The organism is Microbacterium sp. UFMG61, from assembly GCF_015354505.1.
GTDB lineage: Bacteria > Actinomycetota > Actinomycetes > Actinomycetales > Microbacteriaceae > Microbacterium.
Genome location: NZ_JACAFP010000002.1, coordinates 115,344 through 230,686, shown reverse-complemented (window position 1 = coordinate 230,686; position 115,343 = coordinate 115,344). Strand labels below are relative to the sequence as shown.

Below are 115,343 nucleotides of genomic sequence, written 5' to 3'. Positions count from 1 at the left end.
GACGTCGGCGGACTCCGTCGTCGACAGCTCGGCCTCGAGCGTCTCATCGTCTGCGGCCTCCAGCCCCACGGCGCCGAGCAGGAGTGTGCGGCTGACCTCCGACTCGAGCACGCCGTCGGCCGTGCGACGGTCATCGTCGGCCGAGATGCGGGGACGATTCTGTCCGAACTCGCCCGCGTATCCGCCGGCACCCGCGACCGGTGCGCCGTGGATGATCAGGCCGCCGCCGATGCCCGAGGCGCCGCCGTTGAGATACACGATGTCGTCGAGGCCCCTCCCGGCTCCATACCGGTGCTCCGCGATCGCTCCGAGCGTGGCGTCGTTGTCGACGACCGTCGGGCATCCGGTGGCCGACTGCACCAGCCGGGCGAGCGGCACGTCGATCCACCCGAGGTGGGGGGCGTTGCGCACGACTCCGTCGGACGAGCGCACGAGACCGGGAACCGCGATGCCGACCGCTGCGATCCGTGCGGCGGCGAGGGGCCCCTCACGCCACGCGGCGATGCGCGCCGCGATCACCTCGGCGACGGCATCCGGCGTGGGCACGATCTCGTTCGGCAGTCGCTCGCGCACGAGAATGCTGCGGTCGAGGCCCACGGCGGCGATCTCGATCGCATCCACCTCGGGGTTCACTGCGATGGCGACGAACCGGTCCGATGCCGTCACGACCGGCGACGGACGTCCGACTCGACCGGGCACCTCGGGAATCCGTTCGTCGACGAGCCCGCGTCTGACCAGTTCGCCGACGAGGTCGGCGATCGTCGAGCGGTTCAGTCCGGTCTGCTCGGTCAGCGCCGCGCGGGACTGCGCGCCGTTCTCGTGCACGAGCCGGAGGATGCGGGCGAGGTTGTGCGGACGGGTGCCCAGCGCGGGGCTCGGCTGTGACGGCATCCCTTCACTGTAGGGGGTGGACGCGCTCCCTGTCATGAGATATGTTGTGAATCACAACTTATCCGATGACCTGCACAGGAGCAGCCATGCCCACCCCCACCCGCGACGACAAGTTCTCCTTCGGCCTCTGGACCGTCGGCTACAACGGCGCCGACCCGTTCGGCGGTCCCACCCGCCCGGCACTCGACGTCGTGCACGCCGTCGAGAAGCTCGCCGAACTCGGCGCATACGGTCTGACCTTCCACGACGACGACCTGTTCGCCTTCGGCTCGACCGACGCCGAGCGCCAGAACCAGATCGACCGCCTCAAGGGCGCACTCGCCGACACCGGCCTCGTCGTGCCGATGGTGACCACGAACCTCTTCAGCGCACCCATCTTCAAGGACGGCGGCTTCACGTCGAATGACCGCGACGTGCGCCGTTACGCTCTGCGCAAGGTGTTCCGTCAGCTCGACCTCGGCGCTGAACTCGGTGCCAAGACGTTCGTCATGTGGGGCGGCCGCGAGGGCGCCGAGTACGACTCCGCCAAGGACATCCGCCAGGCGCTCGAGCGCTACCGTGAGGCCGTCAACCTGCTCGGCGACTACGTCACCGACAAGGGCTACGACATCCGCTTCGCCATCGAGCCAAAGCCCAACGAGCCGCGCGGTGACATCCTGCTGCCGACCCTCGGCCACGCGATCGCCTTCATCGACTCGCTCGAGCGCCCTGACCTCGTCGGCGTGAACCCCGAGGTCGGCCACGAGCAGATGGCGGGGCTCAACTTCACCGCCGGCATCGCGCAGGCGCTGTTCCACGGCAAGCTGTTCCACATCGACCTCAACGGTCAGCGCGGCATCAAGTACGACCAGGACCTCGTGTTCGGCCACGGCGATCTGCACAACGCGTTCTCGCTCGTCGACCTGCTCGAGAACGGCGGCCCGGGCGGAGTGCCCGCCTACGACGGCCCCCGCCACTTCGACTACAAGCCGAGCCGCACCGAAGACGAGACCGGCGTCTGGGATTCCGCCGCCGCGAACATGCGCACCTATCTGCTGCTCAAGGAGCGCGCGGCCGCGTTCCGCGCCGACCCCGAGGTGCAGGAGGCGCTCGCCGCCGCCCGTGTCGACGAGCTCTCGACGCCGACGCTGAACCCGGGCGAGTCCTACGACGACTTCCTCGCGGACCGCTCGGCCTATGAGGACTTCGACGCGAACTCGTACTTCGGCGGCAAGGGATTCGGATTCGTCCGCCTGCAGCAGCTCGCCACCGAGCACCTGCTCGGCGCCCGCTGATCGCCATGCCGCTGGTTCTCGGGGTCGATTCGTCGACCCAGTCCTGCAAGGCCGTGGTCGTCGACACCTCGACCGGGGCGGTCGTCCGCTCCGGTCGGGCGTCGCACCCCGACGGGACGTCCGTCGACCCCGAGGCCTGGTGGCATGCGCTCGACACCGCGATCACGGCGGCGGGGTCGCTCGACGACATCGTCGCGTGGTCGATCGGCGGTCAGCAGCATGGCCTCGTCGCTCTCGACGGATCCGGAGCGGTGATCCGCGATGCGCTGCTGTGGAACGATACGCGGTCCGCAGGAGCGGCTCAGGACCTGATCGACGAGTTCGGGGCATCCGAGTTCGCCGCCCGCACCGGTCTCGTGCCGGTGGCGTCATTCACGATCACGAAGCTGCGCTGGCTGCGCGACAACGAGCCCGAGAACGCCGCCCGCGTGGCGGCGGTCGCCCTGCCGCACGACTGGCTGACCTGGCGCCTGCGGGGCTTCGGCCCCGAGAACCCCGCCCTCGACGAACTCGTCACGGACCGGTCGGATGCGTCGGGCACCGGATACTGGAACCCCACCACCGGCGAGTACGACCGGGACCTGCTCATCGCCGCGCTCGGTCACGACGTGGTGCTCCCCCGCGTGCTCGCGCTCGACGAGTGGGTCACGGATGCCGAGGGCCGACGTGTCGGCGCGGGTGCGGGCGACAATGCGGCGGCCGCACTCGGTCTGGGTGCGGTCCCCGGTGACGTCGTGGTGTCGATCGGCACCTCGGGCACGGTGTGCGCGATCAGCACGACACCGATCAGCGACCCGAGTGGCACCGTGGCCGGCTTCGCCGACGCCTCGGGACACTTCCTGCCCCTGGTCGCGACGCTGAACGCAGCTCGAGTGGTCGACGTCACGGCGGCCCTGCTCGGCGTCACCCACAGCGAGTTCAGCGATCTCGCGCTGCGTGCGGCATCCGGCGCCGACGGCCTCACACTCGTCCCCTACTTCGAGGGCGAGCGCACCCCGAATCTGCCTGATGCCACGGCATCCCTGTCGGGCATGACCCTCGCCTCGACGACGCGGGAGAACCTCGCGCGCGCCGCGGTCGAGGGGATGCTGCGGGGCCTGGGCGCCGGACTCGATGCACTGCGCGACCTCGGCATCCCGCTGGAGCGCGCTCTGCTGATCGGCGGCGGCGCGCAGTCCGAGGCCGTCCGCCGGATCGCCCCCGAGGTGCTCGGCCTCGCAGTCGAGGTGCCCGAGCCGGGAGAGTATGTGGCCCTCGGCGCGGCGCGGCAGGCGGGGTCGCTCGTCGAGTGAGCCCGGCCCAGTCCCGGCCCAGGACTGGCCCAGGACCACGCACCGTGTCGGGCGGTGATCTGCGCGTGGGGCGGATGGATGCGGGAGATCCGCCCTCCCCACGCCTGGTTCTCCGCCCCACACGGTGACGCGTCCCGAGCTCGGCGCGCGGCCCGATGCCGTCAGCCCGCGAGCACCCGCGCGTCCCGCTGCGCCACGATGCTCAGCTCGGCGGCCGTGAAGGCGTGCTCCTGGGTCATCGCGTGTTCCGTGCGATCGAGGCAGTCACGGATCAGCTGCCCGAAGAACGGGTACCCGGTCTTGCCGGTCGCGTCGAACCGGAACTGGCCGTCCTGATTGACGAGCAGCACCTGTCCGCCGCCGTTGTCGGTGGTGATGTCGATGTATTTGCGCAGCTCGATGTAGCCATCGGTGCCGAGCAGCACGGTGCGCCCGTCGCCGAACACGTCGAGCCCCGCCGGAGTGAACCAGTCGACGCGCACGTACCCGGTGGTGCCGTTGTCGAGCACGACGTGCGCGTCACCGAAGTCCTGCAGCCCCGGGGTCTCGGGGTGCGCGTAGTTGGCGACCGTCGAGCTGACGATCTCGCCGTCGGTCGCACCTGTGTAATAGAGCATCTGCTCGAAGTTGTGGCTGCCGATGTCGCAGATGATGCCGCCGTACTGCTCGGGATCGTAGAACCAGTCAGGCCGCCCCGCACCGACGCGGTGGGGCCCGAAAGAGGCCACCTGCAGCACTGTGCCGATCGCCCCCCGGTCGATCAGCTGCCCCGCGAGGATCGCCGCCTCGGAGTGCACGCGTTCGCCGTAGTAGACGGCGAACGTGCCGCCGGTGCGTGCGACGGCATCACGCGCAGCGGCGAGGTCGTCGATCGTCGTGATCGCCGGTTTGTCGGCGAAGAAGTCCTTGCCCGCATCCAGCACGCGCACCCCGAGAGGCGCCCGCTGATTCGCGATCGACGCGCTCGCGACGAGCTGCACCTCTGGATCGTCGAGCACCTCCTGCTCGCTCGACGCCGCCCGCGCCTGCGGGAACCGCTCGACGAAGTCCGCGACCTTGGCGGGATCGTCATCGAAGACGAGCGAGAGGGTCGCGCCGGCGTCGATGAGCTGCTCGACCATGCCCTGGATGTGCCCGTGAGCCAGTCCCACGGCCGCGAAGACGAACTCTCCGGGGCCGACCACCGGCTCGGGCAGTGGATCGAAGGTGTAGGTGCGGGTCATCGGTCGTTCTCCTCGTCGGTCACATCGCCGTCGGTCACATCGCCGTCGGTCACGTCATAGGTGCGCAGGCGCCCGCACATGCCGAACCCGCGCTCTCCCACCGAGGGTACGGCCTGGTGAACGCGGGCATCGGCCAGGTGCGACACCGAACCGGATGCCACTGCGTCGGCGAGCGCGAGCGACTGCTCGGCCTGGGCCAACGGGCGCTCGCGCACGAGGGCGCCCCATGCCGAGGCACGGTCGCGCACGAGCGCGCCCGCGGCGGTGCGGAAGGCCTCGAGAGCCGTGCGGTCACCGCCGACCACCGCATCCCGCAGGGTCTCGAATCCGGTCACGGCGAGGTCGCGCCGTGCGGTCGCACGCTCTGCCCGTCCGTCTTCGCCGCCGAGGGAGGCCGCAGAAGCGTACGCATCGGCGTCGGCCACGATGTCAGCCGGGAAGGTCATCACGGCATCCCCCGCCTCGGGCAAACCTGCATTGCTCATCAGCACGACGACCCGGAGGTCGCCGTGATTGACCGCGCGGTGGATCGTGCCTGGGGTGAACCAGACGACCGATCCCGCCGACAGGGCGGTCTCTCGGAACCCGTCTGCGTCGATCGTCTGCAGCGCGCCCTGCCCCGAGACCACGATGTACGCCTCGGTCGAGACGAGGTGCATGTGCGGGCTCCCGCCGCAGATGCCGTCCGGCGCGGCATCCGTGTAGACGTCGAGGTGCGACAGCGACGTGCCACCGGGGAACGAGGATGCGGTCATGATGCCGCCTCCACGAGCGACGCGGTCTTCTCGAAGAAGTGCGGCGCGTTCGCGACGAGCTGACCGGCTCGGTAATAGGGGTCGGATGCCGCGATCGGCAGCGACACGAACTGTCGCTCGAACCCCGCTTTGTAGATGGCGGTCACCACCTCGACGGCGTTCCGACCGTCCTGTCCTCCCGCGATCGGCGGCCGACTGTCTCGGATCGCGCCGAGAAGGTCGCCGATCTGCCCCGCGTGCCCGAGATGTGCGAGCGGGGTGCGCTCGGCGACGAGCGCCTCGATACGCGCCACCACATCGGGCGCTCCCCCTTCTTCGGGGAATCCGTCGGCACGGGCATGCTCGGCGGCGACCGAGAACGGCTGCGACACTCGGGCATTCGCGCCCTGGATCACGATCGCCTGCTCCTCACCGTGGTGCACGACCGAGCTGGTCAGCTGGGCGAGGCCCCGGTCATAGCGGAAGATTGCGACAGAGAGGTCCTCGACCTCGGCGTTGTCATGCTGCGCGTTGGCGAGCATGGCCGTGATCTCGGTGGGACTGCCGAGCAGCCACAGGAGCAGATCGATGTGGTGGATGGCGTGGTTGAGCGTGCAGCCACCGCCCTCCTTCTCCCACGTGCCGCGCCACCAGAGGTCGTAGTAGGGCAGCCCCCGCCACCACGCGGAGTCGACGCGGACGTGCGAGATCGACCCGAGCAGCCCCGAGTCGACGACCTCCTTGAGGGTTGCCAGGTCGTCGCGGAAGCGGTTCTGCGCGACGACGGACAGGATCTTTCCCGAGCGCTCCTGCGCCGCGAGCATCGCGTCGCATTCCTCGAGCGACGGCGCCATGGGCTTCTCGACCAGCACGTGGGTGCCGGCGTCGAGAGCAGCGATCGCCAGGGACGCGTGCGTCGACGGCGGGGTGGCGACGCTCACGAGGTCGACCAGCCCCGAAGCGATCATCTCGAGCGGGTCGTCGAACGTCGTGACGGCGGCGAGCCCGAAGGCCTCCGCCTTCTGCGCGGCCTTGCCAGGGACGACGTCGGCGAGCGCGGTGATCTCGCAGTCGTCCGGGAATGCGAGGTACCCCTCGATGTGCGCGTCGGCGATCCCGCCGGTGCCGATGATTCCGATCCTGAGCATTCAGTGCCTCCTCGATGAGGTTTTACTACGTATTACTAAGACGTAGTAGATACTATCGAGACGGTCACCGGTCACGTCAAGTCCCGAAAGGACGGATGCCATGGAGAAACGCCCGACCAGCCACGACGTCGCTCATCTCGCCGGGGTGTCGCAGTCGACCGTGTCGTTCGTCTTCACCGGCCGTGCAGGTATCTCCGAGGCCACCCGCGAGAAGGTGCTGCGCGCAGCATCCGAGCTCAACTACCGACCGAACCTCGCCGCCCGATCGATGCGCACGCAGCGCACCGGACGACTCGCCGTGGTCGTGCCGATCGCGACGATGAATCCGCTCACGCTGCTGTCGGGGTCGATCGCCGCGGCACGCGACGAGGGGTACGTCGTCGAGGTCGTGAGCCTGCCCGACGAGCCTGGTGCGCGCGACGAACGCCTGGCCGAGGTCGTCGATTCGGGGCAGTACGAGGGCGTGCTGTCGTTCACTCCGCTCCCGACGATCGACAGCGCGGGCGGCCCTGTGGTGCTGCCGGTCGGCGAGTTCGACGACGCCATGCACATGACGGGGGCCTTCACCGACTCGCGCCCGATCGCCGAGATGATCGAGCACCTCGCCGCACAGGGGCATCGACGGTTCCTGCACATCGCCGGCCCGGCGGACTTCCCCTCCGCGCAGTCTCGCCGGCGGGCCTACCTCGATACCGTCGCCCGTCTCGGGCTGGAGTCGATCGGCGTGGTCGACGGCGACTGGAGCGGCGACTCCGGAGCGGACGCGATCGACGCGCTGCCGTCCGATGCGCCGCCGCTCGCCGTGATCGCCGCGAACGATCTGGTCGCGACGGGCGCGATCCGTGCGGCCACACGCCGTGGATGGCGGCTGCCGGCCGACGTCGCCGTGACCGGGTGGGACGATCACAGCCAGAGCGCGTTCCTGGTGCCGGCGCTGACGACGGTGTCGCAGGACCGTGAGCGGCTCGGGGCGTGGTCGATGCAGCGGCTGATCGCCGCCGTGCGAGGCCACGAGGCGCCCGATCGGCCCGACGATCTGCTGACCGTGGTGTGGCGCGAGTCGACCGACTCGCCCCAGACCGGCGAGTAGCGTGGAGGCACCATGAAGATCCTGATCCCCGACACCATCGCCCTGCAGGTCTCCGCCGACGCCGAGGTCGTGGTGTACGACATCCGTTCCGAGATCCCCGCAGAGCACCGCGACGCCCAGATGCTGGTGGTGTGGCACAACAGCGCATCCTGGCTGCAGGAGGCCGCTCGCTCGCTGCCCGACCTGCGACTCGTGCAGGCGCTCGCGTCGGGCGCCGACGTGGTGCTGAACGCCGGCTTCGGGCCGGATGTGCGCATCTGCTCGGGGCGCTCTCTGCACGACGGACCGGTCGCCGAGCACGCTCTGGCGCTGATCCTGAGCACCGTGCGCCGCCTCGACCGACTGCACGACGCGCAGCGCGAGCACCGGTGGGACGAGGACTTCAACGAGGTGCAGAGCGCACGCGACACGCACGGCGCCTATACGCTCGCCGGTGCGCGCGTCACCATCTGGGGCTTCGGGTCGATCGCGTCGACGCTCGCTCCCCTGCTCACCGCGCTCGGCGCCGAGGTGCAGGGCATCGCCCGCTCGGCCGGCACACGGTCGGGGTATCCGGTGCACGCGGATGCCGATGCGCCGGCCGTGCTCGCCGAGACCGATGTGCTCGTGTCGATCCTTCCCGCGACCGAGTCGACGACGGGACTGTTCGACTCGGCGGTCTTCGGCGCGCTGAAGCCCGGGGCCGCCTTCGTGAACGTCGGGCGCGGTGCGACCGTCGACGAGGTCTCCCTGATCGGCGCGCTCGAGTCGGGTCGACTGCGCGCGGCCGCGATCGATGTCACGGCATCCGAGCCGCTTCCGGCATCCGATCCGCTGTGGGATGCGCCGAACCTGCTGATCACACCTCATGTGGCCGGCAACCGGCCCGTCGGCGCCAGCGCCCTCATCGACGCGAACATCGCTCGCCTCGCCGGCGGCGAACCCCTCGTGAACCAGGTGCGCCCCTGAGGGGCTGGACACCCCGTCACGACCGGCGCATGCTGAACGCATGACCGCCTTTCAGACCACACATGCATTCAGCGGCTTCAGCGTCGACGACATCGACGCCGCCCGCTCCTTCTACGGCGACACCCTCGGGTTGGACGTCACGACCAACGCCATGGGCTTCCTCGACATCCATCTGCCCGACGGCGGATCGATCCTCGTGTACGCCAAGCCGAATCACGAGCCCGCGAGCTTCACGATCCTGAACTTCCCCGTCGACGACGTCGAGGCGGCCGTTGACGATCTCAACGGCCGAGGGGTCGTGACGAAGATCTATGACGACGCGGAGTTCGCGACGGACGCCAAGGGCATCCTGCACGGCGGACCGGAGAGGGGCCCCGACATCGCCTGGTTCCGCGACCCTGCGGGCAACGTGCTCGCCGTGCTCTCCGCCGGCTGACCCGACACTCCGTACGCGAGACCCGCATCCGTGTAGGAGACCGCCGCGCCGGCGACGGGTCTCCTGCACGGATGCGGGTCTCGCCGCACGCGTAGGCTGAGAGGGTGACACCGCGACCTGAGACGACCGGCGCCGGCATCACCCTCTCCCAGATCGAGGCGCTCGTCGCCGTCGTCGATCACGGCTCGTTCACCGCCGCGGCGGACGTGCTCGGCATCTCGCAGCCGTCGCTGTCCCGGCGCATCCATACCCTCGAGACGGCCCTGGGCACACAGCTGTTCGTCGCCGCGGGCCGGACCAGGGAGCTCACGGATGCCGGGCGCAACACCCTCTCCGCCGGTCGCCGCGCCCTCGGTGAGGTCGCGACGATCCGCGCGATGTCGGCATCCACACGAGCACTGACGACGGGCACCCTGCGCATCGCGAGCCTGCCTTCGCTCGTGGCCGCCGTCTCGCCCGACCTGATCGGCACATTCCATCGGCGGCACCCCGGCGTGCGCATCGATGTCTTCGGTCTCGAGGAGCCCGAAGACATCATCGACGCGCTGCGCACCGGTCGCGCAGACGTCGCGATCACCACGATCGAGCGAGTCCCGAGCGACCTTCAGGCCGAGCCGCTGCCCTCGCAGGTGATGGTTGCAGTGGTGTCGGAGGATGCTGCCGGATCCGGCATGCTCCGTCGAGAGGCCCTGGCGGGTCGCACCCTGGTCACCCTCCCCCGTGGCACATCGATCCGTGCGCTGACCGACTCGGTCTACCGCGAACTCCGCACCACACCCGCCCGGGTGATCACGACGACGCAGCGCGACTCGCTCGTGCCGCTCGCCGTCGCATCCGGAGCGATCACGATCGTGCCCGAGATCCTCGCATCGTCAGCCCCGCGCCTCGGGGGCGTCGTCATCGCGCTTCCCACCGCGACGGAGCGCGCGGTGGGGCTCATCCATGTGCCCGCCGCGATTCAGAACCCCGCGCTCGCGGAGTTCCTCGAGCTGGCGCGCTGAGTCACGGGCCGCCTCGTCGCCTGTCACGCGGCGCACAGGTCGACGTCGGCCCCGCGAGAGGTCGCCTCGACCGGTCGGGACGGCAGGGGCTCCACTGCGGTCTCCCTCGACAGTGCCTCGTAGTCGGCCCCCAGCAGCAGCTGCACTCCGTGGGTCTCGCCGACCTCGACGCTCAGCGGCACGCCCAGCTCGATCGCGAGGTTCGCCGCGGTCGCCTGCGATTCGACGCCGGCGTCTGCGACCAGACGGGTCACGTCCACTGCCGCATCGGCATTGCCGCGCACGGCGACGGTGTAACCGAGCGCCGCCGCCTCGTCGCCCACGCTCGCCGCGAGGCCGGCGACGCCACTGCCGTTGAGCACCGCGATCGGCGCCGAGCGATCGGGGGCGGCCACCGTGTCGTCGCCGGCGAGGATGATCGGCACATCGTCGGCCACCGCACGGAAGACGACCTCCGCATCCGCGCTCGCCACCACCCGGTTCGCGTCGCCGGGAGCAGGCTCCCACGGCATCGTCAGGAACACGATCTGCGACAGCGGGACCTGCGCGGCACGGGTCGCGAGGGAGATCAACGAGGGGATGCCCGCGAGCCCGGGGTCGACCGTCGTCGACGACGTCGCCGCGTCGAGGAACGAGTAGAGCTTCACGGGATTGGTCAGGACGTCGGTACGCGTCGCCTCCTGCACGATCGCGGACATCACCATCTGCTGATGACCGAGTCGGGAGATGTCGCTGCCGTCGGCCAAAGCGTGACGGGTGCGGGCGAGGGCGAGCGCCTGGGCACCGTCGACGACCTGCGGCCCGGCCGGAAGGTCGAGCTGCGCGTGGCCGTCGGACAGCGGCTCGGGCAGGCAGACGTCCACTCCGCCGAGCGCATCGACCATGCGCTCGAAGCCCTCGAAGTCGAGTTCCATGAAGTGGTCGATGCGCACGCCCGTGAGAGCCTCGACGGCGGCCACCGAGCACGCCGGCCCGTTGTTCAGCGCGGAGTTCAGCATGCCGCGGCCCGCCGAACGGGCACCGTCGCCGAGATCGTCGCACACCGGCAGATCCACCAGGGTGTCGCGGGGCAGCTGGATCGCGTCGATGCGCGATCGGTCAGCGGCGAAGTGCGCGAGCACCATGGCGTCGCTGCGCTTCGTACCGTCGCCGACACCGAACGTCTCATCGGAGAGGTCGCGACTGTCGGAGCCGAGCAGCAGCACGTTGAGGTCGCCGTCGTCGGCGGCATCCGCCTGCTCCTCGCCGGCCGGCGCCGATGACGAGCTCGGTCGGATCGGGGCGGTCGAGACGTTGGCGTCGAGCCTCGCGACGGCCACGGCGGCGACCCCCACCAGCGCGACCGTGACCGCACCCGCGATCACGGCGGCGCGTCGACGTCGGATGCGTCGGCGACGCGCGCCTCGAGCGCTGATCTCGGATCGGGAGTCGATCGGCGCGTCGTCATCGGGCATGTCTTCGTTCGGGCTCACCACTCCTTCAGCGCATCACACGCGCCACCGCGAGCGCCAATAGCCTGAGCGTCGCGACCCATGCGCCGAGGCTATGCGGCATCCCCGTGAGCGGGTGAGAACGTGAGCCCCGCGTGGACGACCAGGGTCTCTTTCATGGGAAGAGGTCTCGTGATGACCCCGCGCTCGCTGCCGCGCGGTCAGGCGAGCAGCCGATCGAACAGGGCGTTCATCGCGGGATCGACGCGCTGCAGTTCGGGGTGCGAGTCATGCCAGTCGATGATCTCGCGCGCCACGGTGTGCAGGGGCACGACCGGGGCGAAGTCGGGCACGATGCTGCGGATCTTCGTGTTGTCGAACACGACCGAGTGCGCCATGTCTCCCCGGAGCTGACCGGCACGCTCGGGTGCCGCATCCTCGATCGCCGCGCTCGTGGCGTATCGGATTCTGGGCTCCGCGCCGGCCGCACGTCCGAGGATCCCGTAGATCTCGTTCCAGGTGTAGACGAAGTCGCTCGTGATCTGGAAGGTGTCGCCGTACGCGAGCGGGTTGCCGAGGAGGCCCGCGAAGCCGACCGCGAAATCGGTCGAGTGGGTGAGGGTCCACAGCGATGTCCCGTCGCCGTGCACGATGATCTCCTCACCACGACGGATGCGGTCGATCGCCGTCCAGCCGCCGAACGCGGGAATCGTCCACTTGTCGTACGTATGCGAGGGGCGCAGCACCGTCACCGGGAAACCGCGATCGCGATACGCGGCCGTGAGCAGGTCTTCGCAGGCGATCTTGTCGCGCGAATACTGCCAGAAGGGGTTGCGCAGGGGCGTGGACTCGGTGATCGGGAGGCGCGCCACCGGCTTCTGATAGGCGGACGCCGAGCTGATGAAGACGTATTGCCCCGTGCGGCCCTCGAACCGGTCGATGTCGCGCTGCACCTGCTCGGGGGTGAACGCGATCATGTCGGCGACGACGTCGAACTCGCGGCCGGCGAGTGCGGCGTCCACTGCCGCGGCATCCGAGATGTCCGCCGTCAACACCTCGACGCCCTCGGCCGGCTCACGCCGCGACTGTCCACGGTTCAGCAGCGTCACCTCCATGCCCCGCGATGCGGCGAGCGCACTCGCCGCGGAGGAGATGATTCCGGTTCCACCGATGAACAACACCGTCGTCGCAGTCATACTCCGACCCTATCGACGAGACGGCTGCCAGGGTCGGGGCATCAGGACCGCATCTCTGCGGCTCAGACCACGCTGGCGCCGGGCGTCGCCGCGAACTCCTCGAGTGCGGCGATGACGTCGACCGAGAGCACGACCTGGCTGGCGGCGACGGCGTCGTCGATCTGGCCGGTGCGCGACGCGCCGATGATCGCCGTGGTCACCACGGGGTCGCGCAGCACCCACGCGATCGCGAGCTGCGGGATCGAGAGGCCCGCGTCCTTCGCGACACGGTCGATGCCGCGGATGCGCTCGAGATAGCTGTCGGTGAGCGCCGATCCGTTGAGGAAGTGACTGTTGGCCGCACGCGAGTCGGCGGGGACGTCGCCGTCGATGTACTTGCCGGTGAGCAGACCCTGGGCGAGCGGCGAGAACACCGCGCTGCCGACCTGCAGCTCACGCAGCGCCGGGAACAGCTCGGCCTCGGGCGTGCGGTCGAACAGCGAGTAACGGGGCTGGTGCAGCAGCAGCTTCACTCCCTGCTCGGCGAGAAGCTCGTATGCGCGACGGGCGAGCTCGGCCGGGTAGTTCGAGATGCCGACGTAGAGCGCCTTGCCGCTGCGCACGATGTCGGCGAGTGCCGTGACCGTCTCTTCGAGAGGCGTCTCGGGATCGGGCCGGTGCGAGTAGAACACGTCGACGTAGTCGGTGTTCATGCGCGTGAGACTCTGCTCGAGCGAGCGCGTCAGGTATTTGCGCGAGCCACCGTCACCGAAGGGTCCGGGCCACATGTCGTATCCGGCCTTGGTCGTCACGAACAGCTCGTCGCGGTAGCGTGCCAGGCCGCTGTCGAGAACCGCACCGAACGTCGACTCGGCCGAGCCGTAGGGCGGGCCGTAGTTGTTGGCGAGGTCGATGTGGACGACGCCGCGGTCAAACGCGTGGAGCACGATCTCGCGCTGGCTGTCGAACGTGCGGTCGCGACCGAAGTTCTGCCAGAGCCCGAGCGAGACCTTGGGCAGCTGCACGCCGCTGGCGCCTGCGCGCTGGAACGACACATCCTTGTAGCGGGTGAGGGATGCCTCGTACGGAGTCGTCAGGCGGGGGTCATCAGCGGCGATGGGCATGAAGGATGCTCCTAGAGGCGAGGCGGGGGAAGGGCTTCAGGATAGCGCTTGCCGCACTGCGGCCGGGCTGCGGACGGTCTGCGGCCGGGCTGCGGCCGGGCTCGCGGTCATCTGCGATCGCCGCGGCTGCGGTCTGAACTTGCCCGGTCCGACCGACCGCTGTCAACCACTCCGACGAAGTCCGACGGGCGAGGTAACGTGGCGCGGAGTCGGCGAACGTCGCATCCATCCGCGCTGTGCGCGGGATACGAGAAGAGGTCCATGATGGGCGGGACCCCATTGTCGAAGCTCTCCGGCACGTCGAATGCGATCGTCGTGACCGGAGCACGTGTGCACAACCTTCGCGACGTCGACGTCGAGATACCCCGCGACGCCCTCGTCGCATTCACGGGAGTCTCGGGCTCGGGAAAGAGCTCCCTCGCGTTCGGCACCCTCTACGCCGAAGCCCAGCGTCGATACTTCGAGTCGGTGGCGCCCTACGCGCGACGCCTGATGAGCCAGGTCGACATCCCCGACGTCGACGCCATCGCAGGGCTGCCGCCGGCGGTGGCCCTTCCCCAGCAGCGCACCGCGGGCAGCGCTCGATCGACCGTCGGCAGTGCCACGTCGATCGGCAACGTCGTGCGCATGCTGTTCTCGCGCGTCGGCACCTACCCGCAGGGCGCGGAACAGCTGTTCGCCGAGGACTTCTCCGCGAACACCGTCCAGGGCGCGTGCCCGCAGTGCCACGGGATCGGGCAGGTGTACGACGTGCCCGAGCACCTCATGGTGCCCGACGAGTCGCTGACCATCCGCGACCGTGCTCTCGACGCGTGGCCGCGCGCATGGCACGGCAAGCAGCTCATCGACAGCCTGATCTCGCTCGGCTACGACATCGACATCCCGTGGCGCGACCTGCCCGAGGAGCAGCGGCGGTGGGTGTTGTACACCGAGGAGTCCCCTCAAGTGCCGGTGTTCACCGACCGCGGTCCTGCGCAGGTGCGCAAGGCGATCGCGGCAGGCATCGAGCCGTCGTACATGAGCACCTTCGTCGGCGTGCGGCAGTACGTGCTGAACACCTTCGCGAACTCGAAGAGCGCGAAGATGCGCGAGAAGGCGGCGAGCTTCATGGTCAGCGTCCGCTGCCCGCTGTGCGAGGGACGCCGATTGAAGCCGGAGGCGCTCGCCGTGACGTTCGCCGGTCTCGACATCACACAGATGGCCGGGATGCCGCTCGCCGATCTCGCGGCTCTCCTCGAGACGGCACTCGACCCGTCCGGCGGCGGGGTGCATGCCGGTGGATCCGCTGCCGAGGGGCTGGCACCCGAGAAGCAGCTCGCCGCGCGACGATTGGTCGACGAGCTGCGCGATCGGGTCTCGCCCATCGTCGAACTCGGTCTGGGATACCTCTCACTCGATCGTTCGACGCCCACCCTCTCGTCGGGGGAGCTGCAGCGCATGCGGCTCGCGACGCAGGTGCTCTCCCAGCTGTTCGGGGTCATGTTCGTGCTGGACGAGCCGTCGGCGGGACTCCATCCCGCCGACGGGGAAGCACTCGTGCGCATCCTCCGCTCACTCCGGGACTCGGGTAACACGGTCTTCTTCGTCGAGCACTCCCTCGACGTGATCCGGCATGCGGACTGGATCGTCGACATCGGCCCGGGGGCGGGCGTCACGGGGGGCGAGATCGTCTACTCGGGACCGATCGACGGTCTCCGAGCGGCCGAGCGCTCCCAGACCAGGCGCTACCTGTTCGCCGATGAGCAGCAGACCGAACAGCCGACACCATCGATGCACCCGTCTCGCGAGGCCGACGGCCAACTCGTGCTGACGGACGTCTCACGCAACAACCTCCGCGACGTCTCGGTGTCGATCCCCCTCGGATGCCTCACGGCCGTCACCGGCGTCTCCGGTTCGGGCAAGTCGTCCCTTGTCACCCAGGCCCTGCCCGATCTGCTGCAGAGGAGCCTGTCGAGCGAGGTGGACGGCTCGACGCTCGAGGCGTCGAGAGACGAGCGGGACAGCGCGACGGCGGATCCGCTGTTCTCCTCACCCATGGCCGAGACCACGGGCCGCGCGTCCGGACCCGCCGGCCGGGTGCGACGGGTCGTGCAGGTGAGCCAGAAGCCGATCGGCCGCACGTCACGATCGAATGTGGCGACGTACACGGGTCTCTTCGACCGCGTTCGCGCCCTGTTCGCCGCGACTCCGGAAGCCCGCCGTCGGCGATACGCCGCGAGCCGGTTCTCGTTCAACCTGCCGAGCGGACGGTGCCCCACCTGCAAGGGCGAGGGCACGGTCGAGGTCGAGCTGCTCTTCCTCCCCACCGTCCATGCCCCGTGCGGCACGTGCGGCGGCACCCGCTATAACCGGGAGACGCTTGAGATCGAACTGCACGGGCAGACGATCGCCGACGTCCTCGCCATGACCGTCACCGACGCCCGCACTCTCTTCGCCGACGACGCCGACGTCTCGCGACACCTCGATGCCCTTCTCGACGTGGGACTCGGGTATCTGCCCCTGGGCCAGTCGGCGACGGAGCTCTCCGGCGGCGAGGCGCAGCGCGTGAAGCTGGCCTCCGAGCTGCGGCGCGCTCAGCACGGCGACACGCTCTACCTGCTCGACGAGCCCACCTCGGGACTGCATCCGTCCGACACCGATCGGCTGCTCGTCCACCTCCAGCATCTGGTGGACGCCGGCAACACGGTGGTGATGGTCGAGCACGACATGCGCGTGGTCGCCCAGGCCGACTGGGTGATCGACATGGGTCCCGGCGCGGGAGATCTCGGCGGATCGGTCGTGGCTCAGGGGACTCCCCGCGCCGTCGCGTCGGCGAGCGGGAACATGACGGCCTCATACCTGGCGAAGGCCATCGCCGCGCAGGAGATCGGTACACGCCTCTGAGCACACGTTTGCTAGCGTCGTCGCCATGCGTCGATCCGTCTCAGTGCTTCCTCTCGCCCTCTTCGCTCTCGTACTCTCGGCCTGCACGCCGGCGATGGACGACGAATCGGCGTCGGCACTGAACGACAACGCGTGCTCGTGGGTCGACACGGTGGCGACCCAGGCCAACAACAGCATGATCTCCGCAGATCCGACGGCTCTGGTGACGGCCGGCGATCACCTGCGCGAGGGCATTTCGCTGCCCGACGGCGACCTGAAGAACGCCATCGCGGCTGCCGGCGACGCTGCGCCCGAACTCGAGACGAAGACCGTCATCCTGCCCGATGACCTCGACTCGTTCAACGAGCATCTCGACAGCATCGCGTCGATCTGCGCCGATCTCGGACATGACGAGGTGGAGACCCGCGTGAAGTACCCCGACTCGCAGAGCGTCGTCGACGTTCTCGACGGTTCGTACGGCGGATAGACCCAGACCCGAGAAATTGACTCTCATCGGGTTTTCACTGCGGAGACGAGGGGATTTGAACCCCTGGTCCCCGTGAGGGGACTCCACCTTAGCAGGGTGGTGCACTCGGCCGGACTATGCGACGTCTCCAGGCATCCGTTCCGTGAAGACCGGATGCACCTTGCAATCATAACGGGTTCGAGCGGCAGTCACGAATCGCCACGACCGGCGATGCCGGCGGAACTCGACTCGCGCACGACGAGCTCGGGCTGGAACCGCACGCGCCGATCGTGCTCGACACCGTCGAGTTCTTTCAGCAGCAGGTCGACACCCGTCCACCCGAGCAGCCTCGCGGGCTGACGCACCGAGCTCAGCGGCACGACGGTCGCGGAGGCGAAGTCGATGTCGTCGTAGCCCACCATCGCGATGTCGTCGGGAACGCGGATGCTGGCGCCGAAGCTGAACGCCTGAAGGAGCCCGACGGCGAGCAGATCATTCGCGGCGAACACGGCATCCGGACGCACATCCGCAGAGCGCGCGACGATCTCCTCCCCCGCGGCTCTGCCCTGCAGCACCGTGAGAGCCGACTGCTCGATCACCTCGAGCGACGCGTCGGGGTGGGCGGCGACCGCCGCCTGCACTCCGCGCAGACGATCCGCGACCTGGTGCACCGACTGCGGTCCTCCGACGAAAGCGAGTCTGCGCCGGCCCGACGAGAGCAGGTGCTCGGCCGCGAGACGACCACCCTCGACGTCGTCGACCGATACCGACGGCAGCAGCCCCTCCTCGACCTCGCGGTCGACGAGGATCACCGGCATGCCGCCGGTGGCGAAGCGATGCACGGTCGAGAGATCATCGGACGCCGGGGTCAGCAGCACGCCGTTCACGCGCTGCTCCTGGAAGAGCTCGAGATGCGCGAGCTGCCGTTCATCGCGCTCGTCGCTGTTGCCGAGCAGCACGGTCATGCCGGCGTCGGCCGCGCGATCCTCCGCTCCGCGCACCACCTCGGCGAAGAACGGGTTGCCGATGTCGGGCACGACGAGTCCGATGCTGCGGCTGCGACCGGCGCGCAGCTGTCGGGCCGCGTCGTTGCGCACGAAGCCGAGCTCCTGGATCACGCGCTGCACGCGCTCGACGGTTCGCGCCGAGACGCGCTCGGGCTGGTTGAGCACGTTCGAGACGGTGCCGACCGAGACGCCGGCCGCGGCCGCGACGTCCTTCACCCCTACCGCCATGGCGTGCCTCCGTCCGTCCGCGCGTGCGCCAACGACTACCTTCTCATCCCTCGCGGTTCTCCCGGCGCCGACGACGCGCGGGCACGGCGACGACGGCGAGAGCCGCGCAGCCGATTCCGGCGATGAACAGGGGCGCGAGCGCCCAGGTCACGACGCCGGTGAAGACCGCGGCGGCCGCGATGTAGGCGGCGCCGGCGGCGTCCGCCCTGATGGCTCCGGGTACCGCGCGCACAGCGTCCTTCCACCCGAGCGTCGGCGACCAGGCGCCCGCTGAGAGCAGCACGGCGACGGCGAGCGCCAGCAGGCCCGCCCAGCCGATGACCGCGATGGCCTCCCCACCGGGGAGAACGCCGGACCCGGCGAGCACGACGTCGATCGTGAGCACGGTCGCGATCAGCACGGCCGGCACTCCGACAATCAGCGACGGCAGGGTGCCGGCGCGCACGTCGTCCCAGAAGAGACCGGCCCGCGAGTCCTCGGCGGCGACGAATCGACGCAGATGGCGGATGCCGGCGGCCAGGGCGATCGGCAGGGTGATGACGCCGAGGGCGACGATCGTCATCATGAGGCCGATCGTGAGCACCTCGCCGAACAGACCGAACTTGGCCGTCGCCCCGGGGTTGACCCCCGGCTCGACACCCGCGACCGTGGGGCCGGCGCCGGACCGGGCCTCGCGCTTCGCGGCCCGGTGGGCCCGGCGCTCTCCGCTGATGACCGACATGACTAGCCCTTGAGTCCCTGGGTGGCGACGCCGTCGACGAGGAAGCGCTGGAAGACGACGAAGAACAGCAGCACCGGCAGCAGGGCGACGAACGAAGCCGTGACCGTCGCGCCGTAGTCGGACGACGAGGTCTGGTCGTTGTAGAGACGCAGTGCGATGGGTAGCGGATAGTTCTCGGGGCTCGTCAGGTAGAGGAGGGGCCCGAGGAAGTCGTTCCACGCCCAGATGAACGAGAAGATCGCGCAGGTGATCAGTGCCGGCTTGATGAGCGGGAGGATGATCGACCAGAAGATCCGCAGGTGACCCGCACCGTCGATGCGGGCGGCTTCGTCCATGTCGCGCGGCATCTGGCGGATGAACTGCACGAGCAGGAACACGAAGAACGCCTCGGTGGCGAGGAACTTCGGCAGGATCAGCGGGATGAACGTGTCGACCCAGCCGAGCTGGTTGAAGATGATGTACTGCGGGATGATCACGACGTGGAACGGCAGCAGCAGTGTGCCGATCATCGCCGCGAACAGGATGCCGAGGCCCTTGAACTGCACGCGGGCGAACGCATACGCCGCGAGAGCCGAGGAGAGCACGGTGCCGACGACCGCGGAGACCGCGAGGATCAGCGAGTTCAGGAAGAAGCGCCACATCGGCACTCCGGCGATGCCCTCCATGACCTTGCCGTAGTTCTCGATGGTCGGCGCCTGCGGGAACAGGCCCGGGTTCTGACCGAACTCCGAGTTCGGCTTGAACGTCGACAGGAACAGCCACAGCAGCGGATACAGCACCACCGCGGTCAGCGCGATCAGGGCGATGAACCAGATGACGGTCTGCCAGGTCTTGCGCTTCACCCTGCGGCGAGAAGGAGGGGGGCCGACCGGCGTGGTCTGCTGTGCGGCGAACACCGGCGTCGATGCCGCGCCGGACGTGGTGGCCTGGTTGGAGGTGCTCATTTGTCGTCTCCCGAGTAGTGCACCCACGACCTCTGAGTGCGGAAGAGGATGAAGGCGATGATCGCGACGACGACCAGCAGGACCCACGCGATCGCGGCCGCGTAGCCCATCTGTCCGTCGGAGAATCCGCGCTTGTACAGGTACACGGTGATGAAGTTCGTCATGCCCGCGGGACCACCGGTGCCGTTCGAGATGATGTACGCCGAGGCGAACACCTGGAACGCGCCGATCAGACCGAGCAGCAGGTTGAAGAACATCACCGGCGAGAGCATGGGGATCGTGACCGCGCGGAACCGGCGATACGCGTTCGCGCCGTCCATCTCGGCCGCCTCGTACAGCTCCTTCGGGATCTGCTTCAGACCCGCGAGGAAGATCACCATGGTCGCGCCGAACTGCCACACCGCGAGCAAAATCATCATCGGCAGCACCAGGCTCGGGTTTCCGATCCAACCGCCGAGGTTCACCCCGAAGATCTGCAGGCCGCTGTCGACCGGACCGTCGGACGAGAACATCGCCCGCCACACGATCGCCACGGAGACCGAGCCGCCGATGAGCGAGGGAGCGTAGAACGCCGAGCGGAAGAAGCCCGCGCCCTTGTCGCGGTAGTTCAGCAGCATCGCGACGCCGAGCGCCGCAGCGAGGGTGATCGGGGTGCCGATGAAGACGTAGACGAGGGTGATCTGCGCCGACTGGATGAAGTTCGGATCGCTCGTGAAGAGGCGGATGTAGTTGTCCAGGCCGATCCACTTGGGCGGCTGGAAGATGTTGTACTTCGTGAAGGACAGGTACAGGGAGTACACCATCGGCACACCCGTCAGACCGAAGAACCCGATCAGCCAGGGTGTCAGGAATGCGTAACCTGTCGCCGTCTCACGGCGCAGCCGGGCCTTCTGACCCGGGCGGTCGAGCTCGTTCTCGGGGCGGCGGCCGCTGCGCAGCGCCCTCCCGCGCCCGGACTTCTTGCCCGTGACGATCGTCCTCGTCGCCGTCGTGCTCATGACAGCTCCTTCCGAAGTGTGTGGGGTGCGGTGGGCCGGGCGGATCGCCCGGCCCACCGACGGGATCACTGGTTGAGGACGACGTCCATCTCGGAGAAGAACTGCTCCACGGCCTCGTCGACCGTCGTCGTGCCGAAGTTCAGCTCGGTGCCCAGCACGCGGAACTTCTCTTCGAGAGTGCCGTAGCCGACGATCGGCACGGGCGGAGCGTCGCCGAGGCGGTCGGAGATGGACTCCTCGTAGTCCTTGACGAGCTGGCTCATCGGGTCGAGGTCAGCCGCCTCGAGTGCGGTCTCGGATGCGGGGAGGCCACGGTTCGTGCCGAAGATCTCACCCGACTCGGGCGAGTTGACCAGGAAGTTGACGAGCGTCGCCGCTGCCTCGGGGTGCTCGGTCTTGGCCGAGATCGTGTGCAGCATCGACGGCTTCAGGTAGAGGTCCTTCGCGCCTTCCTCGGTGACGGGCGGGGCAACGAGGCCCAGCTCGGTGTAGTTCTCGCCGAGGTTGGCGAGGTAGCCGGCGCCGAAGTTGTCCCAGGTCAGTTCGCTGGCGTTCTTGGCCGCATCGAAGGCGCTCAGCGGGTTGAGCTCTTCGACGGTCTGCTGAGGCACGACGGCACCGTCACGGATGTCGGATCCGGCCTCCCAGAACTCCTTCAGTCGCTCCTCATCGAAGCCGGGAGTGCCGTCTTCATCGAAGAGGTTCTTGCCCTCGCTCCGCAGCTGGATCTCGAAGTTCTGGATGCGGCCGGTCCAGTCGGACCCGCCCCAGAAGGCTCCGCCGCTGGCATCGGTGACCTCGCCGATCCACTGGTCGTAGTCCTCCCAGTCGCCGCCGGCGAACTCGTCGACGCCCGCAGTCTCGAGGAGAGCAGGGTTGGTGAACATGCCCCACGCGTTGGTCGAGGTCGCGATGCCGTAGGTGGTGTCGTCGACGACGCCGATGCCGAGGATGTTCTCGGGCAGCGGATCGGTCTCGATGACGGAGCCGAGGTAGGGCTCGAGGTCGAGAAGCAGGCCGTTCTCCGAGTACTGACGCAGGTACGAGTAGTCGAACTGCATCACGTCGGGGAGTCCGCCACCGGCGGCCTCGGTCTGACGCTTCTCCCAGAATTCCGGGAACCCGAGGAAGGTCGCGTTGACCGTGATGTTCGGGTACTCCTCGTTGAACGCGTCGATCGCCTGGTTGTACAGGTCGGCGCGAACGTCGTTGCCCCAGAACGCCAGGTCGAGGGTGACCTTCTCGTCGGGGTCGTAGGTGGCCCCGGCTTCGGGGGAACCGCCGCCGGCGCAGCCGGCGAGTACCAGCGCGGCGCTGGTGGCGACGGCCGATGCGGCCGCCAGACGCTTCTTGCTGAACATCGTTGTCCTCTCTGGTGAACGTCCTCGTTCGGCATTGCCGCGGAACGTCAGTGTCCATGTGCTGCGGGTATGTTCTCCCTGGTGCGGGGAAAACGCTTACCTGCACGGTAATCCAAATTGAAACGTTTCGCAACTGGCAATATCGAGCGCAGTTACATCGTTTACCGCGGGGCTTTCGATCTTCTCACGGTCAGCTCGCCGGCCTCGACGTCGAGACGTAACCGATATACCGTCGCTCGCCTGTTCTCACCCGTCTCGGCGTGCACAGGCGCTGCCTCCGCCGAGCCGAAGAAGTAGAACCACAGGTCCTCGCGGTGGTGCACGTGCGCCCCGTGATTGCCGTGCCCTTCCCCGGGGACGTCGGCGAGGATGACCGCATCCTCGCCACCCTGTCGGGTCCACCCGATGCCGTCATCAGAGCGATAGACCCCCATCCCCCGCCACTCGTCCACGATCATCCACCAGAAGCCGCCGAGCTCGAACACCGTCGGGCCCTCATGCGGCCTCCCGCCGATGGCGACCCCATCGAGACTCCACTCCTGCAGGTCGGGCGACGAGGCGACCATCGTCACCGAGTCCGCGGCCTCGTCCTTGTACCAGAGACGCCAGAGCCCATCGGGGGTACGAGCGACCGCGGCGTCGATGACGCGGTCACTGCTCAGCGCGAGCGGACCACGCCGTTCCCAGCGACGGAGGTCGTCGGACACATACTCCACGATCTCGCGCACGAAGCCGGGCCATCGGTCGGGGATGCCGTCGATCTCGGTGAGATACATGCGCCAGCGCGAGCCGTCCCACACGACCTCGGGAGCCCAGTGGGTGCGGTCCACCTCGGCGGGCGGCGGTCCGGGTTCCAGGACCAGATCGGACGCCGTCGGCTCGAGCGTCCCGTCGTAGGTCCACCCGACCCCGTCGCGCGAGGTGGCGACGCCGATCCGGCTGCCGTGGATCCACGAGACCCCGGGCCCGGCGTCGTCGAGGCTCGCGCGACGTTGCGTGTAGAACATCCACCACAGCCCGTCCGTGTCGATCACGACGCGCGGGTCGGTGGCACCGTCGTAGACGGGGTCGCGGTAGACCTCGATCATCGGCGCAGATCCACGACAGGACTCGCAAAGCCTGCGCGATGCGTGGGGTGCGACGCCAGGGCCTCCGGCGTCACGACGGCACCGCCGGCTGCGGCCGAGGCGTAGATCGCCGCCACGATCTCGAGAGATCGCGCGGGAGCATCCGCGGTGGGCGGAAGCGGCTCCCCGTCGAGCAGGGCATCGAACACGTCCCGCAGCAGCGGTGCGTGGTCGCTGCGCTCCTCGGCATCCGGGAACACCCAGCCTTCTGCCTCGGACTCGAAACCGGGAGCCGGGGTGATCCGCCAGTTCTCATGACCGTGGCCGTAGAGGTGGTCGACCGTGATCGTCGCCTTCTGCGTGTCGATGCGGATCGAACTCGCCTCGCGGGGCGATATCGCGCTCGTGACCAACTGCGCCACGACGCCCTGCTCGAACACGACGGTCGCGGTCGAGACGTCCTCCGTCTCGGTCTCGCGGTCCAACCTCCACAGCTCGCCCCGCACCGACGACCAGTCGCCCAGCAGGTGCGCGAGCAGGTCGATCTGGTGGATGCCGTGCCCGAGCGTCGTGCCGCCGCCCTCGGTCTCCCACTTGCCCCGCCACGGCACGGCGAAGTAGTCGGCGCCGCGGAACCAGAGGGTCTGGCACACCGCGACGAGCGGGCGCCCGAGCGCACCGCTCTGCAGCAGACGGCGCACGTGCGCCGCGGCCGTGCCGGTGCGCTGCTGGAACACGACGGCGAGCTGTCTGCCCGCAGCTCGCGCCCCCGCCCGCATGTCGTCGAGCTCGTCGAGCGACGGCGCCGGCGGCTTCTCGACGATCACGTGGGCGCCGGCGGCGAAAGCCGCGAGCGCCTGCTCGCGGTGCGGACCCGGCGGGGTGCAGACGAGCAGCACATCGGGGCTCTCGGCGGCGAGCATCTCATCGAGGTCCCCGTAGGCGGCCGCGACGTCGTACATGTCCGCGAACTCCTGAGCCTTCTCCCGGCTGAGGTCGGCGACGGCGACGAGCTCGGCGCGCGGGTGCACGGCGACGGCGCGCGCATGCGAATTCGCCACGGAACCGGTGCCCACCAGGGCAGCACGAAGGATCTTGTCGGATGTCATCGGTCCTCCTCAGGACGGTGAGTGTCTGTCATCTCGAATCGCCCGTCACCTCAGGCCGTTCTGCACCAGGTGCAGCCGAGCGTATCGCCCGTCGGCAGCGAGCAGCTGATCATGGGATCCCTGCTCGACGATGCGTCCGTGCTCGAGCACGATGATGCGGTCGGCCTGTCGGATCGTCGACAGTCGATGCGCGACGACCAGAGTGGTGCGACCGCGCATGAGCCGTTCGAGTGCTTCTTTGACCAGCCCCTCGGATTCGGGGTCGAGGGCACTCGTCGCCTCGTCGAGCAGCAGGATGCGCGGGTCGCGCACGAGTGCACGGGCGATCGCCAGGCGCTGCCGCTGGCCACCCGACAGCCGCGCCCCTCGCTCACCGACCACCGTGTCCCAGCCGTGCGGCTGCTCGCTGACGAACTCCCAGGCGTTCGCGTCGCGCAGGGCCTGCTCGACGCGGTCGGGCGTGACGTCGGGCATGCCGTAGGCGATGTTGTCGAAGACAGATCCTTCGAACAGCACCGACTCCTGCGGCACCACCGAGATCGAGCGGCGCACCGTGCGCAGGTCGAGCTCCTGCATGTCGGCGCCGTCGAGAAGGATGCGCCCCCTCGTGGGTCGGACGAATCCGAGCACCAGGTTCAGGAGCGTCGACTTGCCCGATCCCGACGACCCGACGAACGCCACCGTCTCGCCGGGCGCGATGCGCAGATCGATCTCGAGAAGGGCATCCTCCTCGGCATCCGCGTACCGATGCGTCGCGGAGTCGAGCACGATCTCGCCGGTGACCGCCGAGACCACGCGCTTGCCCGAGTTCTGTTCGACGTCCGGCTCCTGCAGCACCTCGGCGATCGAACGCACCGACTCGAGTCCGCGGGCGCCGACGGGGATGAGCATGAGCAACTGGGTGAGCCCGCCGGTCAGCAGCGTGAAATAGCTCGAGAGCATCACGACCTCGCCGGGCGTGATGGGCAGGAACCCGGTGAGCGCGCACACCGCGGCCAGCATGAGGCAGGCGACGCCGAGCAGCTGCATCGCCACCCACGAGATCGAGGCCACGCGGCCGTTCAGCAGGTCGAGGTTGAGGCCCGCGCGACGCACGCCGTCGGCGCCGCCGGCGACGCGGGTGATCGCGGTCTCCTCGAGACCGTGGGCGCGGGTCACCGGGATCAGCGACGCCATCTCGCCGACCCGGGCCGACAGCGTCTCGATCTCGCGGCGGAAGACCTCGTTGCGACGCTGCGAGCGGTTGCGCATTCCGTAACGGATGCCGATGGCGATGGGGACCGCGAGCGCGTATACGGGAAGGAACTGCGGCACCGTGACGGCCGTCATGGCGAGCGCACCGATCATGACCATGGTCGATGACAGCAGCGGATGCGTGACCTGCTGCAGCATCAGCTCGACGTTCTCGACGTCACGCACGACCTTGGTCTGCACGATCGATGAGCTCATGCGCGTGTGGTAACCGATCGAGAGACTCTGCAGCCGTGCGGTGAGGGCGTTGCGCAGGTCGGCACCCAGGTCGCGCACCACGGTCATGAAGTTGCGCGTGTAGATGATGTGGTTCGGATAGTTCTGCAGCAGCAGCACGGCGGCGAGCACGAACCACCACAGCACCTCGCTCACACCTCCCTTGCTCGCGACCACGTCGATGATCGCGGCGGTGATGACCGGCAGGAACCAGAGGGGGATCTCTTTGATCGCGAAGGCTGTGATCGCGAAGGTGAGCCGCCACGGCCGGCGGGCCACGAGCCTCAGCACAGAACGGGTCGGATGCTGACCGTCGATGAGCGCGGCCGGGTGGGAAAGCGCTTTCTGTGCCATGGTTCTATCGTAGGGTCAACGCTGTCGCCACGAAAGCGCGCCCATCCGATTCGCCGGGAGTACACGCATGACCTTTGACGCCGCATTCGACTGGGCCCGCCGCCACGTGCAGGCCGATCGCCTGCCGACCGCCGTCGTCGGCATGGCGACCGCCGAGGGAATCGTCGACCTCGAGGGCTTCGGCGCGGCGACGGATGCGGTCTATCCGCTGTTCTCGATCACGAAGATGCTCACCGGGATCACGGCGATGAGAGCGGTCGAGCGTGGTCTGCTCACTCCGAACACCCCGCTCTCCGAGGCGCTGCCGGAGTTCGGCACCTCTCGCGATGACATCGTGCGGCTGTGGCACCTCGCCTCTCACACGTCGGGAATCTCGGAGCCCCCGCTCGACACCGCCGTGCCGCTGCGCCAGGAGCTGCTCACCCGCGGGCGCGACTTCGCCGCAGGCACCGCATCGCGCTACTCGACGCTCGCATTCGAGGGCATCGCCGCCATGATCGACCACGCGACCGGAACGACCTGGGATGCGGGCACGCTCGAATGGGCCCACGACCTCGGCGCGATCGGCCTCACCCTCGACGCTGCGGAGTCGGTCGGCGTGCCGGATGCCGCGGCGGGCGGACTCGACCTCGACCGCTTCCATGCCACGCGCGCTCCCGGAGCCGGACTGCTCGGACGCGCCGAGGACCTGCTGCACCTCGGCGCCGAGCTGCTGCGCATCCATGACGGCTCCGGCGACGGCATCCTGTCGCCGGTCGGTCTCGCCACGATGCGCCGTCCACTCACCGGCGGCATCCCTCGCCTCGACCCGTACCCCGACGAGCGTGGCCAGGACTGGGGCTTCACCTTCAACCTGCGCTCCCGCGCCCCCGGACTCATCGACCGCGACACGTACGGCCACGGCGGATGGGCGGGCACCGAGTTCTGGGTGCACCCGGAGGCGGGCATCGCCTGGGTGCTGCTGACGAATGCGGCCGTGCGACCGGGAGTGGACGCAGACGAGCTCGACAACGCGATCGTGGCGGCACTGTAGTCCGGCCCGACTCGCTTGACACGGCGCCGACCTCTGTCTAATGTTGACACCATTGAATGAAACGATTCAAAATCCACTCGATGAAGAGAGAACCATCATGACCCGCGTCGCGTTCCAGTTGCAGGTGCGTCCTGAACTGCTCGACGAATACCTCGCCCGTCACTCGCCCGTGTGGCCCGAGATGCTGGCCGAGATCGCCGCAGCCGGTCGCCGCAATTACTCGCTGTTCCTCGCCGAGGGCGGCACGCTGTTCGGCTACTACGAGGTCGACGACGACGCGGCCGCCCAGGCGTATCTCGCCGCGTCCCCCGTGGCTGCCCGCTGGGAGGCCGAGATGGGCCGCTTCTTCGTCGGCCTCGACGGGCGTCCCGACCAGGCGGCCACCACACTCACCGAGGTGTTCCACCTCGAAGACCAGCTCGCCGACGCCGGCGGCTCCGCAGCATCCGACACAGACAACCGCAACGACACCGAAGGCAGCGCCTCATGAGCATCCTCTCGTCCGACAACCTCGCCGCTCTCGAGCAGCAGGGCATCGAGCTCCCCAGCTGGGCGTTCGGCAACTCCGGCACCCGCTTCAAGGTGTTCGGCACCCCCGGCACCCCCCGCGATCCGTGGGAGAAGATCGCCGACGCCGCGCAGGTCAACACCTACACCGCACTCGCCCCGTCGGTCGCGCTGCACATCCCGTGGGACCTCGTCGACTCGTACTCCGACCTGCGCAAGCACGCCGAAGACCTCGGCGTCACCCTCGGCACGATCAACTCGAACACGTTCCAGGACGACGACTACAAGTTCGGCGCCCTCACGCACGAGGACGCGGCGATCCGCCAGAAGGCGATCGACCACCACCTCGCGTGCATCGACGTGATGGATGCCACGGGCAGCCGCGACCTGAAGATCTGGCTCGCAGAGGGGTCGAACTATCCGGGGCAGGCCGACCTGCGTGGCCGCCAGGACCGCCTGCAGGAGTCGCTGCAGAAGATCTACGCCCGCCTCGGCGACGACCAGCGCCTCGTGCTCGAGTACAAGTTCTTCGAGCCGGCGTTCTACCACACCGATGTTCCCGATTGGGGTACGTCGTACGCCCAGGTGTCGGCGCTCGGCGACAAGGCGATGGTGTGCCTCGACACGGGTCACCACGCCCCCGGCACCAACATCGAGTTCATCGTCATGCAGCTGCTGCGCCTCGGCAAGCTCGGCTCGTTCGACTTCAACTCGCGCTTCTATGCCGATGACGACCTGATCGTCGGCGCGGCAGACCCGTTCCAGCTGTTCCGCATCCTGTTCGAGGTCGTCCGCGGCGGCGGCCTGAACAACCCCGACGTGGCGTTCATGCTCGACCAGTGCCACAACGTCGAAGACAAGATCCCCGGCCAGATCCGCTCGGTGCTCAATGTGCAGGAGATGACGGCGCGTGCGCTGATCGTCGACCGCGACGCCCTGACCGAAGCCCAGAAGTCGGGCGACGTGCTCGCCGCGAACGCCGTCTTCATGGATGCCTTCTACACCGACGTGCGCCCGGCGCTCGCCGAGTGGCGCGAGAGCCGCGGCCTGCCGGCCGACCCGATGAAGGCCTACGCAGAGTCGGGATACCAGCAGAAGATCGCCGCCGAGCGCGTCGGCGGCGTGCAGGCCGGCTGGGGCGCCTGACCCTCGCTCCGACACCCAGACCCGTCGGGATGCGGGAGCCGATCCCCGCATCCCGACGCCCCATCGAACGACAGAAGGACGGATGCTGTGAGCGACGAGGTGCTCGACGGGCCGCACGGTGCGCTGCGTGTGCGCGTGTACACGCCGGATAACCCCGCGGGACCCGGACTCGTGTGGGCGCACGGCGGTGGGTTCGCCGCAGGCGAGATCGACATGCCCGAAGCCGACTGGGTCGCGCGGAGCTTCGCCGACCGTGGCATCGTCGTCGTGTCGGTCGACTATGCACTCGCGCCGTTCCCCCGCACCTGGGCTGCCGCCGCCGACGCGCCCGAGCGTGACGGCGTCCACTACCCCGTCGCCTCCGACGAGGTCGAGCACGCCTTCCGCTGGGCCGTCGATTCCGGTCTCGCCGACGGCCCGTGGTCGATCGGCGGAGCGAGCGCCGGCGGCAACCTCGCCACCGGCGCCGCACTCCGTCTCAGCCACGGCTCGGGTCCCGTCCCGGCGCTCGCGGTGCTCGCCTACCCGACGCTGCACGCGGTGCAGGGTGGGCCGGATGCCGCGCTCCGTTCCGCTCTCGACGCGGATCCGGAGGCCGACACCTTCGGGCCCGACCCCGTGCGCGTCATGTACGAGAACTACCTGGGCGGGCCTGTCGACGACGCCGACGTCTATGCGGTGCCCGGCACGGCATCCGTCGACGAGCTGCGCAACTTCCCCGCCACGATCATGATCAACGACGAGATCGACGAGCTGCGCGTCTCGGGTGAGGCCTTCGGCGCCTCACTGCGTGACGCGGGCATCGACCTCGACATCTCCACCGAGCCGGGCACCCGCCACGGTCACCTCAACAAGCCTGATCTCGCGGCGGCGACAGCATCGATCGACCGCTTCGCCCGCCGCATCCTCGCCACTTCTCCCGAGAACAAGGAACAGCCATGACCAACCCCACCGCCGCCGCCCTCATCGAGCGGTCGAACCGCCTGGGCGCCGATCCCAAGAACACCAACTACGCCGGTGGCAACACCTCGGCCAAGGGGACCGAGACCGACCCCGTCACGGGGCAGCCTGTCGAACTGCTGTGGGTCAAGGGCTCGGGTGGCGACCTGGGCACCCTGAAGGAGCAGGGTCTCGCGGTGCTGCGTCTCGACCGCATGCGCGCACTCGTCGACGTCTACCCGGGTCTTGACCGCGAAGACGAGATGGTCGCGGCGTTCGACTACTGCCTGCACGGCAAGGGTGGCGCCGCTCCGTCGATCGACACCGCGATGCACGGACTCGTCGACGCCGCACACGTCGACCACCTGCACCCCGACTCGGGCATCGCGATCGCGACCGCCGCCGACGGCGAAGCCCTGACGGCGAAGATCTTCGGTGAGAAGGTCGTCTGGGTGCCGTGGCGTCGCCCCGGCTTCCAGCTCGGGCTCGACATCGCCGCGATCAAGGCGAAGAACCCGCAGGCCATCGGCTGCATCCTCGGTGGCCACGGCATCACTGCCTGGGGCGACACGTCGGAGGAGGCCGAGGCCAACTCCCTCTGGATCATCGACACCGCTGCCGACTACATCGAGGCGAACGGCAAGGCGGACCCGTTCGGCGGCGTCCGCTCCGGCTTCGAGGCCCTCCCCGAGTCCGAGCGCCGCGAGCGCGCCGCAGCCCTCGCCGGCACCATCCGCGGCATCGCGTCGACCGACAAGCCGATGGTCGGCCACTTCACCGACTCCGACGTCGTGCTCGACTTCCTCGCCTCCGAGCGTGCACCCGAGCTCGCGGCTCTCGGCACCAGCTGCCCCGACCATTTCCTGCGCACGAAGGTCAAGCCGCTGATCCTCGACCTGCCCGTCACGGCCTCCGCCGACGAGCAGATCGCCCGGCTGCACGAGCTGCACACCGAGTACCGCGCCGACTACCAGGCCTACTACGACGCGCACGCGACGAGCGAGTCGCCCGCGATCCGCGGCGCCGACCCGCTCATCGTGCTCGTGCCCGGCATCGGGATGTTCTCGTACGGTGCGAACAAGCAGACCGCCCGCGTCGCCGGTGAGTTCTACGTCAACGCGATCAACGTGATGCGCGGCGCCGAGGCTCTGTCGACCTACTCCCCCATCTCCGATGCCGAGAAGTTCAACATCGAGTATTGGGCGCTCGAAGAGGCCAAGTTGCAGCGCATGCCGAAGCCGAAGTCCCATCAGGGGCGCATCGCGTTCGTCACCGGCGCCGCATCGGGAATCGGCAAGGCCATCGCCACCCGTCTCGCTGCCGAGGGCGCCTGCGTCGTCATCGCCGACCTCGACCTCGAGAAGGCCCAGGCCGCTGCCGCCGAGCTCGGGAGCACCGACGTCGCGATCGGCGTCGCGGCGAACGTCGCCGATGCGGATGCCATCCAGGCCGCGCTGAACGACGCCGTGCTCGCCTTCGGTGGTGTCGACCTCGTCGTCAACAACGCCGGCCTCTCGCTGTCGAAGCCGCTGCTCGAGACCACCGAGAAGGACTGGGACCTCCAGCACGACGTCATGGCCAAGGGCTCGTTCCTCGTGTCGAAGGCCGCAGCACGCGTGCTGATCGACCAGAAGCTCGGCGGCGACATCATCTACATCTCGTCGAAGAACTCGGTCTTCGCGGGCCCGAACAACATCGCCTACTCGGCGACGAAAGCCGATCAGGCGCACCAGGTCCGGCTGCTGGCCGTCGAGCTCGGCGAGTTCGGCATCCGCGTCAACGGCATCAACCCCGACGGCGTCGTGCGCGGCTCGGGCATCTTCGCCTCGGGCTGGGGTGCGAACCGCGCCGCGACCTACGGCGTCGCCGAAGAGGACCTCGGCCAGTTCTACGCCAACCGCACCATCCTCAAGCGCGAGGTCGTTCCCGAGAACGTGGCGGATGCCGTGTACGTGCTCACCGGTCCCGAGCTCAGCCGCACGACGGGCCTTCACATCCCGGTCGACTCCGGCGTCGCCGCGGCGTTCCTGCGATGACGGTCCGGTCCGTCGCCGCCGTCGACCTCGGGGCGACCAGCGGTCGCGTCATGATCGGGCGGATCGGCGACGGCCGGCTCGACCTCGAGCTCGTCTCGCGGTTCCCCAACGGGCCCGTCGAGCGCGAGGACGGCCTGCACTGGGACTTCGGCGCTCTCTACGAGCACGTCGTCGCGGGGCTCGCCGAGGCGGTGCGGCGAGAGCCCGGCATCGAGAGCATCGGCATCGATTCGTGGGCCGTCGACTACGGCCTGCTCAGTGACGGCGAGCTTCTCGCCGAGCCGTTCCACTACCGAGACGACCGCACCGTGCGCGGGGTTTCCGAGGTGCATGCGATCGCTCCGTTCGCAGAGCTGTATCAGCGCAACGGACTGCAGTTCCTGCCGTTCAACACGCTGTACCAGTACCGTGTCGACACCCGTCTCGCCGACGCCGACACCGCCCTGCTGATCCCGGATCTCATCGCGTTCCTGCTCACGGGTGCCGCAGTGGCCGAGCGCACGAACGCGTCGACGACCGGCCTCTTGGGCGTCGAATCCGGCGAGTGGGACACCGAGCTGGCGGATCGTCTCGGCATCCCGTCGAGCATCCTGCCGTCTCTCGTCGACCCGGGCGAGACGGTCGGCGCGCTGCGGGCCGAGCTCGTGGAACGCATCGGCAAGGCCCTGCCCGTGATCGCGGTCGGCTCTCACGACACGGCCTCCGCCGTCGTCGCTGCTCCCCTCTCGACGCCGCACTCCGCCTACATCTCGTGCGGCACGTGGGGGCTCGTCGGCGTCGAGCTGACCGAGCCGGTGCTGACGACTGCCGCGCGCGAGGCGAACTTCACGCACGAGCTGGGCGTCGACGGCCGCTACCGCTTCCTGCACAACGTCACGGGACTCTGGCTGCTCAGCGAGACCGTGCGCGCGTGGGAGGCGGAGGACGGCTCGGCGATCGACCTGCCCGAGCTGCTGGCCGCGGCATCGGCGGTCGACGCCGACGTGCCGCTCTTCGATGCGAACGATCCGAGCCTCAGCGCCCCGGGCGACATGCCGGCGCGCATCGCGGCGCTTCTCGGTGCGGATGCTCCTACGACGCGCCCGGCGTTCACCCGCGCGATCGTCGAGTCGATCGCGACAGCGTTCGCGGATGCGGTGCAGACGGCCTCCGATCTGTCGGGACGCGAACTCGACAGCATCCACCTGGTGGGTGGCGGCTCGTTGAACCGCCTGCTGTGCCAGGCGACGGCAGATCGCACCGGGCTGCCCGTGCTCGCGGGACCTGTCGAGGCGACGGCTCTCGGCAACGTGCTCGTGCAGGCGCGCGCCCTGGGCGCTGCGCCGTCGACGCTCGAGGAGTTGCGCTCTCTCGTCGCCGCGACCCACGAGCCGGAGCTCTTCGACCCGCGCTGACCCGCACCGCCGCCCGCACCCTCGGCCCTGCTTTCGCTTGCGCCGCTGCCGGCACAGTTGGCTGACCGAATCACGGATGGATGACGAGAACACCCTTTCTCGTCATCCATCCGTACTCTCTCCAGCCGTCCGTACCGGGCCGCACGGCGGGCCGGGGCATGCGAAAGGGGCGCCGGGCCGAAGCCCGACGCCCCCTCACGAGGCGACTCAGAAGTCGAAGTCGCCGATGTTGTCGGCGTTGAACTCGAACGGGTCGCCGAGCAGCACGACGCCGTCAGCGCCGACCTCGTACTCGCCGAGCTCGCCGGCCTCGAAGGTGTCGCCCTCGTCGCCGGCGATGTCGCCCTCGATCAGAGCCTTGGCCGCGAACGCCGCCAGGTAGCCGAGGTCGGCCGGGTTCCACAGCGCGAAAGCCGTGACGGTGCCGTCCTCGACGTACTCGCGCATCTGGTTCGGCGTACCGAGACCGGTGATCGCGACCTTGCCCTTGTAGTCCGAGGTCGACACGTAGCGCGCCGCAGCGGCGATGCCGACCGTCGTGGGCGAGATGATGCCCTTCAGGTTCGGGTGGCTCTGCAGCAGAGCGGCGGTCTTGTCGAACGAGGTCTGGTCGTCGTCGTCACCGTAGACGGTCTCGACGATGGTGATGTCGGGGTAGTCGCTCGCGACGTACTCCTTCATCAGGTCGATCCAGGCGTTCTGGTTGGTCGCGTTGGCGGATGCCGACAGGATCGCGACCTCGCCGGCTCCGCCGATCTGGTCGGCGATCAGGTCGACCTGCACCTTGGCGATTCCCTCGGAGTCGGCCTGGTTGATGAACAGGTCGCGGCACTCGGGATTGGTGTCGGAGTCGAAGGTGACGACCTTGACGCCGGCGTCTCGCGCCTCGTTCAGCGCGTCGCAGATCGCCTTCGGGTCGTTGGCCGAGACGACCAGCGCACCGACGGCCTGCTGCGTCGCGGTGTTGATGTAGCTGACCTGAGCGTCAGGCGTGGCCTCGGCCGGGCCGACCTCGGCGAACGTGCCGCCGAACTCGTCGACGGCGGTCTTGCCGCCCTCGCTCGAGGTGTCGAAGTACGGGTTGCCGAGGTTCTTGGGCAGGAACGTGATCGCGAGGTTGTCGGATCCGCCGTCACCGCCGGAGCCGGAGCCACCCGAGCCGCCGCTCGTGTCGGCACAGCCGGTCAGTACGAGCGCGGCGGCCACGGCCACGGCCGCGAACCCCGCGATCTTCTTGCGTGCAAACATCATTGTTCTTCCTTTCGTGATGATCACCGCTGGCGGGCGCCGTCGGCGAGAGACTGCTTCATGGTGCGGGAGAGGGTGCGACGCGGAGGGGCGGACCTGCCTTGGCACGCACACGCTGCGCCCAGGCGAGGATGCTGGCTGCGACGACCGAGAAGATCAGCAGACCGCCCGTGATGATGTTGATGACGTCGGAGGTGACGCCGGCGAGGCGCAGGCTGCTGCCGAGCACTCCGATGAGCAGCACGGCCGCGACGACGCCGTGCAGGTGACCTCGGCCGCCGAAGACCGATACTCCGCCGAGCACGACCGCTGCGATGACCTGCAGCTCGAGCCCGGTGGCGTTGTCGCCTCGGGCGCTGCCGAAGCGCAGCGTGTAGAAGATGCCGGCGAAGGCGGCGACGACACCCGAGAGCACGAACAGGATGAACTTCGTGCGCTCGACGTTCACGCCCGAGAACCGTGCGGCGTCCTTCGAGAGTCCGATCGCGAACACGCCCCGACCGAACGGCGTGAAGTGCAGCAGCACGACGAACAGCACGAGCAGGATCAGGAACGGGATCACGATGTACGGGATCGTCGTGCCCGCGATCTTCGCCTTCGCGAGAGCCGTCCACGTCTCGGGGAAGTCGGTGACGGCGGTGGTGCCGAGCAGACCCACGGCAAGACCGCGGAAGAGGGCGAGCGTGCCGATGGTGACGGCGAGCGACGGCAGACCGACGACCGTCACGAGGAATCCGTTGAACGCTCCCCCGACAACACCGACGAGCAGCGCGGCGAGGGCCGCGACCTCGAACGGCGCACCGGATTCGGTGAGCACACCCGTGACCACACTGGCGAGACCGACCATGGAGCCGACCGAGAGGTCGATCTCCCCCGTGATCATGACGAGGGTCATGGGCAGGGCGATCAGCAGGATCGGCGCGACGTCGAGCAGCAGGTAGTTCGCGGTGATCGGCTGCGCGAACCCGCGGATGGTGACTGCGGCGACGATCGTCACGAGCACGAGCAGCGCGATGATCGCGAACTCGCGGTTGATGAAGACGCGTCGCCAGAGCGGACGGTCGTAGTCGCGGATGATGCGCGTCGACGTGGTCGTCGTTGTCGTGGTCATGATTCGTCCCTCGCCTCGATGAGCTGGCGTCTCTGTCTGACCGCGAGCACCCGGTCGAGCACGATGGCCCCGATGATGAGCACGCCGACGACGGCACGCTGCCAGAAGTCCGGGATGCCGAGAATGGGCAGTGCGCGGTTGATGGTCATCAGCAGCATCGCGCCGATCGCGGCACCCCAGACCGTGCCGACGCCGCCGGTGATCGCGATGCCGCCGATGACGGCCGCGCCGACCGCATCCAGCTCCCAGCCGCTGCCGGCCTGCGAGCTGATCGACCCGTACCTCGCGGCGTAGAACACACCGGCGAGCCCTGCGAGCGCACCGGAGAGGATGAACGCCGAGAGCACGCGGCGGGTGACCTTGAGGCCGTAGAGCTCCGCGGCCGAGGGGTCGGATCCGATCGCGTAGTACTCGCGGCCGCCGCGGGTGTTGCGCAGATACCAGGCGGCGAGCGCGAGCACGATCACCGCGATGATCGACAGCACGGGGATGAACAGGATCTGCTGTGTGCCGAGGCCGAGGAAGTCCTTGGGCATGTCGGAGGCGTTGATGCGATCGCTGCCGGTCCACAGCACGTTGATGCCGCGGTAGGCATACAGGGTGCCGAGGGTGATCACCATGGCCGGCACCTTCGCGAACGCGACCAGCGCGCCGTTGACGAGGCCCAGGAACGCACCGAGCAGCACGGCCGCGATCACGACGACGACGATCGGGATGCCGGGGACGTCGACGAACAGCCGACCGGTGAGATACGCGGTGAGTCCCATGACGGATCCGACGGAGAGGTCGACGTTGCGCGTGATGATGACGATGGCCTGACCGACCGCGACCAGCATGAGGATCGACGGCGTCAGCAGCAGGTCGCGCCAGCCGTCGGCGCTGAACAGGAAGTTCGGGTTCTTCACGGTCGCGGCGATCACGACGAGCACGAGGGCGGCGAGGATGCCGAACTCGCGCGCGCGACCGACGCCGCCGAACGACTTCTTGGCCGCGGCGGGCGCGGGGGCGATGGTGGTGGCGCTCATGCGTGCAGCTCCGATGAATGGGTGGCGGCGAACATCACGTTCTCGCTGGTGGCCTCGGCCCGGGAGATCTCGGCGGTGATGCGGCCTTCGCGCATCACGAGCACGCGGTCTGCCATTCCGAGGACCTCGGGCAGCTCGGACGAGATCATCAGGATCCCCATGCCCTCGCCGGCGAGCTGCGAGAGGAGACGGTGCACCTCGGACTTGGTGCCGACGTCGATGCCTCGGGTCGGCTCGTCGATGATCAGCACGCGCGGGTCGGTGGCCAGCCACTTGGCCAGCACGACCTTCTGCTGGTTGCCTCCCGAGAGCGTGGATGCCACGGTGTCGAGCGCGTGGGTCTTGACCTCGAGGCGGGATGCCCACTCCTTCGCGGCACGGTTCTCGATGCCGCTGGTGATGAGCCCCCACTTCGCGAGGCGTCGACGGATCGCGAGGGTGATGTTCCCCCCGACGCCCGCGTCGATGACGAGACCCTGCTTGCGCCGGTCCTCGGGCACGAGCGCGAGTCCGCTGCGCATGGCGGCGGTGGGGTTGCGGCGGGCGACGGCTGCTCCCAGCATCCGCACCTCCCCCTCGTAGTACGGGTCGACGCCGAAGACCGCGCGGGCGACTTCGGATCGCCCGGCTCCGACGAGCCCGGCCAGGGCGACGATCTCACCCGCGCGCACCGTGAAGGAGATGTCATGGAAGACGCCGGGGCGGGTGAGCTGCGTGACCTCGAGCAGCGGCTCGCCGATCGAGGCCTCCTGCTTCGGGAACAGTTCGGTGACGTCGCGGCCCACCATCTGCCGCACCAGGTCGTCGACCGTGGTCTCGGCGATGGGCGTGGTGTCGATGTAGGCGCCGTCGCGCATGACGGTGACCGTGTCGCACAGATCGAAGACCTCGTCGAAGCGGTGGGAGATGAAGAGGATCGCGCGCCCCTCGTCGCGCAGGCTCCGCGCGACGGCGAACAGGCGGTCGACCTCGACGCCGCTGAGTGCGGCGGTCGGCTCGTCCATGATCAGCACGCTCGCATCGAGGGAGATCGCCTTCGCGATCTCGATGATCTGCTGGTCGGCGATCGACAGGCCCTCAGTGATGCGGTCGGGGTCGAGTGCGACGCCCAGACGGCGGAAGATCCGGTCGACCTCGGTGCGCATGGCCTTGCGGTCGATGCGTCCGAGGAATCCGGTGGGCTGACGGCCCATGAAGATGTTCTCGGTCACCGACAGGTCGGGGAACAGCGTCGGCTCCTGGTAGATGACCGCGATGCCCGCGCCCTTCGACTGGGCAGTGCTGGTGAAGTCGACATCCTCGCCGTGCAGGCGGAAGTCGCCCGAGTCACGACGGTAGAGCCCGGCCATGATCTTCACGAGCGTCGACTTGCCCGCGCCGTTCTCGCCGATGAGGGCGTGGATCGACCCCGAGCGGAGCGTGAGGCTGCCCGAGCGGAGGGCGACGACGGGTCCGAAGGACTTGACGACCCGATGAAGCTCGAGAGCGGTGGGGGGAGCGCTGCGGGCGGAGGCTGCGTCTACCACTGGCTTTCCTCTCCGTTGAGGGGGATGATGATCGGAATGAACTTACCTGAATCGATTCAAGCTCGTTTCAGGCTAGTGTATGTGATGCCGGTCCCAGGTCAACCCCTGATGCCGAAGCGTGATCCGCCCGACGACGAGAGGACAGCAGAATGCCGGTCAGCATCCGCGATGTCGCCGTCCTCGCCGGCGTCTCGGTGGGCACCGTCTCGAACGTCCTGAACCGCCCCGATGAGGTCTCCAGTGACTCGGTCGAACGCGTGACGAAGGCGATCGACGAGCTCGGCTACGTGCGCAACGACGCGGCCCGCAAGCTGCGCGCGGGGGTCAGCACGACCGTCGGATTCGTCGTGCTCGACGGCCAGAATCCCTTCTACAACGACGTGGTGCGCGGCGCTGAGGACGAGGCGTCGAGTCACGGCATCGCGATCCTCTACGGCAACACCGATGAAGACCCCTCCCGCGAGAAGGTCTATCTCGACCTGTTCCGCGAGCAGCAGGTGCGCGGCCTGCTCATCGCCCCCTACGGCGACGTGATGACGCAGCTGCGCCGGTTCCGCGCGAGCGGCATCGCCACCGTGCTCGTCGACCGATTCAGCGCCGACAGCGGCTTCTCATCCGTCTCCGTCGACAGCGTCGCCGGAGGACGGCTGGCGCTCGAGCACCTGATCGAGGGCGGGCGCCGTCGCATCGCGTTCGTCGGCGGCCCGTTCGACATCCGTCAGGTCACCGACCGCCTCGCCGGCGCGCGTGCGGCGGCCGAGAACGCAGCCGTGCACGTCGATCTCGAGGTCGTCCCGACCTCGGCCATGACCGTCGAAGAGGGTGTCGCCGCGGGGACACGACTGCTCACCCGACCGCGCCGCGAGTGGCCGGACGCCCTCTTCGCCGCCAACGACCTCCTGGCCCTCGGGCTGCTGCAGTCTCTCGTCTCGGGCGGACGCGTGCTCGTGCCCGACGAGATCGCGCTGATCGGCTTCGACGACAACCCGTTCGCGGCGGCCGCCGCCGTGCCGCTGTCGTCTATCCGTCAGCCCAGCCGCATGATCGGCCGCACCGCCCTGCGCATCGTGCTCGAAGAGGCAGCCGACCCCGAGAGCATCCCCCGGCAGACCGTGTTCCCCCCCGAGGTGATCGTGCGGCGCTCGACCGGAGGCTGATCGTCCCTGACGCTCACCGGCTGCCCACCCGCATGTCCGCTCGACCTTCCCTCGGTAAACGCTTTCCGCTACGATGGCAGAACACCTGGAAGGCAGACACGATGATCCATGACGTACTGCTCGTCGGCGCTCGCGGATTCGGCGCCTCGCACCTGCGCAACCTCGAGAGACTGTCCGACCGCGCACGACTCGTCGCCGTCGCCGACCCCGCAGGGGCGCCTGCGGAAGGATTCGGATCGGATGCTCCCGCATACCCGAGCCTGGATGCCGCCCTCGCCGCCGGCGTGCGCCCCGACGTCGTGATCATCGCGACCCCGACCGGCACCCACCACTCCCTCGCGCTCGCGGCGCTCGCCGCCGGTGCCGACGTCTACCTCGAGAAGCCCCCCGTCGCGACGATGTCGCAGTTCCTCGAACTGCTCGCCGCCGAGCAGGCCGCAGGGCGCAGCGTGCAGATCGGCTTCCAGAGCTTCGGATCGCACGCCCTCGACGATCTCGCCGCCCTCGGCCTGCCGATCTCTGTCGCGACCTGGGCGACCTGGTCGCGAGACACTGCATACTGGTCGCGTTCGGCATGGGCAGGCAAGCGCCTGCTCGACGGCATCCCCATCGTCGACGGCGTCATCACCAACCCGCTCGCGCACGCCGTGGCCACGGCACTGCGCATCGCGGGAGCGCGCCGTCGCGAAGACGTCGAGCGCATCGAGCTCGAGCTGTTCCGCGCCAACCAGATCGAGGCGGACGACACCTCGAGCGTTCGGGTCACCCTGCGAGACGGACGTCGTGTCACTGCAGCCCTGACGCTCGCGAGCCCCGAGCAGACGGCCCCGCTGATCGAGGTGCGAACGAGCGACGCCGACGTGCTGTTCGCGTACACATCCGACGACCTGACCTACCCGGATGGACGGGTCGTGCACACCGGCCGAACCGATCTCGTCGAGCAGCTGCTCGACCACCGCGAGCACGCCATCCCGCTGTCGGCGCCGTTGGTCGAGGCCGGAGCATTCATGACCGTGCTCGAGGCCGTGCGCCGCGCCCCGCGGCCGAAACTCGTACCCGCATCCGAGATCACCATGCTCGTCGACCGGGAGGCACCGCTGGCCACGATCGCCGGCATCGGAGAGACCGTCGAGCGGGCCGCCCGCTCGGGCGCCCTGTTCAGCGAAGTCGGGGCCGCTTTCGCCGTCTGACCGGGCCCATCCCGGTGCCGTCCTTCGCTCGGGACTCCGTACCCGCGCGTGATCAATACCCGCGCGTGACGGGGCGCCGCAGACCCGCGTACTCGACAGAGGGCCAGCGGTCATCGACCGTGAGCACCTCCCAGCCGTCGGCGGTGCGCAGCATGGTGTCCTCGACCTTGAGCCCGGGCGCGGACGGGTTCCAGGCGAACGCCTGATTCTCGACCAGAAGATCGTGGGTGGATGCGGTGGCACGCGGGTCCCGCCCGGCGTACCCTGCCGGCCCGCCCTGGTGGTGCCGCTGCCATTCCCGGGAGTCGAAGCCGAAGCGCTCGTAGGCGGCGCATCCGGCGGCGAACGCCTCGTCGAGTCGGACTCCGGGCACCGAGGCGTCGAGGAACGCGCGCTCCACGGCGAGAATCGGCTCGTCGTCGACGCCCTCGCCGATCCAGCGCGTGGCGTTCGCGATCAGGCCGTCCCTGCGCCCGCACACCACGATCATGGCCCGCTGGCCCAGCCGCGCGTCAGTGGGCAGCGGATGCCGATACGACACCCGTGCCGCGCCCGTCACCAGCACCACCAGCGGATCGATGCCGCGCGACACGAGCCCGCTCGCGACGACGGATGCCGCGTCCCACTCGCTGCTCTCCGGCCCGATGCCGCTCTCCACGGCATCCGTCAGGGTGTGGGCGACGTCGCGACCGAGCGAGCGGTAGCGGGAGGTCTCTGCCGGCAGCATCGGCGCCCGGACCGCACGGAGATCTGCGGCCACCGCCGCCTCACCGACAGCCGATGCCGACCCCGGGTCCTCCGCCGCTGCGACCGCCGGCGGAGTCCACCACGGCACCCGCACGATGCGATCCACGTCAGACGGCAGCAATTCCTCCGCGATGAGTCGATCCGCCTCGTTGTCCGCCACGAAAAGCGTGTCGCCGTCGGAATCCGCCCGCACCGCCAGCACCGGCGGGCCCGCCAGCGACACATGCGTGCGCACCCCCTCGAGGTACCACGACACCGCCTCGTGAGAAGTCATCAGGATCGGCGCCCCGGCACCCCGGCGCACTCCGGCGACTCTGTCCTGCTTCTCGATACGATCCTTATGCGACCCGACCATGCGAACTCCTAGCAAACGTTTTCTCACATATGACCACATCCGCCGTCATTCGCGGAAGAGGGGATCCTGATGACACGCTCCACCCGTGCAGGCATCACCGACGTCGCGAAGCTCGCCGGGGTCTCGCTCTCGACGGTCTCGCGCGCGATGAACGGCAACCCGACCGTCGACCCGGTTCTCGTCGAACGAGTGCGTGCCGCGGCAGCCGAGCTCGGCTATACGGCCAACCCCCTCGCTCGCAGCCTCGTGCTCGGGCAGACGCAGACGGTGTCGGTCATGATCCCCGATCTCGCGAACCCCACATTCCAGGCCATCCTGCACGGCCTCAGCCGTGCGGCTGCGGCCGACGGATACCACGTGCTCATCTCGGACACCGCTGAGCAGGTCGGCGATGAGGTCACACTCGCCACGACCACTCGGCGTCGCACCGACGGAGTGATCCTCTGCGCCCCCCGCCTGCCGCAGAGCGATCTTTCCGCACTGCTGCCGACGGTCGCGCCCGCCGTCGTGATCAACCGCCCGCCGCAGGCTGATGTGCCGACCGTGGCCGCCGACTACGGGGCCGCCATGACCGAGCTGATCGCGCACCTGCGCGAGCTCGGGCATCGGCGCATCGCCTTCCTCTCGGGAGTCGTGGCCAGCGCATCGGGCGCGGCCCGAGGGCGGGCGATCGCCGATGCGCAACGCCTCGGCGACCTCGAGTTCGTCGAGATCCCCGCGGGCGTCGACTTCGACAGCGGCGCCGCGGCAGCCGACGCCGTCATCGAGAGCCGCGCGACCGCTGTGCTGGCATTCAACGACCTGGTCGCGATGGGGCTGCTGTCGGCGGTGACGACCCGGGGTCTGCGGGTGCCCGAGGATCTCTCCATCGCCGGCTTCGACGACATCCCTTTCGCGGCGTACACCACGCCCCCACTCACGACGGCGACCGTGCCGGCCGCCGAGATCGGACGCCTGGCCTGGGGCGCGATGCACGCCCTGCTGACCGGGGGCGAACCCGTCGCGTCCGCGACCTTCACGCCGAAGGTCGTCGTTCGCGCGAGCACCGGCCCCGTCAGGGCCTGAACGCCGGCCCGTCAGGCCTGAGCCCCGGCTCCGTCAGGGCCTGAGCCCGGGCCCCTTCCCGCAGGCTGTTGCTCGACGAAGCGCGCCCGCGAACGCGGCTGCACGATCGGGTGGAACTGCCTGTTGTCGACTCCCGCCTCCCATGCTAATCTCGGGAAACCGGTTACTCGGGGAAACGCTTTCTCTCTCGTTCTCCCCCACCCGACCTCGATGACGAGAACAGGAAGGCGCACCGATGGTGAGCGTTGACGCGACGGCAGGGCACGCACCAGCCACGTACCGGAAACGCCCGTGGTGGCAGAGCATCTGGCGCCAGCGGGCCCTCTATCTCATGGCCATCCCCGGCATCGCGTACTTCATCGTCTTCAAGTACGTGCCGATGGGCGGCCTGGTCATCGCTTTCCAGGACTACTCGCCGTTCCGTGGCATCGCGGGCAGCCCCTGGGTCGGTTTCGAGCACTTCATCCGGTTCTTCAGCGAGAGCACGTTCGTGATGCTGCTGGTGAACACGGTGACCATCTCGCTGCTCCTGCTCATCTTCGCGTTCCCGGTGCCGATCATCCTCGCGCTGCTGCTCAACGAACTGCGCTCGAAGCTGTTCCAGCGCAGCATCCAGACGGTCATCTATCTGCCGCACTTCATGTCGTGGGTCATCGTCGTCTCGCTCTTCTACGTGCTGCTCACCACCGACGGCGGCAGCATCAACAGGCTGCTGGAGTCCTGGGGCATGCAGTCGGTGCCGTTCCTGACCGATCCCGACTGGCTTCGACCGCTGTACACGATCCAGGAGATCTGGAAGACCGCCGGCTGGGGCACGATCATCTACCTCGCGGCGATGACCGGCGTCGACATGGAGCTCTACGAGGCTGCAGAGCTCGACGGCGCCGGGCGCTGGCTGCAGACCTGGCACATCACGCTCCCGGCGATCCGCCCGACGATCATCGTGATGTTCATCCTCGCGATCGGCGACTTCCTCGAACTCGGATTCGAGCACATGTTCCTGATGCTGAACTCGCTCAACCGCGAGGTCGGCGAGATCTTCGACACCTACGTGTACACCGCCGGCATCCAGAACGGCCAGCTCAGCTACGCGACCGCCGTCGGCCTGTTCAAGGGCCTCGTGGGACTCATCCTCGTGATCGGCGCCAACAAGCTCGCCAAGAAGCTCGGCGAGGAGGGCGTGTACTGATGTTCTCGTACGAGGCGTTCATGCGCCTGAACCTGTTCCTCCGGGCCGTCTACCGGGTGGCGTACCTGAACCTCCTCTGGGTCGCCGCAACCGCGCTCGGACTCGTCGTGTTCGGCATCGGACCCGCCTCCTACGCGGTCGCCGCGTACATCGACGGCTGGTTCCGACGGGGCGAGACCCCTCCTGTCACGGCCGCGTTCATCGGGCACATGCGCGCGCACTACTGGCCGACCACAGCGATGGGCGGCATCCTCCTCGCCGCCAGTGCGATCGTCGTCACGAACATCTTCACCGGCGCCAGCTGGCTGCTGCAGTTCGTCAACGTCGTGGCGCTCGTCGTGATCGGCATCATCGCCGCGTACGTGTTCCCGGTGATGGCGGCCACCGACATCCGCGGCATCCACCGTCAGATCGCTGCCGCGCTGCTGATCGGTCTCGGATCGCTGCACTGGACGATCGTCGCCACCGCCGCCGTCGTCGCGGTCGTGTGGCTGCTCGCCTCCTTCGCTCTGCCGATCCTCGTGCTCTTCGGCATCGGCATCCCCGCCGCCGCGATCGGCGCCGTCACCCGCACCGTCTTCGGCCGGCTCGCCGCCGAAGAGACACCGACCTCACCACCCACGCCGCGCGAGACCTCGCCGGCCCGTCTGCACCTTGCGAGAGGAAGATCACAATGAGGAATCACTCGAGGCTCGGAATCGCCGCAGCTTTCGTCACCGTCGCAGCGCTCGCGCTCACCGCGTGCGGCTCGTCGGGCGAAGCGACGGGAGGCGGCGGAGGCGATGCCAAGCCCGCCGAGAGCGTCACCTGGATGACGATGCTCCATACCCCCACGACGCCGGAGTCGGACGGTCCGATCCAGACCGCGCTCGAGGAGTACACCGGCACGGAGCTCAACTTCCAGTGGGTGCCCGACGCGTCGAAGGACGAGAAGATCAACGCGGCGCTCGCCTCTGACACGCTCGCCGACATCACCTCGATCACGAACACCACCAACACCTCGGTGCGCCAGGCGCTCAAATCCGGTCAGTTCTGGGACGTCGAGAAGTACCTGGAGGAGTACCCCAATCTGTCGCAGATCGACGAGCAGACCATCGCCTCGGCCCGCGTCGACGGCCACCTGTACGGCGTGCCCTTCCAGAAGCCGAAGGCCCGCTACGGAGTGCTGATCCGCCAGGACTGGCTCGACAACCTCGGCCTCGAGACGCCGCACACCATCGAGGAGCTCAGCGAGGTCGCGGTGGCGTTCGCGACCCAGGATCCCGACGGCAACGGCCAGAACGACACCACCGGCTTCATCGACCGGCTCGAGAGCTTCAAGCTCGGCTTCAAGTCGCTGGCCGGCCACTTCGGCGCAGGGAACAACTGGACGGTCACGGATGACGACGAGGTCGTCCCGTCCTTCCAGACCGACGAGTTCAAGCAGGCGATGGAGTGGTATCGCGGCCTGTATGAACAGGGTGCGGTGAACGGCGAGTTCGTGACGATGCAGAAGCAGAATCAGCAGGACGCGATCGCACAGGGCAAGGGCGGAATCGTCGTGACGGGTCTGTTCGAGGCGAAGAACTACATGAACCTCGCCCTGAGCGCCGACCCGAACACGCCCATGGCCTGGGCCCTCGTCAACGACATGACCTTCGAAGACGTGCCGCGTCGCACCCTCTCCGACACGGGCGGCGGCTTCGGCGGATGGCTGGCGCTGTCGACCACACAGGTCAAGGACGAGACGGAGCTGAGGTCGATCCTCGCCTTCATCGACAAGCTGCTCGACGAAGAGGCGTTCGCACTGATGACGAACGGCATCGAGGGCGAGCACTACTCGGTCGACGGCGACGGCGTCGTCTCGATCACCGATCAGGCCAAGTGGGAGCAGGACGTTCAGCCCTACAACTCGTCGCGTCCGTCTGACATCGTCACGACGTTCAAGAGCTCCGCACCCTACGTCGACGAGGGCAACGAGAAGATCGCCGAGAACGCCGAGTTCGCCATCGTCGATCCGACGCAGCCCCTGTCTTCGGCGGCGTTCGACCAGAGCTGGTCGACGATCCAGCAGGCCGCGAACGACGCGTACAACAAGTACATGGTCGGCCAGATCGACATGGACGGCTACGAGGCCGCGATCGACAAGCTCGGCGGCCAGGGACTCGACACGATGATCGAGGAGTTCACCGCCTCGTACGCCGAGAGCAAGTGACATGAACGGAACGCAGGTGCAGAGCAGCGAGAGCAGTGTCGTGCGCACCACGCGCGCGCTTCAGGAGGCCATCGATCGGGCAGCCGCCGCGGGTGGCGGCCGTGTGAGCATCACTCCCGGTGTGCACGAGACCGGTGCCCTGCGCCTGCGTTCCCGGGTGGAGCTTCACCTCGAGGCGGGGGCCGTGCTGCGATTCGTGGCCGACCCCGCCCTCTACCCGCCGGTCGCCGCGCGCTGGGAGGGCGCCGCGACGACCATCCACTCCCCGTGCATCTATGCCGACGATGAAGTCGACGTCGCGATCACCGGCCGTGGCGAGATCGACGGCGGCGGCGCATGGTGGTGGGCCGCGTTCCGTGCCGGGGCTCTGGCGCACCCGCGTCCCACCCTCATCGGCCTGCACGGATGCTCACGGGTCGAGATCGCGGGTGTGACGCTGCGGGACTCCCCCGCCTGGACCGTGCATCCGCTGCTCAGCGACGACGTGCGGATCACGGGCATCCGCATCATCAACCCGCCCGACTCCCCCAACACCGACGGCATCGACCCCGAGTCGTGTCGGAACGTGCGCATCAGCGACTGCCACATCGACGTGGGCGACGACTGCATCGCGATCAAAGCGGGCAGCGAGGGATCACCCGATCGTGTGCCGTGCGAGAACATCGCGATCACGAACTGCACGATGATCCACGGGCACGGCGGCGTCGTGATCGGCAGCGAGATGTCGGGCGGCGTGCGCGGCGTCGTCATCTCGAACTGCGTCTTCCAGGGCACCGACCGCGGCATTCGCATCAAGTCGCGGCGGGGCCGCGGCGGCACCGTCGCCGACGTGCGGGTGTCGAACATCGTGATGGACCAGGTCATGTGCCCGCTGGTCATCAACCCCTTCTACTTCTGCGGACCCGACGGCAAACTGCCGATCGTGTCGGATCGCACGCCGCAGCCGGTCGACGCGGGCACGCCGCGGTTCCGCGGCATCCATCTGTCGCACATCACCGCGACCAACGTGCAGTCGTGCGCCGCTTTCATCTCCGGCCTGCCGGAAGCGCCGCTCGACGACGTCTCGCTCGATCACGTGAGCATCTCGTTCGCCCCGGATGCCGAACCCGCCGTCCCGGCGATGGCCGACGGGGTTCCGGCCATGGCCGCAGCGGGGATCCACGCGCAGTTCGCCACCGGCCTGCGCATCTCGGGTCTGCGCCTCGACGGAGTGGTCGGTCCCGACCTGCTCGTCGACGACACCGTGGAGCTCGCACGATGACGGCCGCGGCGGTACGCGGGACCGAGACCATGATCCCTCCGTTCCGGCGCCGAGCCGAGCTCATCGTCGCCGGCATCGGCATGGCCGCATCCGCCGTGCTGCAGGGCGGCTTCGCGCTGGTGATCACCCGAAGCGACGACGCGACCCTCCGATCGACGATCGTGCCCGCACTCCGTGCGGCAGGCCTCGACCTGGCTGATGCCGACGCCCACGTCGTGCTCAACACCATGGCCGCGTGGTTCGGGTTCTCATTCATCGTGGTGGCGCTGTGCACCGCGATCGGCTTCTTCTTCGCCCGCCTGCGTCCCCGCCGCCGTGCGACCGGCCTGTGCTTCCTCGTCGCGGGACTCGCCTGCCTGTTCGGCACGCAGTTCGTGCTGTATCCGGTCGCCTTCCTCTTCCTCGCCTCGGCCGCACTGTTCGCGGTGCGACCCGTCACCCCTCGGAGTCCGTCATGACCAGCACCCTGCCCCGCGTCGACGACGCCACCGTTCCGATCCGCGTCCGCGAGGCCGCACGCAAGCGCCGCTCGGTCACGCCCGGCCGCCGCGTCTTCATGGTGGTCAACGCCGTGATCCTCACGGCGTTCGCGCTGGCCTGCCTGCTGCCCTTCGTGAACGTGCTGGCGAGTTCGCTGGCGACACCGGGTGAGCTCGCGACGCGGCCGTTCATCCTGTGGCCCGAGACCTTCAGCCTCGACGCATATCGGTACATCCTCTCGACCCCGACGATCTTCCGCGCCCTCGGGGTCTCCGCCATCGTCACGATCGGCGGCACGCTCATCAGCCTGATCCTGACGGCGTTCATGGCGTACGCGCTGTCGAAGAAGCACCTGAAGGGCCGGCGGGTGATCAACTTCCTGGTGCTGTTCACGATGCTGTTCTCGGGCGGCATGATCCCGACGTTCATCGTCGTGAAGAACCTCGGCCTGATCGACTCGCTCTGGTCGTTGATCGTCCCTGTGGCGATCAACGCGTTCAACTTCGTGATCATGCGCAGCTTCTTCCAGGGCATCCCGGAGAGCCTCGAAGAGGCGGCGCGCATCGACGGATGCAGCGAGCTCGGCGTGTTCTGGCGCATCGTGCTGCCGCTCTCGCTGGCCTCGATCGCGACCATCGGGCTCTTCTACGCCGTCTACTACTGGAACACCTACCAGAGCGCGATCCTCTACATCAACAGCTCCGAACTGTGGCCGATGCAGGTGCTGCTCCGCCAGATCGTGATCGTGGCCAGCGGCATGAACGCCGACGGCGCGGCCGTCGAGGTCGTGCCGCCCGCTCAGTCGGTGCGGATGGCCGTCATCTTCGTCGCCACCCTGCCGATGCTGCTCGTGTACCCCTTCGTGCAGCGCTACTTCGTCAAGGGCGCTCTGATCGGCTCGGTCAAGGGCTGACCTCGACTTCCCGTGAGGCTCGATCCCGGGCGGGATCGAGCCTCACGCGATCACGGAGCCAGATAACTGCCGCGCCAGGTCCATTCCGGTCCGATCTCGGGCCCGGACCCCTGCGACATGACGGTGATGATGCCATCGTCGGTGGCGACCAGTCGCAGACGGACCGATGCGATGTCGGCGGCGGCCGCGCTCACCCGCACGTCGAGCACGCCGGGCGATGACCAGCCGGCGGTCACGACCGCATCGCCGAGCGGCAGCGTGGTCACGGTCGGGTGCGCGGTGTCGAACCGCAGAGTCGACCCGGCGACGTCGAGCACTCCCCCGCTGCCGTCGAGCTCGACGGCGAGTCGCTGCGGGGCTCCCTCGCCGGACACCAGGGTGCAGATGCCCCGCACCGCACGCGCCGACGCCGGGTCGTGCGAGGGCGTCGGCGGGCGCAGCTGCACTCCGGCGCCGACGTCGTCGCTGACGTCGAGTCCGAGCGCAGGGAGGAGCAGGTCGACGAGCCGCTGATCGCCGCTCGCCAGGGTCGTCGTGTCGGCGGTCACCACCGCGGCGATCCGGCGCGACGGGTCTCCGTAGACCACCTGGCCGCCCAGGCCGAACATCAGCCAGCATCCTTCATCGGGCAGCCAGACCTGGCGCCCGTACCCGTGTCGCAGTGCCGCACCCCAGGTCTGCGTCGCCGGGTTGCTCCGGCGTTCGAGCAGCCTCGTCCGAACGGATGCCGGCAGCACCTCGACCGTGCCGTTCACGGCCTCCGCGATCCGCAGCATGTCGCCCGGCGCGGCGATCAGCCCTGAACCGCCGTGACTGATCCCCTCGGGTCCGGTGAGGAACCTCATGGTGCCCGCCACCCCGAGCGGATCCAGCAGCCGGGGCCGCAGGTAATCGACCATCGGCATTCCCGACAGCCGTTCGACCAGCGCGCTGAGCACGTAGCTCGCACTGGTGTCGTAGGTGAACAGCGTGCCCGGACGATGGGTCGGCGGCACCCGGAAGTACGACTCGAGCCATCCGCCGCCATCGGCGACGTAGGTGGTGCGACTGTGCGGTCCCGTCATCGCGAGCATGTCGTCGATGCGGGTGGCGGCGAGCCACGGGTGCACCGGACCCATCTCCGGGAAATGGTCGATGATCGGGTCGTCGAGGCTCAGACGCCCCTCTTCGGCGAGCAGGAGGATCGCGACGGCCGTGATCGACTTCGACACCGAGTACATCCGGTGCGGTACGTCGTGTCCCCACGGAGGCACCCCGGCTCGCACGACCTCATCGCCGCCGACGCTGACCGCGAACGAGTGGATCGCGATGTCGGCCGCGTGCGCACGCTCGAGCAGCTGCTGCAGATCGTCGGTCATCGCTCAGGCGCTCAGCCGACGTGCGACGGCTGCCGGGTCGACAGGTGGGTGATCGAGGATCGCGACGCGCAGGTCGAGGTGCAGCTCCTCGCCGGCATCGAGAAGTCGGCGCCCGGTGGCGGCCACCCCGGGCCCGAAGCCGACGTAGCCGTCAGCGCGGACGAACCAGGGCATGTCGTGGTTCGAGGTGGTCGCGACGAGCGAGACGCCCGGCCCGTCGACGGCGAGCCACGGAGAGAGGGAGCCATGTGCGGCCTCCACCCCCTCGCCGCCCGCGCAGCGCACCCGACCGGTGAGGAACGACGCCCGCCAGAAGATGCCGCCATAGAACGCACCGTCGCGGCCGTTGGTGTGCGGGCTGCCGATGCTGACAGCACCGTGGACGGCGGTCAGCACCGTGCTCCAGAGCACGTCGATGCCTGCGCGAGCGACGATGCTTCGCCGTTCGTCGAGCAGCGGGGTCCCATCGGGGGCGACCCAGACCAGCTCTTCTGTGAGCCGCCCCTGGTCGAACTCTCGCGATCGCTCCACCTGTCGACCGTGATTCGCCAGCATCCGCGCCCCCTCGCCGCGCACGAAGGTGCGGCCGCCCCAGAACGTCGTGCCGTCGACATCGGGGATCGCCACACTCGCGCCGAGATGATGCCGGTGGTCGTCGGGTCCGACGGCGGTCGCGGCGACACCGCTCGCCGTGGTGGCAGTGAGATAGGGGCGAGGAGACAGCAGCGGGTCCACGTCGCCGCCGTCGTGATAGCGGACGCCGCCGAGATCCGACTCGAGCAGGTCGACGCTCATGAGATCGCTCTCGTGCTGGCGCGGGTCGCCAGCTCCGGCGAGAACATGATGGGCTCGCGGATCGGATCATCGGTCATCTCGGCGCGCAGCACCTCCCAGATGCGCGCGCCGATCTCCGACAGCCTCGACGTCATCGTGGTCAGAGACGGAGAGGAGAAGCGCGAGAACGGGATGTCGTCGAATCCGGCGACCGAGATCTCCCCCGGCACCGAGACCCCCTCTTCGGAGAGACGACCGAGAAGCCCGAGCGCCACGACGTCGTTGTATGCGATCACGGCCGTCGCACCGGTCGCCCGCAGTGCCGGCCAGACGTCGTAGCCGTCTTCGAACGAGTGGCCGCACGGCACGTCGATGATCTCGACGTCGGATTCCGCGCTTCGCAGCTCGTCGAGGCCGCGCTCGCGCTCCCAGTTCGCACGGGCGTAGGCGGGGCCGGCGAGGAACGCGATGCGGCGGTGACCGAGCCGCATCAGATGGCGCGCGAGCAGGATGATTCCCTCGTGGTAATCGATGAGCACCGATCCGGCGTTCTTGCCGGTGGTGCGGTTGAACACCGCGACCGGTGCCACGCGCGGCAGCAGCTGCAGGAGGCTCTCCCTCGGCATCCGAGGCGCGAACAGCGCCACGGCGTCTGTGCGGTCACGGAGGTCTCTGGCGAGCTCGGCCTCGGCATCCGCGTCTTCGAACGCGTCGGTGACGATCACGTGATACCCGTCCTGCGACGCCGCACGATTGAAGCCGTGCAGCACCTGGTGGAACATGGGGTTGCCGAGGTCGGGCAGCAGCACCCCGACCGTGCGGCTGGAACCGAGTGACAGCGACCGAGCGGTCTGGCTGGGCGTGTAGCCGAGCTCGTCGATGACCGCGCGGACCCGCTGCGCGATCTCTTCGTTGACGGTGCTCACGCCGTTGGCCACGCGCGACACGGTCGCCTTGGAGACCCCGGCCACCCGCGCGATGTCGTTGATCGTCGTCTCGCGCGTGGGGGCGCTGCGTGCTCGTCTGGTGGCCATGCTCAGCTTTCCTGCGCGTCGATCGTGAAGTCCGCGAAGCGTCCGATCGCCTCGGGAGCGCCGTACGGGGCCGCGGCGAACAGCGACAGCGACGCGCCGACCCAGTGCCCCTCGACCGCGGTGAACTGCGGATCGACCGGGGTCGCGCCGAGCGTGAACCGCACTCGGGCGGCGGCGTCGACGGCCACGCCCACCCGCATGCGAGCCTCGTCGAGCGGGATCGTCGCGACCACGCGCTCCGCCTGGTCGTCACGGCTGCGCACCGCGACGACGGCCTCGACACCGGAATCCGTGCGTCGTATGCCCGCCCAGGCATAGTCCCTGCCGAGTACGGCGATTCCAGCGCGCTCGTGCGCGCCGGAGGTCTGCAGCGCGACTTCGACATCGGCGACGCACGGCTGTCCTGACAGGTTCTGAGAGAGAACCCGCGGCAGCGTGCGCACGTTGCCGCCGTCAGGACTGCTCCGAAGGCCCAGCCCCGGACCCCCGTCGACCACCGTGTGCGGATCGACTCTCGCCTCCCACTGCCAGTGACTGCTCGGCCGCCCGTCGACGAAGTCGTCGGATCGCGCGAGAGAACTCGGGCCCGGCGCCGTGCCGAAGGGAGTCGGATGCCGCAGCACCGGCTGCGCGTCACCGCCGCTCACCGCCTCGCCCATCACCGGCCACCCGTCAGAACCCCACGCCATCGGCTGCAGGTGCAGCACCCGGCCGTAGACCCCGCGGTCCTGGAAATGCAGGAACCAGTCGCCACCCCTGCCGTCGTCGACCCATGCTCCCTGATGAGGGCCGTTCACCGGCGTCTCACCCTGCGCGAGGGTGATGCGATGCTCGTACGGCCCGAACGGCGTCGGTGCGCGGAACACGGTCTGCCAGCCTGTGGCGACACCGCCGGCCGGGGCGAAGATCCAGTACTCCCCCCCGCGCTTGTAGAACTTGGGTCCCTCGAGCGTCGAGAAGCCGTCGACCAGATCGCCGTCGATGACGTCGACGGCCGAGCCGATCGGATTCCTCAGCCCTGCATCCACCTCGATCACGGTGACGATGTTCTTGCGTCCTGCCCGTGAGCGCGCCCAGCCGTGCACGAGGTAGGTGCGACCGTCGTCGTCCCACAGCGGGCACGGGTCGATGATGCCGAGCCCGGGGAGCAGCAGATGCGGCTCGGACCAGGGACCTGCCGGGTCGGCCGCGGTGACCACGAACACGCCCTGGTCGGGATCGGGGTAGACGACGTGGAAGAGCCCCCCGTGGTGGCGGATCGAGGGCGCCCACACGCCGCCGCCGTGTCGCGGCTGCGCGAACCACGCCTGCGGCGCCGAGCCGTCGAGCGCGTAGCCGGCGCGCTCCCAGGTCACGAGGTCGTCAGACGCGAAGATCGGCAGCCCCGGGGCGCGATGAAAGCTCGATGCCACGAGGTAGAAGCGATCTCCGACGCGGATGGCGTCGGGGTCGGGAACATCGGCATCGATGATCGGGTTGCGGTACGAGCTCACATCATCGCTGAGTTTCATCCGTCTCAAGCTAGTCGGGAAACCGGTTCCTGTCCACGCCTGACATGACCCTGTCCGCGAACACGACCTTCCGGAGAGCCAGAGTTCCTGATATTCTGAGAAAACGTTTCCTGAGATTCGGAGAGTTTGATGTCCCGTCTGCGTTATGCCCTCGCCGGTGCCGGAGTCCGCGCACAGATGTATGTCGATGCGATCACCGGTGCGCACCGTGACCGGGCCGAACTGGTCGCCATCGTCGAGCCCAACCCGGTGCGCGCGGCCTTCCATTCCGCACGCGCGGTCGACGCCGGCGCCGCAGCTCCGCGGCTCGCGACCCCTGACGAGCTCGAGCAGGTGATCCGCGACGAGCGCGTCGACCGGGTCGTCATCTGCTCGCGCGACGATCTGCACGCCGAGCTCATCGTGCGATCTCTCGAGGCGGGCGCCGACGTCGTCGTCGAGAAGCCCCTCACGATCGACGCGGCGAGCGCCGCGCGCATCGAAGAGGCGGTCGAGCGCACCGGACGCCAGGTCGTGCTGACCTTCAACTACCGCTACTCCCCTCGCAACAGCGCACTGCGCCAGATCATCCAGGACGGCACGATCGGGCAGGTCACCTCGATCGACTTCCAGTGGATGCTCGACACCAACCACGGCGCCGATTACTTCCGCCGCTGGCACCGGGACAAGAAGAACTCGGGCGGCCTGCTCGTGCACAAGTCGAGCCATCACTTCGACCTCGTCAACTGGTGGATCCGCTCGCAGCCGACCCGCGTCTACGCATCGGGTGGCCTGCGCTTCTACGGCGCGGACAATGCGGCCGGCCGCGGCCTCGGTGAGCGACCGGCACGAGGAACCCACGACGGCGGCGACCTCTTCGAGCTCGACCTCCGCACCGACGAGCGTCTGACCGCGCTCTACCTCGAGGCCGAACAGCACGACGGTTATGTACGCGATCTCGACGTGTTCAGCGAGGGCATCACCATCGAGGACAACCTCGCACTCGTCGTCGACTACGCCTCGGGCGCCACGCTGTCGTACTCGCTGAACGCGCACTCCCCGTGGGAGGGCTACCGTGTGGCGGTCAACGGCACGCTCGGCCGAGTCGAGCTCGAGGTCGTCGAGCGCGGTGCCGTACTCGCCGGCGAAGGTCTGCACCCGCACATCGACCCCAGCCTCTCGGGTGGTGACGGCGCGACCGAGCTGCGACCCGAAGGTGAGCGCATCCTCGTGCAGCGGCACTGGGAAGCGGCCCACGAGGTGCCGATCGTCAGCGGCGACGGCGGTCACGGTGGCGGCGATGCTCTGCTGCTGTCCGATGTCTTCGAGGGTCCGGGTGACGACCCGCTCGCGCGGCCGGCGGACTGGACCGACGGCATCCGCTCGATCGCTGTCGGCATCGCGGGCAACCGCTCGCTCGACACGGGACTCCCGGTGAAGGTCGCAGACCTCGGCATCGCCCTCCTGGAGTCGGGCAGATGAGGATCGCCGTCACGGGCGGGTCCGGTCGCCTCGGCCGGTCCCTGGTGACCGGTCTCGCAGAGGCCGGACACGAACTCGTGTCGATCGACCGCGCGCCGAGCGAGCATCTCGAGCGCCCCGGGATCACACAGTTCTCTCTCGACCTCACGGATGCGGATGCCACGGCGTCGGCGCTCGCGGGCACGGGCGCCGATGCGCTCATCCATCTCGCAGCGATCGCCGTGCCCTTCTCCGCGCCCGAAGACGTCATCCTGCGCACCAATGCGTCGCTTGCCCAGTCCGTGCTCGGAGGCGCGGTGCGGGCGGGGATCCACCGGATCGTCGCGGCGTCGAGCCCGACCGTCATCGGCTACGGGGCTCCTCGCGGATGGGCGCCCGACCGTCTTCCCCTCGACGAGGAATCAGCGACGGAGCCGTGGAACGCCTACGCGCTGTCGAAACTCCTGATCGAGCAGACGGTCGCCATGCTGCGGCGGCAGACCGGCGATGACGTGCGCTTCGCCTCGTTCCGCCCCTGCTACGTGATCGCCCCCGAGGAATGGGCGGGCGCGCCGACCCAGCAGGGCCACACCGCGCTCGAACGCCTCGACGACCCGGCCCTGTCGGCACCCGCTCTGTTCAACTACGTCGATGCGCGTGACGTCGCGAGCTTCGCCGACACACTGCTGACCGCCCTCGACGACATCCCCAACGGCGAGGTGTTCTTCGTCGGCGCCGATGATGCCCTCGCCCGCCGCCCCTTGAGCGAGCTGCTGCCGCAGTTCCACCCAGGCACCGAGCGCGCGGCGTCGGTGCTCACCGGACATGCGTCGGCCTTCTCCTCCGCCAAAGCCGCTCGACTGCTCGGCTGGCACCCCGCCCGCACCTGGCGCGACGAACTCGTCACCGCGCCGGCCCCCGCATCCGTCTCCTGAAAGGCTCGACATGGACTTCGATGGAATCCTGTTCTTCCCCGTCACCCCGTTCACCAGCGACGGCACGATCGACCACGAGATGCTCGCGGCGCACGTCGCCACCGGCGTCGAGTCCGGCGCGGGCGGTGTCTTCCCCGCCTGCGGGACCGGTGAGTTCCACGCGCTGTCGGCGAGCGAGGCGGCTGCGGTGACCCGTACCGCGGTGACCGCTGTCGCGGGCCGTGTGCCGGTGATCACCGGAGCCGGCGGACCCCTGGGCCACGCCATCGAGGTCGCTCGATCCGCGGCGGATGCCGGCGCCGACGGCCTGCTCGTGCTGCCTCCCTACCTCGTCGGCGGCACCCAGTCGGGCCTCGCGGCCTACGTCGAGCAGATCGCCGAGGCCGCAGACCTGCCGGTGATCGTCTACCACCGCGGCAGCGCGCAGTACTCGGTCGACACCGTTCGTCGACTCGTCGCGAACCCCCGGGTCGTCGGCTTCAAAGACGGCACGGGCGAGATCGGCACGACCCAGCTGATCGTGCGCGCGGTCGCCGAGGAGGGCCGCACCGACTTCGCGTTCTTCAACGGACTGCTCACGGCCGAGCTCACGCAGGCCGCGTATCGAGGCATCGGCGTGCCCCTGTACTCCTCGGCCGCCTTCGCCATGGCCCCGGACATCGCGAACGCCTACTACCGCGCCTACGCCGACGGCGATGAAGAGCGACGCCTCGCCCTGCTCGACGGCTTCTACCGCCCGCTCGTCGAGCTGCGCGACGAGACGCCCGGCTTCGGGGTCTCGCTGATCAAGGCCGGGCTGCGCCTCGCAGGACTCGCGGTCGGTTCGGTACGCGCACCGCTCGTCGACCCGACCCCCGCCCAGGAGGCGCGTCTCGCCGAGATCCTCGCCGCGGGCCGCGCACTGCTGTGACGACCGTCCGCAGTCTGACGACGCGTCTGCAGCGAGTGCCGCTCACGCGGCCGTGGGCTGCCGACGTGACCTCGGTCGGCATCATCGCGACCCATGTGGTGCGCTCTGACGGCGCCGAAGGCTGGGGCTTCTCCTGGAGTCCGCAGATCGGCGCCCCCGCCGTGCACGCCCTGCTCGAACACGACATAGCCCCGGCATCCGTCGGCCGCTCCGCCGTTCCCGGTGAGTGCTGGCAGGGCCTGTGGGAGCACCTGCACGAGGCGGGCGGTGGGGGCGTCACGACGATCGCTCTCGCCGGGCTCGACCTCGCACTCTGGGATGCCGAGGCGCGCTCGGCCGGGACCTCGGTGTCGCATGTGCTCGGTCGCCGCCGCGAGCGTGTGCGAGGTTACGGGTCGGGCGTCAACCTGCATTACTCGCTCGAGGAGCTGCTCGCCCAGGTGCAGCGCTGGATCGACGCGGGTTTCGAGGGAGTGAAGATCAAGGTCGGCAAGCCCGACCTCGCCGAGGACCTCGACAGGGTCGCCGCCGTGCGCGCACTGCTCGGGCCGGATCGGGCGCTGATGATCGACGCGAACCAGCGATGGGACCTCGATCGTGCGACGGCCTCGGTCGACGCTCTGTCGCGCTTCTCCCTGGCCTGGATCGAGGAACCGCTGCGCGCCGACGATCTCGCCGGACACGCAGAGCTCGCGCGCCGGATCGACGTGCCCATCGCCCTGGGCGAGAACCTGCACACCGTGCACCGATTCGGGGATTTCCTGCGCGCGGGAGCCGCCCAGGTCGTGCAGCCCAACATCGTGCGGGTCGGCGGCATCACGCCGTTCCTCCGCATCGTCGAACTCGCCGCAGAGCACGGTGCGGCGCTGCATCCGCATCTGCTGCCCGAGCTCTCCGGTCAGCTCGCGCTCACTCTGCCCGACACCGCGCACGAGGTGCTGGTCGAAGACGTGGAGGATGCCGGCTTCGGCGCTCTCGGCGCCCTCGCCGACCCCTCGCCCGTGACGATCGGCGACGGATGGCTCACCGAGAACGCGCACGAGGGCCTCGGCATCCGCTTCGCCCCGCTTCTCACCGGTGGTCGCACCCCGGCAGACGACCCACTCACCGCTCGAAAGGATCACTCGTGACCACGTCCCCCGCAGACCTCGACGCGATCGTCCACGCCGCCGCCGCGGCCGCACCGATCTGGCGTCGGTCCTCAGCCACCGATCGGGCGGGATGGCTGCGCGCCGCTGCCGACGTGCTCGACGCCCACGTCGCCGAGCTCGTCGCGATCGCCGACGAGGAGACCCGCCTCGGCACTGCCCGGCTGACGGGCGAGGTCGCACGCACGAGCGGCCAGCTGCGGCTCTTCGCCGCGGTCGTCGAAGAGGGCTCGTACCTCGAGCTCACCGTCGACGATGCGGATGCGTCCGCCACCCCGCCTCGGCCCGAGCTGCGTCGTCTGCTCACCGCACTGGGGCCCGTGGCCGTGTTCTCGGCGTCGAACTTCCCGTTCGCGTTCTCCGTGGCCGGAGGCGACACCGCCTCGGCGCTCGCGGCCGGCAACCCCGTGGTCGTGAAGGCGCACTCCGGCCACCCGCGGCTGTCGGCCCGCACGGCGGAGCTCGTGGCGACCGCCCTCGAAGAAGCCGGCGCTCCGACCGGCTCGCTCGCCCTCGTCGAAGGCCGCGAGGCGGGCAACGCGCTCGTGCAGCACCCGCTGATCCGCGCCGCCGGCTTCACGGGGTCGGTCTCGGGCGGCCGCGCGCTGTTCGATCTCGCCTCCGGGCGGCCGGACCCGATCCCGTTCTACGGTGAACTCGGCAGCATCAACCCGGTGGTCATCACCGAGGCCGCCGTGGCGGCGCGCGGCGAGGCGCTCGCGCAGGGCCTGGTCGGATCCTTCACGCTGGGCGTGGGACAGTTCTGCACCAAGCCCGGTGTGGTGTTCATCCCCGCCGGCGCCGGGTTCGAAGACCTCGTCGCGGCGCGCGTCCCGGCCGCCTCGGGCGGCCCGCTGCTCACCGAGCGCATCACCGATGCCTTCCCCGCCGGCCTCGCGCATCTCGAGAACGACTCTTCTGTGACGGTCGTCGCGCAGGGCGTCGAGGTCGACGGCGTACGTCCGGTCGCCCTGCTGACGGATGCCCGCGCGGTGGCCGAGCGACCCGACACGCTCCTCGAGGAGTGCTTCGGTCCCGTCACCCTGCTGGTGCGCTACGACTCCACCGACGACCTGCACGCGGCCCTCTCCCGCGTTCCAGGCAGCCTCACGGCCACCCTGCACGCCGAGTCCGCCGACGACCCGGCCGAGACGCTCGAACTGCTGCAGGAGCGCGCGGGACGCGTGCTGTTCGCGGGCTGGCCGACCGGCGTCGCAGTGACCTGGTCACAGCAGCACGGTGGGCCGTGGCCGGCCACGACCTCGCTGCACACCTCGGTCGGGGCCTCCGCGATCCGGCGGTTCCTCCGTCCCCTGGCGTTCCAGGACGCTCCGCCCTCCCTGCTGCCGGAGACCCTGCGCGATGAGGCGCTCGCGCGACTGCCGCACCGCCGCAACGGAGAGCTCGTCCTCCCGGCCTGAGCCGGAGCCGATTCCTGAGCCGATGCCGCTCTGCCGACGGGGTCGGCAGAGCGGCATCATTCGTTGTCGAACGTCGTTCAGGATTAGTGTCGAGGCATGGCACGACGAGGTTCATACGCGAAGGGCGTCGCCAGACGCGAGGAGATCCTGGAGAGCGCGCTCGACGTGATCGCGACCAAGGGATACCAGAGCGCCTCGCTCAAGCAGATCGCCGAGGTCGTCGGCGTCACCCCCGCCGCGCTGCTGCACTACTTCGGGTCGAAGGAGGAGCTGTTCACCGAGGTGCTGCGCAAGCGCGACGAGCACGAGGGGCGTGACCCGCAGCAGCTCGATCCGGGCGAGGCAAAGGCCATCTTCCTCGAGGTGGTGCGCCGCAACACCCGGACCCCCGGCATGGTCGAGCTGTTCTCGAGGCTGTCGGTGGATGCCGTCGACCCGCAGCATCCGGCGCACCAGTTCTTCCTCGATCGCAGCGAGCGGCTCCGCGAGACGATCGCGCAGAGCTTCGAGGCCGACGGCGAGCGCCGCGCCGTGCTCGATCCCGAGACCACGGCGCGCGTGGTGCAGGCGGTCGCCGATGGGCTCCAGCTGCAGTGGATGATCGATCCGAGCGTCGACATGCCGGGCATCGTCGAATCTGTGCTCGAGGTGCTCTATCCCCCGGAACCGCGCCCCGAACGTCAGTGAGAACAGAGCACCCCTCCCGAATCCGGAAGGGGTGCTCTCGTACCTCAGACGTGGGTCAGCCGTCGACCTGGCCGTTCGAGCAGGTCTGCTGCGCCGCCGAGTTGCCCTTGATCGAGTTCGGCAGCGCGACGACACCGGGCGTGGTCGCGGTCGGGTCGGGAACCTCTTCCGTGGGCGTGCCCTCGGTCGGCGTCTCGACGGGAACACCGGTGTTCGGATCCTGGAGGATGACGCCGTCGTTCGCCGTGTTCTCGTGCGTGACCTGCAGCTGCGAGTTGGCGTTGATCGCGTCCCACATCGTCTGAGCCGAGTCCTTGTCCGGCACGACCCGGTTGGGGTTGTCGGGATCCGTGAACGTCGGGTACTGCAGGAAGACGATGTCCTCGAACGGCACCGACTTCACCGCGAGCGCGATCTGCACGATCTTCATCGGGTCGGCGAGCGATGTGCTCGCCTCGACGTTGTCGAGGCCGGTCGTCGCGAGCTTGAGCATCATCGGCACGTTGCCGAGCGTCTCGCCGCTGATGAGCTTGCGGGCCAGGCTCGACATGTACTGCTGCTGGTTTCCGATGCGTCCGAGGTCGCTGCCGTCGCCGACGCCGTGACGGGTGCGCAGGAACTGCAGCGCCGTGAGGCCCTCGATGACGTGGTTTCCGGCCGCGAGGTCGAGGCTCGTGTGACGGTCCTTGATCGGAGAGGCGAGGCAGACCTCGACGCCGCCGATCGCGTTGGTGATCTCGATCACACCGCCGAAGGTGACCGAGGCCGCGAACTGCACGTCCTGGTCGGTGAGGTCGGAGATGGTCTTCGCGACGCAGTTCAGGCCGCCGTCGGTGTAGGCGACGTTCAGCTGCTGCTTGCTCATCGCGGAGTGGACCGTGCCCTCGGCGTCTTCGCACTCGGGGATCGGGATCATCATGTCGCGCGGGAAGCTCACGACCGTGATGCGGCGCGGTTCCTCCGAGACATGCATGAGCAGGTTCACGTCGTTGAGCGTGCCCTCGGAGTCGCCGCCGCTGCAGCGGTCTCCGAAGTACTGGGCGTACTCCTCCTCACACGCATCGACACCGGTGAGGAGCAGGTTGAATCCGCCCTCGTATGCACTGATGTCGGGCGGCAGGTCTTCCTGACCCTCGAGGTCGACCGCGTTCGCCGACACCGTGCTCGACAGGTCGTAGACGATGTAGGCCGCGACGCCGAACCCGCTGACGAGCACGACCGCGAGGCCGATCGCGATGAACTTCAGAAGCTGGCTGACGGCACCGGGGGTCTTCTGCTGCCCATGTCGGGCGACGGTGCGGCGGCGGCGGGTGTTCTGACTCACTCGGGGCCTTTCGGTTCGGCGTTCCGGTGTGGGGACACCGTGCTCAAGAAGCGGAGGGTGTGGGATTCGAACCCACGAGACATCTCTGCCCACTGGTTTTCAAGACCAGCTCCATCGGCCGCTCGGACAACCCTCCCGACAGACGAATCTGCCGACAAGCCGTGAGTCTAGCCGAGTTCTATTCTCCCGCGCTGACCTGGGCGGCTGCTGGAAGCGTGTCGAGGGCGATCGCGAGTCCCCCTGCGTCGACATCCTCGGTCACTTCGCCTGCTGCGGCCTTGACCTCGTCGGGTGCCTGCCCCATCGCCACCGCACGCCCGTCGAGCCCGAGTGCCCACCCGAACATCCCGATGTCGTTGCGACCGTCGCCGGCCACGAGGATTCGACCGCGCTCGAACCCGAGCTCGGTGCGCACGCGCTCGAGTGCCGTGCCCTTGTCGACCCCCTGCGGAGCGATGTCGAGCCACGCCGTCCAGCCGATCGCATACGACACCTCATTGAGCCCGGCATCCGCGACGAGTCGGTGGAAGTCGTCCTCATCGTGTCCCGGCGAGACCACGACGACGCGCGAGACCGGCTCCGCGACGAGCTCGTCGAAGTCGACCTGACGACCGCCGTCGAGCGTCCAATCGTCCAGGTGCTCGGTGTACAGCCGCTTGCCGTCTCCCAGCTCGACCATGTACCTGGCCTCGGGAAGGCGCTCGCGCAGAAGCGCGAGAACGGGCGAGGGATCGAACGTCTCGACGTGCCACCGCTCCCAGTCGTCGCCCACACGGCGCATGGTGACGGCGCCGTTCGAGCACACGACGAACTCCGCCGTCAGACCGAGCAGCTCGACGTAGCGCCGCGTCGCCATCCAGCTGCGCCCGGTGGCGATCGTCACCTCATGGCCGGCATCCCGCAGCCGGGCGACGGCCTCGGGAACACCGGGGCTCATCGTCTCGTCCTGCAGGATGATCGTGCCGTCGACGTCGAGGCCGACGAGCCAGGGAGCCGTCACGCGGTCGGCTCCAAGACCTCGAGGCCACCCAGGTACGGGCGCAGCACCTCGGGCACACGCACCGAGCCGTCGGCCTGCTGGTGGGTCTCGAGCAGCGCGACGATCCACCGGGTGGTGGCGAGGGTGCCGTTCAGGGTGGCGACCGGCTGCGTCTTGGCGGCCTGGCCCTCCTGCGCCCCCGCACCGGCGGCGACCGGGCGGTGGCGGATGTCGAGTCGACGCGCCTGGTAGGTCGTGCAGTTCGACGTCGACGTCAGTTCGCGGAACGCGCCCTGCGTGGGAACCCATGCCTCGATGTCGTACTTGCGCGCGGCGCTCGACCCGAGATCGCCGGCGGCGACGTCGATCACCCGATAGGCGAGGCCGAGCGAGGTCAGCACCTCCTCCTGCAACGCGACGAGGCGCAGGTGCTCCGCCTCGGCATCCTCCGGCGTCGTGTAGACGAACATCTCGAGCTTGTTGAACTGGTGCACGCGGATGATGCCGCGGGTGTCCTTGCCGTGCGAGCCCGCCTCGCGGCGGTAGCAGGTCGACCAGCCGGCGTAGCGCAGCGCGCCCTCGCCGAGGTCGAGGATCTCGTCCTTGTGATAGCCGGCGAGAGCGACCTCGCTGGTGCCGACGAGGTAGAGGTCGTCGTCCTTGTCGAGGTGATAGACCTCGTCGGCGTGCTCGCCGAGGAATCCGGTGCCCTGCATGATCTCCGGCCGCACGAGGGTCGGCGTGATGAGCGGCACGAAGCCGTTCTGCAGTGCCTTGTCGAGCGCGAGGTTCATGAGCGCGATCTCGAGGCGGGCGCCGATGCCGCGGAGGAAGTAGAAGCGAGCGCCCGACACCTTCGCGCCGCGCTCCATGTCGATCGCGCCGAGGATCTCGCCGATCTCGAGGTGGTCGCGCGGCTCGAAGTCGAACGCCGGCACCTCGCCGACGCGGCGCAACTCGACGAAGTCGGCCTCGCCGCCGGCCGGCACGCCGTCGATGACGACGTTCTCGATGCGCGCGAGAGCGGCGGATGCCGCGGCCGAAGCCTCGTTCGACACCTGCTGGGCCTGCTTCACGCGGTCGGCCAGGTCCTTGGCCTGCGCGACGAGCGCGGCCTTCTCGTCCTTGGGCGCCTTCGCGACCTGCTTGCCGAAGGCGTTCTGCTCGGCCCGCAGCTCCTCGAACGCGGAGAGCGCGGAGCGGCGCGATCGGTCAGCCTCGAGTGCGGTGTCGACGGTGCCCTGGTCGTTGCCACGGGCGGCCTGAGAACGGCGGACGATCTCCGGGTTGTCGCGGAGGAGTGCGAGGTCGATCATCCACCAAGTCTATGGTGCGCGCCGGGCGCGTCATCCGCGCGGCTAGAGTAGCGCCATGACTCAGAGCGCCCCCGTCCGACGGCAGGCGGCACTCATCTACAACCCCGTCAAGGTCGATGAGAAGCATCTTCGCGACCGGGTTCGATCTCTGTCGAGCGATGCGGGGTGGGAGCGGCCGGCGTTCTACACCACCACGATCGACGACCCCGGTCAGGGCGTCACCGCCCTGGCGCTGGCGCGCGGGGTCTCGGTGGTCCTCGTCGCGGGAGGCGACGGCACGGTGCGCGCCGTGTCCGAGGCCATCGCCGGCAGCGGCGTGCCGCTGGCGATCCTGCCGAGCGGCACGGGCAATCTGCTGGCGCGGAACCTCGGGCTGCCCCTCGCCGATCCCGACGAGATGATCAGGGCGGCGCTGGGCGGCTTCCGCCACCCGATCGACATCGGCTGGGCTCGGCTCACCCGTGCCGACGGCGAGCACGAGGAGCACGCCTTCGTGGTGCTGGCCGGCATGGGCCTCGATGCCGACATGATCGCGAACACCCGACCCGACCTCAAGAAGTCGATGGGCTGGATCGCCTACGTCGACGGCGCCGCGAGGTCGCTCGTGACCGCGGAGCCCTTCCGTGCGGTGTTCCAGATCGACGACGGCCGACTGCACACCACCAAAGTGCACAGCATCCTGTTCGCGAACTGCGGCACCCTGCCCGCGGGCATCGCACTGATCCCCGACGCCTCGATCACCGACGGGATCCTCGACGTCGCGGTCATCCAGCCGACCGGCGTTCTCGGGTGGCTGGGCGTGTGGCGCAAGATCTGGTGGGACAACTCGGTGCTGCGCCGCTCCCGCGCCGGGCGTCGAGTGCTCGAGCGGCGGGGTCGCGATGCATCGGTGCACTACTTCCGCGGGCTGGCGGCTGAGGCCGCGGGACCGCGACCGCTCCCGATCGAGCTCGACGGCGACGAGTTCGGCGTCGCGGTGCGGGTCACCTGCCGGGTCGATCGGAACGCACTCCTGCTCGCGCTCCCGTCGGGGCATCCGGTGTCGGCGCTCTGAGCCGCCGCGCTCGACTCAGATCAGTCGCGGTCGGCGCTGATCAGCCGCGCACCTGGACGGTGCCGTCCAGCCCGCCGCCCACGAGATTCAGCGTGAAGTCGTCGTCCTCGACCTGATCGTCGCCGAACGCGATGATCGTCGCGCGGGGCGCCATGTCCATCGTGCACGCCCTGTCGTCGTCGGCGAAGGTGACGGTTCCGCTCGCGCCCGAACCCTCGATGCCCTCCACGATGGGCAGGCAGCCCGACGATCCCCAGGTGAGGAGCACCAACGAGCCGTCATCGAACCATCCGGCCGACGGCGTGTACTCGGTCGAGGATCCGGGCGCCCCGGTGAACGATGCATCGCCATCGAGGTCGACGTCGTCCGTCACATCGCCGTACGTGACCTGCAGCGTGATCTCCTTCGTGGGGTCCACCCCCTCGGGCAGTCCTCCGATGCTCGCGCGCTGCGCCATGTCAGCCGTGCACACGGCATCCGCATCGCCGGAGCCGACGAGCCCCACCGTGACGGTCTGCCCGTTCGCTGACACCGTGTCGACCTGCGGCACGCACGTCGACGACCCCCAGGTGACGACCGCGAACATACGCCCGTCGTCGAGGAGGGTCGCCTCCATGTCGTCGAAGTCGTCGCCGTCTGCGCCCGACGGGGTCGAGGGCACGGGCGTGGAACTGGGAGCCGTGGCGCTGGGCCCTGCTGTGCATCCGGCGAGCAGCAGGAGCGCGGCGGCCGAGAGCGCGGCGACGGACAGAGCAGTGGCTGGCCGGAAGGCGGCGCGTGTGGGGAGGGCCATGCCCCACAGATTATCGCTCCGACGATCTTCGGGACACCCCGTCGAGTGCCACGGTCGCGCTACTGGAGTGCCGACGTGAGACGAGCGAGGTTGTCGAGCACGGTGGAACGCAGCGGCTGCTGCTTCCACTCCTCGAGCGTGAGCTCGCGGCTGAGCGAGCGGTACTCGTCTTCGACGACCCGCATCTCGGCGACGAACTCCTCGCCGCGCACCAGCATCGAGACCTCGAGGTTGAGACCGAACGACCGCATGTCCATGTTGCTCGAGCCGATCACCGCGACCTGATCGTCGATCGTGAGGCTCTTGGTGTGCAGGATGTAGGGCTTGCGGTACATCCAGATGCGGACCCCGGCCTTGAGCAGCACCTCGTAGTAGCTGCGCTGGGCGTGATACACCATCGCTTGGTCGCCCTCTTCGGAGACGAACAGCTCGACCTCGACGCCGCGATCGACGGCCGCGGTCACCGCCAGCAGCAGCGCTTCGTCGGGCACGAAGTACGGGCTGACGATCATGATCTTCTCTTTGGCCGCGTACAGCAGCCCCAGGAAGAGACGCAGGTTGTTCTCGACCTCGAACCCGGGGCCGGACGGAACCACCTGGCAGTCCAGATCACCGGAGCCTGCCTCGGCGTGCGAGATGTCGATCTCCTGCAGCACCTCGTCGGTCTCGCTGTACCAGTCGCTCAGGAAGATCGCGTTGACGCTCAGCACCACAGGGCCGTCGATGCGCACCATCAGGTCGACCCAGTGGAGCCCCCGCTTGATGTTCTTCGGCAGGTTGTAGGTCGAGTCCGTGACGTTCTGCGAGCCGAGGAAGGCGACCTTGCCGTCGACGACGAGGAGCTTGCGGTGGTTGCGCAGATCAGGGCGCTGCATGCGTCCCCTGAGCGGCTGCACCGGCAGCATGAGGTGCCAGTGCGCGCCCATGGCGTTCAGCCGCTTGATCGTGGCGCGGTACCTGGGCTTCCACCGGTTCGCCCAGTGGTCGAGCAGCACGCGGACGTGCACGCCACGGGCGGCGACCTCCTCCATCGCGCGGAAGAAGTTGTCGGTCGACGCGTCGGACTGCAGGATGTAGAACTCGATGTGGACGTAGTCCTCGGCCTTGCGGATCTCATCGGCCATCGCGTCGAGCGATTCCTGATACTTCGAGATGAGGTGCGCGCCGTTGTCGCCCGAGAGCGGAAGAGCCCCGAGCCTGTGGTTCATCTCGACCAGCGGCGGGAAGAAGCTCGGCGCGTTCGGACGCAGCGTGCCGAAGTGCAGATGCTCGCTCGTCTCGGCGATGTACTCGTTGATCTGATCCTGCTTGCGCCGCCTGGCCCGGGGCAGACGCGGGTTGCCGATCAGCAGGAACAGGAAGACGCCGACGAACGGGATGAAGAAGACGGCGAGCAGCCAGGCCATGGCCGCCGTGGGACGCCGGTTGCGCGGGATCACGATGATCGCCGTGATGCGGATCGTCAGATCGAGGACGAGGATGAACGCCGCGATCCAGGCTGCCCAGGTGTCGGGTGTCATACCTCGTCCTCCCGACGGGCGGCACTTCGACGGGGATGCGCCTCAGTGGGCACCGGGGACGGTGCGTTGGCTACACAGTAGCGGATGGGACGGACAGAGCTCAGGAGCGCGGTGGGAGGCCCCGGGCGGCGCGCTCCTCAGCCTCGATGCGCGCGTGCACCTTGCGCTCGGTGCGGTCGAACCGCAGGATCCCTCGGATCACGAAGAAGAACACGACGCTCACACCGATGGTCGGAAGGATCGACCATGCCGCTGCGACCCAGAAGTTCTCCATGGCTCCATGGTACGCGACCCCCGGCGACGCGCGGCCCACTGCTCCTGCACATCCGCTGCCTCCCGCTCCGGCCCGTGCTCGGCCTGTGAACCGCGCCGGACAGGTCACGGACTCGACGACACTCGCCGGATGACAACTGTGCTCCGGGCCTCCGGCTCTTCCGAATTCCTCCGCATCGTCCCCTCCCTCGCCGGGTTCACTCCGCGCCGGAGCCTGGTGCTGCTCCCCTTCCGCGGCACCCGCACGTACGGAGCGATGCGCATCGATCTGCCGGACGACGGCGTCTCGCTCGAGGAGTACGCGGACGCCGCCGTCGGTCTCGTCGCGCGGGTGGAGAAGACGGATGCCCTGGCCGTCGTCGTCTACACGGACGTCGAGGCGTACTCCACGCGCGACGGACTCGTGCTGCCGTACACCGTCGAGATCGACGAGGTGCTCGGATGCGCGGCCGACAGCGGCCTGCGCATCGTGGACGCGCTCTGCGTGATGCCGTCGGGATGGGCGAGCTACCTCGACGACGAGCCCGTGCTCCGCGACCTCGAGGAGGGTGCGCCCCCGGTACCGGGCCTCGGCGACGTGTCAGGCGACCAGCTCGCCGGCACGGATCTCCCGGCTGCCGATCTGGCGGAGAAGGAGCGGGTGGCGCGTGCGCTCCGCGACCTCGACGAGCTGCTCGCCCACGGGCGGATCGGCGGGGTGACCGGTCGGGAGAACCCGCAGGCGATCGCGGCTCTGACGCTGCTCGAAGATCTGCCGGCCTTCTTCGAATCGGTGCTCACAACCCCGAGCGACCTTCCGCCGTTCGCCCACGCCGCCCTGCTGTGGTGCCTGAACCGACCGATCTTCCGCGACGTCGCGCTCACGCAGTGGGCCACCGATCTGCCCGGCGGCGTACGCACGCTCGACGCACAGCTCGCCTTCTCCGGCGGGCACGTCGCGGTGCCCGACGACCTCGGCGACGTGTTCCTGGGCAGAGGGCCCGCACCCGACCCCGCGCGTCTGCGCCGCGCGCTCGACACCGTACGCGAGTCGGCGGCCCGCGCACCTCGGCTGTCGCGGCCCGCTCCGCTCACGGTCGCCGCATGGATCTCGTGGGCGCTCGGCCGCGCGAGCCACGCCGGCCACTACCTCGATCTCGCGCGCGCGATCGAGCCCGAGTACGGACTCGCCTCGCTGCTCGACACGATGATCGGCGCCGCGGTGCTGCCCGAGTGGGCGTTCCGGCGAGGTGCGTGAGCAGCGCGGTGATCGACAGGAAAGCTCCGGTGCGGGAGTCCTGGTCGACGGCCGCTTACTTGACCAGGGGGAACAGGATGGTCTCGCGGATGCCGAGCCCGGTGATCGCCATGAGCAGACGGTCGATTCCCATTCCCATACCCCCGGACGGCGGCATGCCGTGCTCGAGAGCGCGCAGGAACTCCTCGTCGACCGGCATCGCCTCGACGTCGCCGCGGGCAGCGAGCTTCGCCTGCTCGACGAAACGCTCTCGCTGGATCACGGGATCGACGAGCTCGGAGTATCCGGTCGCGAGCTCGAAGCCGCGGATGTAGAGGTCCCACTTCTCGACGACGCCCTCGATCGACCGGTGCTCGCGCACGAGCGGCGAGGTGTCGACGGGGAAGTCCATCACGAACGTCGGGCGCACGAGGTCGCCCTTCACGAAGTGCTCCCACAGCTCTTCGACGAGCTTGCCGTGCGTGGCCTGCGGGGGCAGGTCGACATTGTTCGCCTCGGCGAAGGCGATGAGGTCCTCCACCGAGTCCTGCGGAGTGACCGTGCGACCGGATGCGGCAGACAGCGACTCGTACATCGAGATGCGGTCCCACTCGCCACCGAGGTCGTACTCGGTGCCGTCGGCCCAGGTCACGGTCGTGGAGCCGGCGACCGCGATCGCGGCCTGCTGCACGAGCTCCTGGGTGAGGGCTGCCATCTGGTTGTAATCGCCGTAGGCCTGGTACGCCTCGAGCATCGCGAACTCGGGGCTGTGCGTCGAATCCGCACCCTCGTTGCGGAAGTTGCGGTTGATCTCGTACACCCGCTCGATGCCGCCGACGACGGCGCGCTTCAGGTACAGCTCCGGCGCGATGCGCAGGTAGAGCTCGGTGTCGAACGCGTTGGAGTGGGTGATGAAGGGGCGCGCCGAGGCACCGCCGTGCTGCACCTGCAGCATGGGCGTCTCGACCTCGAGGTAGTCGTGGCTGCCGAACGTCGCTCGCAGGCTGGCGTTGACCGCGGCACGGGCCCGGACGGTGGTGCGCGCCTGCTCGCGGACGATCAGGTCGAGGTAGCGGCTGCGGACGCGCCCCTCCTCGCTGAGCTCCGAGTAGGCGTTCGGGAGCGGCAGGATCGCCTTCGACGCGATCTCCCACGCGTCGGCCATGATCGACAGCTCGCCACGGCGGCTGGAGATCACCTCGCCGTGCACGAAGACGTGGTCGCCCAGGTCGACGTACTCCTTCCAGTCGGCGAGCGATTCCTCGCCGACGTTCGCGAGCGAGATCATCGCCTGGATCCGCGATCCGTCGCCCGCCTGCAGCGTGGCGAAGCACAGCTTGCCGGTGTTGCGACTGAACACCACACGTCCTGCGACGCCCACGATCACGCCGGTTTCAGCGCCCGCTTCGAGGTCGTCGTACTCCGCACGAAGGGCCGGAATCGTGTGCGTTACGGGCACACCGACGGGGAACGCTCCACCAGCGGCATCCGCCCTCTTCGCGATCAGTCGCTCGCGCTTCGCGAGACGCACGGCCTTCTGCTCGTGCACGTCCTCTTCGGTGGCGGCGGTGGTCGGCTCGGGCGCGGCAGACGCGTCAGTCATTCGGGGCTCCTTGAAAGTCGAGTCCAGTTTACCGAGGTCTCCTCCCCCGCCCTGCGGCCGAGTCTGGGTAGCCTCGAAGAATGGCAGCCTTCCGTCTCGCCCAGGCCCTCACGACTTTCGTTCTCTGCGGGGCCGCGCTGCTCGTTCCCGCGTCCGCGGCGAGCGCCGCCGTCTCGAGCACCGCCGCAGGGACAGTCGGCACGGCGGCGAGCAGCACCGAGGCGGCCGTCCGCACCGACGTCGATGACTTCTCCTACGCGACGTGGGACGCGCACTACGAGATCGGCCTCGACGCCGAGGGACGCGCGCGCATGCACGTGACCGAGTCGCTGACCGCCCGGTTCCCCGACGAGGACCAGAACAAGGGCATCGTGCGCGGACTCCCGACCAGCTACGAGAACGCCTGGCTCGATGTCCGTGTGCTCTCCGTCACCGACGAGAACGGCCAGAGCATGCCGTTCGAGACCGACGAGGACGACGGGCTCCTCTTCGTGCTCACCGGTGACGACGACTATGTGCAGGGCCTCACGACCTACGTGATCGAGTACGAGATGCGCGACGTGATCCTCGCGGCGGACACGGGTGTCGACGAGTTCTACTGGGACCTGCTCCCCCTCGACAGCACGCAGCCGATCGAGAGCTTCCGTGCCGACATCGCTCTCGACGACACACTCGCCGATCACCTCACGGGCGACGCCCGCTGCTACATCGGCTACTCCGGTTCGACCGAGGAGTGTCCGCTGACGACCGACGGGGCGACGTTCGCCGTCGAGGCGGATGGCCTCTCGGCGGGCGAGGGCGTGACCGTCGCGATCGGGTTCGATCAGGGCACCGCCACGCAGCCCTCGGCGCGGCAGCCGAACCCGGTCACCGACACGATCCCCGCCGTCGCCGCGCTCGCCGCACTGGGCGTCTCCGCCGCCGGATGGTTCGCGGTCTCCGCCTTCACGAGGTCACGCCGGCAGGCGACCGGCATCGTGATCGCCCAGTACGACGTGCCCGACACCCTGCCTCCGCTGCTCGCCGCGGCGATCGTGCCGAAGGCGAAGGACGCGATCCCGGCCGAGATCGTGCATCTCGCCGTGCGCGGCGCTCTGCGCATCGAAGAGGGCTCGGCGGTCGTGCAGCCACGGCTGCGCCGCATCCCCGACGGACGTGGCCCCGACCAGCTCGATGCCGAAGCACTCGACGCCCTCTTCGCCGACGCCGATGCCGAGGGCATCGCCGAGCTTCCCGCCACGAGCGAGTCGTTCGCCGCGCGCATGAAGGCCCTCGCGCAGAGCGGCACGGATGCCGCAGCATCCCGGGGACTCACGACCAAAGCCCGCAGTCGAGCGGCGGTGCTGCTGCAGTGGATCGCGATCGCGCTGGTCCTGGCCGGCTTCGGGCTGGGCCTGTGGGGCATCATCAGCGGCCGGGTCACAGCGCTTCCCGCATTCATCGCGATCTGCATCGGCACGTTCCTGGTGCTCTTCTCGTCGTTCTACGCGTTCGCGCGCCACACGGTGCTCACGCCCGAGGGGGCGCGCGAGCACGAGTACCTGATGGGTGTCAAGGAGTTCATCCGAGTCGCCGAGGCCGATCGGCTGCAGATGCTGCAGTCGTATTCGGGTGCCGAGCGGCGACAGGACGGCACGGCGAACGTCATCGTCGTCTATGAACGGCTGCTCCCCTACGCCATGCTCTTCGGCATGGAAGACGAGTGGGGGTCGGTGCTCGAGAACGTGTACGCGTTCGAGCAGCGGGGCGCGACGTGGATCGGCGACCCCTCCGCCCCGTTCCTTCGGGCGCAGCTGGCAGCGTTCGCGGTGTCGTCGCACGCCGCGGCGAGTTACTCGGCACCCAGTGCGAGCAGCTCGTCGAGCGGCGGCGGATCCTTCGGCGGCGGGTTCTCGGGCGGCGGAGGCGGCGGAGGGTTCTCGGGCGGTCGCTGACTCCGTCCGAGGGTTCGGTCGGGCGCGCGAGGTCTGTCGCCGCCGTCGGGGGCTACAGCAGCCGTCGTCGGTGCATCCCGCAGCCCTCGTCGGGCGTCCCGCAGCGGTCTGCCCCTACAGCAGCGGGGTCGGAGGCGAGGCGTCGCGGAGCGCGCCCTCCACCGCCGACTGCACGAGCGCCGACAGATATCCGCCCGCGTTCTCGACGCCGATCTCACTCAGGCGCGACGTCGACTGCGCGATGATCGAGCGCGAGAACTCGGTCACCGTCTGGATCGCGTCCGCGTAGTCCGCCCTGTCGCCCTCGGCGATCACGACCGGCTCGCAACCGATCTCGACAGCGAGCGCCTGAGCGATCGGAAGCACGGCCGCGGGAGCGGTCACCGCCGCATAGCCCGCACGCAGCTGTCGAAGGTCGATCGAGGTGCCGGTGAACGTGATCGCCGGGTGCACCGCCAGCGGGATCGCCCCGCGCTCGGCTGCGGGTCGCAGCACCTCGATACCGTGACCGGGATCGGTGTGCAGCACGAGCTGCCCGAGCTGCCATCCACCGACCTCGGCGATGCCCGCGACCAGCGCGGGCAACTCGTCGTGCGGCACCGCGATCACCACGAGCTCGCTGCGACGCACGACCTCAAGCGCGTCGAGGACCGGGACGTCCGGCAGCACGGCCGAAGCGCGGTCATCGTCCGAGCCGCTCGTGATCCCCGTGACGGCGTGGCCGGCCCCCGCGAGGGCGGCACCGATCACCGGTCCGACGCGACCGGCACCGATGATGCCGACACCGAGACGCCCGTCTCGACGCGCCGGCTCACTCATCACGTGGCGCCGGCGACGCGGGCGGAGCGGACGGAGACGACGGACCTGCCGGCGGCGCAGGCGGAGTTGCAGGCGGAGCGACCGGCGGCGCAGGCGGAGCGACCGGGGGAATCGGAGCCACGTCGGGCGAGGGCGCGACCGGAGGACCTGCAGGCTCGGCAGGACGCTCGAAGGGCACGGCAGGCGCAGCAGCCTGCGGAGCCGGGTACGCGAACGCAGGTCCGGCCGGCACCGCAGGCAGGCCGCCGTCATGCACCGGCACCGCCGCGGCATCCGCTGTCGCGTGCTCGCCCCACCGGTGGCTGTGGTCCCGCTCGGCGGCGGCCACCGCGGCAGCGCTCACGCTGTCGATCAGGAACAGGGCGTCGGCGCGCTCGAGGCCCGACAGGTACCCCGTGATGAGGCCCTGCACCGAGTGCACCTGTGCACCGGACACCCGCTGCGCGCGATCGATCGGCCCCTGAGAGAGCGAGACGCCCTGCAGCCGGGCCAGCGGGAAGATCGCGAGCTTGCGCCACATCACACCGCGACGCAGCAGGAGTCCCATGTCGGTCAGGACGAAGCCATGGCGCTTCCACGAGAGCGGCCGACGCCACCACGCACGGCGGGCCATCACGCGGTAGGGGTCGCCCTCGACGGGGCCGAGGATGCCGTGCTCCCAGACGAGCTGCAGATCGGCGGGCTGCGCGTCGGGGAGGATGAGCGACAGCACGCGCTCGACATCGGCCCGCTTGCCGACGGGAAGGACGACGTTGAACTGCTGGGCGGATCCCGACGACTGCTGCGCCGCGCTCTTGCCGCTCATGCGGTTGATCCTGATGGTCCACCACCCGAACGGACGCCACAGCAGCGACTGCGTGACCTCCACGGCGAAGATGCGCCCCGGGGGCAGGGTCTCGGTCACGGTGGTCAGCAGCCCGTAGGTGATGCGGACGCCGTCGGGCGTCGGGGCGATCGAGTACCGCAGAGACTTCGAGATCTGCGCCCAGGTGATACCGACGACCGCGATGATCATCGGGATCCCGATTCCCAGCGTGATTCCGAGGCCGAGGAACCCCTCGATCGGATCGCCGTCGATCAGCGAGCCGATCACGACGCCGCCCACGGCGACAGCGAAGATCACTCCGAAGAAGACGAACCACAGCACGCTCGAGATCAGCTGCGATCCCACGAGGCGCCCGGTCGGGATCTTGACGACGCTCTCGGGCTCGACGTCGGCCAGGTCCACGCCGCCGATCAGGCCGTTCACCCCTTCGTTCATCGACCCCACGAGCTGTCCGCGTGCAGAGGCGGGCACGGCGGGGGCACCGGGAACGGCGGGGGCGCCGGGCACGGCCGCGCCGCGACGAGCCGCACGCGCTCCCGAGGCGAGACGCAGGATGTCGGCGCGCACGGATTCGGCGCGGCCTGTGGCGAGGTACTCGAGGTCGACGTTCGAGTCGTTGCCCGCCCCCACCACCTCGAGCTTGGCGAGCCCGATGATGCGGGCGGGGAACGGCCGGGTGAGGTTCACGCCCTGCACGCGGTCGAGCGGCGCGCGACGGTGCGACCGGAACACGATGCCCTTGCGCACCTCGACGTGGTCTCCGGTGATGCGGAACTGGTGGAAGCGCCAGACGAACCAGAAGATGCCGACCAGCACGAGCACCAGGGCGAGCACGCTGAGCAGAGCGATCAGGATCAGGTTGTTCTCGAGCACCCAGTCGACGGGGTCGCCGCCCGAGTAGTCGCCGTAATGCGCCTCGGGCGAGAACAGGTCGACGGCCCAGGCGATCAGACGATCGCGCATGTTGGTCAGCACGATTCCCGCGATGATGATCAGCGCCAGCCCGCCCTTGAAGAGCGGGGTGAGCGGATGCATCCGATGCCACTCGCCGTCGGCGAGGGTCGTCTCTCCTGAGGATTCCGCCGCTGCGGAAGGAGCCGGGGGCGGGGGGAGCTGTGGCTCGCTCACAGGCCGGTCCGGCGGGTCTCGGCCACCTCGATGAGCGTGTCGCGCAGCGCCTCGGAGGCGGCCTGCGTGAGCCCGGGGATCTGCACGCCGGTGGTCGCGGCGGCGGTGACCATCTTCAGCTGACTGACGCCGAACGCGCGGTCGAGCGGTCCCTGCGTGATGTCGACGAGCTGCATGCGACCGTAGGGCACGGCGATCATGCGCTGCCAGAGGATGCCCTTACGGAAGACGATGTCGTCGGAGCGCAGCATGTAGCCGATCGCCTTGGCCTGCCGAGGCAGGATCACAAGGGTGATGAGCGTGATCACCACGATCACACCCGCCGGGATCCACGCCCAGGTCTGGCCGAGGGCCAGAGCGAGCACTGCGGCGACCACGACGACGAATGCCACGAAGATCACTTTCTGCACGATCTGCGACACGACGTAGCGCGGTGAGATCTGGTGCCAGGCACCGTCGAGTTCGAGCCGCGCGGTGTTGCGCGCCGTGCGCAGCTGCGAGTACGTCCCCTGGTCGAGGGCTCCGAGGTCAGTGACCTCCGCCGAGTCCAGCGGGGCCGGGGTCTCCGGCTCGGTCTGTGGGTTCTGAGTCATCAGGATCCTTCGGCAGAGTGCAGAACTGTTCGGCGATGAGCGCGGCGATCGCGAGCACGACCGCGCTTCCGATCAGAGCCAGCATCGCCACAGTCGACCCTACCGGGGGATCGATCGGCCTGGACAGGAGGAACACGAGGAGCCCGGCGCCGAACCCCGCCATGATCGCGCCGACCAGACTCGACGCGCGAGCGAGGGTCACGGCCCGGGTGGCGCGGAACGGGTCGATGCGCCGGCCGTTGCGCACACTGGTCCGCACCGGCCACGCGACCCCGAGCGATGCGGCCGCGATGAGCAGAAGCAGCAACGGCAGCAGCAGCGACGGCGTGAAGGTGGTCCGCCCCATCGCGGTCAGCATGTGGTCGAGCAGGAACCCTCCCGCCGCGGCGAGCAGAGCGAGCACCGCGAGGAGTGCGACAGAGGTGCGCTTCATGCCGTCACTCGTCCTCGGCGTGCGGCCGCTGGGCGCTCTGCTCGTCGGCGCGCAGGCGCGCGACCAGGTCGGCGACGCGACCGTACCCCGGCAGCTCGGCGTCGGCGTCGAGGGCGAGCCACGGCTCCAGCACGAAGAGACGCTCGGCGGCGCGCGGATGCGGCAGCAGCAGTCGCTCGTCGTCGGAGGTCTCGTCTCCGTAGGCGATGAGATCGAGGTCGAGCGTGCGGTCGCCCCAGCGCTCGTGCCGCTCACGGCCGTGCTCGTCTTCGACGGCGTGCAGCATGCCCAGGAGGATCGTCGGCGCGAGGCGGGTGCGCACGAGGGCCGCGGCGTTCACATATCCGGGGGCATCGGGGTCGGGGCCGTCGAGCCGCAGGGCGACCGTCTCGATGAGGGGCGACAGCCGCACCTCGCTCACGAGGGGCAGCCGCGCGATGCGCTCGGCCGCTGCACGGATCGTCGCCTCGCGGTCGCCGAGGTTCGCGCCGAACGCCACGACCGCGGTCGCCTCGGGGCGTCCTTCGCGGGGAACGGGCTGGCCGAGCGGCGTCGTCAGGTTGCGGCTCATCGCGAGAACCCGACGGCCTGAGGCGGCTGCGCGCGGTGCACCGTGACTGCGACGTCGGCGAAGGTCAGCGAGATGGGCGCGTGCGGCTTGTGCACGGTGACCGAGACCGAATGCACTCGCTCGTCGGCGAGCGCGACGTCGGCGATGCGCTCGGCGAGCGTCTCGATGAGGTTCACGGGTTCGCCCGAGACCACCGCGGCGACCTTCTCGGCGAGCTCGCCGTAGTGCACGGTGTCGACGACGTCATCGGATGCCGCGGCCTCGCGCAGCGGCATCCGCAGCGTCAGGTCGATCGTGAACTCCTGGCCGTCCTCGCGCTCGTGGTCGTAGACGCCGTGGCGCCCGAAGACCGTGAGCCCGGTCAGGACGATCTCGTCGAGGAAATCCATGCGTCAACCCTCCCACGCGTGGGCGATCGCGAGAGCATCCCGCGTCGCAGCGACGTCGTGCACCCGTACCGCCCAGACTCCTGCACGCGCTGCGAGTGCGCTGGTCACGGCCGTCGCGAGGTCGCGACGCGGCTCGGACGCCTCTTCTTCCGGAGCCGCGTGCCGAAGCGTCTCCGCGAGGAACCGCTTGCGTGAGGTGCCGATCAGAACCCGGGGTCCCAGGGCGACGATCTCGTCGAGACCGCGGAGGAGCTCCCAGTTCTGCGCACCCGCCTTCGCGAACCCGATGCCGGGATCGACGATGAGTCGCGAGGGGGCGATTCCCGCTGCCGCGGCATCTCCCATGCGCTCCTTGAGCTCGCCCGCGACCTCGCGAGCGACGCGGCGGTATTCGGCCTGCGCATACATGTCGGACGAGAATCCGCGCCAGTGCCCGATCGCGTAGTCGGCGCCGGTCTCCGCCACCGCCGCGAGCATGTCGGGATCCGCGAGTCCTCCCGAGACGTCGTTCACGATGCGCGCTCCGGCCCGCACGGCGGCGGTGGCGGTCGCGGCGTTGAACGTGTCGATGCTCACGGGAGCGCCTGCGGCGACGAGCTGTTCGATGACGGGCAGCACCCGCTCCTGCTCGACGTCGGGACCGACGCGCTCGGCGCCCGGACGGGTGGATTCGCCGCCGATGTCGAGCACGGTGGCGCCCTCGGCACGCAGGCGCAGGCCGTGAGCGACGGCCCGGTCGACGTCGAGATAGCGTCCGCCGTCGCTGAAAGAGTCGGGGGTGACGTTGACGATGCCCCAGATGCCGGTCATCCGTGCGTCGATCCTGCGCCGGAGGCGCCGATCAGCGCGATGAGCTCGGCGCGCGACACGGCATCCGTGTACTCGCCACGGGCCGCGATCGTCAGTGTCGACGCCTCGGGCTGTCGCCCTCCGCGCATCGTGACGCAGCCGTGGCTGGCGTCGAGCACCACCAGCACGCCGCGGGTGTCGAGGTTCTCGGCGATCGTGTCGGCGATCTGCTCGCCCAGTCGCTCCTGCACCTGCGGACGGGTCGCGAGGATCTCGACGACGCGGACGAGCGCGCCGAGTCCGACGACCTGCTCGCCCGGCAGGTACGCGATGTGCGCGCGGCCGGCGAAAGGAAGCAGATGGTGCTCGCACACCGACCGGAAGCGGATGTCTCGCAGCAGCACGGCCCCGGAGGGCAGCGTGTCCGGGGCAGGGCCCCGCGTCACGCTGATCGTGTGTGCCAGCGGTGCTGCAGGGTCCTCCCCCACTCCGGCGAAGAACTCCGAGTACAGGTCGGCCATCCGCGACGGCGTCTGTCTCAGCCCCGGCCGGTCGGGATCCTCGCCGATCGCCTCGAGCAGCTCACGTGTGATCCGCTCGACGCGTGCGCGGTCGACGGACACGGATCAGGCCGTCGCGGGTCGCGCCTGACCGGCACCGGCTGATCCCGGCTGCGTGCGCGGAGCGGCGGCGGGCGCCTCGACGGATGCCGCGAGCGGGACGTCCTTCTTCGGCACCTCGATCGGGGGCAGCTCGGAGACCGGACGCGCCTCGCTCGAGAGCCAGAGGGGTCGCTCGGGGAGCTTGCGCACCTCGGTGAAGATCTCGGCGATCTGGTTGTGGTCGAGGGTCTCCTCCTCGAGCAGCGCCAGGGCGAGCCTGTCGAGGATGTCGCGGTTGGCGCTCAGCACCTCGTAGGCCTCGTTGTGAGCCTGCTCGATGAGTGCACGGACCTCGGCATCCACCCGCTCCGCGACTCTCTCGGAGTACTCGCGGCCACGACCCATGTCGCGACCGGCGAAGGGCTCCCCGCCCTCGCTGCCGAGCTTGACCGGTCCGACCTGAGTGGTCATGCCGTACTCGAGCACCATCTTGCGAGCGATCGAGGTCGCCTTCTCGATGTCGTTCGAGGCACCCGTCGTCGGGTCGTGGAACACGAGTTCCTCGGCGACGCGACCGCCCATCGCGTAGGTGAGCTGATCCTGCAGCTCGTTGCGGGTGACGGAGTACTTGTCGTCGAGCGGCAGCACCATCGTGTACCCCAGAGCCTTGCCGCGCGGCAGGATCGTGATCTTCGTCACCGGGTCGGTGTAGTTCATCGCCGCCGCAGCGAGCGCGTGACCACCCTCGTGGTACGCGGTGATGAGCTTCTCCTTGTCCTTCATCACACGCGTGCGGCGCTGCGGACCGGCGATCACGCGGTCGATGGCTTCATCGAGCGCGCGGTTGTCGACCAGCTGCGCGTTCGAGCGCGCGGTCAGCAGGGCGGCCTCGTTGAGCACGTTCGCGAGGTCGGCACCCGTGAATCCGGGGGTCTTGCGGGCGACGACCTCGAGGTCGACGCTCTTCGCCAGCGGCTTGCCCTTGCTGTGCACCTCGAGGATCTTCTGGCGGCCCTTGAGATCGGGGGCGTCGACACCGATCTGGCGGTCGAACCGGCCGGGGCGCAGAAGGGCGGGGTCGAGGATGTCGGGGCGGTTCGTCGCAGCGATGACGATGACGTTCGCGTTCGGGTCGAAGCCGTCCATCTCGACGAGCATCTGGTTCAGCGTCTGCTCGCGCTCGTCGTTTCCGCCGCCCATGCCGGCGCCACGGTGCCGACCGACCGCGTCGATCTCATCGATGAAGATGATCGCCGGGGAGTTCTCTTTGGCCTGGTTGAACAGATCACGCACGCGGGAGGCACCGACACCGACGAACATCTCGACGAAGTCCGACCCCGAGATGGAGTAGAACGGGGCCCCGGCCTCGCCGGCGACGGCGCGGGCCAACAGGGTCTTACCGGTTCCGGGAGGGCCGTACAGCAGCACGCCCTTCGGGATGCGGGCGCCGATGGCCTGGAACTTGGCCGGGTCCTGCAGGAACTCCTTGATCTCGTGGAGCTCCTCGATCGCCTCGTCGGCGCCGGCGACGTCAGCGAAGGTGACCGTCGGGGTCTCCTTGTTGACGAGCTTGGCCTTGGACTTGCCGAACTGCATGACCTTGCCGCCGCCGCCCTGCATCGACGACAGCAGCCACCAGAACAGCAGGCCGAGCAGCACGAGGGGAAGAAGAAGGGAGAGGATGCCGTCGAACCAGGTCGCCCGAGGCACGGCGTCGTTGAAGCCCTCCTCCAGGTCAGCGGCGTTGATCGCCCGCACGACCTGGCCGGCGCGGGCCTCGACGTAGTAGAACTGCACGTTCTCGGAGCCCTCGAACGCCTTCGACAGCGTCATGTCGACACGCTGATCGCCGTCGGTCGTGACGACCTTGGTGACGGTGTCGCCCGCGAGGAGTTCGATTCCCTGCTCCGTCGTGATCTGCTTCGGCGCGCCGAGGTTGGAGATCAGCAGGAAGCCGCCGAACAGCAGCAGACCGATCAGAGCGACGTAGATCAGCGGGTTCCGCGTGAGCTTCTTGACATCCATGGTCGGATCAGCGTATCGCGCGGGCGCTAGGTGCCTGCTGTGCGTTCACCCACGGCGTACCCTTCGACAGGCTCAGGGACCCAGACACTGTCCCGGCCGGTCGAAGCGCTGGCACCCCTCGACAGGCTCAGGGACCCAGACACTGTCCCCCTGGGTCGCTGAGCCTGTCGAAGCGTCAGGAGTAGACGTGCGGAGCCAGCACCGCGACGTCGCGCAGGTTGCGGTAGCGCTCGTCGTAGTCGAGGCCGTACCCGACCACGAAGTCGGTGGGGATGTCGAAGCCCACGTACTTGCAGTCGATGACGACCTTGGCGGCCTCGGGCTTGCGCAGCAGCGCGAGCACCTCGATCGATTCGGCACCGCGCGACTCGAAGTTCTCGAGCAGCCAGCTGAGGGTGAGGCCCGAGTCGATGATGTCCTCGACGATCAGCACGTGCTTGCCGTTGAGGTCGGTGTCGAGGTCCTTGCGGATCTGCACCACACCGCTCGACTTGGTGCTCGCTCCGTAGCTCGACACCGCCATCCAGTCCATCGGCGCGTGGAAGGGCAGCGCGCGAGCGAAGTCGGCCATGACCATGACCGCGCCCTTCAGCACGCCGACGAGGATGAGCTCCTTGCCCTCGTAGTCGACGGCGACCTGCGCTGCCAGCTCGTCGAGCTTCGCGATGATCTCCTCCTCGGTGACGAGGATCTGGGCAAGGTCGTCCTGGATTTCCGCGGCGCGCATGGATCGATTTTAGGTGACGCGCCCCCATGCTCCCGCACAGGATCCGCAGATCGGCAACCAGAATTCCGGGTGCGTCTTCTGCATCCGCACTACTCTGAGCCGTGAGACGGGCGGATGCCCCTGACGGAAGGAATCTCCATGGCTCTTGACGACATCCTGAAGCAGGTGCCGATCGACGACATCGCCGCGAAGCTCGGCGTCTCCCCCGAGGTCGCGAAGGCCGGGGTCGAGCAGGGCGGTGCGGTGCTGCTCGGCGGCCTCGCGAAGAACGCCTCCACGTCGGAGGGCTCGTCCGCGATCGAGAACGCGCTGAAGCGTCACGAGGGCAAGGCCGGCGCCTCGAAGGTCGACGAGATCGATCAGGCCGACGGCGGCAAGATCGTCTCGCACATCCTCGGCGCTGACGAGAAGAAGGTGACCGAGAAGCTCACCGAATCGAAGGAGACCGCCGGCATCGACTTCGACAAGCTCCTGCCGATCCTCGCGCCGATCGTGATGGGCCTCATCGCGAACGCGACCAAGGACAAGAGCACGAAGAGCGGGACCGCAGAGACGCAGTCCGGCGGCGGAGGGATCGGCGACGTGATCGGCGGGCTGCTCGGCGGCGACTCGTCGGGCGGCGGAGGGATCGGCGACCTGCTCGGCGGACTGCTCGGCGGCGGCAAGTCCTCGGGTGGCGGCGGAATCGGCGACCTGCTCGGCGGGCTCCTCGGCGGCAGGAAATAGCCGACAGCGCGGCTGACCTCGAGAAGACCTCCGTCGCCTCATCCCTCGGATGCGGTCGCGAAGGTCTTCTCCGTTCTCCGGCGAGGCCGCGATTCAGCGCGCGGTGAAGACGATGCGCCCGCCCTGTCGAGCGGCGGAGCACTCCGGCAGGTCGATGGGCCCCTGACCCGACCAGTCCGTCACGAGGCGAGCGACCTCGAGGGTCTGCAATCGAGTCAGACTCACTCCGAACTCGCTGTCGACGACGAGGCGGATGATGCGGTTGCGCAATGCGGCCGGATTGGCGGCGAGAGCCGCGACGCTGACCGAGATGCCCGCCTCTGCGTGCTCGACGATGTCTTCGATGGTCTCGTGGATCATCTCGTCGAACGCCTCGGCATCCTCCCGAAGCTGCTCCGCCGTGCGCGCGAGCGCCTCGGCGATGCCCGGTCCGAGTTCGGATTCGAGCACCGGCAGTACACGGTCGCGCACGCGGACCCGCGCGAAACGCTCCTCCGAGTTGTGGGGATCGTCCCAGACGTCGAGATCGGATGCCGTGCAGAACGCACGCGTCGTCTCGCGCCGCACTCCGAGCAGCGGCCGAATCCAGCGCACTCCGTCGTCGTCCTCGCGCACCGGGGCCATGCCCTGCAGGCTGGCGGCTCCGGACCCGCGGGCGAGGCCGAGAAGCACGGTCTCTGCCTGGTCGTCGAGCGTGTGGCCGAGAAGCACGGCCGCGGCGCCGGCATCCGTCGCGGCGTCTTTCAGGACTCGATAGCGCGCAGCCCGAGCGGCGGCCTCCGGTCCGCCGTCGACTCCGACGTCGACCCGGACGATCAGGGCATCGAGTCCGAGTCCTGCCGCCGTCTTCGCGGCGCGGGCGGCGACGGCATCCGAGTCGTCCTGAAGCCCGTGGTCGACAGTCAGCGAGCCTGCACGCAGACCGAGCTTCGGCGCCACGAACGCGGTCGCGGCGGCGAGCGCGAGCGAGTCGGCTCCCCCGGAGAGGGCGACGATCACGGTCGATCCCTCGGGAAGATCGGCGAGCGCGGTGCGCACGGCGAGGCGGATCTCGGCGATGACGGGTGAGAGCGAGGGCACAGCTCCACGGTAGCGCGGGCGATGACCCCGAGGGATCGCCGCCCGATGCTCGCGCTCGAGGTGCGCCTCGCCCTAATCTGGCGCCGTGACGGATCAGACAGACACCGGGGCAGACCGGCCCGTGCGATTCAGGACCGAGCGCTTCAAGGCCTTCGTCGATGCCGTCGTCGCCATCGCGATGACGCTGCTGATCCTGCCGCTCATGGAGTCGGTGTCAGAAGCGGCGACGGACAAGCTCAGCACCGGAGAGTTCTTCGTCGAGCACTCCGGACAGCTCCTGAGCTTCGGCCTCAGCTTCGTGCTCATCGCGACGTTCTGGATGGGCCACCATCGTCAGTACCGCGACGTGGAGTGGATCACGACGCCGCTGCTCTGGATCAACATCGCCTGGATGGCCACGATCGTCTGGTTGCCGGTGCCCACCGCGATGATCGGGCAGATGGAGACGGACTCCCTGCAGCCGGTGGTCTACATCGGGACTCTGATACTCACCCAGGTCACGACTCTCGCCGGCTGGCTGTATCTGCTCCGTCATCCCGGTTTCACAGGCACACCCGTCGACGTGCTGCGTGCGGGCGTGCTCGGCGATCTCGCCGCGATCATCCTGTTCCTGATCGCTCTCGCGCTCGCGGTGTTCGTGCCGTCGGTCGGGTACGCGGGACTCTTGGTGCTGCTGCTGAGCGGCGTCGTCTCGACGCTGCTCAGCCGCGCGTCGAGACGGAGTCCGAGTCCTCCGGCCGGTCGCCGGTAGGCTAGTGCGCGGCATCCAACCGTCATTCTGAGGAGCACACGCATGGGCGCACACGACGCCGTCATCGAGATCCCGCGCGGCAGCCGCGTGAAGTACGAGGTCGACCACGAGACCGGACGAGTGCACCTCGACCGCGTGCTCTACACGACCTTCGGGTACCCGGCCGACTACGGCTACTTCGACAACACCCTGGGCGAGGACGGCGACCCGCTCGACGTGCTCGTGCTGCTCGACCACGCCATCTACCCGGGCGTCGTCGTCGAGGTGCGCCCCGTCGCCGTGCTCAAGATGAGCGACGAGGCCGGCGGAGACGACAAGCTCGTCGCCGTGCTCTCGAAGGACCCGCGCTGGGCGCACATCCAGGACATCGGCGACATCGCCGAGTACACGAAGAAGGAGATCGCGCACTTCTTCGAGCACTACAAGGACCTCGAGCCCAACAAGTGGGTCAAGGTCGACGAGTGGGGCGACGCCGCTGAGGCGCAGCGCATCCTCGACGAGGCGATCGTCCGCTTCGGCGAGCAGGGCCACTGACACAGCATCCATCGGGCCACGGAGCCCGACGCACGAGACCCCCGGTTCCGCTCAGCGGCCGGGGGTCTCGTGCGTGCGGACGGGGTTCTCAGACCGAGATGCCACGGCCCGCGAGGAAGTCGATCGGGTTCGTGTAGGCACCGTTGATGTAGACCTCGAAGTGCAGGTGGCAGCCGACGGATGCGCCGGTGTTGCCGGCATACGCGATGACCTGACCCGCGCCGACCCACTGCCCGTTGCGCACATTGAACCCGCCGGGTTTGATGTGCGCGTATCCGGTCGCGACGCCACCGCCGTGCTGGATGCGGATGTAGTTGCCGTAGTTGCCGTTGGGGCCCGCGTAATCGACGGTTCCCGACTGCGCGGCGAAGATCGCGGCTCCGCAGCCGTTGGCGAGGTCGACTCCGTAGTGGAACGCCGAGCAGGCCGGGCACGGACGAGGGCGGGAGCCATAGCCGGCGCTGCGGTAGCCGCCCTGCGGTCGGACCCATCCCCCGGTGCCCGCCTGGCCGCCGGCGCCGCCTCCTCCGCCGCCTCCTCCGCCGCCTCCGCCACCACCGGCAGCTGCTGCGGCTGCGGCCGCCGCTGCGGCAGCAGCCGCAGCTTCGGCTTCACGGCGCTTGCGCTCCTCTTCGGCGACGCGCACGCCCTCCTGGTACCCGGCGACCGTGGTCGCGGTCTGGTCCTTGAGGGCTGCGAGCTGCGCCTGCATCGTGGCGAGGTTCGCGGACTGCTCGTCGAGCGCGGCCTGTGCGGCGTCGGCCGCGGCCTGCGCCTCGCGCATCTTCTGCTCGGCGACCTGCTGCAGACGGTCGCGCTCGGTGCGCGCGACGACGGCCTGGTCGGTGAGAGACTGCGAGGCGTCGCGCGCGGCCGTGGCCTTGTCGCGCACCGTCTGGTTGTACTGGTAGACCTTGTCCATCGTGCCGAGGCGCGAGAGGAGCTCGTCGGCGTTGTCGGCGGAGCCTGCGAAGAAGAGCTCGAGTGCCGTGTCGTCGCCGCCGTTGCGGTAGAGCTGCGCGGCGAGCTGGGCGGCCTTGCGCGAGGCGTCGTCGGCGATCACGGCCTGTGCGTCGGCCTGCGCCTGCAGCTCATCGGCGATCGAGATGGCTTCGAAGTACGCCTGCTGCGCGGCGTAGAACTCGTCGCCCGCGGCGACGGCTGCAGCCTGGGTCTCGGCGACCTTCTGCTGCAGGGACGCGATGAGGCCTTCGATGCGCGAGATCTCCGCGGCCTTCGACGATTCGTTGCGCATGGCGTTCTGCACGTCATCCCAGCTGGGATACGACGCGGCGTAGGCGGCGGTGACACCGTTGGTCACCCCGAAGGCGCTGAGCGCGACGACTCCGAGTGCACCGAGTCCGACGCCGAGAGCGCCGCGACGACTCAAGGAGCCCTTCTGCCAGAAGGCGCGGCTCTCGGCGGGAGTGGGCGCGCAGCCGCAATCCTCGGACGCCGCCAAGGCAGCAGCATCCACGGGCGATTGCTTGTCGTTCACACGGCCCCTTCCGCCGGATTCACAGATGCCACACTAACAACAACTTTCACATCCGCAACAGGTCGCGGCTGGGGTCGAGCGACACAGGCGTACAGCTCCAGCATCCTCCCGAACACGCGCGGGCGGAAGCCGACTCGCCCTCGATTCGCGTTTTGCTCGAATCTTCCCTTATGCTTGAGCGTCGGCAAGGAAGTCCCCCGGGGCTGACTCCGGCCCCATCGTTTAGCGGCCTAGGACGCCGCCCTTTCACGGCGGTAGCACGGGTTCGAATCCCGTTGGGGTCACTCTTTCCGATACAATAATTGAAAACAAGTATGGCCCTGTAGCGCAGTTGGTTAGCGTGCCGCCCTGTCACGGCGGAGGTCGCGGGTTCAAGTCCCGTCAGGGTCGCTCTAAGCGACGGGCCCTTCTTATTCGAGAAGGGCCTTTCGTCTAGATGCGACAGGTTCGCCGGTCGCACGGCTCTGTAGCTCAGTTGGTAGAGCGCACGACTGAAAATCGTGAGGTCACGGGATCGACGCCCGTCGGAGCCACAGGGTGATCATTACAGTCACCTTAGGAACCCTCGCCTAGCTTCTACATGGCGGGGGTTTCCGCTTTTCCTGGGCGGAGGGGACCTGCCCTGACGACGATCTAACAGTCGGGCACCCCGCAAAAACCCCGCACTTTCAAAACAGGCCCTTGAGCTGCTCCTGCAGCACCATCGCCGGCTTAGTCCCGCCTTTCAGAGTGTTCATGTAGGTCCCCATTGTGAGGCTCGGATCTTCGTGGCCGAGGTAGTCCGCAATTTCCGTGGCGGACAGCCCCGCCCTGTCGAGGATCGTCGCGACCGTCTTGCGGAACGAGTGAGTCGACAGCTCGGGGTACCCCAGATTGTCTCGGCTCTCCCGAATCTCCCGCTGCGTGTTCGACGGATCCCGCAACTTCATCTGGACAGTTGGGAAAAGAACCGTGGTGAACTCGGACAGCCGGTCGCGACGCCTCGCGAGCATCGCGATGGCGGATGCAGGGAGCGGGGTCACGCGCCACGACTTCTCAGTCTTCGGAAACTCTTGTCTGACGATCCCCCGTCCCTTTACCCGGATGTTGATCGCTTCCACCGCGACCGTCTGATCACGCCAGTTCACCGCATCCATGTCGAGCGCACACGCTTCGGCGATTCTCCAACCTGACACCAGCATGAACTCGACGAGCTCTACTGTGTCTGCGGCAACCAACTTCGGATCTGCGCGCAGCCGTTCCAGGAAGCGCGGGAGTTCCTCCAATGGAATGGCCTTGGAAGCCCGCGTCTTCCGCTGCGAGATCCTCTCAAGGTCACGGACAGGTCGCCGATCTTCGGAGAGATGTGCATCTTTATCGCGGAGCCGTAGGTTGCCAACGAGCCTTCGGCACGGCCCGCATCGCGCTTCGCAACGAGAAATCGCTGTGCCAGATCACTGAGGCGAGTCGACGGCTTGAGTTCGCCCCCGGCATCCGCTTCGATCCCGACTAAGGCCGTCTTAAGGGCGATCTCTGCTTTCTTAGAGGTGGCCCCGAAGCGTTCGATCTGTCGCGACTTTCCGTCCATGAATCGGTAGCGAGTCCGCGCTCGCCATTTTCCTGGTTGGAGCTCCGACAGGTTGATCGTTCCGTAGCTGCTCAGCGGCGTGCGCGGGCGCGGCATCAACTGCCTCCCATGGCTTTGCGGATCTCCTCGACCAAGATCCGGTTCACTCGCCCACGGGCCTGCGGGGAACTCGTGTCACCGGCTCGCTCGCGCGACTCACGTTCGTATGCCTTGGCCCAGAGCTTTCGAGCCCAGCGCTCCACCTCGATCGGCCCGATCCCGAGCTTCTTCGCCGCACGCGCGACGGGCAAACTCGGGCGAACCTGTCGATCGCTCGCCTCCGAAACTCGCTCTGGATCCCGATACTCATCAAGTAGCGCATCGAAATGTGCGTTCTTTTCGGCGTCGGAGCGCGGCCTCCCCATGTTCTCAAGAACCTGTCGATCCAGTTCCTCGTTGAGCAGTATCCGTTCCGATGCTTCCGACCAGGGGGTGTACTCGTGCCTCAGCTCGTCACGCCAATCGATATCGCGCGTTACTTGCACAGGGGACCCGGTACCTGCCGACCTGCCGGTGGAACCGCTTCCCGCTCCCGTCCCTCCCGCGCCCGCACCACGCCGTCCGGGAACTCGGGGCCGAGGGATTGGCGGTACGGTGTTGCGCCGGGATGCAGGGTCATCCCGCCACAGTGCATCCGCGAGCGCCTGCCCGACCCTATCCAAGTCCGAGGCTGGCCGGGCAGGATCGAACAGCGTATCTGCCGGAGCGATGATGTCGACGGTGCCGTCGCCATCGCTCGGGCCTCCGTCCGCACCACCGCTACTGAGCCCGCTCCATGCATCACGGAAGTCGTTCCACTCGGCCGAGTTGCTGCCGCCGTAGGCGCCACTAGTTCCCACTGAGCTGCTCCACTTCATCACTGGCCGCAGCCTGCACTGAAGGGTGCAGCGACGTGTCCGTCGCTGCACGACGTACCAGCCCGATCAGGGCAGGGCGCCCGCTGCCGGCGAGCTCAACGATCGCGCCAGGGGTCAGTCGGGCGCCCCAGCAGTGCGCCGCGATTCCAGTCGCGGCTGCATCTTCTAGCGTGTGGTTCTTGCTGACCCAGAGCACCGTGCCTCGCACGACCGCTTCGGCGTCATCGGTACGTTTGGTCGCGCCGATCAGAACGTCGAGAGCCGCCAGTTGCTCGTCCTGGCCCCGCTCGCTGAGGGTGTCGGCAGCAACGTTCCGCGCTGCCTCGCTCTCGCCCAGTAGGGCGTTGATGAGCCCTAGGACGTCATCCGAGACTTGGGCGCCCATGCTGACGTTGATTAGGCTCGCGGCAAGGCTGATGTACGGATCGAGGTCTTCGTCTCGCAGCGCCGGCAAAGACGCAGCCCAGTCCCGTGTAGCCTCATCGATCCCGTCCGGAAGGGCGGCCTCTTCGCCATCGCCGGGGGACTTGCCCAGCGGCAGCGAGAGACTGGGGCTTGGGGATCGGTCCCGGCGGTTATGTCGATGACATGCAGCTCCTCGCAGACCTGCAGCACTACGGGATCGCGACCAGACTGCTTGATTTCACGAGCAACCCGATGACGGCCCTCTGGTTCGCCTGCCAGTCACCTAAGGCACCCGGCGCCGCGAAGAGCGGGATTCTCGTCGCTCTCAACACGACAGGCATGCGCCAGATCTCGACCGTTCCCGCCGGACGCAGCTGGGGTTCCCTGCATAGTCCCACCGGATCAACTTTGCATGACGCTCTCCTGGACCCGACGCCATTCCTGGTGCGATCCGCTGTTCCCAACGAGCGACTCCGAGCCCAGGAAGGGTTCTTCGTCGCCGGCGCGATTCCCCCTCCTCGCGGGGAAGTGATCGCGTCACCCTCAGGCACGAAGGACTTCCGCATCCAGAGGATCGACCCATTCGAGGCGATAGACATACCGTGGGTGCGCGGAGACTCAGCGAAGCTTGCGGCTAGCCTCAGTGCTGACAGGCAGCGTGGGCATCCATCCGCGCTGCCGTTCGTCGCGGTGATCATCAAGGCCGGCTTGAAGAAGAAGCTGCTGCGCTACCTCGAGAACACATACAACCGGACCGCAAAGATCCTGTTTCCCGACTACGCAGGCTTTCTCGAGTTCCGATCCGAACCCGCCGCTCGTGACACCGTCGCAGATTGACTCAGCCCCTTAGTAGCTGGTCTCATCCCCGCGTCCCCCAATGGCGGCACGACGAACTCCACCGGGTTCGAGTACGTCGATGGCACTCCCTACGCGCGGCGCCGTGTGGTTCAGCGCCGGCGGCGGAACGACCTCACGTGCTCAGTCCCTTCTTACTTCCCCGTCTGGCCGTTTACCGACGATAAGACCACTTATCGCAGCTATCCGGCGCAGCACTGCGGGTGCCCTGGACCGCACACCTGCGCGCGCTACCCGGCCCGTCGCCGTCGCCGTCGCCGATGACGCGACTCACGACCCGACCGCCGCTCCGAAGTTGAAGACGTCCTCGAGCACGCCTTTCGCCGACCGATCGACAAGAGGACCGCCCAGCACATCCGAGCGCTCGTCATCGCGCAGGTCGACGCGCCGAAGGGTCCGCCCGGCGGTCGATGGCCGTTTACCGGCGAACCATGGCCGCACGGAATCGGGGCCACTTGCCCTCCGGTGGGTGACTCTGGTGGCCCATGGGCGCGAGGAGCATGTCATGGTCCGTGCATTCACCAACCCTGTACACGGCCGCAACGGAAGCGGGATCCAGACCACCCTGAAAACGGACGAGTCACCTCTCCTGTCCCCGTCAGGAGGGCAGACGAGGCGAGACCCCCCCACACAACGCAGCGGGTCGTCCCCTCCCCCAATGAATAACGTCGGGTCTCTCCTGGGTGCGGGGCTCAGGGGTTGCACGGAATCCACCACCGGGGAGACCCCCGCCACCCGGGGCGAGCGCAGGACCGGCGACTGCCAGGATGGCAGTGTGACTTCTCTTTGGCGTTCGTTTGTCGGTTTTTTCGTGGTTGCGGGGATCTTGGCATCTACGACGGCTTGCTCCTCGCAGGTCACGAGGCTTGAGCCCGCGCCCGTGCAGACAGCGGAGCTTTCGTCGGGGAATGTCGAAGCGTGGTTGGACGCGGTGCTGCCGGCCGCTTTGGAGCGCGAAGGCGTGGTCGGTGCCACCGTCTCGGTCGTCGCGAATGGGGAGATCATCGCCGCGCGAGGATATGGGAGCGTCGGCAATGCGGACGACGCTGCCCAGACCGTTGATGCCGAGTCATCGCTTTTCCGGATCGGTTCGATCTCGAAGGTGTTCACGGCGACCATCGTGATGCAGCTCGTCGAGGAAGGAGAACTGCACCTGGATGCTCCGGTGCAAGACGTCTTGGACTTCTCGCTGCCCACGAGTTTTGACGAGCCGATCACGATGCGTCATCTGTTGACGCACACGGCAGGCTTTGAGGACGAACTAGCCGGGCTCATCACCGCCCCCGGCGGTGAAACGGTATCCCTCCGTGATGCGGTGGCGATCGATCCACCCGCTCAGATCTTCGAACCTGGCTCGACTCCCGCGTACTCGAACTACTCCAACGGGCTTGCGGCGTATGTCGCTGAACGTGTGACGGGGGTCCCTTTCGAGGTCTTGGTGCAGGAGCGCATTTTCGACACGATCGGGATGACGACCGCGACCATGGCACAGCCCCTTCCCGCGGATCTTCAAAGGAACATGTCGGCCGGATATCGCTTCGCGGGTTCTCCCGAGGTTCCGTTCGAGGTCGTCTCGCCGGCTCCCGCGGGAGCGATCTCAGCGACCGCCATCGACATGGGCCGGTTCATGCTCGCCCAGCTTGGCGACCCAGACGCGGGTCTGATGCAGCCGCAGAGTCTGGCCCTGATGCATGAGCCCGCTCTGACGAGTGGAGACCTCGGAGGCCTCGCGAAGGGCCCGGTGATGACCCTCGGGTTCTTCGAGCGCGATCGAAACGGCCACCGTGTCCTCAGCCACGGCGGCGATCTCACCGCATTCCACGCACAACTGGAGATCTACCCCGACGATGGCGCCGGAATCTTCGTTTCGCTGAACAGCTCCGGTCTTCACCCGGATTCCTCCACAGTGATCCGAGACGAACTCACCAGAGACTTCGCCGATCGTTACTTCCCCGATGATCGACCGGATCAGAAACCGACCGGCACGACTGCTGCCCATGCGGAGGCGATTGCGGGAACCTATCAGCTCTCCCGTCGCGGGGAAACAACGTTCATCCGAGCGTTCTTCATCCTCTCGAGCATCGACATCACCGCGGACGGCTCCGGCGGCGTGACGATTTCTGCGATCGTCGACCGAACAGGGACACCAGTGCCTTTCGTCGAGACCGAGTCTTGGGTGTGGTCGGAAGTGGGGGGCCACCGGATCATTGCAGTGGACCAGCGAGATGGTGAAGTCATCGCGATCGGGTTCGATCCCGCGTTCACCTTGCAGCCCATGCCGGCAGAACGGAGGGCGTTGCCGATCGTCGCTGGGCTCTCACTCGGCATCCTTGTGACGTACCTCGTCGCGCACCCTGTCATCGCGCTCGTGCGCCGTCTCCGTCAGCGGCAGGACGACCAACCAACTGCGTGGAAACGTACGGGGTGGGCGGCGTGGACCGGCGCACTCAGTTTGCTGCTGTCAGCCCTGCCCTGGTCCGTAGTTGCCGGCGCACTGCTCACAGACGGTCCGGCTCCCGATGCTCTCATCATCCGAACCGGGCAGGCCCTCCTCGCAGTCGCGGCGCTGGGGATCGTTCCCGCGGCCTGGCGCACCGTGTACTCCTTCAAACGACGCCGACACCGCTGGCTACACGTGATGGGAGCGATCAGCCTCACAACTGCCTTCGCGGGTATGATCTTCACGCTGCTCGTCGGTGGGATCCTGCAATCCAGCCTCAGCTACTGAGCTTCCACGCCACAACAGGAGACTGCTTGCAGCAGAGTCGGGATGTGGCCGGGGAGCACTCGGACCGAAAGTGCGGTCACGTTGCTTCATCCCGCGTCGATCTCAACGATCCGAGGCAGGCGGCGTGCCATTCCGCCACCGCGTAGCGCCGCTGCTACTGGGCCGTCTCGAGCGCGCGTGATCGTTGAAAGTTCAGCCGAAATCCCTCGCCGAGACTCGGTTGCGACGAGGGCTTGCGGCGGGGTTCCGAGCTCCTCCTCCGCACCGCGCCAGAAACGTTCGTTTGAGCCCGGCGCTGGATGAGCGCCCCCCGGTTCCTCTCCGGTTTGACTCACCCGCTGCGTCTTTCCGAGCCAGACAGCTGGAATGCCGTCGCTAGTCCCCGGAGACTACTTCGTCGCCCGTCGCACGCCAGTCGACGAGACCGCGTGCCATGTTGCGACGTTATAGCCCCCTCCACAAGGTCCGTCGCTCGCAATATCGCCGGACCTCGTGTGTGCACGTAGAACCGCGAGACCACGGGAAGCGCTTCCGCCGTTATGATGGGCAACATCATTCGGAGACCGAAGCCCCGAACCACGGAGGGATGAAGATGGTGAGAGTGGTCCCGCGCACCCCCACCATGGATGACGTCGCCGAGCTTGCGGGGGTGTCGCGCACCACCGTCTCGCGGGTGTTCAGCAACACGGTGACCGTCGACCCCTTGCTGTCGAAGAAGGTTCACGATGCCGCGGCGAAGCTGCGCTACTCCCCCAGTCAGATCGCGCGCGGTCTCGCCAAAGGACGAACGCATTCGGTAGGAATCCTCGTGCCTGAACTCGACAACCCCATCTTCCAGCGCACCCTCACCGGACTCTCGCAGGCGGCGGGCGAGGACAGCTATCAGGTGCTGATCGCCGACTCGTCGGAACGACTCGCGAACGAGGCGGAGCTGATCACCGAGCTGCGGCGCCGATGCGACGCGATCGTGCTGTGCTCGCCGCGGATGGATGACGCCGAGCTTTCAGAGCTCGTCGCGCGTCTCGGTCCGGTCGTGATGATCTATCGCTCCGTGCCCGTTCGCGGAGTCCCGGTCATCGCTGTCGGCCTAGAGCACGGTGTGAGATTGCTCGCAGAGCATTTGCACGGGCTCGGACACCGTCACATCGCCTTCCTCGACGGCGGCGAGAAGTCCCGATCGGGCGCGCGGCGATTCGCCGCTCTCGAGGAGTTCTGCGCCGCTCACCCAGATGTGCGTGTGAGTCGCGTGACAGGCGGGGGAACGATCCAGGCGGGATACGCCGCAGCAGACGACGTGCTGGCCACCGAGGCGACAGCGGTGATGGCCTTCAACGACGTCGTCGCGATGGGCCTGCTCAGCGCGCTGCAGCGTCGCGGCGTCGCTGTTCCTGATCAGCTCTCGGTGACCGGCTTCGATGACATCACCTTCAGTGAGTTCACCAACCCGCCGCTCACGACGGCGGCAATCCCGGCCGAGGAGCTCGGTCGTCTCGCCTGGGAGCGGCTGCACGCGTTGCTCGTCGATGGCGAGACGGATGACGGAACGACGGTCGTCCCGACCGTGCACCTGCGGGCCTCGACATCCTCGGTGCTTCGGGGCTGACACAGGGCGCCGCTGTCCAGGCCCGGTCGACGCCCCCTCCTGTCGACTATCTGTCGTACTTCAGGACGGCGACGGCCGCGGCTTCGAGATTCAGAGTGTCCCCTGAAGCGCGGACCGCTCCCCCCGCGAGCAGATCCGTCGCGTTCCGAGGAAGATCGATCTCCACAACGCGCTGCCCATGATTGAGGAGGAAGAGATACGACCCCTCCGGTCCGTGCCTCTCGACCGCCTCGACGCCGGCCGGCGTCTCAATCACAGGGCGCACCTGCGCATCGTCGAGCACGGTGTCGAGCACGCGGTGCATGCCCGCTTCGCTCAACTGGGTGCCCAGGTACGTCACCACTCCGTCTCCGAGCTCGTGACGCAGCGCCGCCGCCTGTCCCTCGAGATATCCATCGGCGTACGTTGCGAGCACCGCCGCAGCAGCCGAGACGAGGTCGTCCTGCCACAGACCGGCATCCGCCTCTGATCCTCTCAGATTCACGCGAATCCGCTCCTCCGATGGCAGTGGCGAGAACTCGCGCACGCGTCCGCCGATGAGCGACAGCAGACCGCCGGGGTAGCCGCCGGGGATCACCCGATCGTGCTCGTCCACGATGCCCGAGAAGAAGGAGATCAGCACGTGTCCGCCCGACCTCACGTATGCGTCGAGCCGCTCGGCCTGCGCGTCGGTGAGCACGTAACTGTTCGGGATCACGATTAGGCGATAGCCCGACAGATCCGCATCGAGGGTAACCACGTCGGTGGCGATGTTGCGATTCCAGAGCGGAGTGAAGTGCCGGGTCACGATGTCCACGTAGCTGAGCTTCGCGGGGTGCGCGACTCCTTCCATCGCCCACCAGTTCTCCCAGTCCCAGACGACAGCGACCGCCGCGTCGGCGGTGGTTCCAGCGATTTCCTCGAGCTGGCCGAGTTCCTGACCGAGCGCGACGACCTCCTGCCAGGTCCGCGTGTCGGTTCCGCTGTGCGGCAGCATCGCTGAATGGAACTTCTCCTGCCCGTACCGCGAGGCACGCCACTGGAAGAACATCACCGCGTCCGCTCCGTGCGCGATGGCCTGGAAGGATCCCAGTCGCATGCGGCCCGGCTGCTTGACGAGGTTGAGCGGCCACTGGCTGACGGCACTGCTGGCCTGCTCCATCATCAGCCAAGGCTGGCCGCTTTTCAGCGAACGCATCAGGTCGTAGTTGAACGCGGCAGTGATGTGCGCTTCGGGGTCGGCGGGGTTGGGATAGATGTCAAGCGCGACAGCATCCTCTTCCGCTGCCCAGCGGGTGTAATCGGCGCCCGAGAAAAACCGCATGAAGTTCGTCAGAACCGGAATCTCGGGCGTGATCGCGCGCATGATGTCGCGCTCCTCGCGGAAGCAGTCGAGCAGCAGCTCGGAGGAGAAGCGTTTGAAGTCGAGCTCACGCGCCGGATTCACGTTTCCCATCACCGGTTTCGGGAGGTCGACCTGACTCCAGTCGCTGTAGCGCTGGCTCCAGAACGTCGTGCCCCAGTGCTCGTTGAGAGCGTCCAGCGACCCATGTCGCTCACGAAGCCAGTCCCGGAATCGCGCACCGCACTGATCGCAGAAGCACTGCGTGTGATACTCGTTGCCGATGTGCCACATCGCCAGAGCCGGGTGGTTGCCATAGCGTTCCGCGAGCGCTCGCGCGATCTTCTGGCTGCGCTCGCGATAGACCGCCGATGACGGGCAGAAGTGCGCCCGGCTTCCGATCGCGATCTTCCGCCCCTCCCTGTTGGTGGGAAGCACCTCTGGATGCTCGGTCGCGAGCCACGGCGGCGGCGCGGCGTTCGGCGTGCTGAGGTTCACGGAGATCCCGTGGTCGTGCAGGATGTCCATCACCTCGTCGAGCCACCCGAACTCCAGCTGGCCGTCAGCGGGCTCCAGTGACGACCAGGAGAAGACGCCGACGCTCACCAGCCGCACGCCCGCTTGCCTCATCAGCGCGGCGTCCTCGAGCCAAGTCTCCCTCGTCCACTGGTCGGGGTTGTAGTCGCCTCCGTAGACGATGCCGGGAAGCCGGGCGGTGAAGTTGTGGATGGGGTTCGTCACGTGACGCCTTCTGGTCGATCTGATCGGGGTCGGAGTGCGCGGGGCCCCTGACACGAGGCCCCGCGCGCAGCGATGCTACATAGCTGCTTCGAGCTCGGAGATGAACTGCTTCGCTGCTTCATCGGGGGTGATCTGATCGAAGATCACCTGCTGGTTCAGTCTGGCGAACAGCGGCACGAGCTCGGGCCCGGCGTCGAGGTTCGGCTTCGGGAAGCCGGCGACCGACAGCTCGGAAACCTCGGTCACGTAGTCCGCCAACTTCTGCTCCGACGGCGAGAAGTCGCCTTCGATGGACGCGAGTACCTCACTGTTCCCCGGTACGCCACGGTCGGAGCGCAGGATCGCACCCGCCTCCTCGCTGTTCACGATGAAGTCGATCAGCATCGCGGACTCGACCGGATGCTCCGACTTCGCCGAGACCGAGTAGTACACGCCGGGCTTGACGTAGGCACCAGGGCGGTCGCCATCGGACTCGCCAGGGAACAGGAGCAGCTCGAGCTCGCGTCCAGAGGCTGTCTGCAGCGCTTCGACCTGGTTGGCGGACAGGATGGACATCGCCGCGGTGTGGGTCGCGATCGGAGACTGCTCCAGTCCGAGCGATGCCTGCTCGACCGCAAGCGAGGCCGACGGCGTCGCGCCACTGTCGCGCAGCTCGAGGATGTACTCCCACCATGCGGCAGCGGTCTTCTCGGTGAATCCGACCGTGGCGTCATCGGGGCTCCAGAGATCCTCGCCACGCTGACGGATGAACATATTGAAGCCTTGTTCGTCGAGCGGGAGCGTGGCGCCGTAGACGTCGGGCCCTGCCTTCTCACTGATCTCCGCGGCGATGTCGAGGTAGTCGTCCCACGTCCAGGTCTCGTCGTCGGGCACCTCGATCCCCGCATCCGAGAAGATCTGCGGATCGATGACGACGCCGAACGTGCCCACTCCTCCCGGCACCCCGTATACCCCGTCGTCGATCGTCGACCCTTCGAGCGCGCCCTCATCGAACTGGTCGAGCGGGAGCACATCCGCGTGGTCCGACAGGTTCACGAGCAGACCGCTGTCGACGTACTCGTAGATGAAGGGGTCGACCTGCTGCATGACGTCAGGGGCGTCTCCTGCGGCCACGGTCGTGGAGAGTTTGTCCCAGTAGTCCGTGTACGGAGCGAACTCGGGCACCACCGTGATGTTCGGGTGCTCCTCCTCGAACAGGTCGATCACCTGCTGCGTCATGGTGTGCCTGGTGTCGGATCCCCACCAGTTGAAGCGGATGGTGACCGGCTCATCGGAGGCTGTCGCCGGTGCGGATTCCGATGGCGCCGTGCAGCCGGCGAGCACCATCGTCACGGCGGCACCGAGAGCTGCGAGGCGTACGAGTCGAGCCGTATGGCTCGTGCGGGGGTGTGTCATGTCATTGCTCCATTGCAGTTGTGATCGATCAGGGAAGAGGTCATTTGAGTCCGGTGGTCGCGATGCCTTTGATCAGGTAGCGCTGCCCCACGAGGAAGACGAGGAAGACAGGGATGAGGGTCACGACCGACATCGCGAACAGCGAACCCCAGGAGGATCCCCCTGTCGAGTCGACGAAGTTGCGGAGCGCGACGGGGACCGTGAGAACGTCCGGACGTGTGAGGTAGATGAGCTGACTGTAGAAGTCGTTCCAGGTCCAGATGAAGGTGAAGATGGCGGTGGTGGCGAGCGCCGGCACGGAGAGCGGCAGCAGCACCTGGAAGTAGGTGCGCCAGTACCCCGCGCCGTCGATGCGAGCAGCCTCGTCGAGTTCCTTGGGGAGTCCGCGGAAGAACTGCACCATGAGGAAGATGAAGAACGCGTCGGTGGCGAGGAACTTCGGGACGATCAGCGGCAGGAACGTGTTGACCCAGCCGAGGTTCGAGAAGAGGACGTACTGCGGAACGATGAGCACGTGGATCGGCAGCATCAGAGTCATCAGCATGAGTGCGAAGAAGATCTTCTTGCCCCGGAACTCCAGCTTGGCGAACGCGTAGGCGGCCATCGAGCAGGTGATGAGGTTGCCCAGCAGACTGCCGAGGACGATCGCACCCGAGTTGAGCAGATAGAGACCGAAGGGACTCGACAGCGCGTTCCAGCCATCGGTGTAATTGCTGAAGTCGATCGTCTCGGGAAGCAGCGACGGATCGCGGAAGATCAGCTCCTCCGGCTTGAGCGAGCTCGCGACCATCCACAGCAGCGGATAGATCAGCAGCACGCCCACAGCGATCAGGATGATGTGCCTCACGACCTTCGAGAGCGTGATGCGGTGGGCAGACGGCGCGCTCGAGCGGCGCTTCAGGAGATCAGTCGCGGTCACTGTAGAACACCCAATGCTTGGAGGCGATGAAATTCACCGCGGTGAAGACGGCGATGATGAGCAGCAGGAACCAGGCCATCGCGGAGGCATAGCCCATGTCGCGCTTGCCGAAGCCCTCCTGATAGAGGTAGAGCGTGTAGAAGAGAGTCGAGTCGGCCGGCCCCCCTGAACCACCGGAGACGATGAACGCCTGGGTGAAGGTCTGGAACGAGCCGATGATCTGCAGGATCAGATTGAAGAAGATGATCGGCGAGAGCAGCGGCAATGTGATGCTTCGGAACTGTCGCCACCGACCCGCGCCGTCGATGGACGCCGCCTCGTAGTACATCTCCGGGATCTGTCGCAGCCCTGCGAGGAAGACGACCATCGCGGACCCGAACGTCCACACGTGCAGCGCGACAAGGGTTCCGAGCGCCGTGTCGGGATCCGAGATCCATCCGGGGCCATCGATGCCGAACAGCGCGAGAAACTGGTTGACGAGCCCCTCCGTACCGAAGAGCTGACGCCACAGGATGCCCACCGCTACCGAACCGCCAAGAAGTGACGGCAGGTAGTAGACCGAGCGGTAGATCGCCAGACCGCGGATGCCGCGGTTCAGCATGATCGCCAGGCCGAGCGCGGCAGCCATGAGCAGCGGCACACCCAGGAACACATATGTGAACGTCACGCCCAGCGACTTCGCGAGTCGGGGATCGTTCAGCATGTCCGCATAGTTCTCGAGGCCGATGAACTCAGGCGGCTTGAGGAGGTTGTAGTCGGTGAAAGACAGATAGAGCGAGGCGACCATCGGGAAGGCGGTGATCGCCAGCATCCCGACGAACCACGGAGCAAGGAAGCTCCACGCTGCTCGTTCCTGATGGCGAGCAGCCAGGCTGAGTTTGCGCTTCTGCGCGGGTGGGGCGGCGGCGGCCATCAATGCCCTCTCCATCGTCGTCATTGAGCGGGGAAGCGCTTCCTTAGGAAGCGCTTCCCCGAGTATAGGACGAGTCCTGAGACATGTAAAGTCACGCTCTCGGGCGACGGGCTAACCGACGCCGGAGTACGAACCGCGGTCGCGTCTACAGGCTGAGGGTGTGAACGCTGCTGCCCGGGTCGAGCACTCGCTCAGCCCCACCCACGCGAAGAACCGCGGCAACCCCGTGGGGGATGTCAACCTCCACGACAACATCCCCCGCGTCGCGCTGCCACTCGACCCGTAGACGGCCGAACGGTGTGCCGACGTGCCCGCTCGCGCGGTCGAGTCCCATGTCCGTCCCTGGTTCGATCGCTGTAGTCTGGTACCCCGGAGACAAGGGGCGAATGCCGACGATACGCCGATAGAGCCAGTCATCGACGGCACCGGATGCGTAGTGGTTGAGCGACGTGGCGCGGACCTCGCCGTCGGGCGCGATCGCATCCCAAGACTCCCAGATCGTCGTCGCACCGTGATCGACTTCATACAGCCACGAGGGCATCTCGGACTGCCAGAGCAGACGACGCGCGACTTCGCGGTGCCCGTTATCGCACAGCACATCGAGCAGATACGGCGTAGAGAGGAACCCCGTGTCGAGCCGGTACCCACGCTCTGCGATGAGTTGGACCAGTCGCGCCGCGGTCAGCGGACGAGCCACCTCCGGAACCATTTCGAACGCGAGCGCCAAGACATAGAGCCCTTGAAGGCGGACCGGAAGGTCGCCGAGCGCATCGACGTACTCGGCGGCGAAGGCCGCTCTGACCGCGGATGCCCGCTCGGCGAAATCCTTTGCATCCGCATCCCTGCCCAGGACTCTCGCGGCTCGGGCTGCGATCGTGAGCGTGTTCGCCTGAAACATCGGAGCCACGAACTCGCTTGTCAGCGCTGGGGCTATGTCGACGGCCTCATGCATGGGGCGATTCTCCACCGTGCTGGGAGTGAGCCAGTCACCGAAATGAAGCCCCGCGTTGTAGAGCAGGGCCTGTACATCTCGGCGATCCTCCGGTACCGACTCTTTCTCAAGCGCATCAGGAAGCGAGCGCACCGCTTCCCGCCGCTGATACTCCACCCATCGCGTCATGCTCTCGTAGTTCACCTCGAGCACATGCGGGTCACCGTATCGCTCGTAGAGCGTCCATGGCACGATGGCGATCGCGTCGCTCCACCCTGCGGAGGCAACTATCGAGCCGACCCCTTGCGCGTTCGATGCAGCCTCGGCATCGAAGGGAGAACGCGGAGAGAAGATCGGGATGCGGCCGTCTGGGAGTTGGTCAGCGCGAAGATTCTCCAGCCACCGCGATAGAAAAGGCAGGACCAGTGCATTGTTCGATGCGGCGCCCACGAAGGCCTGGATGTCACCGGCCCACCCAGCCCTTTCCCGCTGCGGACAATCCATCGGCACCGACAGGAAATTACCGCGCTGGCTCCACGCCACATTCTCATGAAGCCGGTTCAGACGTGGGTCCGAAGTCTCGAAGAATCCGGTCTGTTCGAGATCGCTGGCGATGACGATTCCAGTGATGTCCCCAGGCACGAGGGGCAACGAGAGACCACGTACCCTCGCGAAGCGGAATCCGTGGAACGTGAACTCGGGCTCCCACTCGTCCACCCCGCCAGCGGCGACGAAGATGTCGGTCTGATCTTTATTGATCCCCACGATGTTGTCGAACCATGAGCCGTCAGCGGCGAGAGTCTCGGTGTGCTCGATCACCACGCGCTGCCCGGGGGTCGTGTCGCGGAGCAGCAGCCGCACCCGGCCTGCGATCACCTGCCCGAAGTCGACGATCGAGCCGGCTGGAGTCTCGACGATCGACTTCGCACGAACTTCGAGCACCCGCCTGATCGGCTCGCCGGAGAACGGACGGAGAGCGCCGTAGTCTCGTCCGACCTCGATGACGGGCTCCCACCCCGAGTCATCGAAACCGCCGCGATCCCAACCGTGGGGAACGGCCCGTCTGTCAAAACACTCCCCGACAAAGAGATCCGAGTACACCCATGGCCCCACCGTGCTGCACGCCTCACCACCGGAGGCCGCGATGTCGGTGGTGCCGTCCTTGTAGGTCAGATGCAGCTGCCAGATCGCCGATGTTCGGGTTCCGAACTGCGCACTGGATCCGGTCAGCCCCAGCCGGCCCGCCCACCAACCATCGGCAAGCGCCATCCCGAAGATGTTCTCCCCCTCCTCGATCGCATCCGTCACGTCATAGGTCTGCACGGAGATCCGCTGTTCGTACGCATCCGATCCCGGCGCGAGCGTCTGGTCTCCCGCCCGCACGCCGTTGATGAACGCCGAGTAGACGCCTCGCGCCGTCGCATGAAGACGAGCACGCTCAAGGCCTGCTCGTGCGACGAACGACTGTCGCAGAAGTTGAGGCGGCCGCAGTCGCTGCTCTGGTGGAGAATCCGGGCCTCCCCCGGATATCCAATCCCGAATGCTCCAGCGTTCGATCGAAGCATCCTGCTGCTGCGGCTCCACCCAGCTGGCGACCCAATCCCCCGAGTCGAGCAGCCCGGTTTCGAAACTCGCCTCCGCCCATGGGGTCCAGCCCCCCGCGTGCATCCGGCTTCGGACTCGCCAGCGGTAGATGGTGGATGAGGCGATCGTCTGCCCGGCGTACTCGACGAGCGTCGCGGATTCCTCTACAACGCCACTCGCCCACACGCGGCGATCACCCGCGTGAACCTCCACCTGATAGGCGCTCTGTCGATGAGCGACCTTCCACATGAAGCGAGGGCGACGCGCGCCGATCCCGACGGGCTGCCGCAGATACTCCACGCGCAGATCCTCGAGCACGCCTGGAGTCACCAACGATCTCGCCTCTTCAGCTGTTGTCGAAGTGCGTCGTCAGCGTTCCGATGCCTTCGATCCTGCTGACCAGCACGTCGTCCGCACGGATGAAGCGCTGCGGGCTGCGGCGGTTGCCGATCCCCGATGGCGTCCCGGAGAAGATCATGTCTCCCGGCAACAGGGGGCAGACAGCGGACAGCCTGACGAGAAGCTCAGGCACGTCGTAGAGCATCATCGAGGTGCGCGAGGACTGCATGCTCTCGCCCGACAGGCTGCACTCGATCGCGAGGTCATCGCGATCGGCGAACTCGTCGGGAGTCACGAGCCAGGGGCCCGTCGGCCCGAACCCGGGGAATGACTTGCCGAGGCTGAACTGCGGCAGCGTGCCCTGAAGCTGAGTCACCCGTTCCGAGAGGTCCTGCCCGATCGTGAGGCCGGCGACGTGTTCCCACGCATTCTCGCGATCGACTCGGAAGGTCTTCTTGGCGATGACGACGACAAGCTCCACTTCCCAATCGACGTGGCCTTCCGGCAGCTCGACAACCGCATTCGGCCCGACGATCGACGAAGGGAACTTCGTGAAGGTCACCGGCATCTCATCTGGCGGGTACCCGGCCTCGGCAGCATGCTCGGCATAATTCAGCCCGATCGCGAACACCTGACGCGGGCTCGGCACCGGAGCCCCGAGCCCGCCGGCATCGATCTCGATCGATTCAGCGCTCGGAATCGCGGCCCCCCAGGCGACGAAGTCCGACCACTCCTCGAACAGGCTCTGCGGATCGGGTCCGAATCGACCACCCGAAGCCCTCTCGACATCGATGGCACGTTCGGTGTTGCCGTCCTGTTCGATGATGACGGCTCGACCGTCGAGATTAGCGAGCTTCACGCCGCGCCCTCACCAGTCCACGCGCTGCGGAGCAGGCACACCGTAGCGGTCCTCCCACGAGACGACCGTGTTGCGAAGCGTGCCGATGCCCGTGATCTCGGCCTCGATCTTGTCTCCGGGCTTGAGGTAGAAGTCGAACGGGTTCGGCTGCACCGCTGCCACACCCGAGATCGTGCCCGTGGAGATGATGTCGCCGGCGCTGTAGATCTGCGGCGAGTGGTACGCGACCAGGTGCGGGAACTTGATTCGCGTCTGGTTCGTGTTGCCCTGCTGGCGAACCTCGCCGTTCACTCGCAGCTGCATCGGCAGCTCGTGCATGTCGGGGACCTCATCGCGCGTGACGATCCACGGCCCGATGGGGTTGAAGGTGTCGATGCCCTTCGAGAACGAGAAGACGCCCGACTCCATCTCCTTGCGCTGGATGTCGCGCGCCGAGATGTCGTTGAACACTGTGAAGCCGGCGATGTAGTCGTCCGCTTCGTCGGGGCCGAAGAACTTACCCGACTTCCCGATGATGATTCCCAGCTCGAGCTCGTAGTCGAGTTCCTTCGTCAGTCCCTCCGGGTACACGATGTCGTCGTCGGGCCCGATGATCGCGTCGACGTTCTGGAAGAACACGATGCCCTTGTGCACAGGGTGCGACCAGTCGACGGCGGTGAGCTCGTTGTGGTGGTCTGCGAAGTTGCCCGCCGTGTGGAAGAACTTCTTGGGGCGAATGGGCGCTTCGAGCTTCACATCCGCATATGCCAGCCTCTCGCCGGTCTCACGGACGTCGCCGCCGCGCTCGAAGTATTCGCGAGTCGACGGAACGTCGAGTTCGAGGACGACGCCCTCTTCCAGTTCCAGGCGACCGACGCGACCGCCGTCGAAGGTGATGAGCTTCATTGGTCTGTTTCTCCTCTATGGTGTCGAAGATCGGCGCTCAGGCGCCGACCATGTTGAATCCGCCGTCGGCGAGCATGTACCCGCCGGTGAGGTGTGCCGCTTCGTCAGTCGCAAGCCACAGGCAGGCACCGGCGACGAACTCAGGCGGCGGGATGACACCCATGGGTGTCTGCGAAAGCAGCACCTCGCGGCGCCCGTTCTTCCAGTCCTCCCGTTCGAGAAGACGCTCGGTCTCCATGAACCCGGGCGCAAAGGTGTTCACTCGCACTGAGGGAGCGAACGCCTTCGCGTAGGACTTGGTGATGCCGAGGATCGCGTACTTGGCCGCCGCGTACTGTGGGGCGCGCGCCGAACCACGGACGACGACTGTCGATCCGACCTGCACGATGTTCCCGTGCCCCTGAGCCAGCATGCGCTCGCCGAACTCGTGCGTCATGAGCAACGTGCCCTTGACGTCGATGTCGATGACAGCATCGAGTGCTTCCTGCGTGAGCTGGTCCCAGTTCATCTGATCGCTCGAGACGTCACCGACGTTGTTGACCAGCACGTCAAGAGTGCCGAAGGCGGCGAACACCTCGTCGGCCATGCGCCTGATCTGCTCCCAGGACCCGATGTCCGCCTGTACCAGGATGCCGTCGCTGCCGGCTTCGCGGATGCGGGCCAGAGTTGCTTCAGCTCCGGCTTTCGACGATCGATAGTGGACGGCGACCTTGGCGCCCTCCTGGGCGGCACGTACGGCGATCTCGGCGCCGAAACCGGTGCCGGCTCCCGTGACGAGCACGGTCTTGCCCGCGAAGCGGGGGAAGATCTGCGACATGTTGTTCTCCTTCGTGGATTCAGACAAGAGTGCGACCACCGTCGATGTACATCACGTGGCCGGTGATGAACCCGGCGTGGCGGGATGACAGGAACAGCGCGGGGCCGGTGAGCTCATCGGGTGTGCCGAGGCGGCCTGCGGGGACGAGGCTCTCGAGATCTTCACGCTTGCCCGGTTTGGCGAGCTCTCCTGCGGTCAGCGGCGTCTCGATGTAGCCGGGTGCGAGTGCATTGACGGTCACCCCGGAAACAGCCCACTCGCGCGCCATCACACGCAGCAGCTGATTGATGCCGCCTTTGGAGGCCGCGTAGGGCCCGTGTGAATGATGAGCGAGCAGCCCGGAGACGCTGGAGAGCGCGAGGATGCGCCCGAACTTCTGGGCGACCATGTGACGACCCGCCGCCTGCGCGAGCCCGAATACCGACGACAGGTTGACCTGCAGGATGCGGTCCCATTCATCCTCGGTGAACTCGAGAATGGGGCGACGATCGTTGATTCCCACCGCGTGCAGCAGCACGTCGAGGCCGCCGAGAACGGCGATCGCTTCCGTCACCACGCGCGCACCCTCGCCGTGCACGGTGAGGTCTGCCTGCAGCAGCTCGTACCTCACGCCCAGAGCGGCGAGTTCGACGCCGATCATGTCGAGCGCGCGCTGATCGCGGTCGACGATGGCGACGGACGCCCCGGCTTCGGCATATGCGACAGCGCAGGCGCCGCCGATTCCGCCCGCGCCGGCGATCAGCACTCGTGCTCCGTTCAGGCCCAGCCAATCCGTCTGCATGGATGCATCATTCGTCGTCTCGATCGGCATCAGAGCCTCCTTCAAGTTCGCGAGCAAAGTTCATTGAACGAAAGCTGCTTTCGTTCTGTGAACATAACGCACTGGAGCATGCGAGTCAATCGGCCATCGTCCGGACCATGAGCCCGATGGTGTGAGCCGCGGTGGGGTCCCCGATCTCATTCAGGTACCCGTGCTGTGCCGCGGGCTCCTTAAAGAGCGTCACATCCACGCCACCGAGAGCGAGGTCGGCAGCGAAGGCCTCACCCGACGGGCGCAGACTGTCATGCTCGGCGGTCACGATCAACGTTCGAGGCATCCCACGCATGTCGTGCCCACCAGGGTGTGCGTACACCTCCGTAGGCGACACAGCGCCGAAGTAGATCTCATTGATCGCCCGACCCGCCTCCGGCGGGAGCCCACCCCCGCCGGGAAGCGACTCCAAGAAGCCGGCAAGCTCGGCATCCATCGGCGGCACCGTCTCATGCAGCGCCGGGTAGATCAGCAGGAGCGAATCCGGCAGCTCATCACCGGCATCACGAAGTCGCACGGCAGCTCCGGCCGACAGGTTGGCGCCGGCGCTCGCCCCACCGAGCGAGACCCGCTTCGGGTCGCCTCCCCAGCGGGAGGCATTCTCGCGCGCCCAACGATGCGCCTCGACCGTCTGCAGCGATGCCGTCGGATAGGGCGAACGCGGCCCTGCCGCGGCGATCTCCGCGGCGACCCGCTCGGGGTCCGGCCCCGTCTCGCCGTCTTCTCGCGGGGGAAGCGGCGGCAGCCCCTCGACCGGGCCGAGGGTGTAGTCGACTGCGACCACAGTGGTCCCGGCTGCGCTCACCTGCTTCGCCACCTCATCGGACTCCGGCATGTCGATCGTCCCCCACAGGAAAGCACCACCGTGCAGCCAGACGAGAACCGAGCCATCGGGATCGTCGGCGGGGTACACCCGAACTCCGAAATCGAAGCCGTGGGCGTGGAGGGTGTGATTAGTTACTTCAGGCATGGGCTCTTCCTTGAGTTGACACTTTTACTTGTCGAAAGCATATTTCGCTGATTGAATACTGATGTCGAACTTGGCACTCCCCAACCCCTCGGAAGGGGCATCTCATGACGCATCGAATCCCTCCGCTTCTCCCCGAGCACCTCACTCAGGAGCAGCGCACGCTGTACGACGAGATCACGGGCGGCCCGCGTGCTCGAGGACCTCAGCACTTCCCGCTCACTTCCGGGGACGGATCCCTGCGCGGTCCCTTCGATCTGATGCTGCGTTCTCCCGCCATCGGAACCGCGCAGCAAGCACTCGGTGCCGCGATCCGCTATCGCTCGGCCTTCTCTGATCGCGCTCGCGAACTGGCGATCCTCCTCGTGGCTGCACGATGGGACAGCGCATTCGAGCGCGAATCCCACGAAGCCGTCGCGCGGGCGATCGGCTTCAGCGAGAGCGAGCTCGCCTCGCTCCGGGCGGAGGACATCTCTTCCTTCACGCAGGAGGAGGCAATCGTGGCTCGCGTCATCATCGCCCTCCTTGATGGAGACCTCTCCGACGCGCAGTGGACCGAAGCATCCCGCATGCTCGGCACTGACGGAATCTTCGAAGCGATCGCCCTTGTCGGCTATTACTCCACCCTGGCCCTTCAGCTGCGAGTGTTCCGCGTCGGATGAGTGGTACGGTTTCACACGATGAAAGCTGAAATCACTCCGGAGACGGACGTCGTGCCCAAGACTGGCAGTCGCTACCGCATCGAGGCCCTCGCGAAAGGCCTCGACGTCCTCCGCCTCTTCGATGAGTCGACGACCTCTCTGAAACTTCGCGAGATCTGCGACCGCACCGGGATCCCTATGCCGACGGCTTTTCGGGTCGTCGCGACCCTCGAGGAGGGCGGCTACCTCGAGCGCTCCTCGGACGGAAGCATCCGTCCCGGTATCGCAGTGCTCCAGCTCGGGTCCGCTGCGTTGCGCGGCTCGAGCATCGTGCAACTCAGCGAGCAGCCGCTGCGTCATCTGGCCGAAGAATCCGGCGAGACCGTGAATCTGGGCGTCCTCGTCGGGGATCGAGTGCTCTACCTTGCTCGGTTGAGGAACTCGGATCTCGTGACCGCGAACATCCAGGTGGGGTCTACGCTGCCAGCTGCGTATACCTCGATGGGCAAGCTCCTGCTCGCGTATCTGAGCGAAGCGGAGCTGATGTCGGCTCTCCAGGGTCACGACTTCGCTTCGCACGCCGGCCCCAACGCCGCCACGTCGCTCGATGACCTTCGCGAGAGACTCTCGACGATCCGCGACCAGGGGTACTCGCTGCAGGATCAAGAAGTCGCTGCCGGTTTGCGTTCGGTGTCGGTCCCCGTCTTCGGACCGGACGCGGCGCGACCGGCCGCCGCGATCAACATCGCCGTCGCGTCGACGCGTCATGACCTGGACTCGCTCCGGGGTCCGCTCCTCGAGAAGATTCGGAAGACTGCGGATCTCATCTCCCGCCTCCTTCGTTCGACCTGAGCACGTCGGCTCGCCGCGTGTGGGTGCCGGCGCCAACCGATTCATCCTCAAGCCCGGGAATCCGCAGAACAGCATCGGTTCCATCGGGCACTGAGATCTCGACCCGCAACTCGGAACCTTCGATGTCCCAGCGCACCGAGGCCCTGCCGTATCGAGTGTCGAGGCTCGCTTCGGCCCAGGTTAGTCCGCCACCGGGCTGCGGCGCGAACAGTATCCGCCGATAGCCCGGTTCGAGGGGTGCGATCCCGGCGACCGACCGATGCATCCAGTCGGCGACCGCTCCGAACGCGTAGTGATTGAAGCTCGTCATATCACCCGGATTGATCGAACCGTCGGGCAGCATCGAATCCCAGCGTTCCCAGATCGTGGTCGCGCCCATCGTGACCGCGTAGAGCCATGACGGCGCCTTGCGCTGCAGCAGAAGAGCGTACGCGTCCTCAAGGTGTCCCGTGGCTGCGAGCGCGTCACACACGAACGGCGTCCCCGCGAAGCCAGTGCTGATGCGATGGCCCGCGTCGCGCACGAGTTCCGCGAGCCGGTCTCCGGCGACCATCCGATCGGCGTCATGGAGGATGCCGAATCCCAGCGCGAGGGCGTAGGCGGTCACACTGTCGCTGCGCACCCGCCCATCCTCGACGTAGTGTGCACGGAACGCGTCGCCGATTCGATCGCGGAGAACGGCGAACTCCTCGGCATCCTGCTGCTCACCCAAGAGTGCGGACGCTTCGGCCATGAGCGTGGCCGTGCGATAGGCGCTCGCGGTCGCGACGACGCCGGACGGCGCCTTCGCGAGTCCGGGGTTGTCCGCCGGAGCGTCCGGATCCAGCCAGTCGCCGAACTGGAAGCCCGAGTCCCAGAGCCCTGTAGGCGAGAGCGATGCCGCAACAGAACGTGTGTGCGCGGACATGAGCGGGTAGGCGTCTCGAAGCGTCTGCTCATTGCCGTACGCGGTCCACAGCGCCCACGGCACCCAGACAGCAGCGTCTCCCCACACAGCCGTCGCTCCCGGAGGCGGGAATCCCGTATCGAGGTACTTCAGCGCGTCGGGGACAACGACCGGCACAGCACCCAAGGGGGCGGCGCGGCGCTCGAGTTCGGTGTCGACGAGCCAGTCGGCCAGAAACCGCTCGACGTCGCCGAGGAACGCTGCGGTGGGTGCGAAGACTGCAAGATCGCCGGTCCATCCGAGTCGCTCATCACGTTGCGGGCAGTCGGTGGGCACGCTGAGGAAGTTACCTCGCATGCCCCACCGCACGTTGCTGTGCAGCTGGCTTAGATCCGGATCAGAGCACGCGAACGTACCGATCTGGCGGATCTCGGTCGACACGACCACTGCAGTGAGTGCCGTGGGATCGAGTTCGCCCGGCCATCCCGTCACCTCGGCATAGCGGAACCCGTGAAAGGTGAGCGTCGGCTCGAAGACATCGTCGCCGCCGCTCAGGATGAAGCGATCCGTCGCCTCTGCTCGGCGCAGCGGACGCGTGCCGAGCTCGTCGTGCTCGATGACCTCGGCATGCCGGATCATCACAGCGGTTCCGGCGGGCCCAGATACTCGCACCCGGAGGAAGCCGACCAGGTTCTGACCGAAATCGACCAGCGTCTTACCTGTCGGCGACGTCCATACGCGCTCGACTGCGCGCTCGCCCTGGCGCACCACCGGTGGCGATGTGCGTTCGACGAGAAGGCCTTCGTCGACGTCGACGATCCGCACAGCGCCCCAATCGCTGTCGTCGAACCCGGGGTGCAACCACGCATCATTCGACAGCCGAGCATCGATCGTCTCTCCGTTGTACAGATCGTCCGCCAGGACCTCGCCCGTCGATGATCGCCAGGATTCGTCTGTGACCACGGCCTGCACGTGCCCGTCCTCGAACAGGATCGTCAGCTGTGCATACCCGGCACGCTCCTCTCCGTACAGCGCGCGATCACCGGTGAAGCCCAGATAGCCGCGGTACCAGCCGTTGCCGAGACGCAGGCCGAGTACGGTACGCGCTGACACGGCCGTCGTCACATCGTGCTCGACCACCCGCACACGCCATTCGTAGCTGGTCCACCCTGGCACCAGTAGTTCATCAGACGACGGCCTGCCACCCACCCACGCTTCGATCACGCCGAGCGCGCTCACGCGCAGGGTTGCGCGGACGACCGGCCCGTGACCCTCGTCGAGCGAAAACTCGTGACGCAAGAGCGGCGCTGCCTCGGCGGAGTGCAGCGGGGCGATCATCTGTGCTGAGATCATGAGAGATCCTTTCGGAGGCGTTAGTTCGTGACGCGGCGCACGAACTGCAGGGCCGCGGCGAAGAGGGGACGGGTGTCGGACACGTCACGCCAGAAATGCCCACCGCCCTCGACCGGCACGAGTTCGACGTCGACATCGGCGGCGCGGAGAGCCGCAGCGAACACCTCGCTCTGCGCGAAGGGCACGAGAGCGTCGGCGGTTCCGTGCGAGATGTGGAACGGAGGGGCTTGCCCGTGCACCTGCGACAGTGGGCTGGCCGCGCGAGCTGTCTCAGATCGCTCAGCGGCGCGGCCACCGATCCACCGTGCTTCGCGCGTATGGTCCGGAGCCTCACCCGTCTCGTGATCCGCCATGGCCACGATATCCGCCGGGCCGAACCAGTCGACGACACCCCGGACATCGGACCGTCGAAGACCGGTGAGGGAGGCGAGCGTCGCGCCGGCGGAGACGCCCCACAGGACGACTCTTGTCGGGTCAACGCCGTACTCTGCGCCATGGGCGTGGAGCCAGTCGATTGCCGCGTCTACGTCTTCGAGTTGGGCGGGAAAGCGCGCCTCACCGCTCAGCCGATACTCGCAGGACGCCACGGCGTAGCCCGCCGCCACGATGAGTTCGAACGACTCGGCATCCGACATGCCCGGTGTGAACACCTTGCGACTCCCGCGGCACCATCCGCCACCGTGAAGGAAAACGATGACGGGCGCACCACCGACGTCCGGCGTTCTCAGGTCGATCGACAGAGGACGAAACCCGTCCGGTTGCGCGACATCGACCTCGGCGAAGGAGAGCACCGCTCAGTCGCGGAACTCGAACTCGGGCATGAACTGCGTCGAGTACTTCTCGCCCGCCGCGCGCATCACCGAGAAGTCGGGCACGTAGACGCCGTTCGGGTCTGTGGCATCAGTCTGCTGCCCCATGGCGTGGAAGAAGCGCTCGAAACCGGCGGTTCCGACGCCGAACACCTTCGTGGTGTTGTGGATCTGAAAGGCATGCACGATCCCGGCGGGCACGTATGCGAAGTCACCCGTGACCAGCGTGGTCTTCGAGTGATAGTCAGCTTCGTCGTCCATCCACACGGTGATTTCGCCATCGACCACATAGAAGATCTCATGGGTCTTGAAGTGGCGGTGCGCCGGAATCCGCCGTCCTGCGTTGCCGACCATTGTGAACGCACCGTACTGGTCCTCTGTCTCATCAGCCGAGAGCAGGATCGTGAAGAGCTGGTCGAAGACGAGCGACTTCTCTCCCTCGCCGTTGCCGAGCACGAACGGCTTGGGTGCTGCCGGCAGAATTCCGGCGTAGGCGACCTTGTCGGGATCGTCGTTCGGGAAAGTGGTCATGCTTACCTCCTTGTGAGCAATTGGTCTCGCGGCGGTGCGTGCCGTTAGGCAGAGGGAACCCTCGAACAGTTTCGAGTCATGGTTCCAGACCACTCCAGTCTCAAGAGGTTGCCGAGAAGAAGGAAGTTCGAGCTTCCTACTCGACGTTAGCCTGTGGCTAAGATGGCGACATGGACGTATCCATCCAGGTGATCCGGTATTTCTGCACGCTCGCTGAAGAGCTGCACTTCGGTCGCGCGGCTGATCGACTCAACATCACGCCCCCATCCTTGAGCCAGCAGATCAGCCGACTCGAGCAGCAGTTGGGCACCAAGCTCTTCGATCGCACTCCACGCCGGGTCGAGCTCACGGTCCACGGGGATGCCCTGTTGCCCTTCGCTCGGAGGGTTCAGGACGATCATGATCAACTGCTCAGCTGGGGCCGCTCGGTCCAGCGTCAAGCGATGTCGCCCGTGCTCCGTGTGGGCGTCGTGGCCGCGGGCGCAGGCACGTTGACTGCTGCCGTGATCTCGGAGACACTGCAGCGCGTGCCGAGCGCCCGAATCGAGATGCGCCGGATGGGGTTCTTCGAGGTGTTCGATGAGCTGGACGCCGGCCGCGTCGACGTCGCCTTCGCGCCCCCGGTTCCCGCTCCGCCACGCGTGCGCTCCGAGCCGATGTGGGAAGAACCTCGAGTACTCGTGGTTCGGACCGATCATCCTCTTGCTCATCGCGAATCGATCTCGATCAACGAGACGAATCATGAGCTGTTCGTGACAGTGGGCTCGGGGCCGACAGACGTCGTGAATTGGTGGGTCGTCGATCCCCGAGCAGATGGATCACACCCGCGCCGAGGACCCACAGCAGACAGCATCGAGGGACTCCTCGAACTCGTGGCGGCGGGCGCTGGGGTCAACATCGCGGGCGAGTCAGCCTCGCATCACTACCGACGCGAGGAGTTGTCGTTCGTCCGCATCCACGACATCCCCTCAGCGCGCGTACACCTGCTGAGTCTCAAAGATTCAAGGGACCCCGCCGTCGAGACCTTCCGCGCCGTAGCGCGAGAGCTGTCACCGCTCGGTAGAGGCTAGGCCGCGCACTGCTGCGCGAGCTGAGCGAGCACGATCGCACGAGCATCCACCCCTCCCGGGAACTGCATCGGATGGGGAATGTAGGCGAAAGAGATCTGACTTCGGGGATCGGCGAAGACGAGCGCCCCACCGGCACCATCATGGCCGAACGCATAAGGGCTTCCGAACGCCATCTCCGGATGAGGAAGCATGTATACGAGTCCGTAGGCCCTCGTTGCGTGGAGGACGCGATCCGTTCCCCAAGAGTGCTGCTGCGCCATTCGAGCGAGAGTGTTCGCCGATGCCACCGGTGTAGGGCTCGACTCGAGCGCATCGGCGTACAGGGCTGCCAGACCGCGAGCCGAAGCGACACCACCGAAAGCCGCCGGCCCCACCCGTCGCGTGCGGACATTGTTCGTGAACGCACTATCCGTGGCATTCGTCATTCCGCAGTCGAGGTTGCCGAAGACCGACGTCGTGACCCCGTCCAACGGCGGTCGGCGGAGGGTGTCCCCAGGCTGAGTCGAGCTCAGGATGGCGTCGTCGGTGGGCACGTACCTCGCATCCAGTCCGGGCGGCAGCCCCAGGTAAGCGTCGACGCCCCGGGGGCTTCGAATGTCCCGCTCGTAGATTTCCTGAAGGTACTGACCGGTGATCCGCCGGACGAGCTCCTCCATCAGGACACCGATCGTCAGTCCGTGATAACCGAAGGCAGTCCCCGGCCGCCAGAGAGGGAACTGACGGGCGAGCGCGGCACCGCCGACGCTGCAGTCGAGGAAGAGATCGAGAGCAACGACTCCGTCGATGGCCACGAGTCCCGCTTGATGCGCGAGAAGCTGACGCACCGTGATGGCTTCCTTCTCTGACGCTGCAAACTCCGGCCAGTACATGGAGACCCGCGCATCAAGGGTCAGTTGCCCTGAATCGACGAGTCGTGCGATGACCAAGGCGCTCAACGCCTTCGACACGGAGAACACCCCGGTCAAGGAATCGAGGCTCAGCGCCCCCGCAGCGATGTCCACCACCACCTCACCTCGATACCAAAGGCACAACTGACCGCTGAAGTCGACGTCGTCGTTCACAAACGTCGCGAACTGGTCTCGAACCGGCGCGAAGAGAGCGTGTGAATCTCCCTCGATCTCTCGGCTCCCACCAGCAACAGCGACAGCGCGCGTCAATTTAGGCCATTCGCGACAGCGGTGGCTGGCGCCGCGGCTGCTGCGGCCTTCATCTCGGCGCGCAACCGTTGCCAGGCCTCTCGACGCCGCACCTGCTCATCCGGATCGGGGACAGGCGAGGCGGCGATGAGAACCCGCGTATAGCTGTCCTGCGGATTGCCCAGGACTTCGGCTGTCGTCCCCTGCTCCACCACGCGCCCTCTGTTGAGTACCAGGATGCGCTGGGCGAGGAACTCGACGACAGCCATATCGTGCGCGATGAACAGGTACCCGAGGTCTGCGCCCCTGCGCAGTTCAGCGAGCAGGTTGAGGATCTGCGCTTGCGTCGAGAGGTCCAGGGCGCTGACGGCTTCGTCGCAGACCACGAGCCGCGGATCGGTGACGAGCGCACGAGCGATGGCGACACGTTGCCGCTGCCCACCCGAGAACTGACGCGGGTAGCGTTCGGCCGAACCATCCGGCAGCCCGACGGAGGCGAGTGCCTCGTCGACACGCACACTTCGTTCCGGACCCGGCACGCCCGATACTTTCAGAGGCTCGGCCAGCGAGTCGCCGATATGGCGGCGCGGGTTGAGCGAGGAGAACGGGTCCTGGAACACCGCGCGCAGGTCACCTTGCAGAGCACGGCGCTCCGCGACACTCGCCCGCGTGATGTCCTTTCCGTCGAACCAGATCTCGCCGCTTGTCACAGGCTGAAGGCCGAGAATGGCCCTCCCGATCGTCGTCTTCCCCGAGCCTGACTCCCCAACGAGCCCGAGAGTCTCGCCGCGCGCGATAGTGAACGACACGTCGTCTACCGCCGCGGGTCCGGTCCTTCCGTACCTCACGACGAGATTGCGCACCTCCAGCAACGGGGGGACTCCCGTCGTGGCGCGATCGGAGGATGATTCTGAGATGGTCATCGCTGTTCTCCCATCATGATCGGCAGTCGCCACTCGTCTTGCCGACCGCGTACTTGGTCACGGCGCGCACAGCGCACTCCGCCGTCACCAGCCGCGCGAGGATCCAGTTGCACAGTCGTGAGACAGATGTCGGTCGCGAATCGGCAGCGCGGAGCGAAACGGCAGCCAGTCGTCCATGATCCGGGCAGGGGAACCTGTCCGGGAATCGAGGCCAGACTTGTCATAGTGCCGAGGTCGGCAGCCGTGTGCGGGTCAGCCGCGAGCAGAGCCATCGTGTACGGATGCTCGGGGCGCATGAGTACGTCGCGCACCGAACCGGTCTCGACGATCTCCCCCGCATACATCACCGAGACGTCATCGCAGATATCAGCGACCACCCCGAGGTCATGCGTCACGAGAATGATCGACATCCCCCGCTCTGCGACGAGTCCGCGCAACAGGTCTAAGATCTCTGCCTGGATCGTCACATCGAGGGCAGTGGTGGGCTCGTCCGCGATGAGAAGGCTCGGTGTTCCCGACAGCGCGAGCGCAATGGCTACGCGCTGCGCCATACCGCCTGAGAGCTGATGCGGATAGCTCTTGAGCACTCGCGGGACATCGACGATCCCCACATCCTCGAGGAGCCCAGCGGCAACGCGCTTCGCCTCGGCTCCCCCCACCCGGCGCAATCGTTTGATCGCGGTAGTCAGCTGCGACCGAACAGTGAACATCGGATCGAGTGCCCGAGTGGGCTCCTGCGAGATGAATGCGATCTCGTGACCGCGCACGCGCTGGAGCGTCTTCTCGGTGGCCTGTGTGAGATCAGCGCCATTCCAGCCGATGCTGCCCGAGCGAACGGAAAGACCGGGAGAAAGGAGGCCCAGAAGGGCATAGGAGGTGACGCTCTTGCCACAGCCCGACTCACCGACAAGCCCCATGACCGAACCCTTGCGAACATGCAAGGAGACACCTGTGACGAGCGCGGGTCCATCGTTGTCGACTCCGATGACGAGGTCCTGAACGATCAGGCCGCCCTGCTC

General features: G+C 67.8%; 103 protein-coding genes and 5 tRNA genes (2 of these 108 cut by a window edge). 44 read left to right on the top strand and 64 right to left on the bottom strand.

Translation table 11 applies throughout. The features are described from left to right. A protein-coding gene (locus IXW21_RS02975) for an ROK family transcriptional regulator (RefSeq protein ID WP_194762772.1) crosses the window boundary here: on the bottom strand, positions 1–891 show its 5' portion. 297 nt of this gene lie to the left of the window's left edge; 891 of the gene's 1,188 nt are visible here — the first part of the coding sequence; the start codon lies at positions 889–891; the stop codon falls past the left edge of the window. A gap of 86 nt (positions 892–977) precedes the next feature. On the opposite strand from IXW21_RS02975, the gene xylA reads away from it, so the two are divergent. Then, positions 978–2,165, top strand: a complete 1,188-nt coding sequence (gene xylA / locus IXW21_RS02970; protein ID WP_194762771.1) for a xylose isomerase — start codon at positions 978–980, stop codon at positions 2,163–2,165. A gap of 5 nt (positions 2,166–2,170) precedes the next feature. Beyond that, entirely contained in the window at positions 2,171–3,457 is a 1,287-nt protein-coding gene (xylB, locus tag IXW21_RS02965) for a xylulokinase (RefSeq protein ID WP_194762770.1), read from the top strand. Positions 3,458–3,618: 161 nt separating this feature from the next. Here xylB and IXW21_RS02960 read toward each other — a convergent pair whose 3' ends face one another. From IXW21_RS02960 to IXW21_RS02950, 3 genes are read right to left on the bottom strand one after another with little or no spacing between them, the layout of a single operon-like run. Then, positions 3,619–4,680: a Gfo/Idh/MocA family protein gene (locus tag IXW21_RS02960; protein ID WP_194762769.1), complete on the bottom strand. Its 1,062-nt coding sequence runs from the start codon at positions 4,678–4,680 to the stop codon at positions 3,619–3,621. Then, entirely contained in the window at positions 4,677–5,435 is a 759-nt protein-coding gene (locus IXW21_RS02955; RefSeq protein ID WP_194762768.1) for a cupin domain-containing protein, read from the bottom strand. Before IXW21_RS02955 ends, IXW21_RS02960 begins: the two co-directional genes overlap by 4 nt. Then, complete coding sequence (locus IXW21_RS02950) at positions 5,432–6,562, bottom strand: Gfo/Idh/MocA family protein (protein WP_194762767.1); 1,131 nt, start codon at positions 6,560–6,562, stop codon at positions 5,432–5,434. Before IXW21_RS02950 ends, IXW21_RS02955 begins: the two co-directional genes overlap by 4 nt. A gap of 100 nt (positions 6,563–6,662) precedes the next feature. On the opposite strand from IXW21_RS02950, the gene IXW21_RS02945 reads away from it, so the two are divergent. From IXW21_RS02945 to IXW21_RS02930, 4 genes are all read left to right on the top strand, one after another. Continuing rightward, positions 6,663–7,652 carry a LacI family DNA-binding transcriptional regulator gene (locus IXW21_RS02945; RefSeq protein ID WP_194762766.1) on the top strand — a complete coding sequence of 330 codons (990 nt, stop codon included), beginning with the start codon at positions 6,663–6,665 and terminating at the stop codon, positions 7,650–7,652. A 12-nt stretch (positions 7,653–7,664) separates the two neighbouring features. Beyond that, positions 7,665–8,600 carry an NAD(P)-dependent oxidoreductase gene (locus tag IXW21_RS02940; RefSeq protein WP_194762765.1) on the top strand — a complete coding sequence of 312 codons (936 nt, stop codon included), beginning with the start codon at positions 7,665–7,667 and terminating at the stop codon, positions 8,598–8,600. 40 nt (positions 8,601–8,640) lie between these two features. Then, complete coding sequence (locus tag IXW21_RS02935) at positions 8,641–9,036, top strand: VOC family protein (RefSeq protein ID WP_194762764.1); 396 nt, start codon at positions 8,641–8,643, stop codon at positions 9,034–9,036. Between the two features lie 104 nt (positions 9,037–9,140). Next, on the top strand, positions 9,141–10,037 hold the full coding sequence (locus IXW21_RS02930) for a LysR family transcriptional regulator (protein ID WP_194762763.1): 897 nt from the start codon (positions 9,141–9,143) through the stop codon (positions 10,035–10,037). A gap of 23 nt (positions 10,038–10,060) precedes the next feature. Here the strand turns inward: IXW21_RS02930 and IXW21_RS02925 are convergent, their stop codons facing one another. The 3 genes from IXW21_RS02925 to IXW21_RS02915 form a co-directional block, all read right to left on the bottom strand. Further along, complete coding sequence (locus IXW21_RS02925) at positions 10,061–11,509, bottom strand: LCP family protein (RefSeq protein WP_194762762.1); 1,449 nt, start codon at positions 11,507–11,509, stop codon at positions 10,061–10,063. 179 nt (positions 11,510–11,688) lie between these two features. Continuing rightward, on the bottom strand, positions 11,689–12,663 hold the full coding sequence (locus tag IXW21_RS02920) for an NAD-dependent epimerase/dehydratase family protein (protein WP_194762761.1): 975 nt from the start codon (positions 12,661–12,663) through the stop codon (positions 11,689–11,691). A gap of 62 nt (positions 12,664–12,725) precedes the next feature. Continuing rightward, positions 12,726–13,766, bottom strand: a complete 1,041-nt coding sequence (locus IXW21_RS02915) for an aldo/keto reductase (RefSeq protein WP_194762760.1) — start codon at positions 13,764–13,766, stop codon at positions 12,726–12,728. A 261-nt stretch (positions 13,767–14,027) separates the two neighbouring features. Between IXW21_RS02915 and IXW21_RS02910 the strand changes: the two genes are divergently transcribed. Together IXW21_RS02910 and IXW21_RS02905 are read left to right on the top strand one after the other, a co-directional pair. Beyond that, complete coding sequence (locus tag IXW21_RS02910) at positions 14,028–16,649, top strand: excinuclease ABC subunit UvrA (RefSeq protein ID WP_194762759.1); 2,622 nt, start codon at positions 14,028–14,030, stop codon at positions 16,647–16,649. Between the two features lie 25 nt (positions 16,650–16,674). Continuing rightward, complete coding sequence (locus tag IXW21_RS02905) at positions 16,675–17,115, top strand: hypothetical protein (RefSeq protein WP_194762758.1); 441 nt, start codon at positions 16,675–16,677, stop codon at positions 17,113–17,115. A 40-nt stretch (positions 17,116–17,155) separates the two neighbouring features. Here the strand turns inward: IXW21_RS02905 and IXW21_RS02900 are convergent. The 9 genes from IXW21_RS02900 to IXW21_RS02860 form a co-directional block, all read right to left on the bottom strand. Next, positions 17,156–17,244: transfer RNA gene (locus tag IXW21_RS02900), tRNA-Ser, on the bottom strand. Positions 17,245–17,303: 59 nt separating this feature from the next. Further along, the gene (locus IXW21_RS02895) at positions 17,304–18,329 is read right to left on the bottom strand and encodes a LacI family DNA-binding transcriptional regulator (RefSeq protein WP_194762757.1); all 1,026 of its coding nucleotides are present in this window, start codon (positions 18,327–18,329) and stop codon (positions 17,304–17,306) included. 43 nt (positions 18,330–18,372) lie between these two features. Beyond that, positions 18,373–19,050, bottom strand: coding sequence for a hypothetical protein (locus IXW21_RS02890; protein ID WP_194762756.1), 678 nt, complete (start codon positions 19,048–19,050; stop codon positions 18,373–18,375). Between the two features lie 2 nt (positions 19,051–19,052). Then, positions 19,053–19,994, bottom strand: coding sequence for a carbohydrate ABC transporter permease (locus IXW21_RS02885; RefSeq protein WP_194762755.1), 942 nt, complete (start codon positions 19,992–19,994; stop codon positions 19,053–19,055). After that, the gene (locus tag IXW21_RS02880; protein ID WP_194762754.1) at positions 19,991–20,992 is read right to left on the bottom strand and encodes a carbohydrate ABC transporter permease; all 1,002 of its coding nucleotides are present in this window, start codon (positions 20,990–20,992) and stop codon (positions 19,991–19,993) included. The genes IXW21_RS02885 and IXW21_RS02880 overlap by 4 nt, the downstream gene beginning before the upstream one ends. Before the next feature lie 65 nt (positions 20,993–21,057). Further along, positions 21,058–22,353: an ABC transporter substrate-binding protein gene (locus tag IXW21_RS02875; protein ID WP_194762753.1), complete on the bottom strand. Its 1,296-nt coding sequence runs from the start codon at positions 22,351–22,353 to the stop codon at positions 21,058–21,060. A gap of 161 nt (positions 22,354–22,514) precedes the next feature. Next, positions 22,515–23,441 carry a hypothetical protein gene (locus tag IXW21_RS02870; RefSeq protein ID WP_194762752.1) on the bottom strand — a complete coding sequence of 309 codons (927 nt, stop codon included), beginning with the start codon at positions 23,439–23,441 and terminating at the stop codon, positions 22,515–22,517. Beyond that, complete coding sequence (locus tag IXW21_RS02865) at positions 23,438–24,529, bottom strand: Gfo/Idh/MocA family protein (RefSeq protein WP_194762751.1); 1,092 nt, start codon at positions 24,527–24,529, stop codon at positions 23,438–23,440. The genes IXW21_RS02870 and IXW21_RS02865 overlap by 4 nt, the downstream gene beginning before the upstream one ends. A 45-nt stretch (positions 24,530–24,574) precedes the next feature. Then, positions 24,575–26,350: an ABC transporter ATP-binding protein gene (locus IXW21_RS02860; RefSeq protein ID WP_194762750.1), complete on the bottom strand. Its 1,776-nt coding sequence runs from the start codon at positions 26,348–26,350 to the stop codon at positions 24,575–24,577. Between the two features lie 67 nt (positions 26,351–26,417). Between IXW21_RS02860 and IXW21_RS02855 the strand changes: the two genes are divergently transcribed. From IXW21_RS02855 to IXW21_RS02830, 6 genes are all read left to right on the top strand, one after another. Beyond that, positions 26,418–27,383: a serine hydrolase domain-containing protein gene (locus tag IXW21_RS02855; protein ID WP_194762749.1), complete on the top strand. Its 966-nt coding sequence runs from the start codon at positions 26,418–26,420 to the stop codon at positions 27,381–27,383. Positions 27,384–27,480: 97 nt separating this feature from the next. Next, positions 27,481–27,873, top strand: a complete 393-nt coding sequence (locus IXW21_RS02850) for an L-rhamnose mutarotase (RefSeq protein WP_194762748.1) — start codon at positions 27,481–27,483, stop codon at positions 27,871–27,873. Continuing rightward, positions 27,870–29,036 carry an L-rhamnose isomerase gene (gene rhaI / locus IXW21_RS02845; RefSeq protein WP_194762747.1) on the top strand — a complete coding sequence of 389 codons (1,167 nt, stop codon included), beginning with the start codon at positions 27,870–27,872 and terminating at the stop codon, positions 29,034–29,036. Before IXW21_RS02850 ends, rhaI begins: the two co-directional genes overlap by 4 nt. A gap of 87 nt (positions 29,037–29,123) precedes the next feature. Next, positions 29,124–29,978: an alpha/beta hydrolase gene (locus tag IXW21_RS02840; RefSeq protein ID WP_194762746.1), complete on the top strand. Its 855-nt coding sequence runs from the start codon at positions 29,124–29,126 to the stop codon at positions 29,976–29,978. Beyond that, on the top strand, positions 29,975–32,011 hold the full coding sequence (locus tag IXW21_RS02835; protein ID WP_194762745.1) for a bifunctional aldolase/short-chain dehydrogenase: 2,037 nt from the start codon (positions 29,975–29,977) through the stop codon (positions 32,009–32,011). Before IXW21_RS02840 ends, IXW21_RS02835 begins: the two co-directional genes overlap by 4 nt. Then, positions 32,008–33,405 carry a rhamnulokinase gene (locus IXW21_RS02830; RefSeq protein ID WP_194762744.1) on the top strand — a complete coding sequence of 466 codons (1,398 nt, stop codon included), beginning with the start codon at positions 32,008–32,010 and terminating at the stop codon, positions 33,403–33,405. The genes IXW21_RS02835 and IXW21_RS02830 overlap by 4 nt, the downstream gene beginning before the upstream one ends. A 207-nt stretch (positions 33,406–33,612) precedes the next feature. Here IXW21_RS02830 and rhaS read toward each other — a convergent pair whose 3' ends face one another. Genes rhaS through IXW21_RS02810 form a run of 4 tightly spaced genes read right to left on the bottom strand, consistent with a single transcriptional unit; the run spans position 33,613 to position 38,315 of the window. Next, positions 33,613–34,656, bottom strand: coding sequence for a rhamnose ABC transporter substrate-binding protein (gene rhaS, locus IXW21_RS02825; protein ID WP_194762743.1), 1,044 nt, complete (start codon positions 34,654–34,656; stop codon positions 33,613–33,615). Between the two features lie 55 nt (positions 34,657–34,711). Beyond that, a complete protein-coding gene (locus IXW21_RS02820; RefSeq protein WP_194762742.1) occupies positions 34,712–35,764 on the bottom strand; it encodes an ABC transporter permease in 1,053 nt (350 codons plus the stop codon). Next, entirely contained in the window at positions 35,761–36,789 is a 1,029-nt protein-coding gene (locus tag IXW21_RS02815; RefSeq protein ID WP_194762741.1) for an ABC transporter permease, read from the bottom strand. The genes IXW21_RS02820 and IXW21_RS02815 overlap by 4 nt, the downstream gene beginning before the upstream one ends. Further along, positions 36,786–38,315: a sugar ABC transporter ATP-binding protein gene (locus IXW21_RS02810; RefSeq protein ID WP_194762740.1), complete on the bottom strand. Its 1,530-nt coding sequence runs from the start codon at positions 38,313–38,315 to the stop codon at positions 36,786–36,788. Before IXW21_RS02810 ends, IXW21_RS02815 begins: the two co-directional genes overlap by 4 nt. A gap of 149 nt (positions 38,316–38,464) precedes the next feature. On the opposite strand from IXW21_RS02810, the gene IXW21_RS02805 reads away from it, so the two are divergent. Both IXW21_RS02805 and IXW21_RS02800 read left to right on the top strand, forming a co-directional pair. Continuing rightward, positions 38,465–39,472, top strand: coding sequence for a LacI family DNA-binding transcriptional regulator (locus tag IXW21_RS02805; protein ID WP_194762739.1), 1,008 nt, complete (start codon positions 38,465–38,467; stop codon positions 39,470–39,472). A gap of 101 nt (positions 39,473–39,573) precedes the next feature. Beyond that, positions 39,574–40,662, top strand: a complete 1,089-nt coding sequence (locus IXW21_RS02800) for a Gfo/Idh/MocA family protein (RefSeq protein ID WP_194762738.1) — start codon at positions 39,574–39,576, stop codon at positions 40,660–40,662. 52 nt (positions 40,663–40,714) lie between these two features. Here IXW21_RS02800 and IXW21_RS02795 read toward each other — a convergent pair whose 3' ends face one another. Further along, positions 40,715–41,764, bottom strand: coding sequence for a M24 family metallopeptidase (locus IXW21_RS02795; RefSeq protein WP_228528102.1), 1,050 nt, complete (start codon positions 41,762–41,764; stop codon positions 40,715–40,717). A gap of 69 nt (positions 41,765–41,833) precedes the next feature. On the opposite strand from IXW21_RS02795, the gene IXW21_RS02790 reads away from it, so the two are divergent. The 7 genes from IXW21_RS02790 (at position 41,834) to IXW21_RS02760 (ending at position 48,866) form a co-directional block, all read left to right on the top strand. After that, positions 41,834–42,829 (top strand): LacI family DNA-binding transcriptional regulator, encoded by a 996-nt coding sequence (locus IXW21_RS02790; RefSeq protein WP_194762737.1) that lies wholly within the window; start codon positions 41,834–41,836, stop codon positions 42,827–42,829. Positions 42,830–43,064: 235 nt separating this feature from the next. Beyond that, entirely contained in the window at positions 43,065–44,018 is a 954-nt protein-coding gene (locus IXW21_RS02785) for an ABC transporter permease (protein ID WP_194762736.1), read from the top strand. After that, positions 44,018–44,695 carry a YesL family protein gene (locus IXW21_RS02780; protein ID WP_194762735.1) on the top strand — a complete coding sequence of 226 codons (678 nt, stop codon included), beginning with the start codon at positions 44,018–44,020 and terminating at the stop codon, positions 44,693–44,695. Before IXW21_RS02785 ends, IXW21_RS02780 begins: the two co-directional genes overlap by 1 nt. Then, a complete protein-coding gene (locus IXW21_RS02775; RefSeq protein WP_194762734.1) occupies positions 44,692–46,212 on the top strand; it encodes an extracellular solute-binding protein in 1,521 nt (506 codons plus the stop codon). The genes IXW21_RS02780 and IXW21_RS02775 overlap by 4 nt, the downstream gene beginning before the upstream one ends. A gap of 1 nt (position 46,213) precedes the next feature. After that, on the top strand, positions 46,214–47,473 hold the full coding sequence (locus IXW21_RS02770; protein ID WP_194762733.1) for a glycoside hydrolase family 28 protein: 1,260 nt from the start codon (positions 46,214–46,216) through the stop codon (positions 47,471–47,473). After that, a complete protein-coding gene (locus IXW21_RS02765) occupies positions 47,470–47,931 on the top strand; it encodes a hypothetical protein (protein ID WP_194762732.1) in 462 nt (153 codons plus the stop codon). The genes IXW21_RS02770 and IXW21_RS02765 overlap by 4 nt, the downstream gene beginning before the upstream one ends. Then, a complete protein-coding gene (locus IXW21_RS02760) occupies positions 47,928–48,866 on the top strand; it encodes a carbohydrate ABC transporter permease (RefSeq protein ID WP_194762731.1) in 939 nt (312 codons plus the stop codon). Before IXW21_RS02765 ends, IXW21_RS02760 begins: the two co-directional genes overlap by 4 nt. Before the next feature lie 50 nt (positions 48,867–48,916). On the opposite strand, the gene IXW21_RS02755 is transcribed toward IXW21_RS02760, so the two are convergent. The 4 genes from IXW21_RS02755 to IXW21_RS02740 are packed head-to-tail and all read right to left on the bottom strand — an operon-like array spanning position 48,917 to position 53,543. After that, complete coding sequence (locus tag IXW21_RS02755) at positions 48,917–50,224, bottom strand: serine hydrolase domain-containing protein (RefSeq protein WP_194762730.1); 1,308 nt, start codon at positions 50,222–50,224, stop codon at positions 48,917–48,919. A 3-nt stretch (positions 50,225–50,227) separates the two neighbouring features. Then, positions 50,228–51,019 (bottom strand): DUF6807 family protein, encoded by a 792-nt coding sequence (locus tag IXW21_RS02750; protein WP_194762729.1) that lies wholly within the window; start codon positions 51,017–51,019, stop codon positions 50,228–50,230. After that, on the bottom strand, positions 51,016–52,032 hold the full coding sequence (locus tag IXW21_RS02745; RefSeq protein WP_194762728.1) for a LacI family DNA-binding transcriptional regulator: 1,017 nt from the start codon (positions 52,030–52,032) through the stop codon (positions 51,016–51,018). The genes IXW21_RS02750 and IXW21_RS02745 overlap by 4 nt, the downstream gene beginning before the upstream one ends. A gap of 2 nt (positions 52,033–52,034) precedes the next feature. After that, positions 52,035–53,543 (bottom strand): glycoside hydrolase 43 family protein, encoded by a 1,509-nt coding sequence (locus tag IXW21_RS02740; protein ID WP_194762727.1) that lies wholly within the window; start codon positions 53,541–53,543, stop codon positions 52,035–52,037. Positions 53,544–53,672: 129 nt separating this feature from the next. Between IXW21_RS02740 and IXW21_RS02735 the strand changes: the two genes are divergently transcribed. From IXW21_RS02735 to IXW21_RS02710, 6 genes are all read left to right on the top strand, one after another. After that, positions 53,673–55,004, top strand: a complete 1,332-nt coding sequence (locus tag IXW21_RS02735) for a Gfo/Idh/MocA family protein (protein ID WP_194762726.1) — start codon at positions 53,673–53,675, stop codon at positions 55,002–55,004. Then, on the top strand, positions 55,001–55,918 hold the full coding sequence (locus tag IXW21_RS02730) for an NAD-dependent epimerase/dehydratase family protein (protein ID WP_194762725.1): 918 nt from the start codon (positions 55,001–55,003) through the stop codon (positions 55,916–55,918). The genes IXW21_RS02735 and IXW21_RS02730 overlap by 4 nt, the downstream gene beginning before the upstream one ends. Positions 55,919–55,928: 10 nt before the next feature. Next, entirely contained in the window at positions 55,929–56,828 is a 900-nt protein-coding gene (locus IXW21_RS02725; RefSeq protein WP_194762724.1) for a 5-dehydro-4-deoxyglucarate dehydratase, read from the top strand. Continuing rightward, positions 56,825–57,958, top strand: a complete 1,134-nt coding sequence (locus tag IXW21_RS02720) for a mandelate racemase/muconate lactonizing enzyme family protein (protein ID WP_323742147.1) — start codon at positions 56,825–56,827, stop codon at positions 57,956–57,958. Before IXW21_RS02725 ends, IXW21_RS02720 begins: the two co-directional genes overlap by 4 nt. Further along, complete coding sequence (locus tag IXW21_RS02715; RefSeq protein ID WP_194762723.1) at positions 57,955–59,397, top strand: aldehyde dehydrogenase (NADP(+)); 1,443 nt, start codon at positions 57,955–57,957, stop codon at positions 59,395–59,397. The genes IXW21_RS02720 and IXW21_RS02715 overlap by 4 nt, the downstream gene beginning before the upstream one ends. Positions 59,398–59,493: 96 nt before the next feature. Next, a complete protein-coding gene (locus IXW21_RS02710; protein ID WP_194762722.1) occupies positions 59,494–60,084 on the top strand; it encodes a TetR/AcrR family transcriptional regulator in 591 nt (196 codons plus the stop codon). Positions 60,085–60,139: 55 nt separating this feature from the next. Here the strand turns inward: IXW21_RS02710 and IXW21_RS02705 are convergent, their stop codons facing one another. The 4 genes from IXW21_RS02705 to serS all read right to left on the bottom strand — a co-directional run bounded on the left by IXW21_RS02705 (position 60,140) and on the right by serS (position 63,703). Further along, entirely contained in the window at positions 60,140–61,408 is a 1,269-nt protein-coding gene (locus IXW21_RS02705; protein ID WP_194762721.1) for an LCP family protein, read from the bottom strand. Between the two features lie 51 nt (positions 61,409–61,459). After that, positions 61,460–61,544, bottom strand: a tRNA-Ser gene (locus tag IXW21_RS02700). A 42-nt stretch (positions 61,545–61,586) separates the two neighbouring features. After that, entirely contained in the window at positions 61,587–62,408 is an 822-nt protein-coding gene (locus IXW21_RS02695) for an HAD family hydrolase (RefSeq protein ID WP_194762720.1), read from the bottom strand. After that, positions 62,405–63,703: a serine--tRNA ligase gene (serS, locus tag IXW21_RS02690; RefSeq protein WP_194762719.1), complete on the bottom strand. Its 1,299-nt coding sequence runs from the start codon at positions 63,701–63,703 to the stop codon at positions 62,405–62,407. The genes IXW21_RS02695 and serS overlap by 4 nt, the downstream gene beginning before the upstream one ends. 55 nt (positions 63,704–63,758) lie before the next feature. Between serS and IXW21_RS02685 the strand changes: the two genes are divergently transcribed. Next, entirely contained in the window at positions 63,759–64,757 is a 999-nt protein-coding gene (locus IXW21_RS02685) for a diacylglycerol/lipid kinase family protein (protein ID WP_194762718.1), read from the top strand. Positions 64,758–64,797: 40 nt separating this feature from the next. On the opposite strand, the gene IXW21_RS02680 is transcribed toward IXW21_RS02685, so the two are convergent. The 3 genes from IXW21_RS02680 to IXW21_RS02670 form a co-directional block, all read right to left on the bottom strand. Further along, the gene (locus IXW21_RS02680) at positions 64,798–65,550 is read right to left on the bottom strand and encodes a hypothetical protein (protein WP_194762717.1); all 753 of its coding nucleotides are present in this window, start codon (positions 65,548–65,550) and stop codon (positions 64,798–64,800) included. 59 nt (positions 65,551–65,609) lie between these two features. Further along, a complete protein-coding gene (gene cls, locus IXW21_RS02675) occupies positions 65,610–67,070 on the bottom strand; it encodes a cardiolipin synthase (protein ID WP_194762716.1) in 1,461 nt (486 codons plus the stop codon). Between the two features lie 100 nt (positions 67,071–67,170). Next, entirely contained in the window at positions 67,171–67,344 is a 174-nt protein-coding gene (locus IXW21_RS02670) for a hypothetical protein (RefSeq protein ID WP_194762715.1), read from the bottom strand. 129 nt (positions 67,345–67,473) lie between these two features. Here IXW21_RS02670 and IXW21_RS02665 point away from each other — a divergent pair, with 129 nt between their 5' ends. Next, positions 67,474–68,580: a DUF4192 family protein gene (locus tag IXW21_RS02665; protein ID WP_194762714.1), complete on the top strand. Its 1,107-nt coding sequence runs from the start codon at positions 67,474–67,476 to the stop codon at positions 68,578–68,580. 55 nt (positions 68,581–68,635) lie between these two features. On the opposite strand, the gene lysS is transcribed toward IXW21_RS02665, so the two are convergent. After that, positions 68,636–70,162: a lysine--tRNA ligase gene (lysS, locus tag IXW21_RS02660; protein WP_194762713.1), complete on the bottom strand. Its 1,527-nt coding sequence runs from the start codon at positions 70,160–70,162 to the stop codon at positions 68,636–68,638. An 80-nt stretch (positions 70,163–70,242) separates the two neighbouring features. On the opposite strand from lysS, the gene IXW21_RS02655 reads away from it, so the two are divergent. Beyond that, positions 70,243–72,096, top strand: coding sequence for a DUF2207 domain-containing protein (locus IXW21_RS02655; RefSeq protein ID WP_194762712.1), 1,854 nt, complete (start codon positions 70,243–70,245; stop codon positions 72,094–72,096). 114 nt (positions 72,097–72,210) lie between these two features. Here the strand turns inward: IXW21_RS02655 and IXW21_RS02650 are convergent, their stop codons facing one another. From IXW21_RS02650 to hpt, 10 genes are all read right to left on the bottom strand, one after another. Further along, on the bottom strand, positions 72,211–72,915 hold the full coding sequence (locus IXW21_RS02650; RefSeq protein WP_194762711.1) for a DUF2520 domain-containing protein: 705 nt from the start codon (positions 72,913–72,915) through the stop codon (positions 72,211–72,213). Next, on the bottom strand, positions 72,908–74,869 hold the full coding sequence (locus IXW21_RS02645; protein ID WP_194762710.1) for a PH domain-containing protein: 1,962 nt from the start codon (positions 74,867–74,869) through the stop codon (positions 72,908–72,910). The genes IXW21_RS02650 and IXW21_RS02645 overlap by 8 nt, the downstream gene beginning before the upstream one ends. Continuing rightward, positions 74,866–75,462, bottom strand: a complete 597-nt coding sequence (locus IXW21_RS02640) for a PH domain-containing protein (protein ID WP_194762709.1) — start codon at positions 75,460–75,462, stop codon at positions 74,866–74,868. Before IXW21_RS02640 ends, IXW21_RS02645 begins: the two co-directional genes overlap by 4 nt. Then, a complete protein-coding gene (locus IXW21_RS02635; protein WP_194762708.1) occupies positions 75,398–75,895 on the bottom strand; it encodes a DUF3180 domain-containing protein in 498 nt (165 codons plus the stop codon). Before IXW21_RS02635 ends, IXW21_RS02640 begins: the two co-directional genes overlap by 65 nt. 4 nt (positions 75,896–75,899) lie before the next feature. After that, positions 75,900–76,466 carry a 2-amino-4-hydroxy-6-hydroxymethyldihydropteridine diphosphokinase gene (gene folK / locus IXW21_RS02630; protein ID WP_194762707.1) on the bottom strand — a complete coding sequence of 189 codons (567 nt, stop codon included), beginning with the start codon at positions 76,464–76,466 and terminating at the stop codon, positions 75,900–75,902. Continuing rightward, a complete protein-coding gene (folB, locus tag IXW21_RS02625) occupies positions 76,463–76,855 on the bottom strand; it encodes a dihydroneopterin aldolase (protein ID WP_194762706.1) in 393 nt (130 codons plus the stop codon). The genes folK and folB overlap by 4 nt, the downstream gene beginning before the upstream one ends. A 3-nt stretch (positions 76,856–76,858) precedes the next feature. Beyond that, a complete protein-coding gene (gene folP, locus IXW21_RS02620) occupies positions 76,859–77,665 on the bottom strand; it encodes a dihydropteroate synthase (protein ID WP_194762705.1) in 807 nt (268 codons plus the stop codon). Further along, on the bottom strand, positions 77,662–78,267 hold the full coding sequence (gene folE / locus IXW21_RS02615; protein WP_194762704.1) for a GTP cyclohydrolase I: 606 nt from the start codon (positions 78,265–78,267) through the stop codon (positions 77,662–77,664). Before folE ends, folP begins: the two co-directional genes overlap by 4 nt. Before the next feature lie 3 nt (positions 78,268–78,270). Continuing rightward, positions 78,271–80,271 carry an ATP-dependent zinc metalloprotease FtsH gene (ftsH, locus tag IXW21_RS02610; protein WP_194762703.1) on the bottom strand — a complete coding sequence of 667 codons (2,001 nt, stop codon included), beginning with the start codon at positions 80,269–80,271 and terminating at the stop codon, positions 78,271–78,273. A gap of 175 nt (positions 80,272–80,446) precedes the next feature. Then, on the bottom strand, positions 80,447–80,998 hold the full coding sequence (gene hpt / locus IXW21_RS02605; protein ID WP_194762702.1) for a hypoxanthine phosphoribosyltransferase: 552 nt from the start codon (positions 80,996–80,998) through the stop codon (positions 80,447–80,449). A 138-nt stretch (positions 80,999–81,136) separates the two neighbouring features. Between hpt and IXW21_RS02600 the strand changes: the two genes are divergently transcribed. Then, positions 81,137–81,724 carry a DUF937 domain-containing protein gene (locus IXW21_RS02600; protein ID WP_194762701.1) on the top strand — a complete coding sequence of 196 codons (588 nt, stop codon included), beginning with the start codon at positions 81,137–81,139 and terminating at the stop codon, positions 81,722–81,724. 93 nt (positions 81,725–81,817) lie between these two features. Here the strand turns inward: IXW21_RS02600 and tilS are convergent, their stop codons facing one another. Then, the gene (gene tilS, locus IXW21_RS02595; protein WP_194762700.1) at positions 81,818–82,804 is read right to left on the bottom strand and encodes a tRNA lysidine(34) synthetase TilS; all 987 of its coding nucleotides are present in this window, start codon (positions 82,802–82,804) and stop codon (positions 81,818–81,820) included. Positions 82,805–82,889: 85 nt separating this feature from the next. On the opposite strand from tilS, the gene IXW21_RS02590 reads away from it, so the two are divergent. Then, on the top strand, positions 82,890–83,555 hold the full coding sequence (locus IXW21_RS02590) for a TMEM175 family protein (protein ID WP_323742146.1): 666 nt from the start codon (positions 82,890–82,892) through the stop codon (positions 83,553–83,555). Between the two features lie 42 nt (positions 83,556–83,597). After that, on the top strand, positions 83,598–84,089 hold the full coding sequence (locus IXW21_RS02585) for an inorganic diphosphatase (RefSeq protein WP_060926386.1): 492 nt from the start codon (positions 83,598–83,600) through the stop codon (positions 84,087–84,089). 88 nt (positions 84,090–84,177) lie between these two features. Here the strand turns inward: IXW21_RS02585 and IXW21_RS02580 are convergent, their stop codons facing one another. After that, on the bottom strand, positions 84,178–85,587 hold the full coding sequence (locus IXW21_RS02580) for a M23 family metallopeptidase (RefSeq protein ID WP_194762699.1): 1,410 nt from the start codon (positions 85,585–85,587) through the stop codon (positions 84,178–84,180). A gap of 211 nt (positions 85,588–85,798) precedes the next feature. Here IXW21_RS02580 and IXW21_RS02575 point away from each other — a divergent pair. The 3 genes from IXW21_RS02575 (at position 85,799) to IXW21_RS02565 (ending at position 86,120) form a co-directional block, all read left to right on the top strand. Next, positions 85,799–85,871 (top strand) — tRNA-Glu (locus IXW21_RS02575). 32 nt (positions 85,872–85,903) lie between these two features. Then, positions 85,904–85,977: transfer RNA gene (locus tag IXW21_RS02570), tRNA-Asp, on the top strand. Positions 85,978–86,047: 70 nt separating this feature from the next. After that, positions 86,048–86,120: transfer RNA gene (locus IXW21_RS02565), tRNA-Phe, on the top strand. Positions 86,121–86,255: 135 nt separating this feature from the next. On the opposite strand, the gene IXW21_RS02560 is transcribed toward IXW21_RS02565, so the two are convergent. The 3 genes from IXW21_RS02560 to IXW21_RS02550 all read right to left on the bottom strand — a co-directional run bounded on the left by IXW21_RS02560 (position 86,256) and on the right by IXW21_RS02550 (position 88,504). After that, the gene (locus IXW21_RS02560) at positions 86,256–86,852 is read right to left on the bottom strand and encodes a site-specific integrase (RefSeq protein WP_194762698.1); all 597 of its coding nucleotides are present in this window, start codon (positions 86,850–86,852) and stop codon (positions 86,256–86,258) included. Between the two features lie 397 nt (positions 86,853–87,249). Then, positions 87,250–87,678 (bottom strand): hypothetical protein, encoded by a 429-nt coding sequence (locus tag IXW21_RS02555; RefSeq protein WP_194762697.1) that lies wholly within the window; start codon positions 87,676–87,678, stop codon positions 87,250–87,252. Positions 87,679–88,021: 343 nt separating this feature from the next. Beyond that, complete coding sequence (locus tag IXW21_RS02550) at positions 88,022–88,504, bottom strand: hypothetical protein (protein WP_194762696.1); 483 nt, start codon at positions 88,502–88,504, stop codon at positions 88,022–88,024. 101 nt (positions 88,505–88,605) lie between these two features. On the opposite strand from IXW21_RS02550, the gene IXW21_RS02545 reads away from it, so the two are divergent. From IXW21_RS02545 to IXW21_RS02535, 3 genes are all read left to right on the top strand, one after another. Next, on the top strand, positions 88,606–89,292 hold the full coding sequence (locus IXW21_RS02545) for an FRG domain-containing protein (RefSeq protein ID WP_228528101.1): 687 nt from the start codon (positions 88,606–88,608) through the stop codon (positions 89,290–89,292). Positions 89,293–90,190: 898 nt separating this feature from the next. Beyond that, entirely contained in the window at positions 90,191–92,038 is a 1,848-nt protein-coding gene (locus IXW21_RS02540) for a serine hydrolase domain-containing protein (protein WP_194762695.1), read from the top strand. Between the two features lie 601 nt (positions 92,039–92,639). After that, complete coding sequence (locus IXW21_RS02535) at positions 92,640–93,641, top strand: LacI family DNA-binding transcriptional regulator (RefSeq protein ID WP_323742145.1); 1,002 nt, start codon at positions 92,640–92,642, stop codon at positions 93,639–93,641. Positions 93,642–93,687: 46 nt separating this feature from the next. On the opposite strand, the gene IXW21_RS02530 is transcribed toward IXW21_RS02535, so the two are convergent. The 10 genes from IXW21_RS02530 to IXW21_RS02485 form a co-directional block, all read right to left on the bottom strand. Next, positions 93,688–95,703: a beta-galactosidase gene (locus IXW21_RS02530; RefSeq protein WP_323742144.1), complete on the bottom strand. Its 2,016-nt coding sequence runs from the start codon at positions 95,701–95,703 to the stop codon at positions 93,688–93,690. A gap of 75 nt (positions 95,704–95,778) precedes the next feature. After that, positions 95,779–97,098: an ABC transporter substrate-binding protein gene (locus IXW21_RS02525; RefSeq protein WP_194762694.1), complete on the bottom strand. Its 1,320-nt coding sequence runs from the start codon at positions 97,096–97,098 to the stop codon at positions 95,779–95,781. A gap of 40 nt (positions 97,099–97,138) precedes the next feature. After that, positions 97,139–97,999, bottom strand: a complete 861-nt coding sequence (locus IXW21_RS02520; RefSeq protein ID WP_228528126.1) for a carbohydrate ABC transporter permease — start codon at positions 97,997–97,999, stop codon at positions 97,139–97,141. A 4-nt stretch (positions 98,000–98,003) separates the two neighbouring features. Further along, on the bottom strand, positions 98,004–98,930 hold the full coding sequence (locus IXW21_RS02515; protein ID WP_228528099.1) for a carbohydrate ABC transporter permease: 927 nt from the start codon (positions 98,928–98,930) through the stop codon (positions 98,004–98,006). A 145-nt stretch (positions 98,931–99,075) separates the two neighbouring features. Continuing rightward, on the bottom strand, positions 99,076–101,529 hold the full coding sequence (locus IXW21_RS02510; protein ID WP_228528125.1) for a family 78 glycoside hydrolase catalytic domain: 2,454 nt from the start codon (positions 101,527–101,529) through the stop codon (positions 99,076–99,078). A gap of 262 nt (positions 101,530–101,791) precedes the next feature. Continuing rightward, positions 101,792–102,643, bottom strand: coding sequence for a fumarylacetoacetate hydrolase family protein (locus IXW21_RS02505; RefSeq protein WP_194762691.1), 852 nt, complete (start codon positions 102,641–102,643; stop codon positions 101,792–101,794). A gap of 9 nt (positions 102,644–102,652) precedes the next feature. After that, the gene (locus IXW21_RS02500; protein ID WP_194762690.1) at positions 102,653–103,528 is read right to left on the bottom strand and encodes a fumarylacetoacetate hydrolase family protein; all 876 of its coding nucleotides are present in this window, start codon (positions 103,526–103,528) and stop codon (positions 102,653–102,655) included. A gap of 37 nt (positions 103,529–103,565) precedes the next feature. Further along, a complete protein-coding gene (locus IXW21_RS02495; protein ID WP_194762689.1) occupies positions 103,566–104,345 on the bottom strand; it encodes an SDR family NAD(P)-dependent oxidoreductase in 780 nt (259 codons plus the stop codon). A gap of 19 nt (positions 104,346–104,364) precedes the next feature. Next, positions 104,365–105,156: an SDR family NAD(P)-dependent oxidoreductase gene (locus tag IXW21_RS02490; RefSeq protein ID WP_228528098.1), complete on the bottom strand. Its 792-nt coding sequence runs from the start codon at positions 105,154–105,156 to the stop codon at positions 104,365–104,367. A gap of 85 nt (positions 105,157–105,241) precedes the next feature. Next, on the bottom strand, positions 105,242–106,126 hold the full coding sequence (locus tag IXW21_RS02485) for an alpha/beta hydrolase fold domain-containing protein (RefSeq protein WP_194762688.1): 885 nt from the start codon (positions 106,124–106,126) through the stop codon (positions 105,242–105,244). A gap of 104 nt (positions 106,127–106,230) precedes the next feature. Between IXW21_RS02485 and IXW21_RS02480 the strand changes: the two genes are divergently transcribed. Next, a complete protein-coding gene (locus tag IXW21_RS02480; RefSeq protein ID WP_194762687.1) occupies positions 106,231–106,785 on the top strand; it encodes a carboxymuconolactone decarboxylase family protein in 555 nt (184 codons plus the stop codon). 18 nt (positions 106,786–106,803) lie between these two features. Further along, on the top strand, positions 106,804–107,616 hold the full coding sequence (locus tag IXW21_RS02475; protein WP_194762686.1) for an IclR family transcriptional regulator: 813 nt from the start codon (positions 106,804–106,806) through the stop codon (positions 107,614–107,616). On the opposite strand, the gene IXW21_RS02470 is transcribed toward IXW21_RS02475, so the two are convergent. From IXW21_RS02470 to IXW21_RS02460, 3 genes are read right to left on the bottom strand one after another with little or no spacing between them, the layout of a single operon-like run. Next, positions 107,588–109,855: a family 78 glycoside hydrolase catalytic domain gene (locus IXW21_RS02470; protein ID WP_228528097.1), complete on the bottom strand. Its 2,268-nt coding sequence runs from the start codon at positions 109,853–109,855 to the stop codon at positions 107,588–107,590. The two genes, IXW21_RS02475 and IXW21_RS02470, sit on opposite strands and share 29 nt — an antisense overlap. Before the next feature lie 20 nt (positions 109,856–109,875). Next, positions 109,876–110,646 carry an alpha/beta hydrolase fold domain-containing protein gene (locus IXW21_RS02465; RefSeq protein ID WP_194762685.1) on the bottom strand — a complete coding sequence of 257 codons (771 nt, stop codon included), beginning with the start codon at positions 110,644–110,646 and terminating at the stop codon, positions 109,876–109,878. A gap of 3 nt (positions 110,647–110,649) precedes the next feature. Further along, positions 110,650–111,195: a quercetin 2,3-dioxygenase gene (locus IXW21_RS02460; RefSeq protein ID WP_194762684.1), complete on the bottom strand. Its 546-nt coding sequence runs from the start codon at positions 111,193–111,195 to the stop codon at positions 110,650–110,652. Positions 111,196–111,365: 170 nt separating this feature from the next. On the opposite strand from IXW21_RS02460, the gene IXW21_RS02455 reads away from it, so the two are divergent. Further along, positions 111,366–112,265, top strand: coding sequence for a LysR family transcriptional regulator (locus IXW21_RS02455; RefSeq protein ID WP_194762683.1), 900 nt, complete (start codon positions 111,366–111,368; stop codon positions 112,263–112,265). On the opposite strand, the gene IXW21_RS02450 is transcribed toward IXW21_RS02455, so the two are convergent. From IXW21_RS02450 to IXW21_RS02440, 3 genes are all read right to left on the bottom strand, one after another. After that, complete coding sequence (locus IXW21_RS02450; protein WP_323742143.1) at positions 112,262–113,326, bottom strand: serine hydrolase domain-containing protein; 1,065 nt, start codon at positions 113,324–113,326, stop codon at positions 112,262–112,264. The genes IXW21_RS02455 and IXW21_RS02450 overlap by 4 nt on opposite strands. Positions 113,327–113,418: 92 nt before the next feature. Continuing rightward, positions 113,419–114,324, bottom strand: a complete 906-nt coding sequence (locus IXW21_RS02445) for an ATP-binding cassette domain-containing protein (RefSeq protein WP_194762681.1) — start codon at positions 114,322–114,324, stop codon at positions 113,419–113,421. Next, positions 114,321–115,343, bottom strand: the 3' portion of a protein-coding gene (locus IXW21_RS02440) for a dipeptide/oligopeptide/nickel ABC transporter permease/ATP-binding protein (RefSeq protein WP_194762680.1). The gene runs 861 nt beyond the window's last position; the window shows 1,023 of its 1,884 coding nt (coding positions 862–1,884); its start codon lies off the right edge, out of view; its stop codon occupies positions 114,321–114,323. Before IXW21_RS02440 ends, IXW21_RS02445 begins: the two co-directional genes overlap by 4 nt.

Bases quoted from the DNA above. Each gene is read 5' to 3' on its own strand.
- IXW21_RS02820 (WP_194762742.1), bottom strand. From the start codon at position 35,764: ATGACCACGACAACGACGACCACGTCGACGCGCATCATCCGCGACTAC.
- IXW21_RS02915 (WP_194762760.1), bottom strand. From the start codon at position 13,766: ATGCCCATCGCCGCTGATGACCCCCGCCTGACGACTCCGTACGAGGCA.
- IXW21_RS02770 (WP_194762733.1), top strand. From the start codon at position 46,214: ATGAACGGAACGCAGGTGCAGAGCAGCGAGAGCAGTGTCGTGCGCACC.
- IXW21_RS02830 (WP_194762744.1), top strand. From the start codon at position 32,008: ATGACGGTCCGGTCCGTCGCCGCCGTCGACCTCGGGGCGACCAGCGGT.
- IXW21_RS02870 (WP_194762752.1), bottom strand. From the start codon at position 23,441: ATGATCGAGGTCTACCGCGACCCCGTCTACGACGGTGCCACCGACCCG.
- ftsH (WP_194762703.1), bottom strand. From the start codon at position 80,271: ATGGATGTCAAGAAGCTCACGCGGAACCCGCTGATCTACGTCGCTCTG.
- IXW21_RS02945 (WP_194762766.1), top strand. From the start codon at position 6,663: ATGGAGAAACGCCCGACCAGCCACGACGTCGCTCATCTCGCCGGGGTG.
- IXW21_RS02650 (WP_194762711.1), bottom strand. From the start codon at position 72,915: ATGAGTGAGCCGGCGCGTCGAGACGGGCGTCTCGGTGTCGGCATCATC.
- IXW21_RS02485 (WP_194762688.1), bottom strand. From the start codon at position 106,126: ATGCCTGAAGTAACTAATCACACCCTCCACGCCCACGGCTTCGATTTC.
- IXW21_RS02920 (WP_194762761.1), bottom strand. From the start codon at position 12,663: ATGACTGCGACGACGGTGTTGTTCATCGGTGGAACCGGAATCATCTCC.
- IXW21_RS02490 (WP_228528098.1), bottom strand. From the start codon at position 105,156: ATGCCGATCGAGACGACGAATGATGCATCCATGCAGACGGATTGGCTG.
- hpt (WP_194762702.1), bottom strand. From the start codon at position 80,998: ATGCGCGCCGCGGAAATCCAGGACGACCTTGCCCAGATCCTCGTCACC.
- IXW21_RS02835 (WP_194762745.1), top strand. From the start codon at position 29,975: ATGACCAACCCCACCGCCGCCGCCCTCATCGAGCGGTCGAACCGCCTG.
- IXW21_RS02935 (WP_194762764.1), top strand. From the start codon at position 8,641: ATGACCGCCTTTCAGACCACACATGCATTCAGCGGCTTCAGCGTCGAC.
- IXW21_RS02515 (WP_228528099.1), bottom strand. From the start codon at position 98,930: ATGGCCGCCGCCGCCCCACCCGCGCAGAAGCGCAAACTCAGCCTGGCT.
- IXW21_RS02910 (WP_194762759.1), top strand. From the start codon at position 14,028: ATGATGGGCGGGACCCCATTGTCGAAGCTCTCCGGCACGTCGAATGCG.
- IXW21_RS02750 (WP_194762729.1), bottom strand. From the start codon at position 51,019: ATGAGCGTCGACCTGCTCGAGTCGGATCTCGGCGGCGTCCGCTATCAC.
- IXW21_RS02445 (WP_194762681.1), bottom strand. From the start codon at position 114,324: ATGACCATCTCAGAATCATCCTCCGATCGCGCCACGACGGGAGTCCCC.
- IXW21_RS02585 (WP_060926386.1), top strand. From the start codon at position 83,598: ATGGGCGCACACGACGCCGTCATCGAGATCCCGCGCGGCAGCCGCGTG.
- IXW21_RS02950 (WP_194762767.1), bottom strand. From the start codon at position 6,562: ATGCTCAGGATCGGAATCATCGGCACCGGCGGGATCGCCGACGCGCAC.
- IXW21_RS02905 (WP_194762758.1), top strand. From the start codon at position 16,675: ATGCGTCGATCCGTCTCAGTGCTTCCTCTCGCCCTCTTCGCTCTCGTA.
- folB (WP_194762706.1), bottom strand. From the start codon at position 76,855: ATGGATTTCCTCGACGAGATCGTCCTGACCGGGCTCACGGTCTTCGGG.
- IXW21_RS02815 (WP_194762741.1), bottom strand. From the start codon at position 36,789: ATGAGCGCCACCACCATCGCCCCCGCGCCCGCCGCGGCCAAGAAGTCG.
- IXW21_RS02940 (WP_194762765.1), top strand. From the start codon at position 7,665: ATGAAGATCCTGATCCCCGACACCATCGCCCTGCAGGTCTCCGCCGAC.
- IXW21_RS02775 (WP_194762734.1), top strand. From the start codon at position 44,692: ATGAGGAATCACTCGAGGCTCGGAATCGCCGCAGCTTTCGTCACCGTC.
- IXW21_RS02600 (WP_194762701.1), top strand. From the start codon at position 81,137: ATGGCTCTTGACGACATCCTGAAGCAGGTGCCGATCGACGACATCGCC.
- serS (WP_194762719.1), bottom strand. From the start codon at position 63,703: ATGATCGACCTCGCACTCCTCCGCGACAACCCGGAGATCGTCCGCCGT.
- IXW21_RS02685 (WP_194762718.1), top strand. From the start codon at position 63,759: ATGACTCAGAGCGCCCCCGTCCGACGGCAGGCGGCACTCATCTACAAC.
- xylB (WP_194762770.1), top strand. From the start codon at position 2,171: ATGCCGCTGGTTCTCGGGGTCGATTCGTCGACCCAGTCCTGCAAGGCC.
- IXW21_RS02500 (WP_194762690.1), bottom strand. From the start codon at position 103,528: ATGAAGCTCATCACCTTCGACGGCGGTCGCGTCGGTCGCCTGGAACTG.
- IXW21_RS02455 (WP_194762683.1), top strand. From the start codon at position 111,366: ATGGACGTATCCATCCAGGTGATCCGGTATTTCTGCACGCTCGCTGAA.
- IXW21_RS02805 (WP_194762739.1), top strand. From the start codon at position 38,465: ATGCCGGTCAGCATCCGCGATGTCGCCGTCCTCGCCGGCGTCTCGGTG.
- IXW21_RS02740 (WP_194762727.1), bottom strand. From the start codon at position 53,543: ATGAAACTCAGCGATGATGTGAGCTCGTACCGCAACCCGATCATCGAT.
- folK (WP_194762707.1), bottom strand. From the start codon at position 76,466: ATGAGCCGCAACCTGACGACGCCGCTCGGCCAGCCCGTTCCCCGCGAA.
- IXW21_RS02785 (WP_194762736.1), top strand. From the start codon at position 43,065: ATGGTGAGCGTTGACGCGACGGCAGGGCACGCACCAGCCACGTACCGG.
- IXW21_RS02880 (WP_194762754.1), bottom strand. From the start codon at position 20,992: ATGAGCACGACGGCGACGAGGACGATCGTCACGGGCAAGAAGTCCGGG.
- IXW21_RS02460 (WP_194762684.1), bottom strand. From the start codon at position 111,195: ATGACCACTTTCCCGAACGACGATCCCGACAAGGTCGCCTACGCCGGA.
- IXW21_RS02655 (WP_194762712.1), top strand. From the start codon at position 70,243: ATGGCAGCCTTCCGTCTCGCCCAGGCCCTCACGACTTTCGTTCTCTGC.
- IXW21_RS02670 (WP_194762715.1), bottom strand. From the start codon at position 67,344: ATGGAGAACTTCTGGGTCGCAGCGGCATGGTCGATCCTTCCGACCATC.
- IXW21_RS02860 (WP_194762750.1), bottom strand. From the start codon at position 26,350: ATGGCACAGAAAGCGCTTTCCCACCCGGCCGCGCTCATCGACGGTCAG.
- IXW21_RS02470 (WP_228528097.1), bottom strand. From the start codon at position 109,855: ATGATCTCAGCACAGATGATCGCCCCGCTGCACTCCGCCGAGGCAGCG.
- IXW21_RS02890 (WP_194762756.1), bottom strand. From the start codon at position 19,050: ATGTCGGTCATCAGCGGAGAGCGCCGGGCCCACCGGGCCGCGAAGCGC.
- IXW21_RS02780 (WP_194762735.1), top strand. From the start codon at position 44,018: ATGTTCTCGTACGAGGCGTTCATGCGCCTGAACCTGTTCCTCCGGGCC.
- IXW21_RS02875 (WP_194762753.1), bottom strand. From the start codon at position 22,353: ATGTTCAGCAAGAAGCGTCTGGCGGCCGCATCGGCCGTCGCCACCAGC.
- IXW21_RS02765 (WP_194762732.1), top strand. From the start codon at position 47,470: ATGACGGCCGCGGCGGTACGCGGGACCGAGACCATGATCCCTCCGTTC.
- IXW21_RS02955 (WP_194762768.1), bottom strand. From the start codon at position 5,435: ATGACCGCATCCTCGTTCCCCGGTGGCACGTCGCTGTCGCACCTCGAC.
- IXW21_RS02710 (WP_194762722.1), top strand. From the start codon at position 59,494: ATGGCACGACGAGGTTCATACGCGAAGGGCGTCGCCAGACGCGAGGAG.
- IXW21_RS02525 (WP_194762694.1), bottom strand. From the start codon at position 97,098: ATGACACACCCCCGCACGAGCCATACGGCTCGACTCGTACGCCTCGCA.
- IXW21_RS02745 (WP_194762728.1), bottom strand. From the start codon at position 52,032: ATGGCCACCAGACGAGCACGCAGCGCCCCCACGCGCGAGACGACGATC.
- IXW21_RS02480 (WP_194762687.1), top strand. From the start codon at position 106,231: ATGACGCATCGAATCCCTCCGCTTCTCCCCGAGCACCTCACTCAGGAG.
- IXW21_RS02510 (WP_228528125.1), bottom strand. From the start codon at position 101,529: ATGCACGCGGGGGGCTGGACCCCATGGGCGGAGGCGAGTTTCGAAACC.
- IXW21_RS02680 (WP_194762717.1), bottom strand. From the start codon at position 65,550: ATGGCCCTCCCCACACGCGCCGCCTTCCGGCCAGCCACTGCTCTGTCC.
- IXW21_RS02730 (WP_194762725.1), top strand. From the start codon at position 55,001: ATGAGGATCGCCGTCACGGGCGGGTCCGGTCGCCTCGGCCGGTCCCTG.
- cls (WP_194762716.1), bottom strand. From the start codon at position 67,070: ATGACACCCGACACCTGGGCAGCCTGGATCGCGGCGTTCATCCTCGTC.
- rhaS (WP_194762743.1), bottom strand. From the start codon at position 34,656: ATGATGTTTGCACGCAAGAAGATCGCGGGGTTCGCGGCCGTGGCCGTG.
- IXW21_RS02795 (WP_228528102.1), bottom strand. From the start codon at position 41,764: ATGGTCGGGTCGCATAAGGATCGTATCGAGAAGCAGGACAGAGTCGCC.
- IXW21_RS02855 (WP_194762749.1), top strand. From the start codon at position 26,418: ATGACCTTTGACGCCGCATTCGACTGGGCCCGCCGCCACGTGCAGGCC.
- lysS (WP_194762713.1), bottom strand. From the start codon at position 70,162: ATGACTGACGCGTCTGCCGCGCCCGAGCCGACCACCGCCGCCACCGAA.
- IXW21_RS02960 (WP_194762769.1), bottom strand. From the start codon at position 4,680: ATGACCCGCACCTACACCTTCGATCCACTGCCCGAGCCGGTGGTCGGC.
- rhaI (WP_194762747.1), top strand. From the start codon at position 27,870: ATGAGCATCCTCTCGTCCGACAACCTCGCCGCTCTCGAGCAGCAGGGC.
- folP (WP_194762705.1), bottom strand. From the start codon at position 77,665: ATGACCGGCATCTGGGGCATCGTCAACGTCACCCCCGACTCTTTCAGC.
- IXW21_RS02755 (WP_194762730.1), bottom strand. From the start codon at position 50,224: ATGACCGACGATCTGCAGCAGCTGCTCGAGCGTGCGCACGCGGCCGAC.
- IXW21_RS02665 (WP_194762714.1), top strand. From the start codon at position 67,474: ATGACAACTGTGCTCCGGGCCTCCGGCTCTTCCGAATTCCTCCGCATC.
- xylA (WP_194762771.1), top strand. From the start codon at position 978: ATGCCCACCCCCACCCGCGACGACAAGTTCTCCTTCGGCCTCTGGACC.
- IXW21_RS02725 (WP_194762724.1), top strand. From the start codon at position 55,929: ATGGACTTCGATGGAATCCTGTTCTTCCCCGTCACCCCGTTCACCAGC.
- IXW21_RS02735 (WP_194762726.1), top strand. From the start codon at position 53,673: ATGTCCCGTCTGCGTTATGCCCTCGCCGGTGCCGGAGTCCGCGCACAG.
- IXW21_RS02895 (WP_194762757.1), bottom strand. From the start codon at position 18,329: ATGGCGGTAGGGGTGAAGGACGTCGCGGCCGCGGCCGGCGTCTCGGTC.
- IXW21_RS02635 (WP_194762708.1), bottom strand. From the start codon at position 75,895: ATGAAGCGCACCTCTGTCGCACTCCTCGCGGTGCTCGCTCTGCTCGCC.
- IXW21_RS02885 (WP_194762755.1), bottom strand. From the start codon at position 19,994: ATGAGCACCTCCAACCAGGCCACCACGTCCGGCGCGGCATCGACGCCG.
- IXW21_RS02760 (WP_194762731.1), top strand. From the start codon at position 47,928: ATGACCAGCACCCTGCCCCGCGTCGACGACGCCACCGTTCCGATCCGC.
- IXW21_RS02800 (WP_194762738.1), top strand. From the start codon at position 39,574: ATGATCCATGACGTACTGCTCGTCGGCGCTCGCGGATTCGGCGCCTCG.
- IXW21_RS02475 (WP_194762686.1), top strand. From the start codon at position 106,804: ATGAAAGCTGAAATCACTCCGGAGACGGACGTCGTGCCCAAGACTGGC.
- IXW21_RS02640 (WP_194762709.1), bottom strand. From the start codon at position 75,462: ATGACTCAGAACCCACAGACCGAGCCGGAGACCCCGGCCCCGCTGGAC.
- IXW21_RS02850 (WP_194762748.1), top strand. From the start codon at position 27,481: ATGACCCGCGTCGCGTTCCAGTTGCAGGTGCGTCCTGAACTGCTCGAC.
- IXW21_RS02495 (WP_194762689.1), bottom strand. From the start codon at position 104,345: ATGTCGCAGATCTTCCCCCGCTTCGCGGGCAAGACCGTGCTCGTCACG.
- IXW21_RS02865 (WP_194762751.1), bottom strand. From the start codon at position 24,529: ATGACATCCGACAAGATCCTTCGTGCTGCCCTGGTGGGCACCGGTTCC.
- IXW21_RS02790 (WP_194762737.1), top strand. From the start codon at position 41,834: ATGACACGCTCCACCCGTGCAGGCATCACCGACGTCGCGAAGCTCGCC.